Raw genomic sequence first — 115343 nt, 5'->3', positions numbered from 1 at the left:
CCTATTTGCTGAATCAAATGAACAATCACATGGGATCGCTGACTCGAGTCGGTTATGCGCCGTCTACCCAATTCTATTTGGACGATCAACAACGTCCGGCCAGCCGCTGGCAAACCCCGCTGCCGTTTCCCGTGCAAGTGGTTGCCAAAGTCGAAGTAGTCGACCAGATATCGCAAGGCAAACTCAGCACTTCATACACCTATCATCATGGCTATTGGGACGGTGCCGAGCGCGAGTTTCGCGGCTTTGGCCGCGTCGACCAGCGCGATACCGAAACCTTTGCCGACTTTCACGGCAGCGGCCTGCACAACCAGCAGTTGTTCAATGCTGTGACCGACCAACAGTTTTCTCCACCGCTGGAAACCCGCACCTGGTTTCATCAGGGTCCGGTTGGCGATGAATTCGGCGATTGGGAGGAATTGGATTATAGCAAGGAATATTGGCCCGGCGATCCGGCCGTCTTATCCCGTCCGGCAGCGATGGCCGCACAACTGCATGCCCTGCCGCGCCGCCGTAAGCGCGATGCTTTGCGAACTTTGCGCGGCAGCGTGCTGCGTACCGAGTTGTATGCGCTGGACGGTAGCGATCGCCAAAATCGACCTTACACCGTCACCGAGGCGCAGCAAGGCGTCCGTGAAGAACTCGCACCAGCGGCCGACAGCTCACGCCGGGGGATTTTCTTCAGCTTTGGCTTAGCGCAACGCACCACCCAATGGGAACGCGGCGCCGAACCGATGACGCAACTCAGTTTGATGGGCGATTACGATCAATACGGCCGCTTAAAGTCGCAACTCAGTGTGGCGGTGCCGCGCGGCCGCGATTATCGGCTGGCTACAGCCAACGCCGAACCGTATTTGGCCAGTTTTAGCGAAACCAGCTATCTGCAACGTGACGACGCCCAGCGTTATTTGATCGACAAAGTCGCCAAGATCAGCAGCTACGAAATCATCAACGACGGCAAAACCACAGTGTTCGCGCTTTGGGAGGCAGTGAAAGCCGGCAGCACAGCCAAGCAACTGATAGGCCAAACCCTGAATTTTTACGACGGTCCCGGCTTCCAGGGTCTGCCGTTCGGCCAGCTCGGCGACTTCGGCGCGTTAGTGCGTGCGGAACAACTGGTCATGGACGATGCCTTGCTAGCTGAGCTGTATCGCAGCGGCGACAGTGTGCAAAATCCACCGGAATTACCGCTGTACCTAAAACCCGGCGCGCCGGCCTGGACGGATGAATACCCCGCCGAGTTTCGCAAACTGGCCGCGCAAGCCGGATATATCTATCGCAAAAGCGGTGCCGGAGCGATTTCCGCGCCGGGCTTTTTCGTCATTGCCGCCAGACATTTATACGACTTTCAAGTCAGCGGTGCTAATGGCAAGGGCCGTGGCTTGCTGCTGCAACAACACGATCCGCTGGGTCGGCGCACCATCATAGGCTACGATGCTTACGCCCTGCTGCCGCAACAAGTCATCGATCCCTTGGGCTTAAAAACCCAGGCCACTTACGATTACCGGGTGCTGCAACCGGCTGTCGTGATGGATGCCAATCTCAACATCCGCCGTTTCCGCTTCACACCGCTGGGCTTGCTGAGCGCCTCGCTGGTTCAGGGAAAATCCAACATCGTGGAAGGCGACCGCAACCGGCCCGGCATGGAGCTTAGCTACGACCTGCTGGCCTTCAGTCAACGCGGCCAACCGGTGTCGGTACGCAGCAAACAATATCAACATCACGACAGCGATGTAGACATACCGCTGCCGCGGCGAGACGAATATATCGAAACCATCGAATATTCCGACGGCTTCGGCCGCTTGCTGCAAACCCGCGTGCAATCCGAAGAAATCCGCTTCGGCAACGCCACCTTCGGCGGCGGGATTTTACCGGTTGATGTAAATGATGACGCCGGCAGCAAACTGGCCTTTACCGGCATCAGCAACAACGACAACAACAATCCCAATGTCTTGGTCAGCGGCTGGCAGGTTTACGACAACAAAGGCCGGGTGGTCGAAAAATATGAACCGTTTTATAGCCAGGGCTGGCTATACGCCGCACCCGGCGACGCGCAACTCGGGCAAAAAGCCGTGATGCTTCACGATCCGCGCGGCCAGGTGATCCGCACCCTCAATCCGGACGGCTCCGAACAGCGGGTGCTTTACGGGATCCCTGCCGACTTGGCCAATCCCAAACAGTTTGCGCCGACTCCGTGGGAAGCCTACACCTATGACGCCAACGACAACGCCGGCCGCACCCATGCCGGTTCGTCGCAAACCTTCCAAAACCATTGGAACACCCCGGCCAGCATCGTCATCGACGCGCTGGGCCGCACCGTGCAAACCACGGCGCGTAACGGCGCCGATCCGCAAACCGATTGGCATATCACCCGCTCCCGTTATGACATTCGCGGCAACCTGCTCAGCGTCACCGACGCGCTGGGCCGGGTGGCTTTCCGTTACGCTTACGATCTGGCTAACCGGCCCTGGCGTAACGCCAGCATCGACGCCGGTTTGCGGCGCACGGTGCTGGACGCCATCGGTAATCCCCTGGAAAGCCGCGACAGCAAGGGCGCATTAATTTTGAACGGCTACGACGAAGGCAACCGGCCAAATCGGCTGTGGGCGCGCGATGGTGTGAATCAACCCATGACGCTAAGACAGTTGCTGATTTACGGCGACCGGCCCGACTCCGGCTTGAACGTGGATCAGGCGCGGCAGCTTAATCTGCTCGGCAAGCTGTTTCAACATTACGACGAAGCCGGTCTGGTTAGCGTGCCGGGATACGACTTCAAAGGCAATCCGCTTAGCCAAAGCCGGCAAACCCTCAGCGATGCGGTTTTACTGAGTGCCTACCAGAATGGCGCCGAACGCAACTGGGCCATCAACGCCTTTCGTATCGACTGGCAGGCACCGGCCGGCGTGACGCTGGCCGCACATGCGCAAACCCTGCTGGACGCCACCGTCTACGAAACCAGCTCGCGCTTCGATGCCTTGAACCGCATCAAGCGTATGCAGTACCCCAAAGACGTTACCGGCCAGCGCCAAGAATTATTGCCGATCTACAACCGCGCCGGCGGCTTGGCGCAAGTCAAACTCAACGGCCAACTTTTCGTGCAGCAAATTGCTTACAGCGCCAAGGGCCAACGGGTATTGGTGGCCTACGGCAACGGCGTGATGAGCCGTTATGCCTACGACGACAAGACCTTTCGCTTGCTGCGTCTGCGTTCCGAACGCTACAGCCAACCGCAGCCTGACCGCTATCAACCGAATGGCGAGGCCTTGCAGGACTTTGTCTACCGCTACGATCTGGTCGGCAACATCCTGCAAATCGAAGATCGCGCCCAAGGCAGCGGTATCCTCAACAATCCGGCCGCCGCCACGGCCAGCGACACCGCCTTGGCGCAATTGCTGGCGTCTGGCAATGCTTTATTACGCCAGTTTGCCTACGACCCGATCTACCGCCTACTCTCCGCCAGCGGCCGCGAATGCGATCAGGCCCCGGACGCGCCGCCCTGGCTGGATCAACCGCTTAGCACCGACCTGACCCGCACCCGCGCTTACAGCCAACAGTATCGCTACGATGCGCTGGGCAATATGCTTGAGCTGAAGCATCAACTCGCCGATGGCAATCGCAACCGTTTGTTCGCCACGGCCGCCGGCAACAACCGCCTGGACACGGTGACGATCGGCCAAAACATCTACCGCTACGCCCACGACGCCAACGGCAACATACTATCAGAGCATCAAACCCGCCTGTTCGACTGGGACCACAGCGACCGCCTGAAAGCCTTCCGCACCCAGGTTGTCGGCAGCGAACCGTCGGTGCATGCGCAATACCTTTACGACGCTGGCGGCATACGGGTGAAAAAACTAACCCGTAAGCAAGGTGGCCAATACACCGTCACCGTCTACATCGGCGGCCTGTTCGAATACCACCGTTCGGCGCAGGGAGCGGCCGTGCAGGAAAACAACACCCTGCACGTGATGGACGATCAGTCGCGCATCGCGCTGGTCAGAGTCGGCACGCCGTTCCCGGACGACACCACTCCGGCCGTCAAATACCACCTGGGCGACCATCTGGGCAGTAGCCACGTGGTGATAGCTGGCGACGGAAGCTGGCTGAACAGCGAGGAATATACCCCTTATGGGGAAACCAGTTTCGGCAGTTTTGCCAGAAAGCGTTACCGGTTTACCGGCAAGGAGAGGGATGAGGAAAGCGGCTTGAATTACCACGCGGCTAGGTATTACGCGGCGTGGGTAGTCAGGTGGATAAATTCCGATCCGATTGGAATCAATGGCGGAATCAACCTGTATCAATACTGTAAAAGTAATCCAATCAATTTCAGAGACCTTACCGGAACAGATATTTCAGATACAAATAAAAGCTTAGATACCAATTATGACAAACAAATTTCACTCCACGAACTTAGTACAGGGTTGGAGTGCAGCAATATTTCCCTCAGGGATTGGGCCAATACGATGTCGTTTAACACCGGTGGTTACGGTGTTGATAAAAATGTCCAGAAGTTAATCAACGATATTCACAATGACACAGTATCCCAAGCAATCTCTTCGAAGATTAAAGCGGCTGAATCCGATGAAAACCAATTGCGAATGGGTACGGATGGCAGAACGTATACAAAGCGAGAAGACAGAGACGCAGCGAAACGAGAACACGCCGAAAGGTTGGATCCGAAAAAACAACTTACCAAAATGGCGACTATGGGATGCTTGTTAGTGCCTGAATATTGTGGGTTGTCGCTATCCATTTATCATTCGGCAACCGGTCACCCCAAGGATGCAGCAGTCGATTTAGCGGCTGTTTTTTTAGGACGAGCCTTGAACAGAGCCTTTACCCCTCCCAATACCCAGCCGGGTATCTACTACGGAAATAGACTTATCACAACTAAAGACGGGATAGCATCCTATTGGTCCACAGGACAGGCGAATCTTATACCTGGGGCAATACAGAAGGAACCGAATACCTGGTATGTAATTCACGGAATTCAAGAGGTAACGGAAGCAGAAGGTAAATTGGCAAAGGGATGGGTCATTAAGCAGACACCGTACATCGAACAGCCCGTAAAGAGCGTAGGTCTGGATAACGTGAACATCGAAGTTCAACTTATTACAAATGATCCCAAAGCAGTCAATGATTGGATACTAGAACAAGGCGCGAAAGCGGTTAGATCATTTTATGACCTGTTTTGACATGAGCCTCTTCTATTGTTCTCTCGCTCTGCGAGGGAACGCAGGTCGAGCTGCTCAGCGGTTTGGGACGCTCCAGCGTCCTTGTATGGGGTACCACGGGGAACGTGGGAAGCATAAAAAGTTAAACAACATTACGAACGGGAAGAATATACCGGCCAGCAAAAGAGGGTCGAAACAGCTCGCGTGGAACGGAACCATGAAATGGGCCCGCCGAATGATCCGTAGTAAAAACCGGACAAGTATTTCTGTCCACACATAAATTACAAAAACATATCCTTGAAAAGGAAGCAATCATGATCAAAACCAAACAAATCACTAAAGGCGACTGGCGTACCGTCGAGTCATTCTGGAACGCCAACGGCGTAGCGTTTTTCAAAGCCCCAGCCGGCGCGCAAATCAAGGTGCGTTACGGTTACGGCTGGCTCGGTTTCGACCGGCAAAAGCAAACCCTGAACGGCTTCGATTACAAAAAACTCGACGTCGGCCTGGGTTCGCTCGGCTACGCCCGGATGCAGATCAAGGTCTCGCAAAGCACCGATGTGACTTACGACGTTTACGGCGGCGGCGTAGCCCGTCCGTCGCCGGAGATTCCGTTTTAACTTACGCCACAACGGGCTGAGCCGAGTGAAATGGTGTTCTCTTCGCCATGGAGACAAGCTTTGCCGCTAGATAAAAGGGCTGCCTTTTCCCACCTGAAAAGGCGCGTAAAGGCAACACCATCGTTTCGGCCAACCGTTGCTCCAGCCGATTTGACGAATGCCAACGTGATAACGACCGACCACGGAACACATTACCTATAAACCTTTAGCATTGAGGATCGCCCCATGTACAACGCCAATCTAGCCGCCCAAATCGGCAATATCGAAATTATCCGCCGCCTTCGGCTAACCGTGGAAATCCAGTCTCCTGCCATCAATGCCGTAATCGATGGCAGTTTCACTCTCAGCGGAGACGCTAGCTGCACCTACGAGGAATACAACACAGGCTCCGGTGAGACCGCCGAAACGCCGGCTGACGACAATATTACCGGCATCGAAGTCCGTATCGGCGATGCCGGCACTTATCAAGCCGCCACGCCAACCGGGGCCGGAGGTAGCTGGAGCAGCTGGCGTTTCAACGCCAGTACCAGTCTGCGAGGAATCGTCACCGTAACCGCAAAAGTGTCCGCCCACCGTGGGTCGATCAATGCTACCGCTTATTCGACACGTACCTTCATGATCGATGCGACGGCACCAAGTTTGAGCGTCGAAGCAACCGAAGTCACTACGCCGGGTAACGTAGCGGTGATTAAAGGCACGGCGACAGACCAAGAAAGCGGCATTGATTTCGTCGAATGGAAACTGGGCGGCGGCACTTTTAACCGCGCGATTGGCACGACCAGCTGGCAGGCCGAGGTTACGGTTCCCGGCTTGGGCGACCATAGTGTTACCGTCCAAGCCCGCGACAAGGCCGGCAATGTCAGCGTAGCACAAACCGTAGCTGTCAAAGCTATCGATTCGACACCCGTGGCGCTGGACATAGTCAGTCCGTCGGAGGGCGCGGAGTTTACCTTGGCGGACGGATCGGTCAGCGTCGATTTCCTGGGCACCGCAACCGACACCCAAACCGGAGTCGCCTTGGTCGAATGGCGTCTGGAAAATCAAGAAGCTTATCAACCCGCAACACCCAAAGCGGCCAACGACTGGTCGAGCTGGCGGGCGACGGTTCCGTTTACAGCGGCCGGCGAACACAGCATCAGCTTTCGCGCCAAGGACAAATCGACGCCTACCGGTAACCCGATTAGCAAAAGCCGTGCGGTGAATATCTTATTGCCGTTCGTACCCAAAGACCCGCAAGCTATATTCAGTCTGGCGAATTATTTGGACGAAATGCTGCAATTCGCCACCCGGCGTATCGTCACCGGCTCCGCGCCGAATAGCCCTCGCATCACTGTAGCGTTGCTGGCGCAAACCTTTTTACAACCCGTTGACGTGCTGGTTACGCCCAACGCGCGCCAAATCGCCGAGCGCTCGGTTTCTCAGGTGAGAATCTGCGTGGAAGTGCTGCGCCGCTATTTTGCCCGCCATCAGCGCAATATTCCAGCCAGTGCGGAAAGCGATTACCGTCAGACGGCCTACCTAACTTTGCTGAAAAATTTAGGCACCTCTTACGAAGAATTACGCCTGACCCGCATCGCCGACACCGATACTAGACAAGCGCTGGCCAACCGTTTGGGCATCGCCCTGGGCGGCACGCGGCCGGATCGCCTGGATAAGTTATTGTTGCAGCCCGATCAACTGAACGAAGCCGCATTGGAGAACTTGTTCGGCTTGGCGGACACCAGCCGCGATCCTACCACTACATCGGCGCTCCCTTCTCCAGCGCTACAAGTCTGGCAAAAAGAACATTTGCGCGAAGTCTGGCGCCACCAAGACGATAGCGCGCGTTCCGAATTCGGGTTGCCGATGCCTGTCGTCGATCCCGATCTGGTCGGAGAAGCCGATTTGGTCGATGCAGTCCCCGGCAATCCGGCCTACGATCTGCGGCTGGCGAGAGCTCAGCTCGTAAGCGCTAAACAAATGGCGATCAAAACCGCTCGCGAAGCCAAACCTGAACCATTGGCCGGCTTTGATCAAATCGTCGCCGAGCAACTCGCGCCGCTTGCCGATCTATTGGCGTTATTCGCCGCGCATGGCCGTGGCGAAGCAATCGATGCCCAACTCAAAACCAAGCAAATCGCTCTACGCCCGTTTATCCAACTGATGAACATACGCAAACTGGCTGAAACCGGTAGCGTATTGGCGGTGGAATGGAACGATGTCTATGCGATTCTGACCCAAGTCTGGAAGCAACGTCAGGCCGCCGCCTGGCGGCAACTGGAAGGTACCTTGAGCCTGAGCCCCGACTACTTCCGTCTGCCCACGCCAGACGTTCAATACAGCGTACCAACGCCTTGGCGCGCTGATCCGCAAAGCCGGCGCGCATGGCTGGAGACCCTGGCGGCCCGCAGCCAGCAGGACCAAACGGTGGTTGAAGCGCTGCAAACCGCGTTGATCGCTACCGAAACCGCGGTACTACCATCATTACGGGACGCCTTGGTCGCGGATTTGATCCAAACCGGGCAATCCGGCTTGGACTCGCTGGACGAGGTAGCCAACCGCCTCTCGCAAGAATTGGCCATCGATTGTAGAAGCGGTGGCGCTCAACGCATCACCCGCGTCGAACAAGCTTTGGAAACCATCCAGGCCGTCATGTTCTCGGCACGGATGGGACAATTCGCTGCCCCACCGGTGTTGGGTAGTGCCAACCCGGCGGCAACCTGGGTACTGAACCTGACTGGCGGCTACAGCGAGAGTAAATTCGACGAAGAATGGCAATGGCTAGGCGCCTATGCCACTTGGCGCGCATCGATGTTCGTTTTCGGTTATCCGGAAAACTACCTGTCGCCCAATCTGCGTCCGCCGCACTACAACCAATTGGCTTATCAAACTCTGGCACGTACCAAAGAGTTCGACACATTGATCAAGGCGCTGGGCGACAATTTACGCTTGACCGCCAGCCAGGCAAGAACGCTGGCGAAAGACTATCTGAATGGATTACGGGGTAAAAACCAGCAAGGCGCCGATAACTACCCGGATCTACCTGACGCATTGAAACAAACCAGCTTCGAAATTACCGACCAACTGTCGGAAAGCCAATTGCGCGAGCGCGGCAGCTTGATCAGCGGTTTGTTCGGCAGCGTCACCGATCCGTATCTGGCCTCCAAGTATCTGTGGGAAGTGTTTTACTTCGTGCCCCTGGCAATTGGCTTGCAGCTACAAAAATCCGGGCAATACCTGGAAGCGCTGGACTGGTTGCAAACGCTTTATGCCTATAACCTGCCGGCTGCCCAGCGTAAAATTTTTCACGGCCTAACCCTGGAAGCCAATTTGCCAACCGACTTCAGCCGCGCCGACGAATGGCTGATACAAGGCTTGAATCCGCATGATATCGCCACGAAACGTGGCCATGCTCACACCCGCTACCTGTTGACGGCGCTGGTCCGCTGTTTCCTGGACTTCGCCGACTCTGAATTTACCCGTAACACCGCCGAATCGTTGCCACGCGCTCGAGCCTTGTACGTCAACGCGCTGGAATTGCTGGATCAACCGGAAATGCAAACGCCAACCGGAGGTACCGGGGCCGCCGCCAATCCGTTTCCAGCCAATCCCTTGCCGCAAACGTTGAGATTGCATGCGGAACTGAATTTGTTCAAGCTTCGCAACGGCCGCAATATTGCCGGCCTGGAACATCGCAGCGCCGGCTCGGCCGCCGCTTCGGCAAGCAACTTGCCGGTGGTCGCCGGCGACGGCAGATTGGTACTTCCCAGGGCCTCGCTACCCAAGCCGACAGCTTATCGCTATGCGGTATTGGTGGAACGGGCCAAGCAGCTGGTGGGCATCGCTCAGCAAATCGAAGCGGCATTTTTGGCGGCGCTGGAAAAGCTGGATTCGGAATCCTACAATCTGCTGAAGGCCCGCCAGGATATGCAGCTATCGCGAGCACAGGTCAGGCTGCAGGATCTGCGCATGGTTCAAGCCCAGGATGGCGTAACGCTGGCCGATTTGCAGAAACAACGCTCAACAATTCAGGCCGATCATTATGACGGACTATTGGACGAGGGCTTGATAGGCCTGGAACAAGCGTCTTTGGGTTTTATGACAGCCGCTGCAGTGTTACATACTTCGGCTGCGGTAATCTACGGCGGCAATGCAGTATTACAAGGCGTGAAGGCCGCGTTCACCTTTGGGTTGTTTGGCGACCCCGGCTCTAGCGCTGGGGCAATGGCGTCGTCATTCGCTTCAGCGGCTTCCACCACAGCATCGATTTTGGAAACCTACGCCAGTTACGAACGCCGCAAGCAAGAGTGGAGTTTTCAACGTGATCTAGCCAGGCATGACGAATTGATCGGCGACCAGCAAATCACCATCGCTTTCGATCAGGTCAGGCTGGCTCAACAAGAAGGCCTGATCGCCGGCATGCAGGCCGGGTTCACCGAGGACACGCTGAACTTTCTGGCCAACAAATTTACCAATGCCGAGTTGTATGCCTGGATGAGTGGCATACTGGAGCGGATCTACAGTTACTTCCTGCAACAGGCTACGGCGATGGCGCAGCTGGCCGAAAGCCAATTGGCCTTCGAACGCCAGGATACGCCGCAAGCAGTGATTCAGGCCGACTATTGGCAGGCTCCGGCCGATAACACCGCGAGCGGCGGTGACGGCGCGCAACCCGACCGGCGCGGTATGACCGGTTCGGTCCGGTTGTTGCGAGACATCTATCAACTCGATCAATACGCCTTCGACAGTCGACGCCGCAAGCTGCAATTGAGCCAAACCTTTTCGTTGGCGCAACTGAGCCCGATTGAATTCCAACGTTTCCGCGACACTGGCCGTCTGCTGTTCGGTACGCCGATGAGTTTGTTCGACCAGGACTTCCCCGGCCATTATCTACGCCTGATCAAACGGGTGCGAATATCCGTGATCGCCTTGACGCCGCCCACCCGTGGTGTGCGTGCCACCTTGAGCTGTTCCGGACTATCACGGGTAGTGGTCGGCGGCGACTTGTTTCAAACTATCGTCGTTCGACGCGATCCCGAACAGATCGCCTTTACGTCTCCCAGTAACGCCACGGGCCTGTTCGAGCTGGAACGCGAAGACGAGATGTTATTACCATTCGAAAGTATGGGCGTGGACACCAGCTGGGAGTTGCAATTACCCAAGGCTGCCAACCCATTCGATTTCGCGACCTTGGCGGATGTGTTTTTCACCGTCGAATATACCGCTCTGCACAGTGCGGACTACCGGCAACAAGTGATTGCGACCCTGAATCGTCAGATTGGTGCCGACCGGGCCTTTAGCCTGCGCGACAATTTTGCCGACCAATGGTACGATCTGAATCATCCGGAACAAACCGCCAATCCGATGGTGGTGAAGTTCAAAACCGTGCGCGGCGATTTTCCGCCCAATGTATTGGACCTAACGATACGGCAAGTAGTGTTGTATTTTGTGTTGAAGGATGGCGTTACACTGAACTTACCGATAGCCTATTTACGTTTCACTGAACAAGACGGAAATACATTCGCCGGCGGAGCGGCAACGGCTATTGACGGCGTCGCCAGTACCCGGCGCGGTAACGCCTCCGACTGGCTGGCGATGCTTGGACATCCGCCGGTCGGCGAATGGACTCTGGCACTGACCAACGCCCTGTCCGATGGCCGATCAATTAGCACATTGATCGGCGACGAAACCATTCAGGACATATTATTGGTAATCAGCTATGGAGGCCGTTATCCAGACTGGCCGGCTTGATATCCTTGGCGATGTCAATGAAAACTGCCTTCATCCCTATAATTCCAAAGTGCTAAATCGAGGCCCGGTTCATTCGCCGGGCTCTCGGCTTCAATTATAAAAACCAGCGGATTTTCGAAATTACCATGTCGAAAGCTATTGGTTGGCGTCCGGTTATTCCGGCCTAGTCGATAAAATCTTTTTCTACCTTACTCGCCAGGGCTATGCGTCAGCCAAAACGCTAACCCGCTTGCGGCCTTGCCAAAGAAACATCGCGGATTAAGATGCCAACGCCAATAATCTGGGCAAAACTTCATCGCGCTGGTGAATATCCAGTTTGGTGTAGATCTTGCCGACATGGTCTTTCACGGTGGTGGGTTTGATATTCAAACGCTGGCCGATCTGCTCGAAGGACACGCCCTGACTAAGCAACATCGCCACATCTTTTTGGGTAGGTGACAGCGGAATTTGTTGCATGCAGCGCAACACTTTCAATTTTAAAGGTTCACGGTGCTCTATCGTCAAACCGACTAAGCCTTCGGCGTCGCTGTTTTCTTGATCCAGCCAATAGGCGCGAAATAGAAATTGGCCATTTGCCCCCACATGCCGATAGTTGGGCGGGGCCGCATTTTGACCGCGATAAATGACTTTAAGATCTCGACAAAGTTGAGCCAGTCTAGCCATCAGCACGTCTTTCTCACTGTCATGATGCTCGGTCAGCGTAGGGCTATACGCCAAATTTAACAGTTTCTTGGCTTCCGGACTCATAAACAGCAGGCGTCCGTGGGCATTCATGATAATCATCCCCGACGTGGCCTCTTTGTTGTAGCTCGGTCGATCGTCATTTACCGCCCGCAGTGCGTGGGTCAGATAAGGCAGCAACTGCGACACCAATACTTGATCATTGCGATCGAAGGGTTTATGGGTTTTGGGTCTATATAAACGCAAGATTCCGTTGGGCTTGCCAACACAGAGGGTGGGCATCCAAAGCACATGATGCATATCAAAGCGGCTATACACCACGTTATACATATCAGTGCTGTAAAAATGCTCATCTAAAATCAAGGGACTAGTGATCGCCGGATGCGCTTTCAGCCAGCTGACAGCGCGGCTTAACCGTTCCGGGTTATAAAAGCTCGAGACCACCTCGACCATCGTACCGGCCATGTCACTACCGTCAAAATCAGTGATGCAGTAAGTGGGTCGCAAGTGCTCATTCACGCCGGAGAACACATTGCTGACTGAAGGAACCAAGCTCGGCAAGGTACGCAGAAACTCGCCTATCACCAACTCCTTGCCCAGCCCGGAGCAGCATAACTGACGCAGATAACATAGTGCCTGACTTCGTTTCATCGGGATTGCTCCTCTTATAAATTTTTAGCCGCCATCTCCTAAAAAAGGCGAAACGGAATGGTATGTGTGCGTGCTGTGCGGCACATGTCCTATTTATTCACTTGCCGACTCAGTAACCACGGCAATAACTCGTCGCGCTGATGAATGTTTAATTTGCTGTAGATCTTCCCCACATGGTCTTTGACGGTGGTGGGTTTGACGTGCAAACGCTGAGCAATCAGCTCAAACGACACGTCTTGCGCCAACAACAAAGCAACTTCTTTCTGGGATGGCGACAACGGTAGATCGCGAAGCGCACGCAGAATTTTTAAGGTTAAGGGCTGAAAATACTCAATGGTCACACCTATCATCCGACTCTCACCTTGATCGTGGGCGTTCAGCCAATACGCCCGAAACACAAATTGACCATTTGGCCCTGTGTGTGCGAACGACGGTGGCGGCGTATTCTCACCACGGTAAATCCCATGCAAGTTACGACACAACGCGGCCAACTTTTGCATCAGGCGATCGTGCCGGCGCTGATCGTTTAACAACCGCGGGTAGCGCGCTTGTTCCAACAAAGCCTTGGCTTCCGGGCTCTGGAATAAAATGCTGCCCTGGGTATCCATCACCAACATCCCCGAATGACTATCCGCACCGGAATCAAAGTTAACATCGTTGACCGCTGCATAGGCGTGCGCCAGATAAGGCAAGAGGCCTAGCAAACGCGCTTGATCGCGACTATCAAAAGGCTTTTGATGACGTGGCCGATACAAGCCTAACACCCCGGCATTTTTGTCACCCAGCATGAGCGGCGCCCATAGCAAATGGTGCATGTCAAATGGCAGGTAGATCTGCTGATACAAATCGGTTAGATAAAAAGATTCCTCCATAATCTTTGGATTATCGATAATCGGATGCTGACTGAACCAGGTCATAGCGCGCGCTTGGCGCTGCGGGGTGTGATACTCGGCGATGATTTTAGGCGCCACGGCGCTCATCTCGGCCAGATCGAAACCGGCCAAGTGATAATGCGGAATCAAGCCGCCACATACGGAAAAAGTATTGCTATTGGAGGCAATCAAGAGCGGCACCGACTTTAAAAACTCAGTAATCGCCACCTCCCGGCTCAACCCGGAGCAACAGATCTGACGCAGATACGCTAGGGCGTGGCTTTGTTTCATCCGGACAATCTCACTATCAGTCAGAAAATGGCGTAACTTTTTGAAACCGACATTGCGCCACATCCGCGCTATCGAAACATCCTCCCTAAGGAGGGTAGTTTCAAACATTCGATCAGTATTCCGCGCCGCCCTACTCAGCCCAGGTCGAAGGCTAGCCCGAAAACGCTTACATCTTAATATTTATAAGGCCCATGAGCATATCAGTCTAACGCTAAAACTTCATCATACCAATCTAATGCCGGACAGTTTACTGATTAGTCGGCCAGCGCCAATAACTTGGGCAGCAACTCTTCGCGCTGACCAATATCCAGTTTGTCATAGATCTTGCCGACATGATCCTTCACAGTGGTCGGCTTGATATGCAGCCGCCGACCAATATGCTCAAATGACATGCCTTGGGCAACGTATTGAGCAACCTCCTGCTGCATGGGCAATAGGGGCAGATACCGGTCATAACCGGAATGCATCAAAGTTTGAAACCGGGCGGCAGGATGCTTTTACAAATGGGTGCCTACAACGGCATGCCTGAGTTTATGGCCGCTTTGGAACAAGTGCTTGCCTTGCCGCAGTGGCGCGATTATTTCGCTGGCTTTTCATGTCCCTACGGATTCAAAAGCGTTGAAGATTATCAACGTTGGTTGCCGGCAGTGGGTTTTGTAATCAAGCGTTTGGAATTGATCGAAAAACATGCACTTCATGCGGATGCGGAAGCGTTCACCAGCCAAGCCACTACCAGCACCAAAGGCAAAATCGTCTATGTCGCCACGGCCGACGAAACGCCGGTGACTTCATACATCACCCCCGGCGACAACCAGGACATTGCCTTGTCACTCACCCTGATCCCCAAACGCACTCCGGCGCGGGAAATCCACCTCGATCTGGACAAGGACAGCTACCAACTCTTGAGCCAATGGCAACGAACCGACACCGCCAGTCGGACCTCGAGCCAACAGGAGCAAGCCTATATCGGTCAACTAAAAGGGTTGTTTCGGGATTTAGGCTTGCAAAAGACCCCGCCTGCCTATTCGCTACGCGAACCTCAGCCCCATGAACAGATCCACTGCTTGCAAGACCGTTTGCAGATCAAAACCGGCCAAGTCTTGGAAGGCCAGGATCGGCTGATTCTGGTCGGCCTAGGTGAGGTACTACAAGTTCTATTGGCTGTTGCTCGCACGAAAAAATTAGCAATAGAATTTCTGTATGCTGAGCCAAAACAGTACACACAGAGAACTTCCGAGAATATAGCTGACCGCCAAATGAGGCATTTTAGTCTTACCCAGAACTGCCAATTTCGTTCTGTCCAGGGATTCGCTCATGAATACGAGCCAAACATGAAGGCTGCCCATGTTTTCTTGTTAGGTTTTGAATCGGCTAGGTTGCAAAATGCAATTGAACAACGCGGTGACTTCGATCAAAAACGCTACCGCTGTCATGTGGTTGTCGGTGTGCCAGCATTCCAGGCTGGTTGGGAGTCGAATGCTATAAGACCCCATTTATCATTGTTGGAGGATCTGAATATTACCGAGCGTTCTATCGCCTATTGTCAAGCTAATTCAATACGAGAAGCATATCTTACACTTTGGGAGTTGTATAAACAGCTTGGTGATGAACATGGTTGTTTTTTTATTTCTCCTCTTGGAACCAAACCTCATGCAATTGCTACTGCTTTATTCTTATTAGAAACTAAAGGCAATGACATTCCCACATCTCTTTATTACGATCATCCAGAGCGAGTAAAAAATAGATCATCGGAAGTTGCTGTTTGGCACCATGTCCAAGTCACAATGAACAAGTAAATAAATGAAATTATCAAATTCTTCAAAGACCTCGGACCGATTTGGACGATACTATACTAATTCAGAAGTTGCTCGCGTATTAGTTAATTCAATGGGAATGAAAAACCCCAGGATTGCAATTGATCTTGGTACTGGAAATGGATCCCTGGTAGGCGAGGCTAGTCGTCATTGGAATATCACAAAATTTGTCACTGTTGATATAGATGATGAAGTGAGTTCTCTATTCCATCAATTTAAATATTCAAATTTCACTCACTACACGGGCGATGCATTGGAACTTGGTCTATCCGAGAAAATTGGAGTACCTTTGGGTACTGTTGACTCGGGTCTTTGTAATCCTCCGTACATTCGACCGAAATGGCGTCAAACCTTTGGTGAAATTCTCGAAGATGCCGGTTTGAGTGCTGTGATCCCAAAACTTAGTTGTATACATGCCGACGTTCTTTTTCTTGCGCAAAACCTTCGTTTTCTCAGAAAGGGCGGCAAACTTGGTCTTATACTACCGGATGGCCTTATTGCCGGAGATCGTTACGTAAAACTCCGCCAAAACCTGACCCTCGCGCACAGGCTTGAACGTGTTATCGAACTCCCTCGTGGCGTGTTTTCCAAAACAGACGCCAAGGCTCATATTGTAGTTTTGTCTAAGCAAGAAGTCCCATCCACAGTCACACAAATTCAGCGACTGGAAATTAACAGCGACCTAACTGATCCAATATATATCTCACCGGACCAAGCAGGTATTCGGCTAGATTATTCATTTCTGAGAATAAATAACCGAATTAATTATCAATATGACAGAATCGCAATTCGAAATATTACTGAACTTGTTACCCGAGGAATTTACTCGTCTGCAATTCGTAAAGAATTAAATTTCCCTGTTTTTCACAGCACAGATTTCGATCACAACTCATCTGAAGTACCGAAAAAATTTCTATTAAAAGAAGTTCCTATTAATTTATCGAAAGATAAAATGGCTCATCAAGGTGATATATTGATAGCTCGCGTTGGTCGGAATTTAGAAGAAAAGATTTGTCTAGTTTCTAATGGATACGTGGCTGTAACCGATTGTATTTTTGTACTTCGAATTACCCAAAATTGGCGCCAAAAAACTTTTAGATTTCTTACAAGTCCACAGGGAAGTGAGGCTGTTTCGGCAATTTCCCACGGTGTTGGTGCAAAATTTATTACAAAAGATGCTTTACTTGGGTTAGAAATATAGAAACGTACTATTTTCTTAGCTATGCAATTCAACTTAAACAGGCTGTTGAAAATCAATTACATGGACGTTGGCGGGGCAGAAAAATTGACTATATATTGCGATGTTTCGCAAGTATTGCCACTAAATATTGACAAATTAACTAGCCAAATATTGAAAATCAACAATCTGTTAAATACTCTTATTAGATAATTTAACATTCAAACAAACTTTTAAGATTTGGCGGTTATTTTGAAACGGCCGAATCAGTTTTTTTGAGATGAATCAACTTCATCAACAAAAATACCCACTTCGGTAACTGTTTCTGGCTCTACTTGCAGTCCGGAGTCTAACCTAGCCAATCGCACCTCTTCCCCATGCCCTTGCTCATACGCCGCCTGATGCGCATGCCTTTCCATCGTCACAATTTTATTGGCTAGTCGCTGCAAGCGCTGCTGCCACTCTAGGCGCGCGGCAATGCAATGTTTGTTGGAGATGACCTGGCACAGCCACAAGGTATCCATCACGATCATCAACTGATCGAGCAGACGAATCAACTCGACGAATTGCGCAATCTGCGGCGAAGCAATCTTGGCCACAAACTCCCTGGGGTGCGTGTAGGTCGGCGTTTCGCTGATGCCGTTGTCGGCCTTGAGTTTTTCCAGCCGTAGTTTCTCCTGCTGCAGTTGCTCCGCGCATTCAGCAATCATCTGACTGACGAGGCTTTCGATTTCATCGACGGTTTCCTCCCGGCCGATGATGCGCAAGATCACGTCGATCGCATACAAGGACACCATCAGCCGATGATAGCTATTACGAATGACCCGGATGGCTTGTTCGCTGTTGATGCTAAACGTACGTTCAAATATCGGCCGACTGATGGCACGGCGCGGGGCTGATTTGGGCTGTGGAGCTGTTTCGGACATGACCGTTTCCTGATGTGGACGAATGGTTCATGATCGTAAGCCAGATTCTTTTTAGCCTTTCCGCAGCTGATGGCGAATTCGGTGTCAGCTGCAAAAGCTCGCCAAAAATATTCTGCTTCAATACCCGCCAACGGAATCGGTTGGCCATCGGCCTTTCGCTTCTTCCCAGACTTTCTCGGCTGGTCTTTCATGACTGCCTTGATCCGGCTTCGGTCGGCGTTCCGTTTTTAAGCGGCGACGGTGGTTTTCCATCGGCGTGTCAGGTGCGTCAAGCCTGATGTGACTATTGATTGTTTTACCCTGCCGGGCGCATCGATTCCCAGCAGGGGTTCGGCGTGCCGGCATACCCAGCGCCGCGCCGTTGGGTATTGTTATCGTTGAGTCGGGCGCGGCCGACAGGAGGAATGTCATCATGGCCAATCGCGGCGTGAACAAAGTCATCTTGCTGGGCCGGCTTGGCGCCGATCCGGATGTTCGCTATATGCCCAATAACGGCGGCAAAGTTGTCGCCGTTCGCTTGGCAACCAGCGAAGTCTGGAACGATCCCAAAAACGGCAAACAGGAGCGAACTGAATGGCATCGGGTGGTGTTTTTCAAAAAACTCGCCGATACCGCCGAGCAGTATTTACATAAAGGCAGCCAGATCTACATCGAAGGCCGATTGCGTACCCAGCAATGGGGTCAAGCGAATGACAAGCGATACCGTACCGAAATCACCGCCTTTGAATTGCAGATGCTGGATCGCCCTAACGCAGCAGCAACCGCCAACAGTTCGTCATCATCCCCAACAGCGCCCGAGGATGCCGATTGGGATGACGACTACAGCGATATGCCTATGCATTAAGCCGCAGCGCGCCGATTATTGGCGTTCGTGGATTTAACGTTTACACCGCCGATCCTTTTCAGGCTTCAGTATTTCAACCCCAAGGGGAATTCCATTCCCCGGCGGGCAATGGCGTTCCCTTTTTTTTATTGAAGGAGACCCACCATGAGCCAAAACAACCGCAATACCTTACCCAAAACCCGTGACCTGCCAATGCCGGCTGTTGTGCAACAAAGCTACGGCCTGTCAGAACAGTCCTGGAAAGTGCTGACGGAAGTCACTTTTCCAACCGCCAAAACCCCGGAAGCCATTCTGATGGCGCTGGATTATTGCAAAGCCCGCAAACTCGACATCTTCAAAAAGCCGGTGCATATCGTGCCGATGTGGAGTGCCGCTTTAGGCCGCAATGTCGAAACCGTTTGGCCGTCCATCACGGAAATCCAGACGACCGCGTCGCGGACCGGCGTTTGGGCTGGCATGGACAGACCCGTTTGGGGCCCGGACATCACCAAAACCTTTACCGGGCGCTACAAGGACGACAACGAGCAATGGCAGGAATCCAGTGTCACCGTGACTTTTCCCGAATGGGTGGCGGTCACCGTGTACCGGATCGTCGGCGGCAAACGCTGCGCCTTTACCGAGGAAGTCTACTGGCAGGAGGCTTATAGCACGGCCGGCGGTAAAAACTCGCAAGTGCCGACCGCTATGTGGATCAAACGACCGAAAGGTCAGTTGGCCAAATGCGGTAAAGCGGCCTCCTTGCGTGCAGCCTTTCCGGAGGAATGCGGTTACGCGGCCGAGGAAATGGATGGCAAAACGCTCGACGATATTGTCGACGATTCGGTGATCGATGGCGAGGCGACGCCTTGGAAAACCGATGTTGGCCATGATGATGTTCGGTTTACCGGGGCATCCGAGCCTACACCGCACGTGATCGACCTGTCGCAAATCCATCCCAAGGTGCAAAAAGCGGTCGCAGAGTTGGTTAGACGGACTGCGGCGGCAGGCGCCTGGAAAGCGGCCTACGACTATGCCCATCAGAAGTTCAAAGGTATCGATCTGACGTTTGCTTTGGCCGAGCTGGATAAGGTATCGCAAGTCTAACCCAGGGGAACACCAACCTTGAGCCAGACCGATAGTGGCGGCATGCCACCCTTGTCCGCGAAAGACATGGCCATGAATCAGGCCCGTCAAACCTTGGGTAACGCCGCCTAATACGCGGCCACCCAAAATTCCCTAACCACCCACGAGGGCGTCATGTTTCGCCCACGGGGTCGGACATGACGCTCTTCATTTATCAGGAGAGATCATGAACACAAACGATCAATCATTGAACCGCGTGCCCTGTCATACCGACTGGCAACGTTACGATTCACCCACGGTATTACGCCGTCACGGCCGGGGCTTTCTGGAACGCCTGTGGCGACCCCAGCCCAGCGAACCCGATCCGCAGCCCTTGGGCCAACCGGAACTGACGACATTAGCCGAAAGTTTTGGCGGCGTGTGTCTGCCGGCGCAAGACGAACTGCTGTTGCTGTTCGGGGATGGCTATTGGGCCCGGCGCTGCCAGACCCAGTTGCAGAAGCTTGGCATTGAGACGGTGCGATTTGGTTGTCAGGTGCAGTTGATCGGCTTTTCGCAATGAAGGTCATCGACGTTTCGCAACGTTCCGATACCTGGCGGCAGTGGCGCTTACAAGGCGTCAGTGCCAGCGAAGCAGCCATCGTCATGAACCGTTCGCCATACAAAACCCCGTGGCGTCTCTGGGCCGAGAAAATCGGCCTGGTTTTGGAAGCCAGCCTGGACAACAACCCGTTGATCCGAGCTGGCATCCAGCAAGAGCCGGAAGCTTTGCAACGCTTCGAGGATAAACACGATCTGATGTTATTGCCGCTGTGCGGCGAGTCGGAACGCTATCCCTTGATGCGTGCCTCGTTCGACGGCTTGTCCGAAGCGAATAAACCCGTGAAAATCAAGTGTCCGCACGAGACCACGTTTCTGGATGTGCTGTTGAATCGGGAAGTCTCGGCAGCCTATCAGTTGTATTGGTGCCAGGTGCAACAGCAATTGCTGGTCGCTGAAGCTCAACGCGGCTTTTTGTTTTTCTATCACCAAGGCCAGGACGTGGAGTTCGAGATTCAGCGCGATGAGACCTTTCTCACCGAGCTGGTCGATACCGCGATGGATTTTTGGTCGGCGGTCAAATCGAAAAAGGAACCGCCTAAGGATCCCGAACGCGATTTGTACATGCCGCACGGCGAGGTGGAGCTCCAATGGCAACAACTGGCGGCAACCTATCGGCAACGAGCGTTGACCATCCTGGACCTGAAAAGCCAAATCAACCAGTTGGAGGATGAGCAGTCGCGCATTGAAGACACTTTGGTGGCATTAATGGGTGATTACGTGGCGGCGGAGCATTCCGGGTTGCGGATCAGCCGTTTTCAAAGCCAGGGCGCCATCGATTACAAGGCCGCTCTTCAAGCCTTGCAACCGGATGCTCCGGCGTCGGCGCTGGAAGTCTATCGAAAACCGTCGGCTACGCGTGTCCACGTGACCTGCCGGGACGATGACGGTAAACATGCCGAGGTGCCGGTCGATGCCCAAGCCTTGAAAGACCTGGCGGGCGTGGACTTTTGGTTTTGAATTTTGATGGTTCGTTTCACGACATTCTGTAACCCCTTAAAGGTTGCAGGATGTCGCTTGATGAATAGGCGTATGCATTCGGTGCCGACATGTTGGTTTTAGGCTGGGCTTTCAAAAAAGTCCAACCCAAAACCCGCATCGTTCAGGCATTCCCTTCGTGGAATCCCGAATCCGGTTTCGACCGGCGTTCCGTTATCAAGCGGCATGAGTATTTTGCTCATGTGCCAGGTGCGTCAAGCCTGGTGTTTTTTGTTTGTCCCGTTGGGGTTCATCACCTTTGCGGGACTCGGTGACCCCTTTTATTCATTGAAGGAGGTCACTATGAATCACGACTTTTGGAAAACCTTGCACGGTTGGTTAAACATTGCCCATAAATCCGCCATATCCCCTAGCATCGTGTTAAACATCCTTGTAATTTCAGCTGAGCCTTTTGGGGCTCTATGACGGCAAACATGTCCGGCTAAATATTCATCGCACAGCGCGCGTACTGTATAAGCGTTTTCAGAATTTGCCACCTCTTGTTTTAACGTTAAGGCTTTTGCCTCTAATTTCGCTTGCTTGGCTTCTAATACAGGATCCCTGCCAGAATCACGCTGGTTTTTCAAAGCCTCCCAGGCGACAATAGCCGATGGAAATGACATAGACGGCCAATGACCGATCGATACCTGCCGAAGGCGTCCATCAACACTGCTTCTATATCGATAAAACCAGGTTCTCACCTTTGCCATCGCAGACAAACGCAGTCCAGGGTAATCATTAAAAGCCATATGCTGTCCAGGTAGCAAAGCTTTAGCGGTACGGGCGTCAAATTGCATTTTGGTATAGGTTTTTTGAAGCGAATGATGGCGCGAGCATAACCTGAAAAAACCTATACTAAAAGGTAAAGTGCAGGTAAGTTACGATGAGTGTCGATAATGTTATACTCAACATAAAATAAAATAATATTCCTTATTCATCATATACTTACAAATGAATAACCAGAAAATACAAGGCACCAAGCAAGACGAGAAAATGCAACACACCCCGATGATGCAGCAATATTTCCGCATCAAATCCGGCCAACCGGATACGCTGCTTTTTTATCGGATGGGCGATTTTTACGAGTTGTTTTTCGACGATGCCAAGAAGGCCGCACAATTGCTCGACATCACTTTGACCGCGCGCGGCCATTCCGGTGGCCAGCCGATTCCGATGGCCGGCATTCCTTATCACGCCGCCGAAAACTATATCGCCCGTTTATTAAAACAAGGCGAATCGATTGCGATATGCGAGCAGATCGGCGATCCGGCCAAATCCAAGGGACCCGTGGAACGCAAAGTGATGCGTATCGTCACGCCGGGGACGGTCACCGACGAGGCCTTGCTGGAAGATCGTAAGGATAATCTGCTGGTGGCGTTGGCAGTATTCGACAAGTTTTTCGGACTGGCCTGCCTGGATTTGGGGAGTGGTAAATTCACGCTCCAACAATTGGATAACGAAACCCAGCTGCTGAGCGAAATCGAACGATTGAATCCGGCAGAGCTGCTGTATAGCGAGGACATTAAACTACCGTCCGCCATCAAAGAACGCCGCGGCTTATGCAAACGGCCGCCCTGGCATTTTGACTTGGATAGTTGCCGGCTGTTGATTTTAAAGCAGTTCAACAGCCACGACTTAAAAGGCTATGGCTGCGAGCATTTACCCGCAGCAATTTGCGCGGCCGGTTGTTTATTGCAATACCTGCGCGACACTCAACAAAGCGCCCTGCCCCATATTCAAGGCATCCGCGTCGAGCACTGCGACGATAGCATCAGTCTGGACGCTGCTAGCCGCCGCAATCTGGAGCTGGACAGCCACCCCAGCGGCCAGCTGCAATACACCTTGCTGGGTGTGCTGGACAAGACCGCCACGGCGATGGGCAGCCGCTGTCTGCGGCGCTGGATACATCGACCCTTGCGCGATCATGCCGTTGTGAATGGCCGTTATGCCTGCATCGCCAGCCTATCGGCAAATCAGTTATATGCAGATCTACAAGTCAGCCTGCGTCAGGTTGGCGATATAGAGCGGATTAGTTCGCGCATCGCCTTGAAATCCGCGCGGCCGCGCGATCTGCTGGTGCTGCGCCACACCTTGGCGGTGTTGCCGCAACTGCAATGCCAACTCGCGGATAGCGAAAATCCGCATCTGGACAGCCTGCGTACACAATTACGGGAACAGCCGGAATTGCTGGCCCTGCTGCAACGCGCCATCGTCGACAATCCGCCTGTGTTGATTCGCGACGGCGGTGTCATCGCCCCCGGCTATCACCCGGAGCTGGACGAACTACGTAATCTCAGCCAGAACGCCGATCAGTTTTTGATCGACATGGAACAGCGCGAACGAGCCAGCACCGGTATCGCCACACTGAAAGTGAATTACAACCGGGTACACGGTTATTACATCGAGATTTCCAACGCCCAAGCCGACAAGGTGCCGGAGCATTACACCCGCAAACAAACCCTGAAAGGTGCTGAGCGTTACATCACCCCGGAACTTAAATCCTTCGAAGACAAGGTGCTAAGCGCTAGGGAAAAATCTTTAAGTTTCGAGAAAGCCTTATACGACCAATTGCTGGATACACTAGGCGACGCCTTGCTTGACTTGCAACATTGCGCCAACGCCCTGGCTGAACTGGATGTGTTGGTAAATTTCGCCGAACGCGCCGAAACCTTAAACCTGTCTCAGCCGACATTGGATCAACAGCCGGGCATAGCCATCGTCGGCGGCCGGCATCTGGTGGTGGAAGCGCTCTCCAGTATTCCCTTCGTCGCCAATGATCTCAATTTCTCGGCCGAGCGGCGCATGCTGGTCATCACCGGCCCAAACATGGGCGGTAAATCGACCTATATGCGCCAAGCGGCATTGATCGTGCTGATGGCTCACATCGGCTCTTATGTTCCTGCGCAAGCACTGCGTTGCGGGCCGATAGACAAGATATTCACCCGCATCGGCGCCTCCGACGATTTGGCCAGCGGCCGCTCGACTTTTATGGTGGAAATGTCGGAAACCGCCAACATTCTGCATAACGCCACCAGCAACAGCCTGATTTTGATGGACGAAATCGGCCGCGGCACTAGCACCTTCGACGGCTTGTCGCTAGCCTGGGCCTGCGCCGATTATCTGGCCCGCCACACCCAGGCTTTTACGCTATTTGCTACCCATTATTTTGAATTAACCACACTGGCCGAAGAACAGAGCAATATCCACAACATTCATTTGGACGCTATGGAGCACGGCGACAAGATCGTATTTTTACACGCGGTGAAGGATGGCCCGGCTAGTCAAAGCTACGGTTTGCAAGTGGCGGCGCTGGCCGGCGTGCCACAGAGCGTAATTGCCAACGCCAAAAACAAGCTGGCACAACTCGAAAACACCGCCTATATCGAGCTGCAGAATCATAGCGAAATCAACCAATTCGACTTATTCACCAGTCAGGAATGCCATCCGGCTGTGGTGTTACTTGAGGAACTCGATCCCGATCATTTGAGTCCACGGCAAGCATTGGACGCCTTGTATCGTTTGAAAGCGCTATTAAAAGCTAACAAGCGTTGATAGGAATATGATCCCAGCCCGACGCGGAACGCAAACAATTTAGCTTGCCCCAGCAGCCAATTCAGTGCGGAAAACCTTGTTTTATATTAACTAATTGCGATTGCAACTAGTATACTTTCCAAAGCTTCCCTACCTAACACAGTAAATTCCATGGCGACACGCCACTTTGAAAAACCATTGATTGTTATGCTGCTGGTAGTGTTCACGATCAGCTTAAGCAGTACGGACGCGCTATGGCGATTTGATCGCTGGATCTATGATGTCCAACTAAAGCTGCTCGCTACCCCGGCTTCAAAAGAAATTGTCATTATCGAAGTCGATCAAAAAAGCCTACAAAAACTAGGACGCTGGCCCTGGCCTAGAGATATTCACGCCCGTTTGCTGGAGACTCTGGCACCGATGAAACCCAATGCCATTGCCTTGGACTTTGTTTTTTCCGAAGCCGACCGGCAGCATCCGGAGTTGGACGCACGCTTAAGCCATGCGCTAGAAAGCAACAATCAGGTAATACTACCGGTTATTGTGGAACACAATGGCAATAATATAGTCGTAACGCAGCCCTTGCCGGAGTTTGCCAAACACGCGGTATTGGGGCATGCCAACGTTGACTTGGATAAGGACGGAATTAGTAGAAGCGTTTTATTGCAACTTGCTTTGGGTAACTCGCAGTGGCCGGCAATGCCGCTAGCTATATTTGCATTACTCCACCCGGAAATATTAACTGATTTACCCGGCTTACGTACCGAAACGCTGCAAGACGGTATACAAGGCGATTACCGTGTGTGGTTGCCGTTCTTCAACCCCAACACCGATTTCGCTCGGGTGTCTTATTTAGACGTGTTGTCCGGTGCCGTACCTGGACAGTTTTTTAGCCACAAATACGTACTGGTCGGCTTGACCGCCAGCGGGATAGAACGTGAGTTGCCAGGACCGTTAGCCGTCGGTGATAAGCCCATGAACGGCGTGGACTTCGTCGCTGCAGGCTTGGATGGCCTGATAAAGCAAACTCTTTGGCAGCCGTTGCCGGGCCATTGGCAATTTCTATTAAGCCTGGCAATAGCCGGTATCGCTATCAAAATCAGCACTTTTTTTTCACTGCGCTGGCTAGCCTTAGCTGTATCCATACTGTCCATAGCTATTTTACTGTTCAGTTTGGCGTTACTGTACGCCAGCCATTATTGGTTTGCGCCCGCCGCTTCCTTAGCCGTGGTGCTAGTGAGCTACCCGCTACGCAGCTGGCGGCATTTTGAAAAACTGATTCAATCCTTATTCGCGGAGCGAAAGCGCGCTTATATCACCTTAAATGCCATCGTCGATGGCGTAATAGCCACCGACAGCAAGGGCGTCATCGAGTATATGAATGCGGCCGCTCTGGATCTCGTCGGCAGCAAACAGCCGAAGACTGCCAGCCAAAATATCGACGATATTTTTAGCGTGGAAATGGACGGTAAACCCCATAAAATGGGTGAATTGATCAAACAAAGCGTCAACAGTCAGGGACCGTTGAAATTCAACAATAGCCGCCTATCCATTTCCGACCAATATGTCATGAACGCCAACCTGACTATCGCCCCGTTGATCGGCCGCCGTGGCATGCTGATAGGCACAGTATTGACGATCAACGACATTGGCGAGCGAATGATTATGGCGAAAATGCTGCTGCAAAAAGCCGAAGAACAATCTGTGATGCGAGAATTAATTAACCGGACCGAACAAGTTAGCTTGGCCAAAAGCCAGTTTTTATCGCAAATGAGCCACGAATTACGCACACCGTTGAATGCCATCATTGGCTTTGCGCAGTTGATGCAAATGGACGATCCGGAACATCCTCTGGCCGACACTCACCTGGACTCAGTCAATGAAATACTCAAGGCCGGTCTGCACTTACTCGGCCTAATAAACGAGCTATTGGATCTGGCCAAAATCGAATCCGGCAAAATTAGCGTCAATATCGACAGCATTAACTTGGTTGAAATGATAAAGGATTGCCAAACCCTGATTGCACCCATGGTGAACAACAAGGGCCTGGAACTAATCGTCGACAATCCTTTGCCTGAGGACGTCGAGCTAAAAGCAGATCCGAAACGCGCAAAACAAATTTTATTAAATTTTCTTTCCAACGCGGTGAAATATAACCGCCCTAACGGCTCTATCAGCCTCAGCAGCAGGCAGGTAGGCAATAACAGGGTTAGGATTTCCATTACCGATACCGGGAATGGTCTGGCAGAGCAGGAACAACAATTGTTATTCCAATCGTTTCAACGCCTGGGCGCGGACAATACCGATATAGAAGGCACCGGCATCGGACTGGCAATTACCAAACAACTGGCCGAATTGATGCACGGCAATGTAGGCCTAAGCAGTACGCCCGGCATAGGCAGTACGTTTTGGGTGGAATTGCCGATCCATTACCATTAAGCCCCATTAGTATGTGGGATGCAGCCGCGACCCTAACTTATCGTATCCGGCAATCCATGCCGGCGCCGGATACTAACGCAAACTAGGCATTTAGTTTACTATGCTGGTTGCTATCAAATCCTAAACAAACCCAAAATCCAAACAAGTCATAGTTTCAGACAACGCGCAAACTCTATCTATACTTATACGCTACATTTCAATACCGCTTCTGAGTCGCGGCTGTTGATTTCCCTAAACACTGCTTATCGAGGCCATTATGAAACATCTTTTCGCCTGTTGGGGCATGGGACTAGCCCTTTGCATATCGAGTGAAGTATCAGCCGATGAATCAGTTATCGGTTACATCAAAACCATCACCGACCAAACGACTATTGACGAGAGCACCGGCCCGATAAAAGCCAGTCTTGGTTCGCCGATACGCATAGGCAACGTCATCAAAACCGACAAAAACGGCGCTGCCGGGCTAACTCTAAAAGACAATACTATTTTGTCTATCGGCCCAAATACCGAATTAAAGATCGAGGCGTATCAATTCGAACCACAACAGGATAAGTTGCAATTAAATGCCAACTTGTTGACAGGCACGTTGCACTATATTTCCGGCGTCATCGCCAAACTCAAGCCTGAAGCGGTAACGGTAAAAACCCCTACCGGCGTGATTGCGGTGAGAGGCACGCGTTTTTTAGTCAAGATTGAAGAATAAGCCGAGTATTTGCCATGATGACAATATCCCTACCCAAAACCCTAACATTCGCTATTGCGCTGGCATTATCCGGTTGTGCCAAGTCCTATTTAGTATTGCTGGAGGATCACGACGGCTCGACCGGGAAAGTGATTTTCAGCGACGCTGGCAGTGAAACAGTGGTTGAACAGGCCGGCTATGGCGCGGCACTGGACAATTCCAAAACCGTATTCAAAGTCGAACAAGAAAAGATCAATAAAGATTTTGGCAGAGCCTTGGCCTCCGAACCCGTGTCGCCGGAGATATTTTTATTATATTTTGAGACTGGTGGCACCAAGCTAACCGCCGAATCAGCAGCCCTGATCCCTAAAATCATAGAAACCGCTGGCAAACACCCAGCCGCCGATATTTCTGTGATCGGTCACACCGATACCGTGGGCGATGCGGGCAAAAACGAAAAATTGGCTAACGAGCGCGCGGTGCAGGTTAGTCGCTTGTTCGACCCAAGCAAACTGGATGTGAAGGAAATCGCCGTTACATCGCACGGCGAAAAGAATTTATTGATTAAGACCGGCGATGAAACATCCGAGCCGAGAAACCGTCGGGTAGAAGTGACGATTCGATAGTTTTCTAACCAAAACCGCCGGCTCGGACGCTGGCGGTTTTGTTGCGTATTCTTTTATTCGCTGGCGAGAACTTTTGCCAATTGCGCAGCTGGCACATAGCCCGGCAGGATATTACCTTTTTGCGTGACTATCATCGGTGTGCCGTTCATTCCAAATGCTTCGCCTAGGGCCATGTGTTCGTCCACTGGGTTTTCACAGGTTTTTGCATCCAGATTCTCGCCTTTCTTCGCGGCAGTTAAAGCTCTATTTTTGTCAGCGGCACACCAGACGGAAACGGCCTTTTTGTAGGAATCCGAGCCCTTGCCGGCTCTAGGGAAAAACATGTAGCGTATCGTGATGCCCTGCGCCATGTATTGATCGATTTCCGAATGCAGCTTACGGCAATAGCCGCAATCGATGTCGGTAAAGATAGACACCATATATTTGCTGGCTTCAGGTTTGAAGATGATCATCTTTTGTTCGCCGACTTTATCCAACGAGGCTTTACGCACGCTAGCCAGCTTGGTTTCGGTGATATTTTTCTTTGCTTGGGCATCGAATAACTGCCCTTGCAACAAATATTTGCCATCTTCAGATGCATAGAAAATATTGCCACCCATGCTCACTTCATACAAACCTTGAATTTCGGACGGCTTGACAGAATCGACCTGTCCTCCTGGCATAAACTCGCTCAATGCTTTTTTAATGGCGGCTTCGTCGGCAAATAGCGCTGGACTAGTCAAAGCCAATAGCGTCAAAGCCAGAATATGTGTGATTTTTTTCATGCGCTTACCAGGAAAGATTTAGAAAGAATGCGGTTGACCACGACGCCGTTGTTTTGTTCAGCGCTATTGAAATAATCTGCCAATATCAAGAAACATCGCCAAGCCCATCAGCAACATCAATAGCAGCATGCCGGCTTGTTGAAAGTACAGCTGTACTCGCTCTGGAAGCGGACTGCCTTTAATGGCCTCGACCGCAAAAAATAGTAAATGACCACCGTCCAGCACCGGTACCGGCAATAAATTCAATACGCCAAGGCTGACGCTAACCAAGCCCAGAAATTTCAAAAATGCCGTCAAACCCATCTCGGCAGACTGACCGGCATATTGGGCAATGCTGATCGGGCCGCTCAGGTTCTCGACCGAAGCGGAACCTACCACCATTTTTCCCATCATTTTCAACGTAGTCACTGCATAAAACCAGACGCGTTTACCCGCAACCGGCAAAGCATCCAATGGTGATAAGGCGTGGGTGATCATCATGGCGTCCATCAAGTCTTTCGGCGCATCAACGCCAGCACCGATTTTGCCAACTGCCTTGCCTTCACCTTGCATTTCGCTACGCGGCGTAATGCTCAATGGCAATTGCGCACCGCTACGCTCCAGCAATAACTTAATTTCGACATCAGGCCGGGCCTGAACATAATCAACCCATTGTTGCCAATCGGTAATTGCTGTGCCGTCGGCGCTGAGGATTAAATCCCCGCTGTGTAAACCGGCTTGTTTGGCGACACCATCGTCAAGCAGTTTGCCAATAATCGGCTTGATAGTCGGCACCCAGGGCTTCAATCCTAAACGCTTGTGCAGAATTTCCGGGGTTTGCACGTCTTGTTCCGTTAGATGAATCAGGCGTACTTGTTGGCTGTCGTCAATAGCTTTAGTGAGGACACTGATCTCTGTTTTACCGTCAATCGCCAAGGTCAACAAGGTATCCAGGGCTTCTATCCAGGTAGGCGTGACCGTCTCATCGATACTGAGTATTTCGTCGCCACTCACAAAACCAGCTTGCTCAGCCAGAGATCCCGCTTCGACGCCACCGACTACAGGTTTAACCCCCACTTCACCGATTACCAGAACTAGCCAAAACAAAAACACGGCTAGCAATAAGTTAGCAATCGGCCCCGCCGCGACTACTGTGGTTCTGGCTAACAACGGTTGCCTGTTAAAGGCATACGGCAAATCTTCCGTTTTAACCGCTTCTTCGCGCTCGTCGACCATTTTGACATAGCCACCTAACGGAATTGCAGCCAAGACGAATTCGGTATCGTTAGGGCTTTTTTGCCAAGTAATTAAGGGCTTGCCAAAACCGATGGAAAAACGAATTACTTTAACGCCAACCTTGCGTGCCGCCCAAAAATGGCCGTATTCATGAAACGCCACCAGCACTGCGATGGCGACGATGAAATAAAACAAGGTGTGCAAAGTATCCATAAACTAGTGTTTGAGTTCGGCGATCACCGCATTCGCAACATCCCTGGCCTGCTGGTCGGCTGTCAGGACATGTTCGAGCGTATCGGCACAATCGGCTTTAAATTCCGCCATGCTCCGTTCTATGATGCGCGCAATATCGGTAAAACGCACCTGCTCGTTCAAAAAGGCTTCCACGGCAACCTCATTGGCAGCATTTAAAACAGTCGGCATAATGCCGCCGGCTTTTATAGCTTCGTAGGCCAGTCTCAAACACGGAAAACGCTGCAAATCGGGCTGTTCGAAATCCATATGTTTGACTTCGAAAATATTCAGCGGCGCCACGCCGGAATCGAAACGCTCCGGCCAAGCCATAGCGTAAGCGATCGGCGTACGCATGTCAGGGTTGCCCATTTGCGCCAACACGGAGCCATCGACATAATCAACCATGGAATGAATGATGCTTTGCGGATGGATCACTACTTGTATTGCATCCGGATCCATATTGAACAGCAGACAAGCTTCGATCAACTCCAAACCTTTGTTCATCATCGTCGCGGAATCAACCGAAATTTTCCGGCCCATATCCCATTTCGGATGCGCTACTGCTTGTTCGGGAGTTACCGTATCCAAATCGGCTATCGGCGTTTGCCGAAACGGCCCTCCGGATGCGGTCAATAAAATGCGTCGGGCCTGTTTGGCGGTATGTCCGGTGGTATAACCGGCCGGCATGCATTGAAATATCGCGTTATGTTCACTGTCGATCGGTAACAGCGTAGCGCCGTTCTCGGCGACCGCTTGCATAAAAATTTGCCCGGACATGACCAAGGCTTCCTTGTTGGCCAGCAATACCGTTTTACCCGCTTTCGCTGCTGCCAAGGTTGGCAATAAGCCGGCTGCGCCGACGATAGCGGCCATTACCGCATCAACATTGTCCAAGGTGGCGACTTGAGTCAAGGCTTCGGCACCGGCTAATACTGTCATACCGGCAATAGGCGAATCGGCGATTTTATCCTTGAACGCTTGGGCATTATCCGGATTGGCGACCACCGCATATTCCGGACGGTGTGCCAAACATTGTTCGTACAATGTCGCGATATTACCATTGGCGGTTAAAGCTACCACTTTGTATTGATCGGGATGGCGGGCAACTACGTCTAGCGTGCTGACACCAATCGAGCCGGTGGCGCCAAGGATGCAAATACCTTTCATGCAAATACGCTCCGTCCAATTAGAATGATACCGGCGTAAAAAAACGGTGCCGCAGCGATAATGCTATCGACTCGATCCAGAATACCGCCATGTCCTGGCAGCAATGTCCCGCTATCCTTAACGCCTTTTTTGCGTTTGATCAGACTAAAAAACAAATCACCGTATATAGAGATCAGCACGGTTAATATCGACAGGATCGCCAAATCGATAGTCATCAAGACCGCTAACTCGGGTTGCTCGCCTTGAAAAGCATCAAAACCATAATACACCCTTAAACCTATTGAGCAGATTAGCGCGGAAACCAATGCACCGTACATGCCTTGCACGGTTTTACCGGGGCTGATTTCCGGTGCCAACTTGTCTTTGCCCCATTTTTTACCGGCAAAAAATGCCGAAATGTCGGCCGCCCAAATCAATATCAAGAAATACAACACCATCCCCGGGCCGTAGTACGCTCTTAATTTGCTGAGAAACATCCAGGCCGAGAGCAATACCAACCAACCGCTAAAAGTTTTGAGCCGCGATTTAAATTCGATGCTTAACATTTGCGGGCCGGCTTTTCTGAGCAAAACCATTATCAACACCCAGAACAGCACGGGAGCGATCACAAACCATTCCAAAGCATCCGAATAGTCTTTGATTTCCGGCCATTCCATCGCCTCGCTTAGCAGCTCCAGCAATACCGTCCAATAGGTGACACCCAGCATTGGCACGATCAGAAACAGTACGAACAGTATTTTCCGAGTCAGCGTATTTACATCGGTCAAGGCCATCCATTCAAAGGCGGCTATCAAGGTGACGACGGCAATAAATAATGAAAAATAAAGGGTTGGCAGTAGCAAAACTGCTGTGACGACCACGGCAGCCAGCACTAGCGCGGTTAAGATGCGTTTTAATAACATGTGTTTGATTTTTAATTATTATGGTTATAGAAAAATCCCTAGAGAACTCTGTTGTCGATGACTTGTTCGCCAGTATGTCCGAAACGCCTTTGCCGGCCCTTGAAGCTACCGATAGCTTTTTCCAATGCCAGCTGATCAAAATCCGGCCATAGCGCATCGGTAAAATAAAATTCCGTATAAGCCAGTTGCCAAAGTAGAAAATTACTGATGCGTTCCTCGCCGCCCGAACGAATAAACAAATCAGGCTCGGGCAAGTCTGCGGTCACCAGATACTGATTGACGAGTTGTTCTGAAATGGCTTGTTCGTCGATTTCGCCCGACTTTACCCCGGCAACTATCTGCCGCAAGGCTTGGGTAATATCCCAACGGCCGCCGTAATTGGCGGCGATCAGCAAGGTTAATCCAGCGTTTTGTGCGGTTTGCGCTTCGGCGGTAGCGATTTTTTCCCGCAGTTTTTCTGGAAACGCGCTTTTATCGCCGATGATTTTCAGTCTGATGTTGTTTTTGTCGAGCTTATCGACCTCGGATTGCAGCGTGTTCATGAATAGTTCCATCAACAAACTGACTTCGTCCTGCGGCCTTCGCCAGTTTTCGCTGCTAAAAGCGAATAGCGACAACACCTCAATGTTCTGCTTGGCACAATATTCGACGATCTTCCTGACCGCCTTGACGCCGGCATAATGTCCCATCACCCTGGGCATCAAGCGTTTTTGCGCCCAGCGGCCGTTGCCATCCATGATGATGGCAATATGCCGTGGGTTGCCGTTATTTATCGCCGGCTTATCGTTGTCAACAACAGTCATCTCACCTCTCGATTACATGGAAAGTAAATCGGCTTCTTTTTCTTCGAGATGCTTTTCTACTTCCTTGATGTATTGATCGGTGAGCTTTTGGATCTTTTCTTCGGCCTGACGCGCATCGTCCTCCGAAATTAATTTCTCTTTTAAAGCGTCCTTGATAGCGGCATTGGCGTCACGGCGAATATTACGAATCGCCACCCGACCTTGTTCCGCTTCGTTTTTGACGATTTTAACCAAATCACGGCGACGTTCTTCGGTCAATGCCGGTAAAGGCAACCTGATTACGGTGCCTTGCGTAGCGGGATTTAAGCCCAAACCGGAAGACATAATGGCCTTTTCGATGGCCTGGATCATGCTCTTTTCCCAAGGTACGACTTTTAGGGTACGAGCATCCTCGACGGAAACGTTGGCAACTTGCGATAAAGGCGATTCGTTGCCGTAATAAGTCACGCTGATTTGATCCAGCAAACTGGGGTGCGCGCGCCCGGTTCTTATTTTGGTAAATGCTTTTTGCAAGGACTCGATGCTTTTTACCATACGGCTGGCAGCATCTTGTTGAATATCGCTGATCATTCTGTTAATTCCTCTCGATTAGGGAGCCTATATCTTCACCGTGCATCAAGCGCATAATCGCTCCCGCCTCAAATACATTCATTACCCGCATGGGTAGGTTGTTATCCCGGCACAAGACCAAGGCTGTGGTGTCCATTACATTCAAACGCTGATCGATGGCTTCGTCATAGGTCAGGCGCGGATAAAAGACGGCGTCAGCCACTTTATTTGGATCCGCCGAATAAACGCCTTTGACTTTCGTTGCCTTGATCATCAACTCCGCGTCAATCTCGATTGCCCGCAAACTGGCAGCGGTATCGGTAGTAAAAAACGGATTGCCGGTACCGGCCGCGAAAATAGCCACTCTACCTTTTTCAAGATGCCTGACCGCGCGTCTGCGAATATAGTCTTCGCACACCTGATTGATTTTCAGGGCGGTCATGACGCGAACCGGCTGCCCGAGATATTCCAGAGCATCCTGCATAGCCAGCGCATTAATGACAGTTGCCAACATGCCCATTTGATCACCGGTGACCCGATTCAGGCCTTCCGATGCTTTTTCGCCGCCGCGCAAAATATTGCCGCCACCGATTACCAAGCCAACTTGGATACCTGCATCGCACAAGTCTTTCACTTCCTGAGCCAAGCGTTGGACTATATCGGGATCAATACTGCCGCCCCGCTCGCTCGCCAGTGCTTCGCCGCTCAATTTAAGTAAAATTCTCTGACAAATCAATTGACTCATAATCAAATATCCACCGTAAACATAGGTTAAAAGCAAGGAGTTGAGTTAAATAAACCCGGCAAACCGGGTTTATTCCAAGGCGTTTTAGCCTCTGACTTGCGCCATAACTTCCGCAGCAAAATCTTCTTCTTTTTTCTCGATGCCTTCGCCGACTTCGAAACGAGCAAAACGGACTACACCGTTGCCTTTGGATGTCAGCAATTTACCGACAGTAACGCTGTCGTCCTTGATGAAAGGCTGACCCAACAAAGTCACTTCTGCCAGGAATTTATTGATCCGTCCGCCAATCATTTTTTCAACGATCTCGGCAGGTTTACCGCTTTCCAATGCTTGCGCGGCGAAAATCTCTTTTTCCTTGGCAATCACATCGGCCGATACTTGATCATCCGACACATATTCTGGCTTAGAGGCGGCAACATGCATCGCTACATCTTTGCCCAAAACAGGATCGTTTTTAGTCAATTCGACGATAACGCCAATTTTACTGCCATGCAGATAAGCTGCTTGGCCGCCTTCAGCGGTAGTGTATTTAACGAAGCGACGCACAGTAATGTTTTCGCCAATTTTAGCAATCAAAGCACGGCGGGTATCATCAAGGCTGATTCCGGTGCTCAATGACATTGCTTGCAATTCTTCCTCGCTATTGACATCGTGGGTAAGCAAACTGTTGACGACATCATTGGCAAAACCAATAAAATCATCGCCTTTAGCCACAAAATCGGTCTCGCAGTTAACATCAACCATGACGACGGTTTTCGCGTCATCGGAAACTTTTACGCCAATCACGCCTTCCGCAGCAATCCGGCCGGATTTTTTATCTGCCTTTGCCAGGCCTGATTTACGCATATTCTCAATGGCCAGTTCCATGTCGCCATTGGCTTCGACCAGGGCTTTTTTGCACTCCATCATGCCTGAGCTGGTACGCTCACGCAATTCCTTGACCATCGCCGCACTAATACTCATGTTTTTTCCTCAAATTTTATTAACTAAAAAAACGCCTCACAAAGGAGGCGTTTAAAAGACAGTCTGTTCTGAATACCGGATTCAGCGGCGCTCAACCCTATCGGCCGAGCGCGTTTAAAACTTACGCTTCCGCTACGACTTCTTCTACAAAATCGTCGGCTTTGGCTGAAGCATCCATGCGCAATGCTTTCGCTTCCAGCACGGAGGCTGAAGCGCTTTGGCAATACAAAGTCACTGCACGGATAGAATCGTCGTTACCAGGGATTACGTAATCGATTTTTTCAGGTGAATTGTTTGAATCCACAATACCCACCACCGGAATACCCAATTTTTTGGCTTCCATAATGGCATTTTTTTCATAACCTACGTCCAGAACGAAGATTGCGTCGGGTGTGCCGCGCATGTCTTTGATACCGCCCAGACTGCGCTCAAGCTTTTCCAGTTCGCGCTCCATGCCCAAAGCTTCTTTTTTGCTGAAACGTTGATACAAAGTGCCATCGGCTTTCATCGCTTCGAGTTCTTTCAAGCGGTTGATGGATTTTTTAATAGTTTTGAAGTTGGTCAACATGCCGCCCAACCAACGATGGTTGACGTAGGGCATGCCGCAACGTTTTGCTTCTTCAGCTACTACCTTGCGTGCCGCTTTTTTGGTACCGACGAACAGAATCGTACCTTTGTTAGCGGTCATTTGGCCGAGATAGTTCATCGCATCATTGAACAGTGGAAGCGTTTGTTCCAAGTCGATGATATGAATTTTGTTACGAGCTCCAAACAAGTATGAAGCCATTTTTGGGTTCCAGTAACGGGTTTGATGTCCAAAGTGAACACCCGCTTCCAGCATTTGACGCATTGACACTGCTGCCATTTACTTCTCCTAATATTGCCGAATAATTCGGCGTTGGGTTACGCCTCCACCCGCCCCGATCAGTGACCGAAAATCTAAAATAGACTTCCAGCACCCCACCGACCGTGTCGACAAGTGTGAGTATTGGTTACATAGTGAACTTGCCTTTATACCATGATTAGAATTTCACAACAACCTCAAGTCTGATAGACTCCTATTGCAAGCTTGCTTGAGAAGGCCTCTTAATTCCACTGCAAAATCGGGCCAGCGCCCGCCTTGACCCCAATAATTAGCCACCTGCCGATGACTATTACCATTAAAACCTCCGAAGAAATCGACAAGATGCGCGTTGCCGGAAAATTGGCCGCCGAAGTACTTGAAATGATCGCCCCTCACGTTGTTGCCGGCATAGCCACCGAAGAACTTGACCAAATCTGTCACGATTACATCGTCGATGTACAACAAGCCATTCCGGCGCCTTTAAATTATCGCGGCTTTCCTAAATCGATTTGCACATCCATTAACCAGCAGATCTGCCATGGCATTCCCAGCGAGAAAAAGCTTAAAAACGGCGACATCATCAATGTCGACATTACGGTGATCAAAGACGGTTATCACGGCGACACCAGCCAAATGTTCTGTATCGGCGAGGTCAGTCCGCACGCCAAACGCTTGGTCGATATAACCCGCGAATGTCTATTTTTAGGTATAGCTGAAGTCAAACCTGGCGCTCACCTCGGCGATATCGGTTACGCCATTCAGAAACATGCTGAAGCCAATCGCTACTCCATCGTCAGAGAATTCTGCGGCCACGGCATAGGCAAAAAGTTTCATGAAGACCCACACGTCATGCATTTTGGCAAACGCGGTGACGGCGCAACACTCGAACCCGGCATGATTTTTACGATAGAACCCATGCTCAATCAGGGCAAGCGCCACATGAAAATCCTTGCCGACGGCTGGACCGCCGTGACCAAGGACCGCAGCCTGTCAGCGCAGTGGGAACATACTATTTTGGTGACCGACACCGGCTACGAGATTTTGACGCTGAGACAGGAAGAACTGTGAGCCCGGCGCTATTTACCGAAAGCGACTTTCTCGATTGTTTCTCGAACGATAACCCGGTTGCCGCATTCAAAAGTGCAATTAACGAGGAGAACGCGCAGTTAAAAATGCGCTTCAATCCCGACCAGGCGACAGTCGGCCTGCTCACAGAAAAAGCTCGGTTTATCGACAACCTGCTGACCGCCTGTTGGCTACATTTCCTCGGCAACGTCGCCAAGCGTCACAGCCTAATCGCGACCGGCGGCTACGGCAGAGGCGAATTATTCCCGTATTCAGACATCGATATTTTAGTGCTGCTCAACGTCGCCAATCCCGTCGATTATCAACAGCAACTATCCAGTTTTTGCAATTTCCTCTGGGATATAGGCTTAAAGCCGGGACTGAGTACGCGCAGCGTTCCCGACTGCATAATCTCGGCTCAAGATGATCAAACCGTCTTCACCAGTCTGCTGGAAATGCGCCTGATTACCGGCAATTCCGAACTATTTAGTGAGCTAAGACATCAGGTAAACTCTGAAACACTCTGGCCATCGGAGCGATTTTTTCCTGCAAAAATGGCTGAGCAACAAAAGCGCTACAGCAAGTTCCACGACACTGCTTACAATCTGGAACCCAACATCAAGGAAGGCCCGGGCGGGCTTCGCGACCTACAGGTAATCAGCTGGGTATTTAAGCGCCATTACAACGCCTCTTCGCTTAGGGAGCTGATCAAATACGGCTTTTTACCCAAATCGGAATACGACAATCTGATTACCGCTCGCGACATTCTCTGGCGTCTGCGCTTTGCCCTGCATAATCTGACCAGCCGCTGTGAAGACAGATTGGTATTCGACTACCAACGCGAGCTCGCCAGCCAATTCGGGTATGTCGACAAAAACGAACAACCCGATGTAGAGCAATTCATGCAGTTTTACTTTAAAACTGTAGTGGACATAGAACGCCTGAACGAAATGCTATTGCAACTGCTGAACGAGAGACTGATCAGCAACAAAGAAAGCTTGACCCCTATCCCTATCACCGCCAATTTTTCATCCATAGACGGCTACGTTGAAGTCAGCAATAAAGACGTATTCCAGAAAACGCCCCTGGCTTTGCTCGAAATTTTTTTAATCTTGCAACAATCGCCGTCTTTGAAAGGGATTCGCGCAAGCACTATTCGCTTGATTCGCAAGAATCTGCACTTGATCGACGCCGATTTTCGCACCAATAAACAAGCCAATCGCCTGTTTATGGATATTCTGAGACAGCCGCGCGGCATTACCAGCCAACTAAAGCGCATGAATCGCTACGGGGTGCTAGCCGCCTATTTGCCGGACTTCGCCAATATCGTAGCGCGCATGCAGTACGACTTGTTCCACATCTATACCGTGGACGAACATACCTTGTTTGTCATCCGTAACTTGCGGCGCTTCTCGCTAGCCAAGCACAACAAGGAATTGCCTTTTTGCAATAATATTTTTCTGCTGATCTCCAAGCCCGACATTTTGTACATCGCCGCCATGTTTCACGACATAGCCAAGGGCCGAGGCGGCGATCATTCCACGTTGGGCGAAACCATCGCGAACAACTTTTGCCAGCAGCACGACCTGTCCAGCCATGACACCAAGCTCATCACCTGGCTGGTCCGTAACCATTTATTGATGTCGATGACCGCTCAACGCAAGGACATCAGCGACCCTGACGTGATCCATACCTTCGCCCTGCAAGTTGGCAGCATAGAGGGATTAAATTACCTGTATTTGCTAACGGTAGCGGACATACGCGCAACCAACCCCAGCCTATGGAACGCCTGGAAAGACGTGTTACTGAAGGACTTATATATTTCCACCCATCAAGCCTTGCACCGCGGCTTGCAAAATCCGATGGTCCGTTCTGAACGGGTACAGGAAAACAAAAAAGAAGCGCGTGACGAGCTATTAAAATTGGGCATATCCAAAACTAATATCACGCAGTCTTGGCAGCATCTCAGCGACGACTATTTCCTGCGCTATTCAGCGGAAGAAATCGCCTGGCACACTATCGCTATCGCAGCATGCCAGGAAAGCGAACTGCCGCTGGTGTTGCTACGCCCGCAAACCCTGCGTGGCAGTGCGGAGATTTTTGTATACACCCGCAATGAAGCGCAGATTTTTTCGATTTCGACCGCCACCCTGGATCACCTGGGCTTGACGATTCTGGACGCCAGGATTATCACCACTGCCGATCAGTATGTATTGAACAGCTTTCAGGTACTGGAACAATCCGGCGAAGCCATTAATGACCTTTATCGGGAAGTGCATATCTGCACCTCGCTACGCCACAGCTTGATCGCTAAAAAGGTTAAAGCCTCAAAGAATATACACAAACAATCCAGACAGGCCAGACACTTTCCAATCGAAACCAGCATCACTTTTCTGGAAGATCCGTCGCACAAACACACCATCATCGAGTTGGTTACCACCGACCGCGCCGGCCTTCTGTCCACGATAGGCAGAGCTTTTGCCGAACTGGATATCCATCTGCACGACGCCAAAATTACTACGATAGGCAGTCGCGCGGAAGATATGTTCTACATTAGCGACATGCAGTCGCTGCCGATCACCGACGAAGACAAAAAAGCGCAGATACGCACCACCATGTTGAGATATTTGAGTCTGAAAGGTTAAAGACGCTACCTGGCCAACAGACGTTCGCCGCGCGCCAGTTTCGGCAAGCGTCCTTCCAGCCCCATCGCCGCTTTCATCGCTTTGTTACGCGCCGGGGTAATGCGTTGCGCCAAACCCAGACCAAGATTTCTCAATAGTTTTATCGGCAAAATATCGTTACTGAATGACCGGTAAAACACATCCATCAAGGTCATCATTTTCAGATTTTCGTTGCGGCGCATCGCTTCATAATGCTGTAAAACCACCAAGTCGGCGATGTCTTTACCGCGCTTATGGGCTTCCACCAGAGTCTCCGCCAACGCCGCCGCATCCAGCAAGCCGATATTGACGCCCTGCCCGGCCAATGGATTAATCATGTGCGCAGCGTCACCCACCAAAGCCACTCCCTGCTTGACATAGCGCTGCGCATGCTGACGCTTAAGGGGAAAGCTCGCCACGCCCAAAACCTGCGTCACCTCACCCAGGCAATCAGGAAAAGCCGCCACCATTTCGGCCTGCAATTGCTCATAAGGCAAAGCTTGTAAACGCCTGACTTCATCCGGCGATTGATACCAAACGATGGATCCGTAATGACCTGTTAGCGGTAAAAATGCTTGAGGACCGCTGGAAACAAAACGCTGCCAAGTAATGTCCTGCTGCGGATACGCAGTTTCTATGTAAATCACCAAAGCATGCTGATTGTAATCCCAGCTGGTCACACCCAAACCTACCGCCTGCCTTACCCGCGACTGACCGCCGTCTGCCGCAACCAGCAACTTTGCCTGGAGCACGCGACCGTCCGCTAATCCTATTTCCGATTCATGGCCGTCGTAATTAATCTTATTAATCGTTTGTGGCATCAGCAGTTGTATATTGTCGAAACTTGGCAATCTGTCGAGTAAAGCCAGTTGCGTTATGCGGTTTTCGACAATGTAACCCAGCTCGGGATAGCGTATGTCGTCGCTATTAAAGGTAGTATCACCCGCCGTTTCCCAAACCCGCATGCGTTTAAACGGACAGTAGCGCCGCGAAGTCACACCCTCCCAGGCGCCTACGGTTTCCAGAATGTTTTTCGAGGCGATACTTAGCGCTGAAACCCTTAAATCATGTGGCTGTTCAGCGGCAAAAGGCTCCGGCACTTGCGCTTCTATCACGGCTACTTTTAGCTCACTTCCGCCCAAGCAACTAGCCACTGCCGAGCCAACCATCCCCCCGCCGACTATCACCACATCAAATTGTTCTTTCATATTTCTTCACAAAGTTTTAAAACTAAAGGCCAGACGAGAGAACAGCGACGCCATCGGCTTTACGGAATGACAGAGACACCGCCACATGGTATGATTACAAAGTTTCGCCAACTGAAATTCCGAAGTTATTTAGGGTTTCTCGCCGCGTGGGACGACTCTACCACGCAGCAGGCAGAAAAACCATAAACGGCACTATCGGTAAGGAAAATACCGGGTAGCGCATTTAATCAGTAAGAGAGGATCTGGATAGCAATGATTAAAAACGCCCAGAAAATTAACGCATTACACATGCTTTACGACGCCGATTTATCCCAGGACAGCTGCGGTGTTGGCTTTATCACCCGCAAGGACAGCAAACAAACCCACGACCTGTTGGTAAAGTCGCATGAAGCCTTGTGTACAATTCCACATCGCGGCGGCATGAGCGCGGAAGGAATAGGGGACGGTGCCGGCGTTAATATCGATTTATCTCTGAAGTTTTTCCGCAAGGCCACAGGAAACGCCGGCCTGGAATTGGGGCAATTCGGCGTCGCCAATTTCTTCTTCCCGGAAGATCACGCACACTACGATTCGGAAGCGCGAAAACTGGTCGAAGAACAATTTCTGGAATTCGATCTGCCGATTATCAAATGGCGGGAAGTGCCGGTAGACAGCTCCGTATTGAATGCGGCAGCGCTGAGAGCGCAATTACCGATCAAACAGGTAATTTTCGGCCGCCCCAAAGCCCTGAAAGACGCCAGCCATGAGGCTTTTGAAAGACATATTCAATCCGCGCTGTTAACGATAGAAGCCAATGGCTTTACCCGTCCGGAACTGAAAGGCTTTTATCCGTTATCAATGAGTTCCCGCACTCAAGTCTATAAAGGCCGCCTGAACTCATTCGAAGTAATTCCTTACTTTGTAGACTTGTACGACGCTGACCACGACATCAGCACCCTGTTTTTCCATACCCGTTTTTCCACCAATACCGCACCGGCGACCATGATGGCCCAGCCGTTTCGTTATATGGCGCACAACGGCGAATTGAATACCGACAAGAAAAACCGTCTCAGCGAAAACGCTATTGCTCGGCAAAACAATAAACACGTGGTGTTTCCCTGCGGTCAATCGGATTCCGGCCGCCTGGATCAAACCCTAACCCGCCGTATCAACGAAGATCAGCTGGATATCGTTACGGCGATTCTGGCGATGATGCCGCCAGCCTGGGAAAACGATACAACCTTGTCGGAAGACGTACGCGCCATGCTGGAATATTTCAGCTTGTACGAAGAGAAAAACGACGGCCCGGCCGCGTTGATCTTCAATGATGGCATCCGTGTCGGTGCCCGCCTGGACCGACTAGGCTTAAGGCCATTGCGCTCCGTCGAAACCGAAGAATACCTGGCAGTCATGTCCGAAGCCGGCCAAATCGATTTCCCACCCGAAAAAGTGCTGCGACGCGGCCGTATCGAAGCCGGTGGCATGCTGTATTTCGATCATCACACTGGCAAGTCATACAACAGCTATCAAGTGATGGAGCGCTTAGCCAAGGAAAGAGACTATAAAGCGCTGCTGAAACAAAGTTGTATTCATATCAACGAATTGCCCAAAGTAGAGCTTGCGGAACTCAGTAACGAGCATGAACTGAATATCGACCAGCGTCACACAGCTTATTCGCTGAACCAGGAAAGCTTTAAATTTTTGCTGGACCCTATCCTGCAAACCGGCTTAGAAAAAGTCTCCGCGATGGGTTACGGCCTGACACCCAATGCATTGAGTGCTGCCGAAGGTGGTATGTCGCGTTATTTCAGCCAACGCTTCGCTCAGGTCACCAATCCACCGCTGGATTCCCTACGCGAAAGCGACGGCATGACCTTGCGTGTAGCCTTGGGCGCCAAACCGACTTTTGCGCCGCAGAACAGCAAACAGCTGATAATCGAATCGCCGATTCTACAACGCACTCAGCTGGAACAAATTCGCAGACAAAGTCAGGTAAAAACCGCGACCGTAGCGGCGCTATATACCCCGAACTTTGAAAATACCGCACAAAATGAACTGGCACTGGAACAAGCCTTGCAATCGGTCTGCGCACAAGTCGAACAAGCCGCGCGCAGTAATACCGGCATTATCATTTTGAGCGACGCCAATATCAGCAAAGCCCAAGCCGCTATCCCGGCCTTGCTGACCATTGCCGCAGCCAACCAACATCTGGTTAAACATGGTTTGCGTTTTAACAGCTCCTTGATCATGGAGACCGGCCAAGCAGCCAGCCCGCACGATGTTGCCACCATTCTGGGCTTCGGCGCTTCCGCCATCTGCCCACTCAGTGTGCATAACCGGGTGATTACCGAATACGCCGACCCTGCCGCACAGCAAAAAGCCCTGTACAGTTTTCAAAAAGGCGTCGAAAAGTCGCTGATGAAAACCATGGGCAAATTCGGCCTGTGTACTGCAGAAAGCTATATCGGCGGCGAGTTTTTCGAATCCAATTACCTGGATACCGACGAACCGAAACTAAAACCGTATTTCCCCAACATCAATGCTTCGGTGGGCGGGGTACGCTACAGCGACATCGCCGCCAGCGCAACCGAATGGCACCATAAAGCGCTGTCCGTTACCAGCGAAAGCGACATTCCATTCCTAGGATTATTTAAAGAGCGGAATGAAGGTGCCGGCCACACGTTTGGCAACACAGCGGTGCGTGAATACATCAACATGACCGATGAAGCGATCATGTACATAGCGCCACAACAAGCGCCGGAAGCCAGCGATACGGCGTATTTGGATTTTGGCTATGAGAAACGCACACCCGAGCAAATCGACGCTTTCGGCATTACGCCGGCTTATCGCAGCTTTACCCACAATCTGGCTCAGGAGCGCGCCAACCGTCCGGCTGCTTTACGCGATGTGATGGAGTTCCCAGCCGATGCTAGCAACGCTAACAGCAAAGCCGATTTTGATCGCCTGCTGGGCAGCCAAGATTTGCACGGTAACAACAACTACCTGATCCGTGGCCTACAGGTCGAGAAAAGCAGCGATGTGGTGTTCAGCATTCGATTTACTGAGAATTCAAGCAAAGCGCGTCTGGAACAACTTGCCGAACATCTGAAAACTCGTTTTGCTGGCAACGATTTCGGTTTAACTCTGGAAAACGACAGTATCAGTCTGCGGGCGAACGACAGCGAAAGTCTGATTTACCAGTATCTAAGCAACGTGCGTCCTGCCCGCTCGCGGATAGCGCTGGACCACGTGCAACCAGCCCATCAAATCACCCCGACTTTCGCATCTGGCGCGATGAGTCACGGCGCGCTGCTAGCCGAAGCCCACGAAGCCGTGGCGCAAGGCACCAACATTGCCGGTGGCATGAGCAACTCCGGCGAAGGTGGTGAACACTCCAGCCGCTTTGGCACGATTCGTTCCAGCAAAATCAAACAGTTCGCTTCCGGTCGCTTCGGTGTCTGGGCCGGCTATTTGGCTGATCCGAATCTGGAAGAAATCGAAATCAAAATCGGCCAGGGCGCTAAGCCCGGTGAAGGCGGACAATTACCGGCCGCAAAAGTGTCGGTAGAAATTGCTGCGTTGCGCGGTGGTACACCAAAAGTCGAATTGGTCAGCCCACCACCTCATCACGATACTTATTCAATCGAAGACCTGGGCCAATTGATCCACGATGCCAAAGCCGCTCGCGTTCGCGTAGTGGTCAAACTGGTATCTTCGGAAGGTATCGGCACCATCGCAGTCGGTGTCGCCAAAGCCGGCGCGGATGTGATTAACGTCGCAGGCAACACTGGCGGCACCGGGGCGGCGGCAGTCACCAGCTTGAAAAATACCGGCCGCTCACCCGAAATCGGCATCGCCGAAGTGCATCAAGCGCTGGCGGCTAACGGTTTGCGCGATAAAGTGATTATACGTTGCAGCGCCGCCCACCAGAACGGTGCCGACGTTGTCAAATCCGCTATTTTAGGCGGCGATTCCTTCGAATTCGGCACCACGGCCCTGATGATGCTGCGCTGCGTAATGGCGAAAAACTGCAACATCCGCTGCCCAGCCGGCCTGACCACCGCCCACGAAGAATTCAAAGGCGACCCACGCGTGCTGGCGCAGTTCTTCATGAACCTGGCCCACGAAGTGCGGGAAATCCTGGCTGATTTAGGCTACACCAGTTTGCAGGAAATACGCGGCAAAACCGAGTTGCTGCATCTGATTGACCACCCGAGTATGGTCGGCCAAATCCACTTGCATAAACTTTTGGCTGAAGTCCCGGTCATTAAGATCGAGAAACCCATTTATTTGGAAAAGGATTTCGCGATCGACGATTTGATCTTTGCCCGCGTCAAAGCCGCTTTGTTTGAAAAAAGCCAAAAACAGGTGATCGTCGAAGGCGACGAATTCAAGCTAAACAACCGTAACAAAACCGTCGGTGGTCAAACTGCTGTCGATTTGGAACGCTTGTTGGCTTACGAACTCAGTCCAGAGCAAATCTCTGAGTCGAACATCATCTACACCAACCAACATGGCCGCCGTTATCTGGCCGACGATACCATTATCGTCCGCACCCACGGTTCGGCTGGTCAAAGCTATGCGGCGTTCAACAACGACGGCATGCGCATGGAACACACCGGCACCTGCAACGACGGCGTCGGTAAAACCGCTTGCGGCGGCACCATCGTCATCAAATCGCCCGGCGGCGGCTCCAAGTTGCCAGGCGAGAACGTGTTGATCGGTAACTTTGCGCTATTCGGCGCGTCCGGCGGCAAAACCTTTATCAACGGTGAAGCCGGCGACCGGTTTGCCGTACGTAACTCCGGTGCGATGGCCGTGGTGGAAGGCGTCGGAGACTTTGCTTGCGAATACATGATCAATGGCGCGGTATTAAATCTGGGCGGCTTCGGTAAAGGCTTCTGCACCGGCATGTCCGGCGGCAACGCCTACCAATACGATCCGCACAACCGCTTACAGGACTTGTACGACGACACCTCGGTATCGATACACAGCCTAGGTGACGGTAGTGAAATGGCCGCCAGTCATGAGCAATTCATTTTATACATGCTGACCCAACATGTTGAACATACTGATTCGGAAAAAGCCCAGGCCATCCTGGCTAATTGGGCCAACGAACGTCAGCACTTCAAATTTGCCTTGCCGCTTTGGTTGAACCGCACGCAAACTGCGGAATATCTAAGCAAAGCGCTGGACCGCAAGGCGATGATAGAAGAACTGTCTGTAGCATTTGCACAAAAACAAATCGAGCAAATCAAGCAGGCTTACCAAAACAACACACCACTGTTCGACGGCGCCATTCCCGGTTACGGAGAAACCGACACCGATCTGACTTTGAAACTGATCAATAGCTATGCGGTTATCGACAAAGCCCAGCAAATAGCTAGAGATCAACTCAATAAAGCCGGCCAACCGGCTACCGAAGCCTTAGTCGACAAACATGCCTACAAGTTAGTCATGGAACGTCCGCGCAAGCTGCAAGATGCGCTGATTAAAAATATCCGCGAAGCTTACAGCCAATACGATGACGGCCAACTGGCGGCGTTGATGGCGAAAAAACGCCTGAACGATTACAAAACCACGCTAATGCTGCGCGACGTGCAAAGCATCTATTCGATAGGCTCCACGGCCTGGATCATCGAACAGGATAGATTTAACCGCGTGGCCTTGGCCGGACTACCGACTATCGATAAAAACCTGGCGAGCTTGGAAAGCCTGTCTATCGTTAAAGACATGCTGGACAGTGAGTCTGCCTGAGCCAATGGAGGGTGCATGCCACGCACCCTCCTTGCCGATTGGCAAGAACCAAATACAGTGACTGGACAGCCTGACACCTGTCCACAGATGGTAATGAAATGAAAGCACCTTTTATCCCCCAAAACGCCCCTTATAGTGATACCCAACGCGCCTGGTTAGGCGGCTTTTTCGCAGGCATGCACAGCCACATGCTGCATAGCGCCGGCAGCGTCAATCAAGCTGACGCCCGCATTTTGCACATCCTTTACGGCACCCAGACCGGCAACGCCGAATCGCTTGCCAACGACGCAGCCAACGCGGCTAAAAAGCACGGTTTGCAAGCTGTCGTTAAAAGCATGGATGAAGTTGAAATCGGCCAATTGCCGCAAATGCAGTATTTGCTGATCATTACCAGCACATACGGCGAAGGCGCGATGCCGGACAATGCGGAAATGCTCTGGGAAGCAGCCAATAGTGAGGCAGCCCCAAACCTGGATAAGGTGAATTATTCGGTATTGGCCTTGGGCGATACCAGTTACGATTTATTCTGCCAAGCCGGCATCGACTGGGATAACAAATTGGCTGCGTTGGGAGCCAAGCGCCTGTTAGACCGGGTCGATTGTGACGTGGATTTCGAATCACCGGCGGAAAAATGGCTCAGCGAAGTGATTCCGCTTATGGCTGAAGGTGCCAGTACAGTTGCCGTCATCGATACCGAAGCCCAGGGCTCAAAATCCACCTACAACCGCAAAAATCCATTTCCGGCAAAATTACGGGTCAATCGTATTGTCACAGCCTTGGATTCGTCGAAAGAAACTCGGCATTACGAAATTTCGATAACCGGTTCCGGGCTGAGCTACGAAGCCGGCGACGCCTTGTGCGTAATCCCAACTAACTGCCCTGACCTGGTCGCGCAAATCATTACAGCCATCGGTTGCACCGGCGCCGAAGACGAGCCAGTCAATGGCGAATTGATGAAGCTGTCGGATGCTTTACGTACGCATTTTGAGATCAAATTACCCGGTAAAGAACTGGTCGAAGAAATTGCCAGCCGTTCCGGCGATCAAGCGTTGAATGCCTTATTGTTGTCCGGCGACAAGGAAAAACTGTCCGATTATCTTTGGGGCCGCGACATACTCGATCTGCTGTTGCAATTTCCCGGCGTGGAATTTTCCGCAGCCGAATTTTTGCGTTTATTAAAACCGTTGCAACATCGCGCCTACTCCATCTCCTCCAGCGGCAAAAAACACCCGGACAGCGTCCATTTGACCGTCGCCAGCGTGCGTTACGACGCGCACGGCCGCCAACACAAAGGCGTCTGCTCCACCTATCTGGCCGATTTGGTTGATGAAGAAACCGACGTACGGATATTCTTCACCCCCAACAACAACTTCCGCGTGCCAGCTGACGACGAACTGCCAATGATCATGGTCGGTCCCGGCACCGGTATCGCGCCGTTCCGCGCCTTCCTGCAAGAACGCGAGTTTCGCAAAGCCCCCGGCAAAAACTGGCTGTTTTTCGGCGACCGTAATGCGTCCACCGATTTTATCTACCGCGACGAAATCGAAGCCATGCAAGCCAGCGGCCTCCTTACTAAGCTGGATTTAGCGTTCTCGCGCGACCAAGCGGAAAAAATCTATGTGCAGGATCGCATGAAAGAGCATGGTGCCGAACTCTATGCCTGGTTGGAGCAAGGTGGCTACTTCTTCGTATGCGGCGACGCTTACCGGATGGCCAAAGACGTCGATCAAGCCCTGCACGACGTTATCCGCGAACATGGCAAGAAAAGCTTGGTCGAGGCGGTTGAGTACGTTAACCAGTTGAAAAAGGACAAACGTTACGTCAGAGACGTTTACTGATCTAAGATTTAGGTCACGGGCACACGCGGGTGTGCGCCCGTGAAGCTAACTTACCCCAGAAGATAACCAAAGCACGTTTCAGTAGTGCTTAATCGATACTCAGCCGTTGCCCACTTTTTTTCAACTTCTTCGCTAGATTCAGCGTCAGTATGCCGTTCTCGTAACGTGCCTTGCTGGCCTCTTCGTCAATATCAGCCGATAGTTGAAAACTGCGCGACACTTCACCGAAATAGCGCTCGCTGCGTAACAATTTATCGTCTTTGTTTTCCGAATCCAGCTGGCTGATTTGCGCGCGGATACTCACCACATTGCCATCGATATCCACATGGATATTCTCTTTACCAGCGCCCGGAATTTCAGCTTGGACGATAAATTCGCCTGGGTTTTCTTTCACATCAACCCTGATTTGCGCCGGTAAACCGTCACCGTGCAGAGGTTTGATGTAGTAGCCGGGATTGACATCGCGAAACAGTTCGTCAAACAGACCGCGACTAACAAATGGATTTAAGTTACTCATGTCGATTCTCCTCTTTGTTGCATGTAAAAACTGAATGGTTCGCTGCCAATATGGTGCTGGGCCACACGCAATTCAAGAGGAAGATACTGCAAAAAATACGCGACAATTTGGCAAGTAATGACGCAAACGCCTTTAGGCGCGGCAGCTGTTTCGTTGGAATTATCATAAATCCCACTCATGCATTTTGCCATTAACCCAAGGTAGCCCCGCCGTCGACCACTAAATCCTGCAAGGTAATATGTCCAGCCCAATCCGACAATAGAAAGGCTACTGCTTGGGCTATATCGTTCGGTTGCGCTAACTTGCCCAACGGTATGCCCAGCCGGTGCTGAGCCAAAGAACCAGCGATGATTTGCGCGGGGCCGCCGCCACCGGCTCGCCAAAAGCGACGCTGCATTTCCGTTTCGGTTGATCCTGGCGAAACCAGGTTGCAGCGAATCCCATATTCCGCCAGTTCCAGACCCAAACAACGCGTGAATTGTGCAGCGGCGGCTTTCGAAGCGGCATAAGCCGCCATACCAGTGCGCGGCGTCGATGCCGCGTTGGAACCGACCGTCACGATAGCCCCGCGCCGCCGCTCACACATGTACCGAGCGACAGCTCGGCTTAATGCAAAAACCCCATGGCAATTTACCGCAAAGCTTTCCAACCAGTCTTCGTCGCTGGCATCCACTACATGACCAGGACGCAGCACACCTGCAACATTGACCAGATAGTCGATCGCACCGATAGTGGTTTCTACATGAGCAACCGCGCAATCGATGCTAACACGGTCACGCAGGTCCAGCGTCAGCGGCTGCAGTCCTGGTGTCGCGAGACAAGCATTGTGCAACGCATCGCGGTCGTTGTCGGCAGCGACCACTGTTAAGCCCTCAGCAGACAACAAAGCCGCAACCGCCAGACCGATGCCTTGTGCCGCTCCGCTTACCAATACGACGCCGGGACGCATAGCGAAGCCGGAGCTGTGGCGCATTTGCGTTGACTGTTTCATGATTCAGCGTTGCAAACCTTAGGATGAGAACCGCTAGTCTTGCCAGTTGGCACCCGAGTTTTTGCCACTAAGCCAGCCAGTAAGCCCAGGCTCAGGCATGAGACCCCAGCCGCCAGCCAACCGACGCGTTCGAAATGCTGCACCGCACCACCTTGGCCGCTGCCAATCATCAACCCGGCGCACCAGGCGGCCAAACCGGATGCTGCCTCGGTACTTGCGGTATTGACCGCCATATAACGGCCGCGCAAAGGCGGCGGCACCCGTCCTATCAACCATACCGAGGCAGGAATAGCGCGGGTTGAGGTCAAGACCATGAAAAGTACAAACACCAAGCTGATCAGCCACAAAGGTTCCGTTTGCAACTGTGTGAACCACAAATGTGGCACGGTGCTGGCCGCAAGCAATACTGCCAAAACCCCAGCGGCGCCGAACCTATCCACCGCGCGGCCGACAAATTGAGCGGCCACCCACGTCGTTAAGCCGGCACCCAGATAAATCCAAGACAATTGGCTCATACTGACGCCCAAGGTGCCGTTCAAATGCGTGCCCAGATAAGGCACAATCAGAAATCCGGCAAACACAATGCAAAAGCTCAGTAACCACCCCAATGCCAGCGCCGGCGAGCGCAAACTTCCCTGCCCTTCCGTCATCACGGCAGGCGACTTGGGCAAGAACCGTAGCAACCATAACCACCACAACCCGGCCAGCGCCGCCACCACGAAAAATGGTATTCGCCAACCACCCACTGCCGCCAAGCTTAGCCCCACAGGCACTCCGATGACAGCGCATGCGCCAAAGGCGGACGCTATCGTGCCCATGGCTTGGCCGCGGCGTTCCGGTGCCACCCGGTCAGCGATCATTGCCATCATGGTGGCGTTGCTCAGCCCGGCGCAAGCGCCCGCTAAGGCACGTGCCGCAAGCAAGGCATCGAAGTGTGCCGCAAAGCCGCAACTGAAGGTGGCCATGATAAAACCCGCATATAACACTAATAAGCTGCGCTTGCGGTCGCCATGATCGATCCAGCGACTACCGACCAGGCTGGTCAGCGCCGAAGCCAGCGTGTAGACGCCGACTAGCGAACCGAAGCGCGCGGGACCGATGGCAAAATCACGCATCAGTTCCGCGCCCAGCGGCATCAGCACCATATAATCCAGTAGAAGCGTGAATTGAAGTACCGCAAATGTCAGCACCAAGCGCCGCTCGTTAGGACTGTCCGACGCTTTAGTACGGCTAACAACCGAGCCTTTAACTGGCGCCAAAGGCAGCGCCCGCGGCAGCGGCCAGTCTGCCGGCCGCACCGGAACAGCGACCGGTGTGCCGTCGGGAGCGCTGAGAATATGGCTATCAATGCCATAAAGCCGCCGCAATAGCGCCGGAGTCAACACGTCTGACGGAGATCCGCAGGCCGCTAGCTGGCCACCATCCAATGCCACCAACCAATCGGCATGACGCGCGGCGACTAAATCGTGCATAACCACCACGACGGTGCGGCCGGCATCCGCCAATGCGCGCAATAGCGCGATCAACTCCAGTTGGTGACCGGGATCGAGCATACTGCCGGGTTCGTCCAGCAACAAAATCGGTGTGGACTGCGTTAACAGCATGGCCATCCACGCCCGTTGGCGCTGCCCTCCGGACAGCTTGTCCAGCATCTGCCCAGCCATCGCGCTCAGCTCAGTCAGCCGCAGTGCTTCGCTGCGCGCGGCTTCGTCTTCCGCCGACCAGCGCGCCATCCAATTTCGATGCGGATGGCGTGCCAAAGCCAATAAGTCGTTTACCTTTAGTCCTACTGGCGCCAGGGGAAACTGCGGCAAATATCCCACGTTGCGGGCAAAATCGGCGGTGGAGATGTTTGTCAAATCCTCCTCGCCAAGCCGAACAGACCCAGAATCAGCGGGATGCAGTCGGGCCAGACAGCGCAGCAAGGTACTTTTTCCGCAGCCGTTGGCGCCAATAATGGCGGTTACCCGTCCCGCCGGAATTTCCAAACTGACATCACGCAATACCGGCTTTGCAGCATAACCGGCCATTAGGTGGTCGACGTAAAATGCCGACATTATGAGACTCCGTATGAATTCGACCGCATCAGCAGCCACAGTAAAAAAGGGCCGCCCAGCAGACCGGTGACCACACCGGCCGGGAGTTCGGCGGGCGCGGCAGCTATCCGGCCAAACAAATCGGCCGCCGCGACCAAAATGGCACCCAGTAACGCAGACGCCCATAACGGGGTACCGCCGTTTGCCGATAAATGCCGTGCCAGCATCGGCGCAGCCAGGGCCACAAAACCGATCGGGCCACCAATCGCCGCTGCGACCCCGGCTAGCGCGGCAGCCAGCGACATCACGATTAAGCGCAGTCGGCGTAAATCAACCCCCAACCCGCGAATACTGTCATCGTGCAGACATAACAAAGCGAGGCTCCGGGAAACAGTGGTACAGGCTAACAGCAAGATAGCGAGCAGCCCACCAGCCACCCCCACCACCGGCCAACCACGGCCGGCCAGACTACCGACGCTAAATGCGTACAGCCCGGCAGCGTGAAACATGGGCAAAGTGGTCAAAGCCATATCGAAACCGGCACGTAGCAAACTGGCCATGCCCACGCCAACCACCAGGACCCGATAACCTCGAGTGCCGACACCTCCGGCAGCCAACAAAGTCACTAAGGCCGTGAGCAATGCGCCGACCACCGCTCCCCACCAGGGTCCCAATACCCCGGCCGGATTCAAGATTAAACTCAACGCCAAGGCCAAAAGCGCGCCGTCGCTAATGCCCAACACATCCGGACTGACTAAGTGATTACGGGTCACACTCTGCAACAAAGCTCCGGCGGCACCTAGTCCAATACCAACCAGCAACGCCGCGCACAAGCGCGGTAAACGAAATTCCGTAACCAGGGTAAATAGCCAACCAGGCCCCTGACCGGATAAGCCTGCCCACAGTTGCGATGCCGATAAACTTGGCGTGCCGACCGCCAGCGCGAGATAAACAAGCGCCAGCAGTAGCAAAATCGGCGCGAACCGACATACTGAGCCAATCATGCTTCAGTACCGGCCGGCATCAAGGCTAGTGCGGCATTGCGGTGGACGATCCAGATCAATAACGGGGCACCGATAGCCGCCAGCACAGCACTCACCGGCATCTCGAAAGGCGCGAGCAACAAACGGGCGGATATATCGGCCAACAGCATCAGCACTGCTCCTAGCCATATTGAATAAGCGCATTGTTTGGCTAACACCGCGCCGGCCAATGCTCTGGCGGAATAGGTGGCGATTAGTCCTAAAAACGGCATCGGCCCAGCTAAGGCGACACAGGTGCCGCTTAACAGCGCAACCACCAACACCGCCGCGGTCCGAACCGGCGCTGGACCTTGACCCAACGCCCGAGCCAAATCATCGCCCAGCGCCAATGCCGATAACGGCCGCACCAATACGACAGCCGCCAACAAGCCACCCACTATGATTATCAGGCCCGGCCAAAGCAAGCCAGCATGCGGATGGCTTAAGGAACCCAGCATCCAGAAGCGAAACTGATCAAGATTGGCTGTGCTGACCAAGGCCAGCCACGCTGTCAGACTATGACAGGTGGCAGTCAAGGCTAATCCGGCCAACACCAGTCGCAACGGCGATGTCTGAGCGTTGCCGGCACGCGCCAATAGCAACACCAGCAGGCTGCCCAACAGGGCGCCGCTCAAGGCCCAGCCGATTTGCGCCGCAGGAGATTGTCCGCCAAATAGCGCAATACCAAGCGCTACGCCCAGCGCTGCGCCGCTGTTAACCCCCATCAACCCGGGTTCGGCGAGCGGATTGTGGGTTACCGCTTGCAATAACACCCCGGAAGCAGCCAATGCTGCGCCCAACGCCAAGGCCTTCAGCAACCGGGGTAGCCGCAACTCACTCAGCACCAAATTGGTATGGGTATCAGTCGATGTGTTCAACATCCAATCCACACTATCCGACCAACCGACAGCGCCGGCCCCCAGGCTTAACGAGGCCAAAGCCAGTAGCGGTAAGCTCAGCCACAGCAAAGCATGCCAGGCGCTGGACTTAAACTTAGCCATACTCACGATCCCGGTTCCGCTGTCGCAAACGCTGCCACCACGTCGAGCACAATTGCGCGCGCCGCGATGGGGCCGCCAATGACCGTCCACACCGCCGCATCGACCTCGCGCACCCGATGCCGACGCGCAGCCAGCAATTCGGCAAAAGCCGGTTCATTTTGCAAGGCTGCCACGCCCTGCGGATCCGGCGCGAAGTTACCGATAAACAGCCAATCGCCGTCGATGTCGGTTAATAGTTCCCGGCTTAAAGCTTGTCCATGGCCGGCGCCGGAGGCGCGTTGCGCCGGCGGTCTGGTTAAACCCAAATCGGCTAGCACCTGACCGGCAAAGGCGTCGCCCAACATGTACATCGGCCCATTGGGGGTGAGGCGAACAATACTTACCGATTCGCCTCGGTGCGCTTTAAGCTCTTCGCTTATTCGCACAACTAGCGCCCGGTAATCGGCAAGCACATCCACGCCGGCTTGCGGGCGGTCAACAGCTGCTGCGATGCGCTTAAGACTATCTTGCCAATGCTCGCCCGGATAAAAGCTGATGACGGTCGGCGCGATGGCGCGTAACTGATCCAAAAATTCAGGATCGCTCTGACCGCCGGCCAGAATTAAATCCGGCTGCAAAGCCACGATGCGGTCCAGGGACGGTAGCGCAAATGAACCGACACTTTCGACATACTGCACGGCCTCGCCTAAATAGGGTGGCGGTTGGTTACTGCCCCGCCCATTAGTCGCGCCAACAGGTTGCAAGCCAAGGGCCAGTAAGGTATCCAAGTCCAGCTCGCTTAACGCCACCACCCGTTCCGCCCTCTGTGGCACGCTGACCGAACGGCCGCTAGCGTCGATTATTTCGCGCCCCCTCTCCGCCGGCGTAGCGGACGGCGGACTTTCGCAGGCCGCTAACAGCCAGACAATTAAGATCATGATTTGCAGCAGCGGATTGCTCATGGCTGTGCATCCACCGCGCGATGCCGTTCGGCATGGTAATCCTCTTCACGCCAACCTTGTCGCCAATATGGCACAGCGTACATAGATGACGGTGCTAAGCCCCGCTCCTGCAATAAATTCTGGCGAATAGCGAGCACCGCGGTACTCTCACCGGCTATCGTGGCAAACACCTGCCCCTCAGTCGGCCATGTCAGATTAAAAAACACGCCAGGCAAATGCTTAGGTGCGGCTGCCGTTAACCACTGAATTTCGACACCCGCTGGATGCTGTAATGCGAGTTGATCGGCCGTCTCCTCGATTTGAATTAATGCCAAACCTTTGGATTGGCTCGGTAGCGCTTCCAACACGGCAGCAATAGCCGGCAGCGCGGATAAATCGCCGACCAATATATGGAAATCGGCAGCCATGTTCGCCAACGCCGGACCGCCAACCCCTGCCAGAGCGATACTGTCCCCAATTTTTGCGTTGACGGCCCAACGTGTGCCTGGGCCATGTGCGCCGTGCAATACAAAGTCCACATCAAGCAAATTCAGATTGCTATCGAAGCGGCGCAGGCTATAAATCCGGGCTGCATAATGCGGCATCCCGAACGCATTTGACATGTGGGTCGCACCTGCTTCGAGATCAGGCACTAATAGCTTGAGATGGGCGCCCGGTCCGGCGTTGCCAAGCCCTTGCAGGTCCGCCCCGTGAAAACGGATACGTCGCAAATGCGGTCCTAAGCGCAACGTGTCGCAAACAGTAAGCCATTGCGGGGAATTGAAGGATCTGTTGGGCGCAGGGTGAAGAGTTGGCATGGAAAAATTCAAATGGTTACGCTGGCACCGGATTATACGGTTGCCTAAGACGTACCGTTGGAAGCGCGCTGCTGATTGACCGACTAACAAAGCTGTATGCGTTTTTCGCAAAGACGCATCAACGGTGTAGGCGCAAAATGCCCGGCTGCATCCCGAACTGCCGCCGAAAAGCTGTCGCGAAGTTGGCGGCGCTGGTATAACCGGCCAGTTGCGCCGCATCGCTTACACTGATGCCTTCCTGCTCCAAGGCGATACGCGCTTGCTCCAAAAGACGGCGGCGTTGGTAGGCGAACACGCTATTACCGGTATACAGCCGAAAGTAGCGTTGCAGAGTACTAGGACTCATGCCTATCCTCTCGGCTAGCGCTTGCATCGACCAGTCGTCCCCTGCACCGCTGTCTAGAAAAGCGCGAAACTCTGCCAATCGGCGACGTTCGCGCGGCCTAAGTGTGCGCTCGGACGCCGGGTTTACGTCTGTCAGCCCGGCCAGCACTTCGGCGACTATGTCCAAGCAGCGGCTTTCCAAACGCAAACCCATCAAAGGTGTGTTGACAGCACACAACTCAAATACACTGCCCGCCAGTAACCGCAGATGGGCAGACAACCGCCAGTGCTGTACCGCCAGATGATTGCCGCGCAAGCTCTCTAATACCGGATAGGCCGCTAGCAGATCTTCGTGCTTGCTCAGCCAGCGACTACCAAAAGCCAGACTAACCACCCTGCGCCGCGTACCTCGTATTAAGCGCCGACTAAAGCGATCACGCTGGGTTAGGCTAAGCACCAGACCGTTGCCTTCATTATCCCTGTTGCCCAACAGAAAACGCTGATCGCCATATGTGACATCCGCTTCTCCGGCCAGCGGCAACACAACCAATAGCCCAGGCTGCAATATTCCACTGACTTCCACGTCTTGTTCGTCGCATACATCGGATGCATAAAGCGACAAGTCCGGCTGTAACTGCAGCTCCTGCGAGCGCCCGCTGACAAATGGAATGCCGTTACTGGGTGGCGTCGCAGACACGTCGCCAGCGTAATCCTGATCGAATCCGGATCGATCAGAACAGTCGATTTTATAAGACCTAATAGTCGTTAGCCTATTCATAGAGTTGATACCAATGATTCCTGACTGAAGATCCGTGCGTGCCGTCTGCGCGTGCCGCAAATGAATCTGATTCCATCGCAAACGCAGTGGTTTACGTTGCGTCGGATAATAGCAGCCACTAATCTTAATGTAAATCATTCTTATTTGAAGGCAGACCATGCACATACTCCGTTCTGTACGATCCAAGCGTACGCTTTATATGACTGTATTTTTGTTTGCTACCACCGATCAATTGCTTGCTGAACCTAGCGATACCGATACCGACAACACCGTGCTTATGGATGAGGTCAATGTGAAGGGTAAAGCAATCAAATCCGCCGCCAGGCAAACGGTGGAAGACACCCCCTCCACCTCAATCAAGGACGTATTCGAGAAAAACATCTCGGTAGGCGTTGGCGGCCCCACCGCAAGTGCGCAAAAAGTGTTTGTCAATGGTATTGAAGAAACCAATCTCAATGTGCAAATAGATGGCGCCCGGCAGGTGAATAATCTTTGGCACCACAACGCCAATTTGTTACTCGACCCCGGTGTGCTAAAAGCGGTCAGTGTGGACGCCGGGGTAGCGGCGGCTGACGCCGGACCAGGCGCACTGGGCGGTTCATTGCGCTACGAAACCAAGGATGTCGACGACTTTTTACAGCCCGGCCGGGACTACGGCGCTTTCTTAAGCGGCGGTTTTGCCAGCAATCTGGACACATTTACTAAGTCCGGTGCCGCCTACGGGCGTTATCGGGATGTAGAAGCCATGGGCTACGCCTCCCATGCCGAAGGCGCCAATTACACCGCTGGAAATAGTGACACGGTGCAAGGCACCGGCGCCAATCTGCTCAGCGCCTTAGGCAAACTCGCGTATACCGCAGAGGGTGGGCACCGCTTCGAAGCGTCGGCTCAGCATTTGTCAGACGACGACATCCGCCCCTTCCGCGCCAATTTTGCGGCTGTGCGCGGCCTCACCTTATTGTCGGAAAATGCTTTTAAACGCGATACCGCCAATTTTAAGTACAGCACTCGGCAACCCAGCGACTTCTACGATCCCGAGCTCCGGTTTTACTACAACGCGACATCGCTGTCCCGGCCAAACCCGAACGGCGGCTTTCGTCCCGGTTATTTCGAATCCAACATCCAGAGCTTGGGCGCGACGGCCTTAAATCGCTTCAAAACGCCGTTAGGCGAGCTCAGCACCGGTATGGATTTTTATCAGGATCAGGCGACGACCGATAATTTTCGCGATGCGGCTATGGTGGAAACTGCCCGTAATTTAGGCGGATTTGCCCAATTGCGCAGCGCACCCAGTGAGTGGTTAAACCTGTCAAGCGGTGTCCGCCTTGATTCCCAAACCTTCGAAGCGGTAGACCGCCAGCAATTCGACAACATAGCCGCCAGTCCCAACGTATCGATCGGTATCACGCCATTGCAGGATCTATCCATAAACGGCAGTTATTCCTATGTGTTCGGCGGTATACAGTTGGCAGAGGCCGCGGTATTTCACACCATGCCGTTTGCCAGCTATGCCAACGATCTGGCCGCCCAGCGTGCCACCAATGCCAAAGTCGGACTCAGTTACAGCTTGGCAAATGTCAAACTGGAGGGTGAAGTATTCTCGACACGCATCCAAAACACGCAGGCCTACCAAGAAGGCGACGATAGTTTTATTCGCGTTAACGGCCCGGCGGTCAAGACTGAAGGCTTCAATCTGGGCATGGCTTATCAACAGAATAATGCCGATTTCGGCGCGCATTATACGAACACTGAGGTTAGCTACGACCACGCACAAATCGGCACCCTGGCTTTTTATTTGGGCTCGCCGGTTGGCGAAATCATCAAATTGCACGCCGCCTACGCTTGGCCTACCTTGGGTATTAAAACCGGCGTCAGCTCGGAGATTGCATTGCGGTACCGCTTCGCAGCGGATTCCGGGAATCGAGACCTGGACGGTTATCACACCTACAACCTGTTTGCGCAATGGCAACCGCATTTCTATCGCGGCATTAGCTTGCGCGCGGAGCTCAACAATCTCACCAACGAAGACTATACCGATCGCTACAGCGCCGGCACGGCAGTCGGTTTCATTACGCCGCTGCAAAATCCCGGCCGCAGCGTGTTGATTTCAACGAAACTGGAGTTTTAATACTTATGTTCACAGATGCCAACACCTGTTCTACCGTAAGCGGCGATTCCGGCAATGGCTCCGCTTACCAACGGCCCAGCGCTATCGACCTACTTTATCGCTATGGCGTCGATTCAAGTATATTTCTGGGGACGCCGGAACGCACCCTGCTGGGCCGCGGCGTCCGCTTACGCTTGAAGCGTGGTCCCGGCGAATCAACCGCAACTGCGCTGCAACAGCTGTTCACCGATCTCCAGCGCAACGGTGATAGCGAAGCTATATTGGTCGGCGCAATCCCCTTTGCGCCGGACGCCCAACCGGTGTTATTTATTCCCGACCAGTTGGATGTAGCGGGTCCGCTCGGACGCCACACAGCACTCAAGCCAAACCAGGCAAGGCGCGGCACAGCCACCGAAGAACAACCCGCGCAAGCTGTTTATGCGCAAAGGGTCCAACAAGCGTTGGATTTGATACGGCACACAGCATTAAAAAAAGTGGTGCTGTCCCGCATGCTGGAAATCCGTAGCGAGCGTGACATCGATCAGTCCATGGTGCTGCGTAATCTAGCCGCCCGTAATATAGGGGGTTACACCTTCGCCGTCGATTTGCCGACGCCATCCGCTGGCGTACGTCGGTTAGTCGGCGCTAGCCCGGAATTATTGCTACAGCGCATGGGTGGACAGTTGCTGGCCAATCCTATCGCCGGCACCGCACCGCGCAGTAGCGACCCGGGTGAAGATCTGGCGCGTTCCCGCAAGCTGTTGCACTCGGCCAAAGACCGGCAAGAGCACGCATTAGTGGTGGAAGCGGTGGCGGAAACCTTGCGCCCCTATTGCCGCAACCTGCACGTTCCGCCAGTTCCTGAGCTGCTGGCTACCAATCGGGTTTGGCATCTGTCCACCCGTATCCGTGCAGAGTTAACCAAGCATGCGCCGGCTTCGTATGCGCTGGCGCTGGCCTTGCACCCAACACCGGCGGTATGCGGCGAACCGCGGGATCTGGCGGCGAGAGCCATCCATACATTAGAAGACTTCGATCGCGGACTGTTCACCGGTCTGGTAGGTTGGTGCGACGCCAAGGGTGACGGTGCCTGGGCGGTAACGATACGTTGTGCGGAAATCGAAGCCAACCGTGCAACCTTATATGCCGGCGCCGGCATCGTTGCAGACTCTGACCCATGGCAGGAAGTGGCGGAAACATCGGCTAAATTTCAGACCTTGCTGGATGCCATACAAGGGGGTGTCGCGTGACCGACGCCGATTTCACCCCTTGGCCGGATAATTTGGTCAAAGAATATCGCGAGCGCGGCTGGTGGCAACGTCAAACCTTGGGCGCTTTTCTACGCGCGTCGGCGCTTCGCTACGCAACACGTATTGCGGTGGTTTGCGGCGAGCGGCGTTGGGCTTATCAAGAACTCGACGAACACGCCGATCGCTTGGCGGCCGGATTTGCCGCATTGGATTTGCAGGCCGGCGCGCGCATTGTGGTGCAATTGCCAAATATCGCCGAATTTTTTGCGGTGTGTTTTGCTTGTTTTCGCCTCGGGCTGGTGCCGGTGCTCGCGTTGCCGGGACACCGCCGTGCCGAAATAGCCGCATTTTGCCAAATTGCGGAGGCTAGTGCCTATATCATACCCGATTGTCACGATGGCTACGACTACCGCACTCTGGCACGGGAAGCCATGGCACTGGTGCCGGGCTTACGCCACGTCATAGTGGTGGGCTCTGCCGAAGAATTTATAGCGTTACAGGCGCTCTATCTAACGCCGCAAGCTCTCCCGGAACCGGATCCTGGTGCCATAGCGCTGTTACAGCTGTCGGGCGGCAGCACCGGCACCCCAAAACTGATTCCACGCACCCACGACGATTATCTTTATAGCGTCAGAGCCAGCGTTGAGGTTTGCCAATTCGACACCGCCACCACTTATCTGGCGGCCTTGCCGGTAGCCCACAATTTTCCGTTGAGCTCCCCTGGCACGCTGGGCACCTTGTATGCCGGCGGCCGTATCGTTTTGTTGACCCGACCAGAGCCGGATGCCGCTTTTAGCTTAATCGCTAATGAACGTGTTAGCCATATAGCCTTAGTGCCGTCGCTGCTGCTGGCCTGGTTGGAGCGTGCCACCAGCCTGCGTCCGGCGCTTGACAGCCTGCGCCTGGTCCAGATCGGTGGCGCCAGTCTGGCAGCGGACGTTGCCGCCCGCGTTCGCCCACTGCTGGGCTGCCCATTGCAACAAGTCTTCGGCATGGCCGAGGGTCTGATCAACTACACGCGGCTGGACGACCATCCGGATGTCATCCTGGAAACCCAGGGCCGGCCCATGTCGGTCGGCGACGAGATTCGCATTGTCGATCACGACGAGCAAGACGTGACGGACGGCCAGACCGGCCATCTCCTGACCCGTGGCCCTTACACCATTCGCGGTTATTGGCGTGCCGATGCGCATAACCACCAGGTTTTTAGCGCAGACGGCTTTTACCGTACCGGGGATTTAGTCAGGCGCCGCAGCGACGGCAACTTGCAAGTGATGGGACGAGCCAAGGATCAAATCAACCGCGCCGGCGAAAAGATAGCTGCCGCGGAAGTGGAGCGACATTTGTTGAGCCATCCGCGCGTGCGCAATGCCGCACTCGTGGCTATCCCGGACGAACGTTTAGGCGAGCGCAGCTGCGCCTTCGTGGAACTGAACGCCGCGGCCGCAAACGAGGCTTCGGCGCCCATCGTTTTATCGTTGAAATTGCACCTCCGCGATCATTGCGGGTTGGCCGCACACAAAATTCCAGACCGTATCGAATTCATCGACCATCTACCACTCACCGCGCCCGGCAAAATTGCCAAGCCGCAACTGCGTAAGCTGGCGCTTACCTTAACCCGGAACCCCACATGAGCATACCCCGCATCGCCAGTTACCAACTTCCCGATCAGCTACCAGCCGGCAAAGTGAGCTGGCGCTTAGAGCCACAGCGTGCGGTGTTACTAGTACACGACATGCAGCAGTATTTTCTGGATTTTTACGATCAATCCCAGCCGCCTATCCCCGCGCTGTTGCGCAACTGCGCGGCGCTGATCACCGCCTGCCGTGCCGCCGGCGTACCGGTGGTCTTTACGGCCCAGCAAGGTGGCCAAAGGCCGGCCGAGCGCGCACTGCTCAACGATTTTTGGGGGCCAGGCCTACCGCCGGATCCGCTGCTGGAACGTATTGTTGATGCCGTGGCCCCAACTCCAAATGACTTGATCTTGCCGAAATGGCGCTACAGCGCCTTCAAACGTAGCGAGCTGGAGGCAAACCTAAAGGCGATGGGCCGCGATCAGTTGGTGATTTGCGGCGTCTATGCGCACATTGGCTGTTTAATGACAGCAGCCGAAGCGTTTATGTTGGATATCCAGCCGTTTTTAGTCGGCGATGCGCTGGCCGACTTTTCCCGCGACGAGCACGAATACGCGTTGCGTTACGCTGCCGGGCGCTGCGCCTGTGTCCGCAGCAGCCAAGAACTAATACAGGCCTTGCAGTTCGAACATCCTCAGCTGGAGACCTTGCGCCGCGAAATAGCGGCAGTAATGGCTATCGACGCGGTTTTACTCGGCGATGACGACGACTTATTATTGATGGGGCTGGACTCACTGGCACTAATGCGCTTGATGCAAGACTGGCGCCGGCGCGGATTCAACCCCGAGTTTGCTGAATTGATGCCGATGCCGACGCTAAGCGCTTGGTACGCTTTGTGGAAAAACGCGGTGCAGGTAGGCAATGCATGATGCACGATCAAAGCAGTCTCGCGCTCACGCAAGCGCAAATCGGCGTACTGCTCGGCCAACAATTGGCCCAAGATAGCAGCGTGTTCTATGCGGCCGAGTACACCGAAATCCAAGGTCCACTGGATTGCGAGCTGTTTGCCCTAGCATTGCACAGCACATTACAAGAGGCCGACACATTGCAGGTGCGGCTGGTCGGCAAAGAAAGCGAATATCGGCAGCAACCCTGCAGCCATCCCCTGCCCCGCTTGCTGGTGACGCCCGCCGAAGGGTTGACTGATGCGGCGTTCATGGCCGTACTTTCCGCGCAGATACGCCAGGGCTTCGATACCGTCAGCGGCCGCCTTTACGCGCACACGCTCTATCGGCGCGCGGCCAATCGGCATGTCTGGCTACACCGCGCGCATCACCTAGTGTTGGACGGCTACGGCTTCCAATTGATAGCTCGGCGAGTCGCCAGCCACTACCAAGCCTTACTCGCCGGCGTTCCAGCGGCACCGGCAGGATTCGGAAGCTTGGCCGCCCTGGTAGAGGCTGATCAGGCCTACCAGGATTCGCCCGAGCGCGACACGGACCGCCGCTATTGGCTCGCAGCGCTTGCCGGATTGCAACCCAAGTCTTTGTGCCCGTGTCCTGCAGTCGGAATCGGCCGCGGCCAGCGCATCGGTGGAGCGTTACCGGACACGCTCAGCGCACGGCTCAAAATCCGGGCGCAGGAATGGGACTTGAGTTGGCCGGAGCTGGTTATTGCCGGTTTCGCAGGCTATTTAGGCCGGCACGGATGCGGCCGCGATGTGGTGCTGGGCCTGACTACCATGTTGCGCTCGTCCGGCATGGTCGCACGGACCCCCTGCAGTGCAATGAATGTCATGCCCTTGCCATTCCAACAGGCCGAGGATATAAACCTGGCCGCGGCCGCACGCAGTTTGCGCCAGGATTTTAGCCAACACCGTCCACATCAGCGCTACCGCTTCGAACATTTGGAGTTCGATCTGGAAGACGCCGGTTACCCCCGCGGTTTACTCGGCACCGAGATCAATGTGATGCCCTTCGAACCACCGTCCCGTTTCGGACCCTGCACGGCCAAAACCTACACTTTGGCAGCGGGACCGGTAGAAGATCTTGCCGCCATCTTTATGGCCAGGGGCGATAGTATCGTCCTGGATTTGGATGGCCGCGCGGAAAATTACGACGCACCCACACTACGCGCCCACTGGAATGGGATTAGCGATTTTCTGGCGCAAGCCTTGGATTCCTGTTAGCTACCAGCGCAGATCTGTTCGATGATCTGATGCTCGAGTGTTCGACGCTGAGCCTATGCCTGGATACTCAGACTTAAGCCCATTTACGCAAACCGGTATCATTTCGCGACGTTTCGTTTATACTCTTTACCACGATTAGGTGTCTTGGTATGCGTTCTGCGTATCAAGGTGAAACGGGAAGTCCGGTGCGATATGAGATTAATCTCAGTCAAATCCGGCGCAGCCCCCGCTGCTGTATGCCTGATGAATCTCCTTTTTGCCACTGCACGGTTAGTGTGGGAAGGCGGTAGATTCAGATGACGGCAAGCCAGAAGACCGGCCTGATCGAATGTAGGATGCCGACTCCGGAGGGGAGCCGTATGCCAGCGATGCAGCGTGAGCTGTATTTGTGCGTGCGTGTTTTTCTTGCTCGGTCGGCTCCAATTATCCCTGATATTTTAGGAGACTCGACATGTTCGTTCTAAGCCCATCCCAACCAGTAACCCTGGCAACTCCTCGGCCTGTTGCCGCCTTGTCCGCTATTTTATTGGGTTTTACCCTGCTGTTAGTCGTCGGCTTCGCACCGCTCGCCGAAATACACAACGCCACTCACGACACTCGTCACGCCACCGGCTTTCCTTGCCATTAACGCCCGATATGTTCAAACACATGGTGTTTTCATCGGCGTTGTCAGGTATCGCCGCCGCCCTGCTGTTATCGGTGTTACAGATGTTTTGGGTCACGCCGCTGATTTTGCAGGCAGAAAGATATGAAGTTGCCGCCGAAGCGTTTGCCCACGAACATACTGCCGACGCCCATACCCACGATGCAGCCCCATGGCAGCCGGAGGACGGCTGGCAGAGAACAGTATCTACGATCAGCAGTAACGCCCTGATGGCAATAGCTTTTGCCTTGATGTTGACCGGCGCCTACGCTCTGCGCAAGCCGTCCGGCATCCTGCACGGCTTGGCTTGGGGCTTGGCAGGTTACACCGTCATTTTCGCCGCGCCGTCTTTAGGCTTGCCGCCGGACTTACCCGGCACCAGCACTGCAGCAGTGTTGAGTCGACAAGGCTGGTGGCTGGCTACCGCATTGGCAACAGCGTTCGGTCTGGGCTTGCTACTTCTGCAAACCCGCTGGTCATTACGACTGCTTGGCGCATTGGCCATAATTACGCCACATTTACTGGGCGCGCCGCAGCCTGAAATCGTTACAAGTCTGGCACCTGAGGCCTTGCAAACACAATTTCGCTGGGCCAGTACGCTGACTAACGGCGCGTTCTGGACAGTGTTAGGCATGTTATCGGCCATAACGTTTAATCGGACACCAAACCAGCCATGACCGCTAGCGATAAAACCGATCACATTCCCGGCAAGGTCTGGTTCGTCGGCGCAGGGCCAGGCGATCCTGAACTGATTACCGTCAAGGGCCAGCGCCTGCTGCAACAAGCCGGTGCCGTCCTTTATGCCGGCTCGCTGGTCAATCAGGCAGCGACGATGTACACGCCGGACACTTGCAAAATTCGAGACTCCAAAGACATGACGCTGGCGGAAATAACCGACTGGCTGATCGCCCAAGCGCAGCGGCATCAAACCGTGGTGCGCTTGCAAACCGGGGATCCCGGCCTGTATGGCGCACTGGTGGAAATGGTGCAAGCGTTGGATGCCGCAGGTATTCACTGGGCCGTGGTACCGGGTGTATCGTCTGCGATGGCAGCTGCTGCGACTGCCGGTGAAACACTGACCTTGCCGGAAGTCACTCAAACCGTGATTCTCACCCGCGTCGCCGGTCGCACACCAATGCCGGCGGGCGAAGAGCTGGAAGCGCTGGCCGCGCATCACACCACCTTGTGCATTTTTCTTTCGATCACCTTGCTCCCGGATGTCCAACGCGCCTTGCTCGCCGCCGGCTGGGCGGACGATGCACCGATACTGGTGGTACAAAAAGCCAGCTGGCCGGACCAGGAAAAAATCGTTCGCGGCACCCTTAGCGACATTCGCGCTAAGTGCCGGGCGGAAAAAATCAATAGTCAGGCGATGATAATCGCCAGTCCGGCGCTGGGTGCGCGTTACTGGCCGGAGATTCAGCATTCCAAACTTTACGATGCCGAGTTCTCGCATCGATTCCGTCAAGCCGTCAAACCCTAAAACAACCTATGCAAAATCAAACCATCTTATTGATCGGCCACGGCTCGCGCGAACCATCCGGCAACCAGGAAATTGTAGCCTTTGCCGAGCAATGGCGCGCCCGCCAGCCGCAATGGCGTATCGAAGTGTGCTTTATCGAGTTCGCCGAGATTCTGATTGAAGAAGGGCTGGATCGGGCGGCGGCGCATGGCGGCCAGGTGGTCGTGGTGCCGTTGATTCTAAATGCCGCTGGCCACGTCAAAATGGAAATCCCCGAGCATATCGAACATGCCCGCTTGCGGCATCCGCAAGTCGCGTTTGTCTATTGCCGCCACCTGGGAGCCAGCCAAGACATACTCGCCATTCTAAAACGCAATTTGCGTAAGGCCTTGCATACGCTGGACATGCCGGACCCGCGCAACACCGGCGTGATACTGCTGGGCCGTGGCGCATCGGACCGGGTCGCCAACGGCGAAGTCGCCAAAATGGCGCGCTGGCTGTATGAAGAAGGCGAGCATCCTATGGTCGACATCGCCTTTACCGGCATCACCCATCCCCGCTTGGAAGCCATCGTGCAGCGTCAACACACGCTGGATATGCGACAGATTGTCGTGTTGCCATACTATCTGTTTACCGGCACCTTGATTGAACGCATCCACCGGCAGGTCGCGCGCTTACAACGCCAATACCCGCAGATTTATTTCGGACTCGCCGATTATCTAGGGTTTGAAGCGGAAATTTTCGCCATGCTGGAAAGCCGCATCACCGAAGCCACTGACAGGCTAGCCCCGGCCATGATGGAATGCGACGGCTGCAAGTACCGAGAATTTGCCGCCGACCATGGCGATGGCCACCACCATCACGCGCACGCACCCCAGGCCAGCGCATGAACAGCAACATCGTCACCGAACAACTTACCGATGCCGGCCGCCGGATAGAGCACGACTCGTTCGCCATTGTCGACCGCGAAGCCGGGCTGCATCACTACGACGACCAGCAATGGCAAGTGGTCAGACGCATCATTCACGCCTCGGCCGATTTTGAATTCAACGGCCTGGTACGTTTTCATCCCGAAGCGGTCGCCGCCGGTTTGCTGGCGATTCGGCGTGGCGCGCCGATAGTCGCCGATGTGGAAATGATCTGCGTGGGTTTGTCCACACCACGGCTGGATTACTTCGGCGTCGCTACGCATCATTTCATCGCCGATACGGATGTGATTGCCCAGGCCAAAGCCGAGAACAGCACTCGTGCGGTGCAAGCCATGCGCAAAGCCCAGCAACTCAATTTGCTGGACGGCGGCATCATCGCAATCGGCAATGCGCCAACAGCCCTACTGGAAGTAGTGCGGATGACTAACGACGGCTTAATCAAACCCGCTCTGGTGATCGGCATGCCGGTGGGCTTTGTGTCGGCGGCGGAATCCAAAGCGCTCGCCAGTGAACTCAGGGATATTCCCTGGATGGTCATTGACGGTCGCAAAGGCGGCTCGACACTGGTAGTCGCCGCCATTCATGCTTTGTTGGCACTGGCCGAAGCGGAACAAACCCAGCTTGGTTAATTTGAGTTGATGGAAAAAAAGCCGAAAGGCACCCGCAAAGGTTACACCACCGGCGCTTGTTCCGCTGCGGCGGCACGGGCGGCGGCGCTCGGCTTGCTGCAAGGCGCGGTACCTGACAGCGTGGAATGCGAGTTGCCCAACGGTCAACGGATAACATTCGCAGTCAGCAACGGACATTGCGCTAACGATTTCGCGCAGGCAGTGGTTATCAAAGATGCCGGCGACGATCCCGATGTGACCGACAAAGCCGCGCTGACCGCGCACGTCCGGCTGCTGCCTGATGCGCCGGGTGAAGTGCTGCTGAAAGGCGGCACCGGCGTCGGCACCATTACCATGCAAGGTTTGGGTTTGGAAGTGGGCGGGCCGGCCATCAATCCGGTACCTAGGCGCAATATAGCCGCCAATGTGCGTCAGGTTGCCGCCAGCTTGCTCGAACAGGCTGGGCTGGAAGTGACTATTTCCGTACCCGGCGGTGAAGAGTTGGCGAAAAAAACCCTAAATTACCGGCTCGGCATCGTCGGTGGCATTTCCATCCTGGGCACCACCGGCATAGTCCATCCTTATTCCACGACAGCATTTCGCGCTAGCGTGATTCAGGGTATCGAAGTCGCGGCCAATCAGGGCCAGCACTGTGTGGTGCTGACCACCGGCGGTCGCACGGAAAAATTCACCATGCGCGAATTACCTGAACTGGCCCCGGCCTGCTTCGTGCAGATGGGGGATTTTCTCAAGTACGCCTTGGACACCGTCGTGCGCTGCGGCTTGCCACAAGTGGTAATTGGCGGCATGGTCGGCAAACTGACCAAAATTGCCCAGGGCGAGACCATCACCCATGCTAATCGTAGCGCGGTGGATACCGACTTGCTGGCGGAAATTGCCGCCGAAATCGGCGCGTCCGCCGACGTCTGCACCGAGATCAGCCAATCGGAAATGGCTCGCTATGCCAGCGAACGCATGGAAGAACTGGGCTTGATCAGCGAATTTTATGAGGCTTTAGGCCGGCGAGTCATAGCCACCTTGAGCCAGCGCTACACCGGCAAATTCCGCTTGCGGGTGCTGATGTGCGATTTTGACGGTAACAAACTGGCGGAAGTGGCAGGCGATGTCTGAGATGAACAACCATTGCCGAATTATCGGCGTACTGGACAATGGCGCAGCGGGTTTAACGCCCAGCGCATTGACACTGATACAAACTGCCAATATCGTCATTGGCGCAAGCCGCACCTTGGCACTATTCGCCGCAGACATTAGTGCAGATGCCGAACGACACTATTTAACCGGCAAGCTGTCGCAACTCCCCGCCTGGATCACTGAAGCCCGCGAAACCGGTAAACAGGTGGTGGTGCTGGCCACCGGCGACCCACTATGTCACGGCATCGCCAGTTTTTTGCTCAACAAACTTGGCCGTGACAGTATCGAAATCCTGCCCAATCTAAGCATGCTGCAATTGGCCTGTGCCAGACTGGGTGTGGCCTGGCAGGATGCACGCATCGGCTCGGTGCACAGCTGTGATGCCGGCGAATGGCAGATTGGCGCTACACCCAATCATGGATTATATGCCTTGCTGAATTTGCTGCGGCAATCCGGTTTAACCGTCGTCTTCACCAGCCCCGAAAACGATCCTGCCCGCATTGCCCGCATGTTGCAGATCGAGTCTTTAGCCGATGACTATGAAATGGCAGTGGCGGAATGCCTGTTGCAGCCGCAGGAACAGATTTCCGATTGGTTGAGGGTCGATGCCGCCGCGGCCGGCAGATTTGCCGATCCCAATATCGTCTTGGTACGCCGCCGGCAACCAGTGGTAAGGGAAGCGCTATTCGGTTTGCCCGATGAGCGCTTTAAGCAACGCAAACCCGACAAAGGCCTGATCACCAAACGCGAAGTGCGTGCGGTGTCGTTGGCACGGATGGCCTTGCTGCCGGACAGCATCGTGTGGGACATCGGCGCCGGTTCCGGTGCGGTTGGGCTGGAAGCGGCACGGCTGTGCCCGCACGGCCATGTCTACGCTATGGAAAAAAATGCGGATGACGCGGCGATTGCGCTGAGCAATCGCACGAGCTTGCGCGTGAACAACTACACCCTGCTGCATGGCCGCGCACCGGCCGGGCTGGAAAACTGGCCCGACCCGGATGCGGTATTCATCGGCGGTTCCGGTGGCGAATTACGCGCACTAATCACCCTTTGTTTGCAACGTCTGCGACCCGACGGTCATCTGGTGATGAACTTCGCCACTCTCGAAAATCTGAGCACGGCCGTCGAAGCCTTGAAAACAACAGGCGCGCAATGGGATGTGCTGCAACTGCAAGCCGCGCGCAGCAAGCCGATTCTGGATATGCACCGCATGCAGGCGGAAAACCCAATTTGGGTGGTGTGCGCTCAAACCTCCGCCCGTATCCTCAACGACCATGATGACTAACGTATCCCCAGGCCGCTTATACGGTGCCTCGCTCGGCCCCGGTGATCCGGGGCTAATTACCCGCCGCAGTTGGGCTTTATTGCAACGCCCGGATGTTTACTGGACTTACCCCATCCGCCGTAAAGGCGCCAACAGCTACGCCTTACAAATTGCCCTGAATGCCGGTTTGACCTTGCCAGCCGACCACAGCCCACTGATTTTTCCGATGACCCATGACACGGAAATCCTCGCCGCTTACTGGCTGCGCGCCGCCGAGACCGTGTTGATCCGTTTGCGCGCCGGTCAGGATGTGCTGTTTCTAGTGGAAGGCGACGCTTCGACTTATTCTACTTTCGGCCATCTGGCTCGCACCGTGCGCGCGCTGGATGCCGGTATCGCCATCGAAACCATTCCGGGCGTACCGTCGTTTACCGCCGCCGCAGCGCGGTTAGCGATGCCGCTGGCCGATACCGATGAAACCGTGGCCATCATCCCGGCCAGTTACGGCATCGCCATGATAGAACGCTTGCTCAACGATTTTGACACGCTGGTACTGCTGAAGGTTAAACCCTTGCTGGACGATATTTTGGACTTGCTGGAACGGCGCGGCTTGCTGACTCATGCCGCGTTTATCGAAAAAGCCGGTAGTCCGGAAGAGCGCATCGAACGCGATCTGCTAAAACTGCGCGGCCAGAAAGTCAATTATCTATCCTTACTGCTGGTTCGCAACCCGAATCGCCAGCGCGGCGAAATGCTGCGTGGATGCCGGAAAAAATCCTCCCTCTCCACAACTGAGACGCCATGACCATACTCATCCAACCCCGTATCGCCCTGGTGGCGATCACCAAACACGGCGTCGCGCAAGCCTTGCGCTTGGCCGAACAGCTGCCAGATGCCCAACTGGCGGTCTCGGAGAAATTCGCTGCCGGCTTACCTACTATCGGAAACACTGTCGAAATCCTGCCCGGAGCATTAAGCGCAAATATGGGCGGTTTGTTTGCCCGTTACGATCAATTGGTGTTGTTTATTTCGTTGGGCGCGGTAGTGCGCTTGATTGCGCCGCATCTTAAATCCAAAGACGAAGATCCCGGCGTGTTGGTGGTTGACGATGCCGCGCGCTATGTAATTCCGGTGTTGTCCGGCCACGTCGGCGGCGCCAACGCCTATGCCGAACAACTGGCGGCGTTGCTGGGTGCGGAGGCGGTGCTGACCACGGCGTCGGATGTCGGCAAGACCATCCCGGTGGATATACTCGGCCGCGAGCTGAGCTGGCAGGTGGAAGCGCCGAAAATCAATATTACCCGGGTTTCTGCGCATGTCGTCAACGAAGAACCGATTGCTTTCGTCCAGGAAGCAGGGTCAAAACACTGGTGGACACGGCCCACACCATTGCCGGCCACTATTCGTTTTTTTGAGCGTTTCGAAGACGTGGATTTGACGCACTACAAAGCGGTGTTGTGGGTGACCCGGCGGGAGATTACCCCGGCACAATGGGAACAACTCGCCGAGCGTCTGGTGGTGTACCGACCGCCACTAGGGCAGGAATAATGAAAGTCATCCTGGGCTTGGGTTGTGATCGGAATGCCTCGTTAATGACTTTGAACACCGCAGTCGAGCAAGCGCTGGCACTGGCGGGTTTGGACAAATCCGCCGTCACAGGTGCCGCCAGCATCGACAAAAAAAACGACGAAGCGGCCATATTGCAACTGACTGCAGATAACGCTTGGCCGCTGTCGTTTTACCCAGCCGAGCAACTGGCGCAGGTGCCGGTACCCAATCCCTCTGAAGTGGTGCGCCAATACATGGGTACACCGGCGGTGGCCGAGGCGGCGGCCCTACTGGCCGCCGGCCCTACGGCGGAATTATTAGTAGAAAAACACAAATACCGGGGCGAGGACGGCAAGAACGCCACGGTTTCAATCGCAAGTATCAACGAAAACAACATATGAAGGCAGGCAAAATTTTATTGGTCGGCTTCGGCCCCGGTGCGCAAGCACATATGACCTACCGGGCGCGCGAGGCTATCGCCGAGGCGGAAGTGGTGATTGGCTATTCCACTTACATCAAGCTGGTACAGGAGCTGTTGGCAGGCAAGGAGATCATTCGTAAGGGTATGACCGAAGAAATCGATCGCTGCGTCGAGGCTTATGAGCAAGCCTTGCTGGGCAAAACCGTGGCGCTGATTTCATCCGGCGACATCGGCGTTTACGGCATGGCCGGACCGACTTACGAAGTGCTGCTGCAAGCCGGTTGGACGCCGGACAGCGACATCACCGTGGAAGTCATCCCCGGCGCGACCGCGTTGAATGCTTGCGCCGCGCTGGTCGGGGCACCGTTAACGCATGATTTTTGTTCGATTTCGCTGTCGGATTTGCTTACGCCCTGGCCGACCATCGCCAAGCGCTTGCAAGCAGCGGCGCGCGGGGATTTCGTGGTGGCCTTGTACAATCCGAAAAGCGGGCGCCGTACCGGCCAAATCATCGAGGCGCAGCGGATACTGTTGTTACACCGCAGCCCGGGAACGCCGGTCGCGATTGTCAAATCGGGCTATCGCCGCCGGCAGGACATCCAAATGACGAGCTTGGCGCAGATGGCCGATTGCGACATCGGCATGTTGTGCACAGTGTTGATCGGCAACAGCAGTACTTTCGTGCGTGAAGGTTTAATGATCACCCCGCGCGGTTACGCCAACAAATACGACAGCCTGACCGGCGAGACCAAACACGGCGAACAAGCCGGGCGTTCTTTGAGCATGGGCTTGACCGGCTGGCATGCTTGCGTGCGCCAATATGTGCGCGAAACGCCCGCGTCCTCGGCGCGCGCAGCGGCAGCTTATTTCGATGCGCCGCTGGCTGAAATTCTGGCGGCTATCGCTACCGCGTCGCCCGCTGACGAAGCGGGTGATCTGGCCGCACGCTGGTTAGCCGTTGATCAAGTCGATGCCGTATTAAATGCCGCCAGGGACTGGGGCCGATTGCGGGCCGTGGTGCGCAGCGAGACCGGTGCGGTGGCGGAATTATTGTTGGAGGCCCAGGATTTTAGCCAACGCGGCGATTGGTTGAATCTGACCAACGAGCATTGCCATTTGCATGTCGATAAAAACAAAATCGCCAGCGGCTGGTTTTTAAGCCAGGGCGACAGACAGCATGGGGTTTATTTTGTCGATGGTCATGGCGCGCTAGTGTTTTCACTGTTGCTGGTGAAATCGGCAGAGAAATTTGACGACGCGGCGTTGCATGCTTTCCACATAGCGTGCGACCAATTAGGCCAAGTCATGACAGCTATCGAAACCGTTGAAACTGAAGAGGCGACTAGCGATGAGTGATATTACCCTGCCGGAAAAACCCAAAATGGGCGACTACAAACGCCATTTGCTGGTCTGCACCGGTCCGCGCTGCACGCAAGATGGCCTGTCGCAAGCCGTGTTTGATAGCCTTGGCGCAAAATTCAAGGCCGTGGGCCTGGATCAGGGCGCGTTACGCGTCAAACGCAGCCGGGTATCTTGCTTTGCCACTTGTAAATCAGGCCCGATTCTTTGTGTACAACCGGATGGCGTTTGGTATTACAACGTCACCGATGCCAATCTTGATCGCATAATTGCGCAACATCTGCTGGGCGGTGAACCGGTCAGCGATCTAATATTTCATCAGGGGCCGGTGTGTATTAATGACGCATGAAGCCAGATAAACACACTTTTGTCGCCAGGCCAGCGCTGCGCCTATTTTGAATTCGTTTGCAGCTGCTAGCTACGCAGATCATGGGTTGTGTGGGAGCGCCTGAGCAAGGCGTTTTTCTGCGCAGCCGCTCAGATTTTTGTTTGTAACACCAGCAGTCGATTATTGGCAGGCATGGCGTGGTCGGCTTGTAAGGTCAAACCGATGGCTGCGGCCAAGCCCATAATCGTCTCAAAATCTTTGATACCGCTGCGTTCATCCCGTTCTTTCAACCACAAGTCGAAACGGGCGTTGCTTTCGCTGGTGTATGCGCCGGCGTAATTGAACGGGCCGTAGATACACAGCGTCGCCTCGGCACTCAAATAGTTCGCTAGCCGCTTGAATAACAGCCCTACTTCGGCGCTGCTCATAATGTGCAAGGTGTTTGCAGTAAACAGTGCGTCGATTCGTGCGCACGGCCATTGCAAATCCGCCACGTCCAAGCTGAGCGGCGGCAGTAGATTGGCCAGTTGCACCGCGTCCCGCCATAAATGGATCCCCGGCAAATTTTCCGGCCTATCGGTAGGCTGCCATGTCAGATGCGGCAGATTCCCGGCAAAATGACAGGCATGCTGGCCGGTGCCGCTGCCGATTTCCCACACTGTCATGGGTTGGTCAAAAACCGTTTTAAGAATCTGTAAAATCGGTTCCTTGTTGTTCTCGCAAGCCTGGGAAAATGGTTTCTGTATCGTCATGAGCAATGTTTTGATGGTATTTTGATGCTTTAACTCTACTGTGATTAAAAATGGAAGTAAAACAAATCGACAGCATGGCGCAAATCGACGCTGCGGATTGGAATCGGCTGTGCAGCGCTGATTACCCATTTACTCGTCACGACTTTTTATCCGCCTTAGAACAAAGCGCGGCGGTTTGCCCGCAAACCGGCTGGGAGGCCGCGCATTTACTTGTGATGGACAATCAGAAATTGCTGGCTGCCTTACCGCTGTATCTGAAAACCCATTCCTGGGGCGAGTATGTCTTCGATCAGCAATGGGCCCAGGCTTACCAGCAGCATGGCATTGCCTATTACCCGAAATTAGTCAGCGCAATTCCGTTTACCCCCTGCCGAGGCCAGAGGCTGATATTTTCGCAGGACGCGGATCAAACCGCAGTCTGCGCGTTATTGTTCGGTTTTATCCAACAGCTTGCCGAGCGGCGCGGCATTTCCTCCTGGCATTGTTTATTTCCCGAACATGCGCAGCTTGAGCTGCTTAAATCGTTGGGAATAAGCGTCCGCGAGGGTGTGCAGTTTCAATGGTTTAATCGCAACTACGCTACGTTTGCGGACTTTTTACAGACCTTGAGCGCTGATAAACGCAAGATGATCAAGCGCGAACGGCGGCGGGTGGCGGAACAAGGTATTCAAATGCAACGCATCGCCGGGCCCGATGTTTCCGACGCCCAATGGCAAGTGTTTTTCCGCTTTTACGCGCTGACTTATTTAAAACGCAGCTCCGAACCTTACTTGAATCTGGCGTTTTTTAAGCAAATCGCGCGAACCATGCCCGAGCAATTATTGCTGGTTCTAGCAGTTAAAGACGATACCTATGTCGGCGCAGCCTTGAGTTTTGTCGGTGCGGATACACTGTATGGCCGGTATTGGGGCTGCCAAGCGGAATACAACGCCCTACATTTCGAGGCCTGCTACTACCAGGGCTTGGACTACTGTATAGAACACGGCTTGGCGCGTTTTGATTCCGGCGCGCAAGGCGAGCATAAAATCTCCCGCGGCTTCGAGCCGGTCACCACCTACTCCGCGCATTGGTTAAAGGATGCCGGTTTTGCCAAGGCCGTGGCGCAATTTGTAGCCCGTGAAAAACAGGCGATTGCGCATTACAAACAAGACGCGGCGAATTACCTGCCGTTTAAACGCACTTAGTAGAATAGCGCTACGTCAGCCTTTTTCCAGCTCGGTTTGACAAGCCAAACAATACTGGCATGCAATCGCATGACGCCGCGCTTACGGTATCGGTTCGCCGCATTCCTCGCAATGCGTGGCGGATTCGCCGGTATAGATTGCTTTACGCGTCTCGGCAACGAAAAGCTCGGTCATCTTGTCAATTCTTTCTAAAATGGCGTCGGTACCACCCGCCCAGGCCGTGGACATTATTGCGACTCCTGACTATGCATAGCTTTGTATCTAACGACGGGCTTCCAGCCACACACCAAAATCCTCGAACGGCATCGGCTTGCTAAACAAGTAACCCTGCGCCAAATCGCACTGATAACTACTGAGTTTGTCCATGACTTCCTGAGTTTCCACACCTTCCGCGGTGACCTGCAAACCCAGATTGTGCGCCAGATTGATGGTGGCTTTGACGATCACCGCATCGTTTTCGCTATGCAACAAATCGACGACAAACGATTTATCGATTTTTAATTCCGTCAACGGCATGCGTTTTAAATAGGCCAAAGACGAATAGCCGGTGCCAAAGTCGTCAATAGACAATTTATAACCCATTTCATTTAGACGCTGAATCACTTCCATCGCCCGCTCCGGATCGGTCATGATGGAACTCTCGGTAATTTCCAACATCATCCATCCGGGCTTGATATTCGCCGCAGCGGCAACGCCGGCCATCACATCCGGGAGTTCCGGATCGTGCAAATCCTTGGCGGATAGATTAACTGAAATAATCAATTCCCAGCCGCGTTTACGCCATTCGGCGCAATGCTTAAACGATTGTTTCAACACCCAGGAAGTCAGATGTTTGATCACTCGGGTTCTCTCCGCCATCGGAATAAATTCATCCGGCGAAATAAAGCCGTGCTTGGGATGCTGCCAACGCACCAACGCTTCCGCACCGTAGACTTGTCCAGTTAACACCGACACTTTGGGCTGGTAGTAAATATGTAATTGCTCTTTTTCGATGGCCTGGCGCAGTTCACTCATTAAGGTCAGGCGGCGCGGACTGTGATCGTCGTACGACGGCGCGTAAGTGGTATAACCTTCGTGCGACTGAGCGGCAACGAACAATGCCACACCGGCTTTTTGCACCAGCGTATCCACATCGTCGCCATGTTCGGGAAAATTGACGATACCGATGTTGATGTGAATTACCAGACTCAGACGCTCGACTTTAAACGCCGGATCCAGAGCTGCCTGGATATTTTTCGCCAAGGTGAGGCCGGCCGTTTCGTTGTCGACCGCCGAGAGTAATACACTGAAAATATTGCCGTCGATGCGGGCGACACTATCGGTACCCAACACCACGCTCTGTAGGCGCGTGGCGATCTGTTTCAAAATCAAATCGCTGCTATTGCGACCCAACGTGTCATAGACCTCCTTAAAGTTGGCGACTTCCACCAACAGGATAGACAACATTTTATTTTGATTGCCGGCGGCTAAAATCGCTTGTTCCACCCGGTCGTAGAACAATACCCGGTTCGGCAAGTCTGTTACCGAATCGTGGGTGGTGGAATAACTGACTTGTTTTTCTAATGATTCGGCGCGGGAACGCAGTTCCTGGGTCTGATCCAAAATCATCGCTCCAGCTTGATAAGCGATGACCGAGCTGGAATATTGGCCCCAAAATCCGAAAATGAACGGTAGCACTTCAAGCATCCACAGACCGTAGTTTTCGGTTTGGGCTTTGATGATGCCGTTTAAGGAGATTTCGCCGACATAGTAATAACTCAAGGCCATCAGCGCACTGAGAATACTGGCAATCGCGATAGCCACACCTTGATATGTGGTCTTAGATACCTCGCTTTTCAGCACGCGAACATTTTCGTTCAGTATGTTTTTGGCGGGTATCATCTTTTTCCCAGCGTCTGTTTCATGAATTCGCTATCGTCTTTTAGCTGCTGCCGACCAAGCTTGCAAGCGATGGGCGTCGAAAAAATTCACTAAATATAGTTAGCCAAAGCGTTAATTACAAACTCAAGCCCGTCAAATAACCATCTCCGCCTGCAGCAATTTGATCTGATCCCTGACGCGGGCGGCATCTTCAAATTCCAGGTTTTTGGCATGCTGATACATTTTTTCTTCCAGTTGTTTCAAGGCTTTGGCGGCCTGTTTCGGTGTCATCGCCTTGTAATTGCCGGCCGGTTCGGCGACTTTAGCTCTAGCGTTAGAAATGGAGCCACCGGAACCGGGAATCGAGAGTTCCAGTATATCGGTCACCGATTTAAAAATGGTTTTCGGCTGAATGTTGTGCTCTTTGTTAAAGACGATCTGCTTATTGCGGCGGCGTTCGGTTTCGTCGATGGCCAGTTGCATCGAGCGGGTGATTTTATCGCCGTACAGTATCGCCTTGCCGTTGGCATTGCGCGCCGCCCGGCCTATGGTTTGCACCAAAGACACCAACGAGCGCAGGAAACCTTCCTTATCGGCATCCAGAATCGCTACCAGCGACACTTCCGGTATATCCAGGCCCTCCCGCAGCAAGTTGATGCCGACCAGCACGTCGAACACGCCTAAGCGCAAGTCGCGGATAATTTCCACCCGCTCCACCGTTTCGATATCCGAATGCAGATAACGCACCTTGACGCCATGCTCCATCAGATAATCGGTCAAATCCTCCGACATGCGCTTGGTCAAAGTGGTGACCAACACCCGTTCCTGCACGGCGGTGCGTTTGGTGATTTCCGATAACAGATCATCGACCTGGCTGGTCGCCGGGCGCACTTCGACAAGGGGATCGACCAGACCGGTCGGGCGCACTACCTGCTCCACCACCGCGCCGGAATGTTCTTTCTCGTAAGTGCTGGGCGTGGCGGAAACATAGATGCGCTGGCCGCAGATTTGTTCGAATTCTTCGAAGCGCAAAGGCCGGTTATCCAGGGCTGAAGGCAATCTAAAGCCGTATTCCACCAAGGTTTCCTTACGCGAGCGGTCGCCCTTATACATCGCCCCAATCTGCGGCACCGTGACATGGCTTTCGTCGATGATCACCAGCGCATCATTGGGCAAATAATCAAACATGGTCGGCGGTGACTCACCGTCTGCGCGATTGGACAGATGCCGGGAATAGTTCTCGATGCCGGAGCAGTAGCCCACTTCCATGATCATTTCGATATCGAACAGCGTGCGCTGTTCCAAACGTTGCGCTTCCACCAATTTATGATTGTCGCGCAATTGCTCCAGACGCTCGGCCAGTTCGATTTTGATTTTCTCCACCGCACTGAGTAATTGGTCGCGCGGCGTGACGTAATGGCTTTTTGGATAGAGCGTAAAGCGCGCCAGACGTTGGGTGACTTCGCCAGTCAGCGGGTCGAACATCGACAATCTTTCGATCTCGTCGTCGAACAACTCAATTCGCAAAGCTTGCTCTTCAGATTCGGCTGGAAACACATCGATCACCTCACCGCGCACCCGATAAGTGGCGCGGCGCAGTTCGGTGTCGTTGCGGGTGTATTGCATTTCCGCCAAGCGCCGCAGTATGTCGCGCTGCTTGATCATATCGCCGCGCACCAGATGCAAGACCATCTGGAAATAGGATTCCGGCTCGCCCAAACCGTAAATCGCCGAGACCGTGGCTACCACGATGGTATCGCGCCGCTCCAGCAAGGCCTTGGTGGCTGACAGCCGCATTTGCTCGATGTGTTCGTTTAGAGAAGCATCCTTATCGATGAAGGTATCGGAGGCAGGAATATAGGCCTCGGGCTGGTAGTAGTCGTAATAAGAGACGAAATACTCGACGCTGTTATCCGGAAAAAACTCCTTCATTTCGCCGTACAGCTGGGCCGCCAAGGTTTTGTTGGGGGCCATGATCATCGCCGGCCGCTGGGTTTGCTGGATCACATTGGCAACGGTAAAGGTCTTGCCGGAGCCGGTCACGCCCAGCAAGGTTTGATGCAGTTCGCCGTGGTTGATGCCGTCCACCAGTTCCGCAATGGCGGTGGGCTGGTCCCCGGCAGGTTGATAACGGCTTTGAATCCTGAACGGTTTATGCGCCGGGCCTTTCTTTTGCGGCGAAGCTTCTTCCACACCCAGAATGCCGCTGATCGCTGACTGACTGATCTCCATGCGCCGTTTATCGCTCATGCTAATACCCTTCTGAGGTTTGTCTGCACACTGGCTTATTTACACGCCGATTCCGGCTGGTCGTATCCCAAGGTATCCAACTCGGTCTTGGGGTGTAAAAAGCCTTCGATCGGCGCCACGCTGACTAAGGAGCGCGGTGCGGCAATCAACACCGGTTGCCGCAATTGACCATCCCAGGGGCGGAACGATAATGGCATACCTTTATAACCCTGTAAGGCAAACGCCGGGGAAAATATATAATCCTTGATGGCTTGGGTTTGGTTGGATTTACTGCGAACGCTGGCCTCACCAATCGCTCGCACCGCCAAATAGGCCGCATAATCCTCCTCTTCCATCCAGCGGCCGGCTGTATCCTTGAAGCGATTCTGCAATTGCACCGCACCCCATTGTTCATGGGTTCTATGCCAAGCGGTGGCGATCAACCCCTGGGTACCAATCACCGGCCGCGGTTTCCAGGTCCGATAATCCAAGTATTCGCCAAACAGGCCTTGTTCGTCGGCTACGACCAATACATCGTAATCGTCCACTTGGGTGAAAACCGGCACATCGGATTGCGCAGTACGGCGGGCATCGTAAGCGTTGGTCCAGGCTTTTTCCGCGACCAGTTTGATACCAAACTTCTTGGCCGCGCGTTTAATGGCCGCTGCGTATAACTTGTCTTCCGGCGTGGGGCCTATCACTAAAAACCAGTTTTGCCAACGCTTCTTTAACATGTATTGCGCCAGCGCATCGGCGCGCATGGCTCGACTGGGTAACAGGTGCAAAACGTGATGCCGACAGTCGCCATTGCGCAATTCGTCGTCGCTGCTGGCCGCATCGAATAATAATTTATGTTCTGCGCCAGGCAAATCGGCAAGCTTGTTCAACTGCTCAGGCGGCACGTTCAACACTACCAAACCAACATCCTCGCCTAATTGTGTGAAGGCTTGCTGCAAGTCGCCGCCCACCGGCACCACAATCTTCTTTAACTCGTAGTGCTGGCCGGTAAATTGGCCGGTGGTATTGTTATCGGCAATCGCCAATTCGGCACCGGTTTGGCCCTTATTTTGAATAAATGCATCCAGGTTAGACAACGCCGCAGGCACCGCGCGCTCCTGACTGAAATAGCCGATTTTGACCAACTGCTTTGCCAGTTCCGCAGGTTTAGTTGCCTGCGATTTTAACGGTGGCGCTTTCTTGGCTGGCACTGCGCTGACCTCGCCCATCAGCAGCGCGGTAATCCAACATAAACAAACTGAAATCGACACACTTTTTTTCATGAATTGCCGCAACCCGAAACAAAAGAACCATTTTAACGGATTCGGTTCAAGCAAGTTGAGCCAATAATCGTACTGCCTCTATTGAATTTTAGTGGTTTAACATCAATACTTAGCCACCTTTACACATACTGCGTTTGCCATGTCAGAGCCCGATTTCTCTTTAGATTTTCTTGATCAAGAGGTTACGATTGATAGCTCATGGTCTAATAAGCGCAGTGCGGTCCGCTATTTACGTAACGATATCCGTGCCGCAATCAAAATTCATAGCTTATGGTTTCCGCGTTTATTTCCGGTAGCCTTGCGGGACATCAGCAGTCGCGGCGCTGCAATATTCAGCGAAAAAAAGCTGGGGAAAAATAAACACATTTGCCTGTACCTGCTGTTCAACGACGGTGCACGGTTTGATGTTCAGGCCGTCGTGGTGCATTGCGACAAAGAGAACGGCCGTTACGGTATTAAATTCGATAACGTTGAAAAACCTCTAGCAGAGCATTTACTGCACACCCAAACCGATCTGCTATTCAGCTAACCGCAAATCAACATGCCAGTACTCACTCAAATTTATATATACCCGGTCAAATCGCTGGCCGGAATTCGCGTGGACCAGTGGCCGGTGGATGACAAAGGCTTGTTGTACGATAGAAAATGGATGTTGATAGACAATCATAGACAATTCCTCAGCCAACGCCGTTTACCAAAAATGGCGCTGATCAAAACCCGCATCGAAAACGAACAACTGATTTTGTCGGCACCGCACCAAGCGGATTTAGCTCTGCCTTTAAGAGCGAACGATGGCGACGATATTGAAGTGGTGGTCTGGCACGACCGTTGCGTTGCCAAAACTTGCGGCGATGCTGCCGATGCTTGGTTAAGCGATTTTTTAAAAGCCGATTGCCGACTGGTTTACCAAACCGATCAAGATATTCGCAAAGTCGATCCTAACTATGCGCTGGATAGCGATCAAACCTCCTTTTCCGACGGCTTTCCGTTTTTGATCGTGTCGGAGAATTCCCTGAATGCCCTCAATCAAGCCATGCAGCTCGAATTTGACATGGTTCGCTTCCGGCCAAATTTAGTAGTCGCCGATTGCGATAGCTATGCCGAGGATGCTTGGCGACGCATTACCATCAACGATATTGGCTTTAGATTGCCCAAGCCCTGCTCGCGCTGCTCGGTACCCACCATAGATCCATTAACAGCGGAAACCGGCAAGGAACCACTGATAACTCTGAATCGTCTGCGTAAATGGCAAAATAAAGTCTATTTCGGCCAAAACGCCTTACATGACAAAATCGGTAATTTGGCGGTAGGGCAAATAGTTTTAATTGAAGAGACAGGCGAACCACAACCGCCGTTATCGTCAACGCCCATTTAAACTACTCGCCATCCATGGCGCCTGAGCCCCGCAGTCGCAAGCTCTCAGTGTCGTAAGATCATTCTGTGGCTTCTAGCAAATTGGTGGCGACAACGCGGCAAGGGATGAAGAATATTAGCCGTGTTTACGTTTCAAACCCAGCAAACCCAGCAAGGCAGATCCCATTAGCCACACCGCACCCGGCACAGGAACGGCAGCAGGCGTGATGGAAGTTACCAAATAGACGGTACTGTGATCGTCTCCCCAGGCCCCTGCTCCATTGGTATTGATACTGTTATAGTACCAAACCCATTGCGCACTGGAATCGATACCCGCATGGCTACCCCAGGGAGATATTCCGTTAGCGCCCTCTGAGACAATAGATGACGCTGCGTTGGACAGGGAATCTACGTACATAGTCCAACCAGTATCGCCAGTTGAAATAGTGTTTGTACCGTTACCGAAAGAATAGTTGCTATCCGACAAGGTAAAGGTTCCCAATGCAGCACCAGGACCGCCTTGATTTGTAACTTTTAAAATCAGATATGAAACGGAGGTAGAAACTAGGTTGTCCACCGACGAATAGGTGCTGCCCCAATAGTTGCCGGTTAGGATAGCAGCGCCACTGATAGAAGTTGTGCTGGAGCTGATGTACTCTTCAAACGCATTGTCAGCGGTAAAAGTGCTGGTCAGCACAGTCGACGCTTGAGCGCATGGAATTGAGCTTGCCAGAAAGAAAGCCAAAGCTAGTTTTTTCATATTTCATATCCTGTATTTATGTGAGTGGTGGTAAGGTTATCACTCGGTCCATATCGTTCATATTGCCCAAAAGCATTACAGCCAAAATTTTTGGCATACTTTGAGTTACACACGCCACAACTGAGACAGCTACATCGGTTACCTATTATCCGCTTCGGGTTGATTGGCGGAGGGAGCAAATTGCAGATGCGCGTCCGGGCATATTGGTAAGATACTGCAAACATCAAAGCGTTTTACAAAATCGGAGTAAATTTGTTCACGTTACCATCCATATGGAACCTGCTTATTAGCACCATCGTATTCATCTGGGTAGCCAAACGCGCCCGAAGTATCCTGGATAATCAAGGTTTGTCCAACGGCGCAACACGGACTCTACTGGTGTTTACCTTAGCCTCGCTGTTATCCTGGGGATCAGGCCAAGTAGTCGACTGGACTGAAGCAAAAATTCAAGGCAAGCCCGATACGACTTCGCGGTCAACTTAAGAAAACATTGCGCAGCTGTTAGAGGTTTTAAACCAAGTTCAGTCCGCTACCCAAACACAACCTTCAACCTATTAACGAGACATCATGAAAAGACTTCTGTTAGGGACCACGCTGGCCGTTTGTTCCGCCGCCCATGCCGACGATTATTTATCGTTTAAAGCACCGAGCAAAGCCGACGCGGGAACGTGGCTGAATGCATTTACCGATGCCCAAGACATGACCCGCGACGGGATCGTGTTAAAAAGCAATTTGAAGCGCGAAGAACTATCCGAATTGCTGAAATCCCTGCGCGTAAAAGCTGAAACGTTGTTTGGCGATGTCGTGTCTCCTTTGGGAGATTGCACTAAATCGGTGGAGTCGGTTAATTGGTACTGGCAAACCCAAATATCGCTAATTACCGATCCAACGACTGATACCGATAGGAAGGCGCTTAGCTTGGTTACCTTAGCCTGGGAAGGCGGCGAATATTATGCTACATGCTCTCGAATGATTAGCGCTTTGCCATAACTACCAATACGCATCGTCCTTGTAACTTTAGTTACAACTGATCGAGACGAATGCCGATAGTGCGATACATCTTCACAACAAAGCCTGAACGTAGCCGCGCCGAAATGATTCAGCTTGGAAATTAGCGGACAGGCATCATCAACCGACAAATGGCAGTCACTCTAGTTTTGCAAGCGTCTGCAAATTGAGAATTAGCCGATGTTGTACAGATAAATCAATATATACGGTGTGAACAAGCTATAAGGAAACTTCATTAATGGCCGAAACTTCACATTCCACAATACCAACAAACTAATACAGTGCCTACGCAATGTATTCCAGCAACGCCTTGCGCGCTTCGGTAATCCGAATGAACTGTTCATGGCTGCCCCCGACATCGGGATGCGCCTTTTGGGCGAGCCGTCGAAAAGCAGCCTTGATCTGTGATGACTCAAGCACCCCGTCGATGGGCAGATTGAGCGTCTCACGATGTTGCCGCTCGTCGAACGGATTGCGATTGCCTTGGCGCCGAGCACGGTTGCCATAGAGGCGTTCAAACTGCTCGTTTATACGCTCTTCTTCTGCGCGACGAATTTTCAGGGACTCCCGCCGCAGTTCCACTTGGTCGTCTTGCCATCTCTGGCGCGACATAACGATACAGGCGGCGAAAGCGATTCGACCCTGCGTCTTTAGCTCGTCGAAGCTGAAGGGACCCACCATCTCGAAGGGTTCCTCCAGCCATGCGTAACTACCGCCGGTACCGACTTCGATCCGCTCAATCGCCACCGTAGTGACGAGGCCGAGAGCGCCATTCCAGATGACCCAATCTTCCTGATCCGTATACCTGTTATACATGAACTGTCCCTCCGGCTTCGCCGCTGCAATGCCTATTGGACCTGGCGCTGACACAGCGACTCTGCCGGTTATGTTTGGCCCAGGAGGTTACAACAATTGTGAGATGGATTGAGGTAAACACGACAAAAATAGCCCGTTCGAATGGATTATTTAATGAGCAAGCAAATTGCACACCAACAAAACAATACCCGAGATCGGGCGAGATCGCACCCAAAGGCCAGCGCGTTAAGGTTAGAGATACCCTTTTTGAAAGCCTGGCGTCGGTAACGAAGAAATTAAACTATCTACCAAGTTGTGAAACCAAAACTGGCGTGAAAATTGTTAAGGCAAAGATTCCCGATAAACAACGGCAGAGCTATTCGCTGTTTTCAAATCAACTATTTCATTTATCGTATGACCAGCTTTTCCTTACCAAGAACGAATAGTTTCCAGTAGACGACAATTGCTCCAGCCTTTATTTCAGAATCATGATGACCCAAAACAACGTATTAAACCCCGCACAAATCGAGCATTTATCGGCGTTGCGATACATCAATAACATTGATGAACATATGAAAATCGTCTCCAGCGTTAAGGTGCTTGATGACGCAGATCAATACGACAACGCTGTGCTATTGGTACTCGATATATTTATCGACGACAAACAAATCGACAAGATGAGTTTCAGTTTGCGCAATTATGCCTACGAAGAGATCGTAGAACTCGCCCAGCATATTCGCGACAATGACTATATTTTGCGCGCTGTGGACACGGCACTATCAGGCGATATTGAGTAAACAAACTTAGCACGCGTTTGATGTACTCAAAAGCGTGGCATAGATGCTTAGCTTGGATTCAGGCAAAAGCCGACACCCTTATTCATCCCAACCTTCGTCGGCCATCTCTTCAAAACGGCTGCTATCTTTGGCCGTTTTATGTTTAAAAATGCGTTCCAGCAACGGCGACATGGCCCCGGTCATTTCTTGTTGTAACTCGGTAATAATTTCTTCAATGTCAGGGCCGCCTTTAACGATGACCGGATGAGCGCCCAATTTGATCAACTCATTGGTGGCAGTGCCACCCACGGAACCGCAATAAACCATATCGCACCCCGCTAACCAGGCAAGCTTAGGCTTTAACTTGTCGTCATTGCCGTCACGTTGTTCTTTAGCAAACGACTTAACCGCCAGCGGCGTAGCAGTACTGCCATCGATACCATAGACATGAAATCCCGACGACGAACCGAAATGCTGATTGACAATTTCACCATCCGAGCTGGCAAAAGCAACTAACAGCTTATTCACATCGGCTTCAAGCTCCGCAACACAATTTACATCAGCAAGTTGACTCATATAACACTCCTCAATAGATATTTGGGCCAAACAACTACCCAGGTAAGATCTTACAATCGCTTGTCTTTACGCCCTGCCCAATCCACGGGATACGCAGCCGGATCAACAAGTACAAACCGAATTACTTTCGTTGCTGGTATTCCGCAACCAGCACTTTAATCTTTAATCTCATAATGTCTTTCAGCATACGCAGTTTTCTATCATGTTCCTGATGGGCAATATCGTATATTTGTTTTCTGAATGTTTCGTGACTATCCTCGGGTAGATTCAAGGACCATTCAGTAAAAAAGGCATCATAGCTGTCTATCGTTTTGATCAACTCAAACCTGAGTTTTTCTCGGTCTTGCCGCGGAATAACCTTCAATGCTTCATCGATAACCAAGTCAAGATCGGATTTTTGTTGTCTATTGGAAACGGGAAACGGGATGATTTCGGACATAAGCACCGTAAAATGATAAGCAAGCGAACGTAGCAATAACGTTTGTATAGCTCGCTTAATTCACATTCTGCACCAATTTTTAAGTGCTTGATTAATGGACAAAAAAGGCTCAGCTTCCATGTTGCGTTTGTAACAACTAAGCACCTGTTGGAATGTCGATGTTTGAATGGTAACAGTTGCGCTTAGTCATCTGCCGGAAACTTAAACCAGTAGTCATGTTTTCAAGTCCTGCGCGGCTTGGGCCTACATAAAATTGCGCCGCCTATCTGAATCGAAGCATCGCAACGGGGTGTGTTGTGCTTTGCTATGGCACCGATACGCATCCTTATGACTTTAGTAAACCTGATTAAGACGAAATGACGGCCGGTTGATCTATATTGGCCAACTGGCCTAGCCTGGATGCAGCGCTACGCAATCCGGGATTTGCTAACCCATTCCCCGGATTCCATTTGATTCCATCCAGGCTACGCGGGCTTATGAGTTTCGCGAATTGGCATTATCGACACGTTGCAGTCTGCCGTACGAAATGATTCAATGGCTGCACTCTAGACGTTAGCGGCCATCATTTCTGATATACAGAACGGAAAAATATATGTTAACCAATCAGTTAGCACACTGTGGAATCTTGGTTTGATGATATACGGAAGCTATTTAATTACTAGTTATGTCATTCACCAGGAGTAGGCGCAATGAGTAGCACAAAGGAATGGTGGTTTGGCCAAATCGAAGCCAAGAGGAACAAGCGGTTGGCTGATCTACTCGGCATCACCGATGACGAGCTTGAACAGATCAGCTACGAAATCGATGTCGATCACAGCAATGATGGGTTGATGTATGGTCACATTGTGCGGTTCGATGGCGACAACGACCCAGCAATAATGTCAAAGATTGTTGATCTTAATTCTGGCTCGTATGTGAGCTTGTCGCCATGGGATCTAGATGACCCTGAAGAGGATGAGCTTGAGTGGGAGGTTGAAAACTCCGAACAGCTTAAAACGCTCAACAAGCATTTATCCAAAGTACCGCAACTCCTCCAAGTCGACGTAGATGAGAATATTCAATTCAGTCTTCTTGTCATGATGCACGTCCATATTGTTTCCGCTCTTGAACAATTCCTGTCTGCAACATTCATACACAACGTAACTAACTCGGATGTCCTGACGAGAAAGCTAATAGAAACAGACCCTGAGTTTGGATGTCGCAAATTCACTATCAACGAGATCTACTCTCAATATAGCAATATCAAGTCGACAGTAGCCGCGTATCTGAAGGATATAATTTTTCACGACATGCGTAAGGTAAAGCCAATGTATGCAGATGTACTCGGTTATGATTTTGGAGACATTGCATGGCTATTCAAGGCCGTACGTCTAAGGCATGATTGTGCTCACAGGGCAGGGTATGATAAGGATGGCAAGCAAGTTTCAGTGTCGGTGGCGAGCGTCAATGAGCTGGTTGCACAATGTCGAGATTTGTCTGAGAGCATAGATGCGCATGTTCAGAAAATTAACAACCAATGACATAACCTTTCGCTCAACACGGACGCGCGCAAAAATCTGGTAGATACTCTGTTCAAAAGCAACAAATTTCATCATCTTTTACTCAGCGATGATCGATTCAGGGATGGCATAAAACCGTGTGTTATCGAACGGCTGGTCGTGCTTCAACATGCCATGGATCGCATGCAACAATTTACGCATGACAGCGCAGACAGCTTGTAACGGTTTCTTGCCGTTGTCGATCAGATGCTGGAAATAAGCTCGCACATGTGGATCATGCTGTTTAGCACTCAAGGCCGGCATATACAACGCGGAGCGAATATGCCGGTTACCGGCTTTGGACAGCCGCATTTTCTTGTGTATGCTTTTGCCGGATTCAAAGGCCTTGGGATCGAGTCCGGCAAACTTGCCCCATTCACGGTGCGACAGATTGGGCGGCAATAACAGCAGTTCGCCCATCAAGGCAATGGCGCTGGTTTGGGCAATGCCTTTGATGCCGGTCAACAGTTCGAATATGCGCTGAAGTTCCGGATGCTTGTCGATCAACGCTAGCGCCTCGCTAGCCAGGGTATTGATGCGCTTTTCCAGTTGACTAATCGCCAGCTTGGCATCGCGCAGCAAGGCCTTCGGAGTTTCCTCTGTCGCACTCAGCGCATGCAGATGATTTTTCGCGGCGGCCTTTTGACCGGTCAACGCATCGATGCGACGAGCATAATAGCGCAAGGCTAGGCTTTGATTTGACGGACGAGTCCAGGCGACGAAATTCATGCGCTCGACATATTCAGCCAGGGTATTGGCATCGACAGCATCGGTTTTACTGTTTTTCATCAATACCTTGGCGAAGTTATGCGAGGCCTTGGGATTGACCACCATCACAGGAATACCGGTGTCATGCAGCGCAATCGCCAGATCGAAATGGTAAATGCCGGTGGCTTCCAGGCACACCTTGATGCCGGGTAATTTGATCAGCTTATTGACCAACCGGGTACGGTCGCTACGGGTATTGGCATATTTTTGCGGATCGAACGGCTTGCCGTTCTTGCGGATCACCAACACCAATTCATCGGCTCCCACATCCACGCCGGCAAACAGGCGATGGACAGATTCAGCGGTAGTGTTGAGCGGGCGGTTCGTCATAATCGTTTTTGAATACAGTTAAAGGGAAGTACACTATTCATCGGTTCCCGACCCTGCACATGCACCTACCTTCCTTGTGTATGCAGGCTCTTAGCCTCGGATACTCCACGGTATGGGTGAATAGGGCGGGGGCCAATCTACACGGACAGGCTCTGGTAAACTACCAGTCCTCAGGGTGGGACGGCCTCCCAATGAACGATGACAGCTTAATCGGTTTTTCTGCGCTATCGGTTGTTAAAATTCATCATACAAGGGTGGGCACCGCTGTTTGTGCCCACGCTGATTGAAATGGTGGGCAAATTGCCCACCCTACGTTTGCATGTCAGAAACTCCGAGCAAACCAGCCCTTCATTGGCTTGGTATACGACTGTCCAATGGGCTGCTCATAGCCGAACCCGCGCACTCCGACCAGCCAGTAACCCATGTAATCCGCTCTATTGCCGGTATGCGGAAATACAGCAATCACGTACTTCTTTTGATATTGTCCATTGAATTAGCAATCCGCCAGTAAGCGATAATTCTACATTGAATCCATGAGAGTTTTGATCTAGACTCAAGCAGAAACCCAAAGGCGAATAACTCTAGGCGTTTACTTATAAGCCACCGCCTGCCGGTTGTTGAAATGGGCAGTTCAGCTCTGTAGAACGGCCACCGCCATTCCCCTTCCCTTATTTTACTGGCTTGCAATCGGTGCAATCACAGCATCGATATGAAACCAGGTATTAATTTTTTTGACCAGGAGCGATTATGAACAACGACTTAGTCAAGGGCGAATTGTCCGCCGACCAGCAAAATGCCGTGTTGGGTTTGATTGGGCAAATTCAAAGCCTATTACCGTTTTTGATCGATTTAAACGCCGAAGAGCGCCGGGCGTTGCCCAAGCTGGGCGACAAGAGCCGGGCGTTTGTGGACCAAGGTTTGGTGTTGGCCGTGCAAAATCCCGGTATCTTGCCGCGCAATTTCGATCTGGACGAATATCAGCGCGACGTGACTTTGGTCCGGCAGTTAGAGCCGCTGGTTTTGGCCTTGGCCCAACTGCAAGGCCGGTTGGAAGATACCTTTTTAGCGGCGGGCAGCGATGCTTATAGCCAGACCTTACTGGTTTATCAAGCGGCGAAACTGGCCGGCAAAAACGGCGCTTTAGAACAACACCTGGACGGCTTGAGTCGGCGCTTCGCCAGAAAATCAACCAGCACAACCGGCCAAGCCACATCCACAACCGCTCACTAAGCCATTTCCGTTAATTGACTTATTTTCTTGGCCGTTGGACAAATTTTCTCCGCCGGCCAAGCTATTTTCTCCGTCAATGGACAAAATAACACCAACGTTTTAGCTAAGAGCTTGATTGATGCAGTTCTAAGGGAGAATGATCGAGAAAATAGCTCGGACGTTCTGGTTCAGAACCTGATCAATTGAGAAAATTTCTCGGCCAATTGAGTTCTGAGCTCGGTCGTTCAAGAAACTTTCTCGAGCGTTGCAGTTCCAACCCTGACTGATGGGGGGTATCCCGAATTTTGTGTAAACGGGTTTAAGTTATCGGTTAGGGATTCGGTCTTCGAACTGAATACTAAACCGGTTTAATGCGGCTTTCCAGTCATAGACGGGCATGGTCCACTTTTGGCTGATATTCTTCAATGCCAGATAGAGCAACTTGGATAATGCGTCATCGCTGGGGAAGATCGCGCGATTTTTTATGATTTTTCTCAGGCTTCGGTTCACCGATTCGATGGTATTAGTGGTGTAGATCACCTTGCGAATCTCGGGCGGATAGTCGAAAAACGGGATGATACGGTCCCAGTTTCGTCGCCAGATCGGGGCAATGGTGGGATAGGCTTCGTGCCAGTTGGCCTCGAATTCGGCCAGTTTTTGTTCGGCTTCCCTGACGGTAGCGGCTTGATAGATACGCTTGAGGTCGTCGGCGACCGACTGGCGCCTTTTGTAGCTGACGTAGTTAAGGCTGTTACGGACCAAGTGCACGATGCACAACTGCACAGTGGCTTTGGGAAACACGGTTTCGATCGCTTCCGGAAACCCCTTTAGACCGTCGACACAGGCGATAAAAACGTCGTTGACGCCACGGTTCTTGAGCTCGGTGACCACTTGCAGCCAAAATTTGGCGCCTTCGCTTTGGGCAATCCACAGCCCCAGCACCTCTTTGTGGCCGTCCAGATTGACACCAATAGCCAGATAGACCGCCTTGATCCGCACACTGCCACTGTCCCGCACTTTGGTGTGTAGGCAGTCGAGGTAGACGATGGGGTAAATCGGATCCAGCGGACGGGTTTGCCAGGCGCTCACCTCCTCAAGGACCGCGTCGGTCACCGAGGAAATCAAGGTGGGCGACACCTCCGTGTGATAGATCTCCAATAGATGGGCCTGGATTTCCCGTACCGTCAGGCCGCGGGCGTACAACGAGATGATCTTGTCGTCGAAGCCCGTCCAGCGCCGTTGATGCTTGGCGATAATCTGGGGTTCGAATTCGCCATGACGGTCACGGGGAATCTCGATGGGTAAGTCGCCGAAGTCGCCTTTGAGCGTTTTCCGGCTCTTGCCGTTACGGGCATTGCTATTGGCGTTGGTCACCGCCTCATGCTTGCCGTGGCCCAAATGCGCGGTCATTTCCGCTTCCAGGGCGCGTTCGACAATGGCTTTGGTCAACTGCTTTAACAGTCCATTGGCACCGATCAGGTCTTCGGGTGTTTGATAGTTCGACATTAAGGCATCGAGTAATTCATCAGGAATGGCTTTGGGTGATACGGTCATTTTTTCATCCTCATCAGGATCGGTAGTTTCCTACCTCATGGCCGTTTACACAAAAATTCTTACACCCTCGACTGATGGAGAAAATAACTCGAACACTGCTGATTTGATCCGCCATTAAGTGGGTTTTTACTTGCACCGTCCCAATGCGCTCAGCATTCCTGGCATACTCGGGTACTAAGGAGGAAGGCGTTTTAAGCTGGCACACTATCCACTCCGCTTTAAGCCACGATTAAGCGAACTTGGTTTTAATTCACCCGCACTTTTGGGGTTTGCTAACTCAGCGGACAATTTAAGGGTTTTTAAGCAATTACGTTGGAAAAGACTATGACAAAAAAAATACTTATAACAACCATCATCGCTGCATTAAGCACGGCTTGCACGACCAATCCATATACCGGCCAGTCAGGCATGAGTAACCTGGGCAAGGGTGCCGGTGTCGGCGCGGCGGTCGGCGCGGGTGCCGGCACCTTATTCGGCGGCAACGACTGGAAAAACGCCGGACTGGGGGCATTGGCGGGCGCCGCGGTGGGCGCGGGTGTCGGTTATTACATGGATAAACAGCAAGAAGAGATGCAGCAATCGCTGCAAGGCACCGGCATTGAAGTACAGCGTACCGCCCAAAACCAATTGACGCTCAACATGCCCAGCACCAGCAACGTCACGTTCGCCTTTGGCAAAGCCGATTTAACCCCCGAAGCGCAAAACGCTCTGGATCCGGTGGCTAGAGTGTTGAGCAGTTATCCCGAGTCAACTATTTCCGTCACCGGCCACACTGACGATGTGGGTTCGGATGCGGACAATCAACGTTTATCCGAAGCACGGGCCACCAGCGTTGCTAACTTTTTGGGACAACGCGGCGTGAACCGTATGCGAATTTCGCAGCAAGGCATGGGTGAAAGCTCACCTAAAGTACCTAACACCAGCGACGCCAACCGCGCGCTCAACCGCCGGGTAGAACTGGCGATTAACGCCAATCAAAATGCCGGGGCCGCGCAACCACCCCAGCAAGGATACCCGCAACAACAAACCCAACCGTATCAACAACAAGGCGGCTATCCACAACAAACTTATCCGCAGCAAAACCAACCGTATCAGCAGGGCTACCCGCAACAGCAAAGCTACCCTCAGCAGAATCAGCAATACCAGGGGAATCCGCAGCAAGGCTATCCGCAGCAGAACCCACAATATCAGCAGTACCCACAGCAGGGGTATCCGCAACAGAACCAACAATATCAGCAGCAGTACCAACAGCAGCCTTACTATCAACAGCAATAAGGTTTCAGATTGAGCTGATCATAAAAAACCCGCTGCTTTCCTGGAAAGAAGCGGGTTTTATTTTAGAGACACGCTCAGCCCAAACGGAGTATCGCGGGAAATAGGCCGGTTTACTTAAATCAAGCTTCGCCAGCCCTGACATCAAACTCGATTTTCCAGCGCTGTTGGTCGCGTTTGGAAATGGCTTTTAATTCCAAGGTCCCTACTTCGGTCACCGCCGCCGACAAATGTACCGGCACGATGTCGCCGGCATGGCGGCCTTCTTCCGGCAGGGTAATCTCAATCTCGTCCAGTTCTTCCAGTTCGTCGTCTTGCCAATATTCCAAACGTACTCCCACGGCATCGTCGCGGCGGGTTTTCGAACCGAAAAAGCGGAAGCGTACCGGCTCGCCGATGATCAAACCGAATTCGTCGTTGGGCAACTCTTGTTCGCTACCCTCTTCCATGCCAAACGGCGCGATGCATAGTGCTTCGATTTCAGCAGGTAAGCCGGGAACGGCCGGCATGGAGCTCTCGATACCGACATAATAGGCCGCCGCCGTGCCGCCTTTGATCCGTACGCCCTTGCCTTGTCGCACAAAGCCATAGTAGGCAGCTCCGCGAGCCACCGCCAAATCCAGATCGGCGCCTTGCAATAGTCTGGCCGGCGCGGCCTGTTCGGCTTCTAACCAATTATTCAATATCTGCAGCAAACGCTCGGCCATTAAACCGGCTTTTAACACCCCGCCATTGAACAACACCGCAGTCGGGTGCAAGAAACTGGCGTGTTCAGGTAAGACATGATCCGGCAATTCACCGGTCGCTTCTTTCTGCCGTGCCAAAAAGGCCGCCAAATGACGGGTGATGCCGGCGTCCTGGGCGTAAGGCAAACCGGCGGTACGCAAACCGCTACGCGGCCGCACCACGGGTCTTTCGCTGACCGGTATCCACGGCAAAAAGCCTTCCACCAAGATGCGGTTCAACTCGTCGCGGGTCAGTTCGGTGCGCAAAGTGCCACCGATCAAGGACGATCCTCGGCTGGCTACCACCAAGGGCATGCTAGCCAGCTCGGGTTGATTGAACAGTTTCTCTTTGGCTTCCCGGCAGGCATGGGTTAAAGCCTGCAATTGCCAGGACTCCAAGCGCTTACCGGTTTCTTGTTCTAGTTTAGCTTTGACGGTATAGGCCAAGGCCAAGTCCATATTGTCGCCACCTAACAGAATATGATCACCAACCGCGACTCGCGTCAGCTGCAGATTGCCGTCCAGCTCGGTCACCGCAATCAACGACAAGTCGGTAGTACCGCCGCCAATGTCAGCCACCAAAATTACATCGCCGATTTGCACATGATTGCGCCAGTCGCCTTCGCTGTTTTCGATCCAGCTGTATAAAGCCGCTTGGGGCTCTTCCAGTAATACCGCCTGGCCCAAGCCCACCGAGCGCGCGGCTTCCACCGTCAATTCCCGAGCCGCAGGGTCGAACGAAGCCGGCACCGTGATGGTGACGTCTTGATCTTGTAAATGGTGTTCCGGGAAATGATGATTCCAGGCGTCGCGCAAATGTTGCAGATAGGCTTTAGTGGCCGCAAACGGCGAAATCCGCGCCACATCTTCCGGCGCCTCGGCCGGTAAAATCGCCTGTTTGCAATCGACGCCGGCATGGCACAACCAGCTTTTGGCGCTGGATACCAAGCGAATAGGGGTTTTGCTGCCCAGATTGCGGGCGATTTCGCCAACCAGATACTCAGGATGCGCTGTCCACGGCAAGGCGGTGGCGCCTTCGGCAATCTCGGCCGGATGCGCCAAATAGGTAAAAGACGGCAGTTGCGCCTTATCCTCTATGGTGCCCGGCCCGGTTAGTTGTGGAATGGCCAATACCTCCAGCAGCACGTTATCGTCGCCGGCTTCCAGATCGACATAAGACAATACACAATGTGTAGTCCCCAAATCGATACCGACCGAATAACGCGCCGTCATAATTCCACCTCGGCCGGCGCGACGATTTTGGCATTATGGCCTTGGGTTAATTTCGGCAAACGCAGATCGGTGACTTGCCAGCCTTTATGCACCAAGGTGCCGGTGAACGGCGCTTCGCCGACGATATTGCCGGTCAAACGAAATGACGCGGCATCGAAGCCTTTGTTGAGCGTGACACGGTTGCCTTCCGGATCGTTACTAACGGCGGCCAAGGTGAAATGTTCGCTGACCGCCTTGCTGCAGCCTTGATGCACCACCCGCGCCGCCGCACCGATCTCGGCATCGGAAAAAGCGCTAACATCTTCTTTGATAAAGTCGATAAAACGGGCTTCTTTTTGCAGCAAACTCAATAATTGCAAGGCCGCGTCAGGCGTCGCTTCTTTCAAAACCACCGGTTCCGGCGCCGGGGCTTGGACAATTTTTTCCACTTCGACGATCTTCTCGACGATTTTGATTTCAGGTGGCGGCGCGACAGGGGCGACAGCCGGCACGGCGGATTTGCAACGGCGCATGCCCAGCAGGACCGAGACTAAGACCATAATTAAGATCAAAGCCAACAGCGCGGCGGTGCCGGCCAAACACACATGCCATAAATCGAAGGTAGTTGGACGCAAGGATAAATCAATGGTGTAGGTATTCATGAAAAACGAGTGATGATTAGTAATTGAAACAATGGCTTTATCGTCTGCTGTTCAAGCTTGTCAAAGGGTAAACCCTGCCGGCATTAAACTGGTATGACAATTCCATTGGAGACAGTATTAAGGCGATTTTTGAGAACGTTTGTACCCATTCAATATGTCGTCCGCTGAGCGGAGCCGAAGCGAACGGCAAATTGCTTGGTTTGAGTACATGTATTGCCATAAATCGCCTAAGACGATCAGTTGCCAGGCATACCGGACTTCTTGGCGGCTTCCGCATACATCAATTCTTGCAGCAAATTACGTGTCACCTGTATCCGCATTTTCTTTAAATGCCGATCCGCTACGACGGCCGGCACTTCGGCATCGGTATACACTTTGCGTATTTCGGCGAGCGTCGGCTCGCACAATCTAATGATCGCATCGGTAGCATTACGGCTTTCCAGCTTGGCAAACTCCGGTTTTTGCATGGTATCCACCACGCATTTCTTATAAGTGTACTGGGCTTGCTGAATTTTCTGAATGGTCTCGTCTTTTAAGGTAGTTGCATTCCACTCTTCCTTGGCCTCTTCCGCCCAGGCGAAACCTGCGACCATCATCAGCGCGACAATTAAACGGTATTTCATGATTTGCTCTCCAAAGGGGGCCTAATATTGGCTGGCGATTTTACGCGATGCGGGATCAAATGGGAAAGGTCGGCTGTTTAATGCCTAAGGCAAATTAAAGCTGTACTGAGCTTAATCGAAAAGCGTCTCGACTTGTCGTCATCGCATTTCAGCGCGATATTGATCGAGTCGGCCTTTGAGAGTCTTAGGTTTCAGCCCAGACCCAGTAAGATACCAGGCAACAAGTGAAAAGCGGCGACAAAGTAGAATAATCCCTTATCCTGTTTGGATTTGAGGCACTGCAGCGCCGGCAAAACCGGAATGATGAACGGGATGGGTGAGCGGGAGGGAAATAGCTAAGAACATAAGGGGGAAGCAACGCGATTATGCAGATAGAGCCAGCAAAATCGCGTTGCTTCCCGCTGTTTACTTCAAACAATGATTGGCGATTGAAACCAGCTTAAGCCGCTACGTCGCACACTTCTTTAAACTCCGGGATACCGGCAGTCAAGCGGACACGCAAGAAGTTCAACTGCCTTTGCAGTTCATCCTCGGCATCGCCGACATTTTTGAACACCTGCACCATTTTTTGATCGTTCAATAAATCCGTATAATTTGCATCGATAAATTCAAGTACTTCAGAATCCATTTCAGTGATGCTATTCAAAGCAGCTTCCATCCGAGCCAATACTGCTTTTAACTCTACCAGATCAACAGCCATACAAACCCCCAGGTCAAAAATTCGATTATATCAGGGCTGGTGCGGGTTTGAAGCATATAACCGTAAAATTTTACTGAGAAAAAACTAACCAAAATGGTGCGCTAAAATTTAGTGATCGCAAACATGCCGCGGCGAACCTTGTTGGCTTTGGTCCTTAGCAACGTCGGGCAGCAAGGGCATGACTTCAGTGATGCCTTCCCCGCATTGCTTCATTTGCTGCATGGCTTTATTGGCCGATACGTCTTTACCAAAGTCCATCGCTCTGGCCATCGCCGCATCGCGTTTTCCCGCCGCGCATAAACTCTTAACTTCGGCGCTCATCTGTTTGGCTTGCGCTTGAAAGGCCTGCATATCCGCTTTATCGATGTTCTTTACGCAGTTTTGCATGGTTTGCATTTGCTGCATCACCTGCTCCATTTGCGCTTTGTCCATATTTTTAAATGCCTCGTTTTCAGCGGCAGCGGCCATTGGCACTAGCAATAGCGTCGTTATGAGTAAATTTCGCATGATTTTCCCCAAAAAATATGAAAGTGCTAGCACTGTAAAACCCTTCTCCTCGTATGGCAAGCCAATACGATTAAGGTAGGCAAAGCGGCGGAGGTTAGCGCTAATTGTGACAAGCGCGCTGATTTTGTCGCATCCACGACATCGTTTGGCAATTTGAATTAGCGCAACCCTCCCTATCTATCAATGACTTTCACACACATTAGCTGTGAATGCGGCTATTTAGGGACTTGGCCTCATTCTTGAATGCCTGATGGCATTCAAAGTAACAGCCAAACCATGGAATACATTTTCCCACTGCCCCGAGCGACCCCGGCGCCGCCTAAACTGAGCAAACCCGTCATACAAGCCGGCCATCGTTACCACATAGACACAGAAAAATTGGCTGATAACTCACTCGGTGATTTGGAGCATGATCTACAAAACGGTCTGCTTGGCCATTACCGGCTCAGCGTCGAACAGGCCGAGACGACCGCAGTGAATATCCAAGAATCGCCGGTTCAGGCATTTGTTTGGAACAGCGACTTGCTGAGCAACAAGTTGAAAAATTGCTTCCACAATACCTCCGCAAACCCGCAGCTAGCCGGTCACAACCATTTGACCTTGCTTGACACCAGCACGGCCGCACCGGAAGTAAGCGTGGTGGACAATACACCAACGCTAAGGATGACGCCTTGTTTCGAACTGGAATGGATGACTGCCGCATATGCCAGTCAACTGGGCGTAGTGCAGCTGGTGGAGTCAACCCGGACAGTACACTTTACCGACGGCGAAACAATGACATTAATTGATACCGAGACGGTGGGCAACGACCCGGTTTTGTATCTATCCGACACTGCAAACAATCTGCCGGTCACACCGCTTGGCGCGTTTCAACAGCAAAGCCAGCAGCAAAGATTGGTATTCAGTCAAGCCGTGACGCAAGCCATTCCATCCGAAATTGCCGGCAATTCGGTTGCTTCGGTTAGTGTTTTGGAAAAATACACGGTGTATTTCATGCAAAACGCCGGACCGGACCGGCCGGATCACTATATTTGGGTACCGGTGCATTTACCTATCGTCTGGGGTTGGAGTATCCGGGTACAACAACGCTATGACGGCGTTTGGGATATTTTCCGCAAGAAGCTGATCATGCCGAGCGTGTCGACCGAAGCACCGGCGTTGCCCTTATGGCATAGCAATTCACTGCTGTGCCAACCGACGCTGACCGTATGACGCAAATGTTGGACGTGGCGATTATTGGCGCCGGCCTATCCGGCTTGTCCTTGGCGGAGAAGCTGCTTCCACACCAATCCAATATCGGCGTATTTGAAGGGCGAGAGCGCTGCGGCGGCAGGATTCTTGCCGCGTCCATACCGGCCCAAGTTTTTGCCGCAGACCTGGGCCCCACATGGCTGTGGCCCGCTGATCAACCGCGCATTACGACATTAGCACAACGCTTGGGATTGACGCTATTGCCACAGTGGGACCGCGGCCATAGCCTCTACCAAGTGCAAGCGGACGCCGCGCCTGCAAGCTATATCGATACCCAAACTCACGCGGAGGCCAGACGCATTGCCGGCGGCTGTCAACAATTGATCAACGGCCTCTTGCAACAGATACCGGAGCGCGCTTTACACCTGGGGCACCGTTTGCTGGCGCTCAGCGATCAAGGCAGTCACATCGACTTAACATTTGCCACCGATAACGCCGTTATTACTCACCAAGCCCGTCAAGTCGTGCTGGCCGCCCCACCGCGCTTGCTGGCCCAAAGCATTAGCTTCGAACCGGCGCTAGCGCCTGGCTTGCTGTCATTGATGCAAGAGACCGCCACCTGGATGGCTGGGCATGCCAAGGCGGTGTTGGTTTATGAGGAGGCATTCTGGCGTCAACAAGGCTATTCCGGCAACGTCCGTTCGCCCTATCCGAGCGCAGTATTGGCCGAAGTCTACGACGCCTGCACCGAGGACGTAGCGGCCCTATTCGGCTTTTTTGGTTTGCCCGCCGAAATCCGCGAACAGTATAGCGACAGCTTGCCGGCGCTGATCATTCGCCAAATGGCCGGCTTATTCGGTCCTGCTGCCGCAAATCCGCTCAGTGTGGTGATTCAGGATTGGAGCCAGGAACCTTTTACTGCGACTGCAGAAGATCGTTTGCCACTATTCGAGCATCCCGTTTACGGTCACCGTGCGCTGCAATTGGACCATTGGCAAGACAAATTGTATTTCTCCGGCACCGAAACAGCGAGCAGAGCCGGCGGCTATTTAGAAGGCGCTTTGGAAGCTGCTGATCGGGTTTTCAGGGCATTGACACTTTAACTTTAGGATTTTAGATATGAACAACCCAGCGCTTAACGCGACCAGCATCGGTGAATTTAACCGATTTATAACCGAGCAGAAAACCCGTATGAAGCAGCAGTATGATCAATTATTAGCCCATGATCTATCACAGCAACTCTGGGACGGTTGTTTTCAACGCAATGTATTGATCGTTTTGGAAACTACCTATGAACAAGCCCTAAACCAGTTAAATACCCTGCCCTTTGATCATGCCGCCGGCACAATCAATCAGGGCTTGGCCGACTTAACCAAATCGGTATTGGCAGTATTCGATGGCTTCATCGACGAATTTTTGTTGATAGTGGTCGATAAACATCGCACATCCTGCGCTTTATCCAATTTCCCGGACGAACATAAACCCGACCAGGTCTACCTCAGCGCAGTGCGCAGCGATATCGCCTTACTTTGGCGGAACTTTGCGCTGGATATTAATGCTTACTTTCTGGAACGCCGTTAAGGCTAATGTTTTTCCGACAGGATAATTTATGAAACTTTACATGACACCCGGCTCCTGCACCACCGGCATCCATATTTTGCTGGAAGAACTGGATCTGATTTTCGAAGCTCATCTGATCAATTTAATGGCCGGCGATCAACACCAGCCTGACTATTTGGCGTTGAACCCCAAAGCCAGCATTCCAACCCTGGTCCGCAATGACGGTACTGCCTTGACCGAGTTCCAAGCCATAGCCTATTGGCTGGCCCGCACTTACCCCAAAGCCAAGCTATTACCCGGCGATGCGGATGGCGATGCGAAAGTAATGGAACTCATGGACTACGCGGTCGGCACACTTCACGGCCAAGGTTTTGCCAGAATTTTTACCACCGAGAAATTCACCCCAAGCCCAGCCGATCACGACGCAGTAAAAGCCCAAGGACTGGACATTGTCACTAAAGCATTTGCGATCTTAAACGCGCAATTGCCCACCGAAGGTTATGCACTGGGGAATTTCAGCATCGCCGATGCCGCTTTGTTTTACGTGGAGTTTTGGGCGGATAAAACCGGCGTTACCTTGCCGGAAAACTGCTTGAAACACTATCGTTTGATGCTGTCTCGTCCGGTTGTTAAACGGGTGTTGATGGAGGAAGGTTATCGAGTAGAGTAATTTTTAGCGTCCCACTCTTCGAAATTTCGCGGCTTTGCTAGGGCTGCTGAATTTTCTTGTTTTGTCAGGCCTTCTATTTACGGTGCAAAAAAATTCGCACCTACCCACCTAAAATCAACGGCATCACCGCAATATCCCCTCATATTTACGGGGTGACTAAAAAATCGCCAACGCACTATTAACAAGACAAGCGCCGGATTTTCAAGGAAAATAGCCGTCTCTTTTCCGTTCGCTACACCGCATGTACAAATATGAAGGCCTGGTGATACACCAAAGCCACGACGACGAAGGCATCATAGAAATCGTTGATAAAGAAGGCGTCAGAGCCTTGCATTTTGGTTCGCACGCCAGGCAAAGCAGTATGCTGTTGGCTGAACCGGACCGCCTGCACTCCCTGTATGCGCGGGCCATGATGGCCGGCCTGATGTTTAATGACACGCCTCGCGAAGTGCTGATGATAGGCCTGGGTGGCGGTACCATCGCCAAATTCATGCTGCATCAATTTGCCGATTGCCGGCTAAAGGTGGTGGAATTTCGCGGTAGCGTGTTAAAAGTCGCGCGCAGCCATTTTGGTTTACCTTTCGATCCACGCCTGAAAATCAAAATCGGCTGCGGCGCGCAGCATGTGCGTCAAGCCAGCCAAGTGCAAAGCGAACAACACGACTTGATCGTCATCGACGCTTACGACCATGACGGCATGGCACCGGAAGTCAGTAGCGAAACTTTTTTCGACGATTGCCGAACCATGCTGACCAAAAACGGTCTGCTGGTGATCAATTTATGGGGTACCGACAAGGATATGTTCCAGCAAGTGGCCTGGAACCTGGGGCGCGTATTCGAAAGACGCATGTTGTTTTTGCCGGTACGCAACCGAGGTAATGTTATAGGTCTTGCTTTTGGCGAAGCCATGCCAAAGCCCGGCATCAAACAACTGATCGACAAAGCCAAACATCTGGAACAGATGTATCAGCTGGAATTTCCCACCTATCTGCTGGATTTAAAACGCCACAACCCCAACGCTTTCAACCGGATTATAAAATCGTGATACACAACGCTCCCTACATCTTCGGCTACAAAAAATACTGGGCGCACCGCTTCGGGCCGGCACCGGAATTGCCGATGAGCCGCGCGGAAATGGAAGCTCTGGGTTGGGACGCTTGCGACGTGATCTTAGTAACCGGCGATGCGTACGTCGATCATCCCAGTTTTGGCATGGCGGTGATCGGTCGGGTGTTGGAAGCGCAAGGTTTCCGGGTTGGCATCATCTCCCAGCCCGACTGGCAGAGCGCCGAGGACTTTAGACGACTGGGCCAACCCAAGCTGTTTTTTGGGGTGACCGGCGGCAATATGGACTCTATGGTCAACCGTTATACCTCGGACAAGAAGATCCGCTCCAACGATGCCTATACGGCCGACGGCGCTGCCGGCAAACGTCCGGACCGGGCGGTGAATGTTTATGCTCACCGCTGTCGGGAAGCCTACAAGAACGTGCCTATCGTCATCGGCGGCATTGAAGCCAGCTTACGCCGTATCGCGCATTACGACTATTGGTCGGACAAAGTGCGAAAATCCATTTTGCTGGATTCGAAAGCTGATTTGCTGGTGTATGGCAACGCCGAACGGCAAGTGGTGGAAATCGCTCAGCGCTTGGCGAAAGGCGAAACCATTGCGGATTTGAAGGGCATTCGCGGCACGGTACATTTTGTCAAACAAATCCCGCAAGGTTGGATGGAGAAAGACTCCACCGACATCGACAAGCCGGGTGCGGTGATTTCGCATGTAAATCCATATCAAGAACAACCGGCATGTGAAGACAAACCTTCGCTAGCTGAAAACGAACAGGTCATTCAATTCAAACCCATCGCCAACAAGCAGCGCACGCAAACCGTGATCCGCTTGCCGGATTACGAAGCAGTAAAGGACGATCCGATTTTATACGCGCACGCTTCACGAGTGATGCACGGCGAAACCAACCCCGGCAATGCCCGAGCCTTGATTCAACGCCACGGCAATCGCGAAGTGTGGATTAATCCGCCGCCGCTACCGTTGACCACGCCGGAAATGGACGGCGTCTTCGACCTGCCCTACTCGCGCTTGCCGCATACCGTTTATGGCAAAGCCAACATACCGGCATTTGAAATGATTCAGCATTCGGTGTTGATCATGCGCGGTTGTTTCGGCGGTTGCAGCTTTTGTTCGATCACCGAACACGAAGGCCGCATCATCCAAAACCGCTCGGAGGATTCCATCATTCGCGAGATTGAAGCCATCCGCGATACTTCGCCGAATTTTACCGGCCATATCTCCGATCTGGGCGGCCCGACTGCCAACATGTGGCGCCTGGCTTGCAAAGACTCGAAAATCGAAGAGTCCTGCCGCAAGCCATCCTGCGTTTATCCCGGCATTTGCCACAACCTGGATACCGACCAAACTCCGCTGGTCAAACTGTATCGGCGCGCCCGCAAGCTACCGGGCATCAAAAAAATCTTCATCGCCTCCGGCCTGCGCTACGACATCGCCGTGGAGACGCCGGAATATGTGAAGGAGCTGGTCATGCACCATGTTGGCGGTTACCTAAAAATCGCCCCGGAACACACCGAGCAAGGCCCACTGTCAAAAATGATGAAACCCGGCATGGGCACTTACGACCGCTTCAAGGCGATGTTTGATAAGTATTCGAAAGAAGCCGGTAAAGAACAATATCTGATCCCCTATTTCATCGCCGCCCATCCGGGTACCGAAGATAAGGACATGCTGAGTCTGGCTTTATGGCTGAAGCGCAATGGCTTCCGCGCAGACCAGGTCCAAGCGTTTTTGCCTTCGCCTATGTCGATCGCCACGGCAATGTACCATTCCGGCAAAGACACTTTGCACAAAGTCGCGCGGAACAGTCCCGACATCTCCATCCCCAAAAGCATCAAACAACGGCGCTTGCACAAGGCATTTTTGCGCTATCACGACCCGAAAAACTGGCCTTTGCTACGCGACGCGTTGAAAGATATGGGCCGGGCGGATTTGATTGGGAATGGTAAACAACATTTGGTGCCGAGTTTTCAGCCGAAAAGCGATGGCAACTCTATTCCAAACAAGTCGAAAACTAGACAATTCAAAACCAAGCGTTAATTGTATTTCTCCGACATACGACTATGCTAAACGACTTACGAAATCGGCCCAGCAATGAACCCGCCGGCTGTTTTGCAATCGTAAAAATTCCGGAAAACGATTTCTCCCATTAAAATCAAACGCTTTACTATCAATTCAGATGCAACAAACCATCATTACCCCGGAAAAGACTATGCTCCATCTATCTAAGGAGCTTTGGGAGTATAGGGATTTGTTTTTCATCCTCGCCTGGCGCGATTTTAAAGTCAGGTATAAACAAACAGTCATCGGTGCCGCCTGGGCAGTATTGAGGCCACTATTGACCATGCTTATCTTCACGGTGGTTTTTGGAAAGATTGCACACCTGCCTAGCGATGCGAATACGCCATACCCGATATTGGTATTTACCGCTATGCTGCCTTGGTATTTTTTCGCCAACTCTCTCAGCGAAAGCGCTAATGCAGTCGTCGATAACTCGGCGATGATCAGTAAAGTTTATTTTCCCAGAATCATTATTCCTACTACGCCATTGTTTGTTAATTTAATAGACTTCCTTATTTCATTTGTATTATTGATGGGAATGATGATTTGGTATCGGTTTATACCCTCAATCAATATTCTGTTTCTGCCATTATTCTTATTACAGGCGGCGATTACAGCAATGGGCTTAGGCTATCTAATATCGGCACTCAATGTTAAGTACCGAGATTTCCGTTATGTTGTGCCCTTTATTGTACAAATGGGGCTGTATATTTCACCAGTCGGATTCAGCAGCCAGATCATTCCTGAACAATGGCGACTGATTTACTATCTTAACCCCATGGTGGGCGTCATTGATGGATTTCGTTGGAGCATAATAGGCGATGAAACCATTTTTCTTTTCCAGGGATTTAATATATCTGTCGGAGTGTCATTCTTGTTATTGGGTATTGGTATTCGTTATTTTTTAAAGACTGAAAGACAGTTTGCCGATAAATTATAATTACCTATCCGCACTAGACATCAAATGACGCCTGCGATAAAAATTGAAAATCTCGGTAAAAAATACACCATTAAGCATGAAAATCAAACGCGTTACAGCACGCTACGCGACCAACTGAGTCAAGCTGTCCGCTCAATAGGCCATCATTTACGCCATCCTTTACAGCCAGTTCAACATAGCGGTGGAACCGAGCAATTCTGGGCACTAAAAGACATTAATTTCGAAATTCAGCCAGGCGATCGGGTAGGCATTATCGGCCGTAATGGCGCGGGCAAATCAACCTTACTCAAAATCATGAGCAGGATTACCGCACCGACAACCGGCAAAGTAACCATCAATGGTCGAGTAGCCAGTTTATTGGAAGTGGGTACAGGCTTTCATCCTGAACTGAACGGAAGAGAGAATATATTTCTTAATGGCGCGGTATTAGGTATGCGAAAACATGAAATCCAAAAGAAATTCGATGAAATCGTCGATTTTGCCGAAGTTGAAAAGTTTCTTGATACACCGGTTAAGCATTATTCCAGTGGTATGTATGTGCGATTGGCATTTGCAGTGGCGGCGCATTTAGAACCGGAATTATTGATTGTGGATGAAGTATTGGCGGTAGGGGATTCGCAGTTTCAAAAGAAATGTTTAGGAAAAATGGGAGAGGTTGCCAAAGATGGCAAAACAATAATTTTTGTTAGCCATAGCATGGGGATGATTTCCGAATTATGTAGTCGTACAATTTTGTTAGGGAAAGGGAGTATTTTGAGTTCAGGTACTACTCAAGATGTGGTTAAGTATTATTTAGAGAAGGCCACTTTGGAAAGTAACAAAGGATATATTGCAACGAATAAATATAGTAACGATATGTTTTTTGAAACAATTCAGGCGATAAATGCGCAGGGGATGCCGACAGCAACTTTTCTTCATAATGAATCGATCACAATAGCACTCCGCTGCGTAGTTAATCGCTGGGTGACTGAAAGCGTAATTGGCTTTTATCTAATAGATCAAAGAGGCAGAAAAGTTTTTACTAATAATAATAATAAATGGCCTGCGACGGGTAATGATGGAGATGTGGTAAACATGACGATAACCATACCCAAGAATTTTCTAGTGCCCGGACAGTACTATTGTACGTTCGCTATTAGCGTACATCATGTTAGAGCGATTGATACCGCCCAAGATGTTATATTGATTAACGTGCTTGATGCAGGGACAGTCTTTGCTTCTTATGAGGGTTTTGATTATGGATGTGTTTTTGCGGATTGCCAATGGGAATTAGATTAAGCACAAAGCGGATCACATTGTGACAGAAACACTCGGAACACTTTGCGACAAACTACAATTCCGGCTTTGCTAGACTTGTAAGTCTAGCAAAGCATGAGAACCAACTTCAAAATGAGATTAACGTATTTGCGGTAGCCGCGATCAACGGAAAAATCTCCACAGATAAGCTCACGTTTACTGCCAACAAGTTTACAAGAAAGACGGAAATGATATCAGGGCAATTGATTGAAGTATTAGCGATGTATTTTCTAGACTGGATGATGTCAATATTGAGTTATGGCAGGAACAGGTCTACGAGTTTGACAAAGTACCCATTGAACAAAAAGATTCTGTCTTAAAGCAGTTGGATTTGCTCAATCTGGAGCGAAATCAGTGTATAGATAAAATCAACAAAAATTGCATGCTTTTGCAAAAAGTTTACATGGAAAAAATCATAACTAAATGGTAGGATTTATATGCACTTAATACACCGTACAACATGTCGCGTATGCGGTTCATCGGCTTTAACACCAGTAATCAATTTAGGCGAACAATTCCTTCAAGGGTCTTTTGTAAAACCGGGTAAAGAGATTCCCCCGATGCGCAAGATACCAATGACGTTAATCCGATGTGATCCAACACGCGATGAACAAGCTTGCGGGTTATTGCAAATGGAGCACACAGTTCCGCCAGACATCCTATATTCCGCCTATTGGTATCGTTCTGGAACCAACAATACTATGCGCGAACATCTGAAAGGCATTGTAGGTGATGCTATGCAGATTATTAACATGACATCTGGTAGGACACTAGATATAGGTTGCAACGATGGAACTCTGCTAGGATTTTATCCTACAACATTCGAAAAATATGGCGTTGATCCTTCCGATATAGCTCAGGAAATTAGAGGTGAAATTAAGGTTATACAAGATATTTTTCCATCGGAAGAACTGCTAGCACGCCTAAATGGTAATAAGTTCGATATCATTACCTCGATCGCGATGTTTTATGACTTGGAGAATCCAATCACTTTTACCAACGGAATCAAGAATATTCTATCTTCCAACGGCATATGGATATTTGAAATGTCTTATATGCCAACCATGCTCAAAATGACGTCGTACGACACTATATGCCATGAACATTTGGAATATTACAGCCTGGCTGTGATTGAGTATATTCTCAAATGCGCGGGAATGAAGGTATTCAATGTTATTCATAACTCTATCAATGGTGGAAGTCTTCGCTGTTACGCTACTCATGCTAATAATTTTAACTACAAGAATGAACAATATCTTGAGAATATAAAGGAAATACGCCAGCAAGAATTCGACCTTGAATTGGATACCGATAAACCGTACAAGCATTTTCAAGATCGGATCAACGTACACAAGGAAGAATTGATTTCGCTATTAAAGAAGTTGAAGAAAGAAGGCAAGAAAATTCATATCTACGGCGCCTCAACAAAGGGAAATACCATTTTGCAGTGGTGCGGAATTGATAACAGACTGATAGATGTGGCGGCGGAGCGCAATCCCGACAAATATGGGGCGCACACCCTTGGCACGGACATCCCGATTGTAAGCGAAGCAGAGTCAAGATTGATGAGTCCGGATTACTACCTGGTTCTTCCTTGGCATTTCAAAGAAGAATTTATCGACCGTGAAAAAGACATGTTGGAATGTGGGGTTGGGTATATATTTCCTTTACCTACAATTGAGATCATAAAAAAATAGAGCATCAATTTATGACCTTTATGTCCTATTCACAAAATTTTGAAGATGTAATGCTTTGGCGAGTGTTAAATCATGTTGAGAATGGTATCTACATTGATGTTGGTGCTGCACATCCAATTACTGACTCGGTTACTAAAGCATTTTATGAAAAGGGCTGGCGAGGTATCAATATTGAGCCGATTGAATATTTGTTTGAACAAATTGTTTCTGATAGACCTCTAGATATTAATCTGAATATAGCTTGTGCGGCAGAGGACGGTGAACTGACTTTATACGAAGTTACTAATACAGGAATGTCAACCATTAATCAAGAATATGCTTATCGCCATGAAGCCAATTCACATAAAGTTATAAAAATAACTGTTCCTGCGCGCCGCTTAGATAATGTGATTGACGAATTTGGATTTAAGGAAATCAGCTTTCTTAAAATCGATGTGGAAGGAGCTGAAGCCTTAGTTTTACAAGGGATTGACTTAAATCGTATTCGACCATGGGTAATATTAGTTGAGGCAACAGAGCCCAATTCAGTTATTACAACTCACGAGAAGTGGGAGTCACTTATAGTTAACAGAGGCTATGAATTTGTTTATTTCGATGGATTAAACCGTTTTTATCTTGCTAAAGAGCAATATGCCCTTCAAAAAGGCTTTCATGCCCCTCCAAATTGTTTTGATAATTTTACACGATATGCTGAATTGAAAAGAATTCAGCAATTGGAAAGTGATATCCATGCGATACATACAAGTATAGTTTGGCAAATATTGAGACCATTTCTATTTATTAAGAAAAAACTAAAGAAATTTAATTCATAATGTCCAAAATAAAATTACAGCACCAGAAAAGAATATTTTGGCTTGGAATGCATAAGGTGCTAGTTGAAACCGAATTCCCTATGTTAAAAAAAATGGGATACGAGGTTTTTCGCCCGCCTTATCTTAGCAACATCCAAGACCAATCTGTTTCTGATAAATGGGAAGTTGGCGATACAACACTTCCAAGAAATGTGCTTAATAAGCTATGTCGATATAATTTTTTTTATAATTCTATCTCTCACGAAATAGGGGAAATATTAAATACATACTTTGATGTTGTTATCGTAACAATTCATCCTGATTGGTTACTTAGCGTACTGAAGGTTTTTAGTGGGACAGTATTATATCGTTGCTACGGTCAAATTGGGATTGTGAGTAAAAAGCTGTACGAAAATGGCGCTTTCGATTTAATCCAAGGACGAGAGAACTTCTGGTTCTTGCCACACGCAAATGAATGTTTATCTGACGAGCAGATATGGCTTCAAAATGTGGGGCATGTTGTGCCTTACTGGTTAACTGATGATGTACTTGATCTTAAAGACACTTGGGCAACTACAGAAATTCGCAGGCAAACAATCGCCCTCTCATGCCCAAATATTACGAACGCTTATTATCAAACTCACTTTCGTTATCTAAAGGAATTTTTTGAGCAAAGGAAATTTCGGTATTACGGTGTTCAGTTAGAACCCAATGCCGATCCGAATGTTGTTGGTACGCTTTCACGTGCAGCATTTTTGTCAGAATTCTCAAAAGAGTCTGGTTATATCTATACCTATCGAGAGAGAAATGTTTGCTATCTTCCCCCCATCGAAATGATGATGTTAGGAGGTCCTGTTCTGTATTTCCCAAATTCGTTATTGCATCGATATTTCGGATTTAACTCCCCTGGATTGGTAAAGAATGAAGAAGATGCACTGCGGGTTGCCCAACTTATTATAAATGGCGATAAAGCTCTCATATCTGAGATAATTGATAGCCAAGAGTCAATTAGACGACGTTATTTAAAAGAATATGGCCAACCTATATTTGAAAACACCATAAAGGCCTTATTGGAGAGCTCTAGCTCTTCTGTTACTCCCAAGATTATTTACGATTTAAATCAGCAAGAAATTTTTGATTATGATCCAGTATTAATACTCAGTCATTTTAAAAATACTTATGTGCATTGTAATGGGCTGTATTCCTCTATTGAGGAAACTCCAAGAGTAATGCAGCAGTTTGTTAAGGCCTTAAACTTAAAAGACATTCCTGTTATGGTCACGGCACTAGAAAATGAGGCTACTGTTGTACATGGATTTTACGCAGCTGAATGCGCTAGCCCAGATTTAGTTAAGGTAATCCCATTATCAGAGCTAGGCATATACTACTTAGAAAATGCGAGCAATAGATTTATAAAAAGTCTGATCAATGGATGCGGAAATAGGTCAAATGAGCATTTTCTGAGGATATTGGATACAATAAAAGGAAAGCGTAAAATCCGCAACATAAAATCGTTTTATAGACTAATAAAATCCATTTTAACGTATTTATTTCTTTTATTTCAGAACATTATTATAGCTTATGTAGCTTCAAAAAAAATAAGTAAACTATTTTCATCTATTTCCCCAAAGTTAAGGTATGCTGTCGTCCCCCATTATTATAATTTTCCTGAGGCAATTAGCCTAAATGCTCCTTTGTTAGCCTATATTCCAGATTATATACCACACTTCTTTACTGGCAGAGAATGCTTTCCTAAAAGTAACAAAAACGTTGCAATAGGGGTGAAATTGGCTAAAAAGGCTAAAAAAGTTCTAACAGACTCTGCTTTTTCTAAAGAATACTTACCTAACTCTGCATTGAAAGTACCTGCAGATAAGATCGTATCGTTTCTTACGCCTTATTTTGGTGCATCGAATAAGCAAAATGACCTTATGGCTATTCCAATTAATTTGATTCAAAAGCTTGATGGACGTAAATTTGTGTTTTATCCAGCGCAATACCATCCTAACAAACGTTTGGATTTACTGGTTCGAAGTTGGTGTCTGGCCGTAAAAAGTTTACCAGAACTTTTTTTGGTTTTGACGGCTAGCTTTATTCCTGAGGTCTCGCAGAATGAAATTAGGAGTAATGGCTTACTTGACAAACTATTTATTTTCAATAAAGTCAATGATACAACTTTGGCTTGGCTTTATAAAAATGCATCCTGTTTGGGATATTCATCCGAAATGGAAGGCAATTTCCCTACACAGCTATTAGACGCACTAATTAATGATTGCCCCATAGTTTGCATGGATAATCCTCTGATTCGTTTTGAATTATGTAGTTACATGGAGCTACTATTGCATGCTCCATTTGCTGATGTAGGTAAATTTGCTGAATTGATTTTACACGCCATAGAGTATCGAAATGAGGTGCTTGACAATCAGAATTTGTTAAAGAATGAGATAATTGAGCATTTTAGCTTTCAGAAATTTGCTGCAAACGTATATGCATTAGATACTGAAATGGCAAATTATGAATTTTGAAAATAGCTAGCATGTATTATAAACTAACTTAGCCATCACGCCTCCATTTTCATTAAAGATATTAATGACGAAAAAAAGTATCCATTATATATTTTAACTTTAACCTTTCGTTGTTTCCATGAAAATCGCCACTACAATTAAATAAAGCCAAGGTGTTATCTAAGAAATAATTTGCCGAAATCTATACACCAATGTAGTAACTTTAAAAAATTAGGTACTGGGCTAACTATCTACAAATCGATTTAAATATCGCGTGAAGGAATTAAAAATGAAAACAATTGTTTTCGGCATAAACAGCCAAGACGGCCATTATCTAAGTGAGCTTTGCAAAGCAAAATATATGTCGGTAATTGGGGTTTCCAGGTCAGAGGGAAGCTGGATAAAAGGAGATATCTCTATTCGTGAACAAACCGAATCTTTAATAAAAACTCACAAACCCCAATACCTTTTTCATCTTGCAGCCAATTCAACCACGCGGCACGATGCCCTGTTTGAAAATCACGAGACCATTTCTACAGGTACATTGATTATTCTTGAGGCTGTTAAAAGGCATAGCCCAGATACCAAGGTATTCATTACGGGCAGCGGTTTACAATTCGTCAATACCGGAACCCCCATTTCAGAACACGATGAATTTGAAGCAGGCTGCGCTTATTCTGTGGCGCGAATTCAATCCGTGTATGCGGCTAGGTATTACCGGTCGCTGGGGATTCGCGCTTATGTTGGATATTTGTTCCATCACGAAAGTCCGTTTCGAAAACCGAATCACGTCAGCAAGATGATTGCACTAGCAGCACAACGTATCGCAGGAGGAAGTAACGAACTCATTGAGCTAGGAGATATTTCTGTGAAAAAGGAATGGACCTTTGCTGGCGATGTCGCACAAGGAATTTTTACTTTGGTTGAACAGGACGAGATATTCGAAGCCGTCATTGGTTCCGGTATTACCTATTCGATTCAGGATTGGCTTGAAGCATGTTTCGAAATCATCGGAAAAAACTGGCGCGAACACGTGCGTATTCGAGAAGGCTTTATTCCGGAATATAAACAACTGGTGTCAAATTCTGAAACGATAAATGCACTAGGTTGGCGTCCAAATGTGACTTTTCCAGATTTGGCGAAAATAATGATGTCATCGACCTAGATTCGTGCCACGACGATCTATCGAGCATTAAATACCGAGCTTCGTGCTGAATTATTTTTAAGCAATATATCGGGCTATTAGATTAAATTCTGCTATTAATTCCCTCCATAAGGAAGTGAAAAAATTTTATTCATCTATCCATAGCCCATCCTTATCATAAATTGAAAACATATCTAATACTCCATGTATTTCGTGAAACACTCAACATTATAAAACCAGAAAGGATAACTAATGACTATTTATATTGATTGTACAGATTTTTTTCGCGGAGATGGCAACACAGGCATTCGTAGAACTGAGCGAAATGTAATTATAAATATGCTTTCAATTTGCACGGATAGGGCGATTCCATGTCAAATGGCCTATTACGATCCGTTTTATGGTTTCATTATTGCAGCTGACTCCAGCAAAGGAATCAGCTACTTCACTTCCATTAGCCTCGCCACGCGGCAGTTTTTACGACTAAAGAATTTATTTAAAAAAGTATTTTTATTTTTGTCACCAACCTTCATAGATAGAGTATGGGGGGAATACACTCGCCTCCTCATTTTACCGATATTTTTACCAGCATCCATACCAATAATTTTAATAGCCAATCTAGTTACTCATTTATCGCCAAAAAACATATGGAAGCCATCAAGTAAAGACATACTATTCATTCCCGGCTCATCTTGGTGGTCAGCGTTCTACAGCAATGCTGTTGCAGAGACAAAAAATAACAACGCCAAGATAGTTACTATCATATACGATCTTATTCCAATTACTCATCGTAATTTTGTAACAAAAGTACACGAAAAAAACTTTTCCTCAAAAATAGACTTTGCACTAGCGTCATCTGATTTGATATTGAGCATATCTCACGATACGGCAAAAGTTATTGAACAATACATATCAGACCACCCCGATATCCATAAAAAAGACATTGTGGCCTTCAAATTGGGAGCCGATCTTGATTTAATCAGTGATTCTTTAAAAACAAGGGAATATCTTCATAAATTATTTGAAAAAAACACTGTATACATATCTGTCGGCACCATTGAACCACGAAAAAACTATAATTTTTTGTTAGATGCTTTTGAATGCATTTGGCAAACACATCCTGACCTTAAGCTATGTATCATTGGAAAATACGGGTGGGAATCAGACGCTACTATTGCAAGAATAAAATCGCATCCAATGTTTGGATCGTCTTTGATATGGTTTCAAGACCTTTCGGATAATGAACTATCATTTTGCTATAAAAATGCAAAAGCATTAATCTTCCCATCCATGACTGAAGGTTTTGGCTTGCCACTGGTTGAAGCGCTATCATTTAAGTGCCCGGTTCTCGCAAGCGATATACCGGTGTTTCATGAAATTGGCGGCAATTATTGTTCTTATTTTTCCCTCACAAATAAGGATGAACTCGTATCATTAATCCATAAGTCTAGTCAAGTCGTTAGCTGTGAGAATACCGAAAACTTTTCATGGCCCACGTGGAAGGAATGCACTGCCGAAATACTGAATATTATAGAAACAAATGTCATTAACTCAAACTTGGTTAAATAGGGAAATAGATGGATTGACCCACGATATAAACGAAATATTTAATGTTAAAATTTATTTTTTTAGAACAAAAAAATTATCCATATCGCCAAAA

General features: G+C 51.5%; 97 protein-coding genes and 1 riboswitch (1 of these 98 only partly in view). Of the genes, 57 read left to right on the top strand and 40 right to left on the bottom strand.

Translation table 11 applies throughout. The annotated features are described in order from the left end of the window. The 3 genes from EBA_RS09705 to EBA_RS09695 form a co-directional block, all read left to right on the top strand. Window positions 1-5195, top strand: the 3' portion of a protein-coding gene (locus tag EBA_RS09705; RefSeq protein WP_192374538.1) for a SpvB/TcaC N-terminal domain-containing protein. Its footprint begins 1939 nt before the window's first position; 5195 of the gene's 7134 nt are visible here — the last part of the coding sequence; the start codon falls outside the window, past its left edge; it ends in the stop codon at window positions 5193-5195. A gap of 293 nt (window positions 5196-5488) precedes the next feature. Then, window positions 5489-5794, top strand: coding sequence for a hypothetical protein (locus tag EBA_RS09700; RefSeq protein ID WP_192374537.1), 306 nt, complete (start codon window positions 5489-5491; stop codon window positions 5792-5794). A gap of 225 nt (window positions 5795-6019) precedes the next feature. Beyond that, complete coding sequence (locus EBA_RS09695; protein ID WP_192374536.1) at window positions 6020-11524, top strand: Tc toxin subunit A-related protein; 5505 nt, start codon at window positions 6020-6022, stop codon at window positions 11522-11524. A 258-nt stretch (window positions 11525-11782) separates the two neighbouring features. On the opposite strand, the gene EBA_RS09690 is transcribed toward EBA_RS09695, so the two are convergent. The 3 genes from EBA_RS09690 to EBA_RS09680 all read right to left on the bottom strand — a co-directional run bounded on the left by EBA_RS09690 (window position 11783) and on the right by EBA_RS09680 (window position 14486). Next, the gene (locus EBA_RS09690) at window positions 11783-12856 is read right to left on the bottom strand and encodes a helix-turn-helix transcriptional regulator (protein ID WP_192374535.1); all 1074 of its coding nucleotides are present in this window, start codon (window positions 12854-12856) and stop codon (window positions 11783-11785) included. An 89-nt stretch (window positions 12857-12945) separates the two neighbouring features. Then, window positions 12946-14127 carry a helix-turn-helix transcriptional regulator gene (locus EBA_RS09685; protein ID WP_192374534.1) on the bottom strand — a complete coding sequence of 394 codons (1182 nt, stop codon included), beginning with the start codon at window positions 14125-14127 and terminating at the stop codon, window positions 12946-12948. Window positions 14128-14273: 146 nt separating this feature from the next. After that, window positions 14274-14486: a helix-turn-helix domain-containing protein gene (locus EBA_RS09680; protein WP_192374533.1), complete on the bottom strand. Its 213-nt coding sequence runs from the start codon at window positions 14484-14486 to the stop codon at window positions 14274-14276. Between EBA_RS09680 and EBA_RS09675 the strand changes: the two genes are divergently transcribed. Together EBA_RS09675 and EBA_RS09670 are read left to right on the top strand one after the other, a co-directional pair. Beyond that, window positions 14481-15815: a hypothetical protein gene (locus EBA_RS09675; RefSeq protein ID WP_225616075.1), complete on the top strand. Its 1335-nt coding sequence runs from the start codon at window positions 14481-14483 to the stop codon at window positions 15813-15815. The two genes, EBA_RS09680 and EBA_RS09675, sit on opposite strands and share 6 nt — an antisense overlap. Window positions 15816-15819: 4 nt before the next feature. Beyond that, window positions 15820-17034, top strand: coding sequence for an N-6 DNA methylase (locus EBA_RS09670; RefSeq protein WP_192374532.1), 1215 nt, complete (start codon window positions 15820-15822; stop codon window positions 17032-17034). 242 nt (window positions 17035-17276) lie between these two features. On the opposite strand, the gene EBA_RS09665 is transcribed toward EBA_RS09670, so the two are convergent. Beyond that, on the bottom strand, window positions 17277-17936 hold the full coding sequence (locus EBA_RS09665; protein ID WP_192374531.1) for a hypothetical protein: 660 nt from the start codon (window positions 17934-17936) through the stop codon (window positions 17277-17279). A gap of 29 nt (window positions 17937-17965) precedes the next feature. Between EBA_RS09665 and EBA_RS09660 the strand changes: the two genes are divergently transcribed. The 5 genes from EBA_RS09660 (at window position 17966) to EBA_RS09640 (ending at window position 21402) form a co-directional block, all read left to right on the top strand. Then, on the top strand, window positions 17966-18214 hold the full coding sequence (locus EBA_RS09660) for a hypothetical protein (RefSeq protein WP_192374530.1): 249 nt from the start codon (window positions 17966-17968) through the stop codon (window positions 18212-18214). An 8-nt stretch (window positions 18215-18222) separates the two neighbouring features. Then, complete coding sequence (gene ssb / locus EBA_RS09655; RefSeq protein WP_407663542.1) at window positions 18223-18780, top strand: single-stranded DNA-binding protein; 558 nt, start codon at window positions 18223-18225, stop codon at window positions 18778-18780. Between the two features lie 144 nt (window positions 18781-18924). Next, window positions 18925-19863: a phage recombination protein Bet gene (bet, locus tag EBA_RS09650; protein ID WP_225616073.1), complete on the top strand. Its 939-nt coding sequence runs from the start codon at window positions 18925-18927 to the stop codon at window positions 19861-19863. A gap of 205 nt (window positions 19864-20068) precedes the next feature. After that, window positions 20069-20404, top strand: coding sequence for a hypothetical protein (locus EBA_RS09645; RefSeq protein WP_192374529.1), 336 nt, complete (start codon window positions 20069-20071; stop codon window positions 20402-20404). Then, entirely contained in the window at window positions 20401-21402 is a 1002-nt protein-coding gene (locus EBA_RS09640; protein WP_192374528.1) for a YqaJ viral recombinase family nuclease, read from the top strand. Before EBA_RS09645 ends, EBA_RS09640 begins: the two co-directional genes overlap by 4 nt. A 326-nt stretch (window positions 21403-21728) precedes the next feature. Here the strand turns inward: EBA_RS09640 and EBA_RS09635 are convergent, their stop codons facing one another. Further along, window positions 21729-22217, bottom strand: a complete 489-nt coding sequence (locus EBA_RS09635; RefSeq protein WP_324615347.1) for an Arm DNA-binding domain-containing protein — start codon at window positions 22215-22217, stop codon at window positions 21729-21731. A gap of 154 nt (window positions 22218-22371) precedes the next feature. On the opposite strand from EBA_RS09635, the gene mutS reads away from it, so the two are divergent. From mutS to EBA_RS09615, 4 genes are all read left to right on the top strand, one after another. Continuing rightward, on the top strand, window positions 22372-24972 hold the full coding sequence (mutS, locus tag EBA_RS09630; RefSeq protein ID WP_225616069.1) for a DNA mismatch repair protein MutS: 2601 nt from the start codon (window positions 22372-22374) through the stop codon (window positions 24970-24972). A gap of 150 nt (window positions 24973-25122) precedes the next feature. Beyond that, a complete protein-coding gene (locus tag EBA_RS09625; protein ID WP_192374527.1) occupies window positions 25123-27390 on the top strand; it encodes a CHASE2 domain-containing protein in 2268 nt (755 codons plus the stop codon). Between the two features lie 256 nt (window positions 27391-27646). Next, the gene (locus EBA_RS09620; RefSeq protein ID WP_225616067.1) at window positions 27647-28093 is read left to right on the top strand and encodes a FecR family protein; all 447 of its coding nucleotides are present in this window, start codon (window positions 27647-27649) and stop codon (window positions 28091-28093) included. Window positions 28094-28107: 14 nt separating this feature from the next. Then, window positions 28108-28698: an OmpA family protein gene (locus tag EBA_RS09615; RefSeq protein WP_192374526.1), complete on the top strand. Its 591-nt coding sequence runs from the start codon at window positions 28108-28110 to the stop codon at window positions 28696-28698. Between the two features lie 53 nt (window positions 28699-28751). Here EBA_RS09615 and EBA_RS09610 read toward each other — a convergent pair whose 3' ends face one another. The 9 genes from EBA_RS09610 to rpsB all read right to left on the bottom strand — a co-directional run bounded on the left by EBA_RS09610 (window position 28752) and on the right by rpsB (window position 36905). Next, window positions 28752-29462: a DsbC family protein gene (locus EBA_RS09610; RefSeq protein WP_192374525.1), complete on the bottom strand. Its 711-nt coding sequence runs from the start codon at window positions 29460-29462 to the stop codon at window positions 28752-28754. Between the two features lie 63 nt (window positions 29463-29525). Then, entirely contained in the window at window positions 29526-30890 is a 1365-nt protein-coding gene (rseP, locus tag EBA_RS09605; protein ID WP_192374524.1) for an RIP metalloprotease RseP, read from the bottom strand. Window positions 30891-30893: 3 nt separating this feature from the next. Further along, window positions 30894-32078: a 1-deoxy-D-xylulose-5-phosphate reductoisomerase gene (gene ispC, locus EBA_RS09600; RefSeq protein WP_192374523.1), complete on the bottom strand. Its 1185-nt coding sequence runs from the start codon at window positions 32076-32078 to the stop codon at window positions 30894-30896. Next, on the bottom strand, window positions 32075-32980 hold the full coding sequence (locus EBA_RS09595) for a phosphatidate cytidylyltransferase (protein ID WP_192374522.1): 906 nt from the start codon (window positions 32978-32980) through the stop codon (window positions 32075-32077). The genes ispC and EBA_RS09595 overlap by 4 nt, the downstream gene beginning before the upstream one ends. Before the next feature lie 38 nt (window positions 32981-33018). After that, on the bottom strand, window positions 33019-33783 hold the full coding sequence (locus EBA_RS09590) for an isoprenyl transferase (protein WP_192374521.1): 765 nt from the start codon (window positions 33781-33783) through the stop codon (window positions 33019-33021). A 12-nt stretch (window positions 33784-33795) separates the two neighbouring features. Further along, on the bottom strand, window positions 33796-34353 hold the full coding sequence (gene frr / locus EBA_RS09585) for a ribosome recycling factor (protein ID WP_020481855.1): 558 nt from the start codon (window positions 34351-34353) through the stop codon (window positions 33796-33798). A gap of 4 nt (window positions 34354-34357) precedes the next feature. Then, window positions 34358-35077 carry a UMP kinase gene (gene pyrH / locus EBA_RS09580; protein ID WP_192374520.1) on the bottom strand — a complete coding sequence of 240 codons (720 nt, stop codon included), beginning with the start codon at window positions 35075-35077 and terminating at the stop codon, window positions 34358-34360. Window positions 35078-35161: 84 nt separating this feature from the next. Beyond that, window positions 35162-36040: a translation elongation factor Ts gene (gene tsf, locus EBA_RS09575; RefSeq protein WP_192374519.1), complete on the bottom strand. Its 879-nt coding sequence runs from the start codon at window positions 36038-36040 to the stop codon at window positions 35162-35164. Window positions 36041-36161: 121 nt separating this feature from the next. Beyond that, complete coding sequence (gene rpsB / locus EBA_RS09570; protein ID WP_192374518.1) at window positions 36162-36905, bottom strand: 30S ribosomal protein S2; 744 nt, start codon at window positions 36903-36905, stop codon at window positions 36162-36164. 282 nt (window positions 36906-37187) lie between these two features. Here rpsB and map point away from each other — a divergent pair, with 282 nt between their 5' ends. Together map and glnD are read left to right on the top strand one after the other, a co-directional pair. Further along, the gene (gene map, locus EBA_RS09565; protein ID WP_192374517.1) at window positions 37188-37952 is read left to right on the top strand and encodes a type I methionyl aminopeptidase; all 765 of its coding nucleotides are present in this window, start codon (window positions 37188-37190) and stop codon (window positions 37950-37952) included. Then, window positions 37949-40594 (top strand): [protein-PII] uridylyltransferase, encoded by a 2646-nt coding sequence (glnD, locus tag EBA_RS09560; RefSeq protein WP_192374516.1) that lies wholly within the window; start codon window positions 37949-37951, stop codon window positions 40592-40594. The genes map and glnD overlap by 4 nt, the downstream gene beginning before the upstream one ends. Before the next feature lie 5 nt (window positions 40595-40599). Here the strand turns inward: glnD and EBA_RS09555 are convergent, their stop codons facing one another. Continuing rightward, window positions 40600-41820: an FAD-dependent monooxygenase gene (locus EBA_RS09555; protein ID WP_192374515.1), complete on the bottom strand. Its 1221-nt coding sequence runs from the start codon at window positions 41818-41820 to the stop codon at window positions 40600-40602. A 252-nt stretch (window positions 41821-42072) separates the two neighbouring features. Here EBA_RS09555 and EBA_RS09550 point away from each other — a divergent pair, with 252 nt between their 5' ends. Next, window positions 42073-47556, top strand: a complete 5484-nt coding sequence (locus EBA_RS09550) for a glutamate synthase-related protein (protein ID WP_192374514.1) — start codon at window positions 42073-42075, stop codon at window positions 47554-47556. A gap of 98 nt (window positions 47557-47654) precedes the next feature. Further along, window positions 47655-49394, top strand: coding sequence for a sulfite reductase subunit alpha (locus EBA_RS09545; protein WP_192374513.1), 1740 nt, complete (start codon window positions 47655-47657; stop codon window positions 49392-49394). A gap of 88 nt (window positions 49395-49482) precedes the next feature. Here the strand turns inward: EBA_RS09545 and EBA_RS09540 are convergent, their stop codons facing one another. The 9 genes from EBA_RS09540 to EBA_RS09500 all read right to left on the bottom strand — a co-directional run bounded on the left by EBA_RS09540 (window position 49483) and on the right by EBA_RS09500 (window position 57801). Further along, window positions 49483-49911 carry an Hsp20/alpha crystallin family protein gene (locus EBA_RS09540; RefSeq protein WP_192374512.1) on the bottom strand — a complete coding sequence of 143 codons (429 nt, stop codon included), beginning with the start codon at window positions 49909-49911 and terminating at the stop codon, window positions 49483-49485. Next, the gene (locus EBA_RS09535; protein WP_192374511.1) at window positions 49908-50090 is read right to left on the bottom strand and encodes a hypothetical protein; all 183 of its coding nucleotides are present in this window, start codon (window positions 50088-50090) and stop codon (window positions 49908-49910) included. Before EBA_RS09535 ends, EBA_RS09540 begins: the two co-directional genes overlap by 4 nt. 11 nt (window positions 50091-50101) lie before the next feature. Further along, window positions 50102-50902: a 2,3-dihydro-2,3-dihydroxybenzoate dehydrogenase gene (locus EBA_RS09530; RefSeq protein WP_192374510.1), complete on the bottom strand. Its 801-nt coding sequence runs from the start codon at window positions 50900-50902 to the stop codon at window positions 50102-50104. Then, window positions 50899-52959 carry an MFS transporter gene (locus tag EBA_RS09525; protein WP_223146661.1) on the bottom strand — a complete coding sequence of 687 codons (2061 nt, stop codon included), beginning with the start codon at window positions 52957-52959 and terminating at the stop codon, window positions 50899-50901. The genes EBA_RS09530 and EBA_RS09525 overlap by 4 nt, the downstream gene beginning before the upstream one ends. Then, on the bottom strand, window positions 52959-53942 hold the full coding sequence (locus tag EBA_RS09520; protein WP_192374509.1) for a FecCD family ABC transporter permease: 984 nt from the start codon (window positions 53940-53942) through the stop codon (window positions 52959-52961). Before EBA_RS09520 ends, EBA_RS09525 begins: the two co-directional genes overlap by 1 nt. Further along, a complete protein-coding gene (locus EBA_RS09515) occupies window positions 53939-54961 on the bottom strand; it encodes a FecCD family ABC transporter permease (RefSeq protein ID WP_192374508.1) in 1023 nt (340 codons plus the stop codon). The genes EBA_RS09520 and EBA_RS09515 overlap by 4 nt, the downstream gene beginning before the upstream one ends. Window positions 54962-54963: 2 nt before the next feature. Next, window positions 54964-55902: an ABC transporter substrate-binding protein gene (locus EBA_RS09510; RefSeq protein WP_192374507.1), complete on the bottom strand. Its 939-nt coding sequence runs from the start codon at window positions 55900-55902 to the stop codon at window positions 54964-54966. After that, a complete protein-coding gene (locus EBA_RS09505) occupies window positions 55899-56699 on the bottom strand; it encodes a siderophore-interacting protein (RefSeq protein WP_225616065.1) in 801 nt (266 codons plus the stop codon). The genes EBA_RS09510 and EBA_RS09505 overlap by 4 nt, the downstream gene beginning before the upstream one ends. Window positions 56700-56817: 118 nt before the next feature. After that, a complete protein-coding gene (locus tag EBA_RS09500) occupies window positions 56818-57801 on the bottom strand; it encodes a helix-turn-helix transcriptional regulator (RefSeq protein WP_192374505.1) in 984 nt (327 codons plus the stop codon). 199 nt (window positions 57802-58000) lie between these two features. Between EBA_RS09500 and EBA_RS09495 the strand changes: the two genes are divergently transcribed. The 17 genes from EBA_RS09495 to EBA_RS09415 all read left to right on the top strand — a co-directional run bounded on the left by EBA_RS09495 (window position 58001) and on the right by EBA_RS09415 (window position 74655). After that, window positions 58001-59929 carry a TonB-dependent receptor plug domain-containing protein gene (locus EBA_RS09495; protein WP_192374504.1) on the top strand — a complete coding sequence of 643 codons (1929 nt, stop codon included), beginning with the start codon at window positions 58001-58003 and terminating at the stop codon, window positions 59927-59929. 5 nt (window positions 59930-59934) lie between these two features. Continuing rightward, window positions 59935-61158 (top strand): isochorismate synthase, encoded by a 1224-nt coding sequence (locus tag EBA_RS09490; RefSeq protein WP_192374503.1) that lies wholly within the window; start codon window positions 59935-59937, stop codon window positions 61156-61158. Continuing rightward, window positions 61155-62792, top strand: a complete 1638-nt coding sequence (locus tag EBA_RS09485) for a (2,3-dihydroxybenzoyl)adenylate synthase (protein ID WP_192374502.1) — start codon at window positions 61155-61157, stop codon at window positions 62790-62792. Before EBA_RS09490 ends, EBA_RS09485 begins: the two co-directional genes overlap by 4 nt. Continuing rightward, window positions 62789-63661: an isochorismatase family protein gene (locus EBA_RS09480; RefSeq protein WP_192374501.1), complete on the top strand. Its 873-nt coding sequence runs from the start codon at window positions 62789-62791 to the stop codon at window positions 63659-63661. The genes EBA_RS09485 and EBA_RS09480 overlap by 4 nt, the downstream gene beginning before the upstream one ends. Then, window positions 63658-64920, top strand: coding sequence for a condensation domain-containing protein (locus EBA_RS09475; RefSeq protein ID WP_192374500.1), 1263 nt, complete (start codon window positions 63658-63660; stop codon window positions 64918-64920). Before EBA_RS09480 ends, EBA_RS09475 begins: the two co-directional genes overlap by 4 nt. Window positions 64921-65040: 120 nt before the next feature. Further along, window positions 65041-65258, top strand: a riboswitch (cobalamin riboswitch). A 113-nt stretch (window positions 65259-65371) separates the two neighbouring features. Then, window positions 65372-65548, top strand: coding sequence for a CbtB domain-containing protein (locus EBA_RS09470; protein WP_192374499.1), 177 nt, complete (start codon window positions 65372-65374; stop codon window positions 65546-65548). A gap of 8 nt (window positions 65549-65556) precedes the next feature. Next, window positions 65557-66240, top strand: a complete 684-nt coding sequence (locus tag EBA_RS09465) for a CbtA family protein (RefSeq protein ID WP_192374498.1) — start codon at window positions 65557-65559, stop codon at window positions 66238-66240. Then, entirely contained in the window at window positions 66237-67046 is an 810-nt protein-coding gene (gene cobM, locus EBA_RS09460; RefSeq protein WP_192374497.1) for a precorrin-4 C(11)-methyltransferase, read from the top strand. The genes EBA_RS09465 and cobM overlap by 4 nt, the downstream gene beginning before the upstream one ends. A gap of 8 nt (window positions 67047-67054) precedes the next feature. Further along, entirely contained in the window at window positions 67055-67915 is an 861-nt protein-coding gene (locus tag EBA_RS09455) for a sirohydrochlorin chelatase (RefSeq protein ID WP_192374496.1), read from the top strand. Then, window positions 67912-68583, top strand: a complete 672-nt coding sequence (locus EBA_RS09450; protein ID WP_192374495.1) for a precorrin-8X methylmutase — start codon at window positions 67912-67914, stop codon at window positions 68581-68583. The genes EBA_RS09455 and EBA_RS09450 overlap by 4 nt, the downstream gene beginning before the upstream one ends. Window positions 68584-68592: 9 nt before the next feature. Further along, window positions 68593-69693: a cobalt-precorrin-5B (C(1))-methyltransferase gene (locus tag EBA_RS09445; RefSeq protein WP_223146660.1), complete on the top strand. Its 1101-nt coding sequence runs from the start codon at window positions 68593-68595 to the stop codon at window positions 69691-69693. 1 nt (window position 69694) lies between these two features. Further along, entirely contained in the window at window positions 69695-70999 is a 1305-nt protein-coding gene (gene cbiE, locus EBA_RS09440; protein ID WP_192374493.1) for a precorrin-6y C5,15-methyltransferase (decarboxylating) subunit CbiE, read from the top strand. Then, complete coding sequence (cobI, locus tag EBA_RS09435) at window positions 70989-71783, top strand: precorrin-2 C(20)-methyltransferase (protein WP_192374492.1); 795 nt, start codon at window positions 70989-70991, stop codon at window positions 71781-71783. Before cbiE ends, cobI begins: the two co-directional genes overlap by 11 nt. Further along, a complete protein-coding gene (locus tag EBA_RS09430; protein ID WP_192374491.1) occupies window positions 71780-72526 on the top strand; it encodes a cobalamin biosynthesis central domain-containing protein in 747 nt (248 codons plus the stop codon). The genes cobI and EBA_RS09430 overlap by 4 nt, the downstream gene beginning before the upstream one ends. Further along, window positions 72526-72927, top strand: a complete 402-nt coding sequence (locus EBA_RS09425) for a cobalamin biosynthesis protein (RefSeq protein WP_192374490.1) — start codon at window positions 72526-72528, stop codon at window positions 72925-72927. Before EBA_RS09430 ends, EBA_RS09425 begins: the two co-directional genes overlap by 1 nt. Continuing rightward, on the top strand, window positions 72924-74303 hold the full coding sequence (cobJ, locus tag EBA_RS09420) for a precorrin-3B C(17)-methyltransferase (protein WP_192374489.1): 1380 nt from the start codon (window positions 72924-72926) through the stop codon (window positions 74301-74303). Before EBA_RS09425 ends, cobJ begins: the two co-directional genes overlap by 4 nt. After that, entirely contained in the window at window positions 74296-74655 is a 360-nt protein-coding gene (locus tag EBA_RS09415) for a (2Fe-2S) ferredoxin domain-containing protein (protein ID WP_192374488.1), read from the top strand. Before cobJ ends, EBA_RS09415 begins: the two co-directional genes overlap by 8 nt. Before the next feature lie 128 nt (window positions 74656-74783). Here EBA_RS09415 and EBA_RS09410 read toward each other — a convergent pair whose 3' ends face one another. Beyond that, complete coding sequence (locus EBA_RS09410) at window positions 74784-75386, bottom strand: DUF938 domain-containing protein (RefSeq protein ID WP_192374487.1); 603 nt, start codon at window positions 75384-75386, stop codon at window positions 74784-74786. Window positions 75387-75436: 50 nt separating this feature from the next. Between EBA_RS09410 and EBA_RS09405 the strand changes: the two genes are divergently transcribed. Continuing rightward, window positions 75437-76570 carry a GNAT family N-acetyltransferase gene (locus tag EBA_RS09405; RefSeq protein WP_192374486.1) on the top strand — a complete coding sequence of 378 codons (1134 nt, stop codon included), beginning with the start codon at window positions 75437-75439 and terminating at the stop codon, window positions 76568-76570. Window positions 76571-76651: 81 nt separating this feature from the next. Here EBA_RS09405 and EBA_RS09400 read toward each other — a convergent pair whose 3' ends face one another. The 4 genes from EBA_RS09400 to EBA_RS09385 all read right to left on the bottom strand — a co-directional run bounded on the left by EBA_RS09400 (window position 76652) and on the right by EBA_RS09385 (window position 81939). Further along, complete coding sequence (locus EBA_RS09400) at window positions 76652-76798, bottom strand: TraR/DksA C4-type zinc finger protein (protein WP_225616062.1); 147 nt, start codon at window positions 76796-76798, stop codon at window positions 76652-76654. 33 nt (window positions 76799-76831) lie between these two features. Beyond that, the gene (locus EBA_RS09395; protein ID WP_192374485.1) at window positions 76832-78451 is read right to left on the bottom strand and encodes a putative bifunctional diguanylate cyclase/phosphodiesterase; all 1620 of its coding nucleotides are present in this window, start codon (window positions 78449-78451) and stop codon (window positions 76832-76834) included. 132 nt (window positions 78452-78583) lie between these two features. Beyond that, window positions 78584-80680: an excinuclease ABC subunit UvrB gene (uvrB, locus tag EBA_RS09390; RefSeq protein ID WP_225616060.1), complete on the bottom strand. Its 2097-nt coding sequence runs from the start codon at window positions 80678-80680 to the stop codon at window positions 78584-78586. Between the two features lie 35 nt (window positions 80681-80715). Further along, window positions 80716-81939 (bottom strand): ABC transporter substrate-binding protein, encoded by a 1224-nt coding sequence (locus tag EBA_RS09385; RefSeq protein WP_192374484.1) that lies wholly within the window; start codon window positions 81937-81939, stop codon window positions 80716-80718. Window positions 81940-82078: 139 nt separating this feature from the next. Between EBA_RS09385 and EBA_RS09380 the strand changes: the two genes are divergently transcribed. Together EBA_RS09380 and EBA_RS09375 are read left to right on the top strand one after the other, a co-directional pair. Next, the gene (locus tag EBA_RS09380; RefSeq protein ID WP_192374483.1) at window positions 82079-82468 is read left to right on the top strand and encodes a PilZ domain-containing protein; all 390 of its coding nucleotides are present in this window, start codon (window positions 82079-82081) and stop codon (window positions 82466-82468) included. Window positions 82469-82480: 12 nt separating this feature from the next. Further along, on the top strand, window positions 82481-83314 hold the full coding sequence (locus EBA_RS09375; protein ID WP_192374482.1) for an MOSC domain-containing protein: 834 nt from the start codon (window positions 82481-82483) through the stop codon (window positions 83312-83314). Window positions 83315-83428: 114 nt separating this feature from the next. On the opposite strand, the gene EBA_RS09370 is transcribed toward EBA_RS09375, so the two are convergent. Continuing rightward, window positions 83429-84052, bottom strand: coding sequence for a hypothetical protein (locus tag EBA_RS09370; RefSeq protein ID WP_192374481.1), 624 nt, complete (start codon window positions 84050-84052; stop codon window positions 83429-83431). Between the two features lie 567 nt (window positions 84053-84619). Here EBA_RS09370 and EBA_RS09365 point away from each other — a divergent pair. Continuing rightward, a complete protein-coding gene (locus EBA_RS09365; RefSeq protein ID WP_192374480.1) occupies window positions 84620-85042 on the top strand; it encodes a hypothetical protein in 423 nt (140 codons plus the stop codon). 303 nt (window positions 85043-85345) lie between these two features. On the opposite strand, the gene EBA_RS09360 is transcribed toward EBA_RS09365, so the two are convergent. After that, a complete protein-coding gene (locus tag EBA_RS09360) occupies window positions 85346-85876 on the bottom strand; it encodes a J domain-containing protein (RefSeq protein ID WP_192374479.1) in 531 nt (176 codons plus the stop codon). A 35-nt stretch (window positions 85877-85911) separates the two neighbouring features. Between EBA_RS09360 and EBA_RS09355 the strand changes: the two genes are divergently transcribed. After that, on the top strand, window positions 85912-86301 hold the full coding sequence (locus EBA_RS09355) for a hypothetical protein (protein ID WP_192374478.1): 390 nt from the start codon (window positions 85912-85914) through the stop codon (window positions 86299-86301). 42 nt (window positions 86302-86343) lie between these two features. Beyond that, window positions 86344-86652 carry a hypothetical protein gene (locus EBA_RS09350; RefSeq protein WP_192374477.1) on the top strand — a complete coding sequence of 103 codons (309 nt, stop codon included), beginning with the start codon at window positions 86344-86346 and terminating at the stop codon, window positions 86650-86652. 78 nt (window positions 86653-86730) lie between these two features. Here EBA_RS09350 and EBA_RS09345 read toward each other — a convergent pair whose 3' ends face one another. Together EBA_RS09345 and EBA_RS09340 are read right to left on the bottom strand one after the other, a co-directional pair. Continuing rightward, the gene (locus tag EBA_RS09345) at window positions 86731-87207 is read right to left on the bottom strand and encodes a NifB/NifX family molybdenum-iron cluster-binding protein (protein WP_192374476.1); all 477 of its coding nucleotides are present in this window, start codon (window positions 87205-87207) and stop codon (window positions 86731-86733) included. 121 nt (window positions 87208-87328) lie between these two features. Further along, window positions 87329-87646, bottom strand: coding sequence for a hypothetical protein (locus EBA_RS09340; RefSeq protein WP_192374475.1), 318 nt, complete (start codon window positions 87644-87646; stop codon window positions 87329-87331). Window positions 87647-88335: 689 nt separating this feature from the next. Between EBA_RS09340 and EBA_RS09335 the strand changes: the two genes are divergently transcribed. Further along, a complete protein-coding gene (locus EBA_RS09335; RefSeq protein WP_192374474.1) occupies window positions 88336-89166 on the top strand; it encodes a hypothetical protein in 831 nt (276 codons plus the stop codon). A gap of 78 nt (window positions 89167-89244) precedes the next feature. On the opposite strand, the gene EBA_RS09330 is transcribed toward EBA_RS09335, so the two are convergent. After that, the gene (locus tag EBA_RS09330; protein ID WP_192374473.1) at window positions 89245-90282 is read right to left on the bottom strand and encodes an IS110 family RNA-guided transposase; all 1038 of its coding nucleotides are present in this window, start codon (window positions 90280-90282) and stop codon (window positions 89245-89247) included. A 747-nt stretch (window positions 90283-91029) separates the two neighbouring features. On the opposite strand from EBA_RS09330, the gene EBA_RS09325 reads away from it, so the two are divergent. After that, complete coding sequence (locus EBA_RS09325) at window positions 91030-91512, top strand: hypothetical protein (RefSeq protein ID WP_192374472.1); 483 nt, start codon at window positions 91030-91032, stop codon at window positions 91510-91512. A 303-nt stretch (window positions 91513-91815) separates the two neighbouring features. Here the strand turns inward: EBA_RS09325 and EBA_RS09320 are convergent, their stop codons facing one another. Further along, window positions 91816-93045 (bottom strand): IS256 family transposase, encoded by a 1230-nt coding sequence (locus EBA_RS09320; RefSeq protein ID WP_192374356.1) that lies wholly within the window; start codon window positions 93043-93045, stop codon window positions 91816-91818. Window positions 93046-93369: 324 nt separating this feature from the next. Here EBA_RS09320 and EBA_RS09315 point away from each other — a divergent pair, with 324 nt between their 5' ends. Continuing rightward, window positions 93370-94320 (top strand): OmpA family protein, encoded by a 951-nt coding sequence (locus tag EBA_RS09315; RefSeq protein ID WP_192374471.1) that lies wholly within the window; start codon window positions 93370-93372, stop codon window positions 94318-94320. 119 nt (window positions 94321-94439) lie between these two features. Here EBA_RS09315 and EBA_RS09310 read toward each other — a convergent pair whose 3' ends face one another. From EBA_RS09310 to EBA_RS09290, 5 genes are all read right to left on the bottom strand, one after another. Then, entirely contained in the window at window positions 94440-96275 is a 1836-nt protein-coding gene (locus EBA_RS09310; protein ID WP_192374470.1) for an Hsp70 family protein, read from the bottom strand. Then, on the bottom strand, window positions 96272-96916 hold the full coding sequence (locus tag EBA_RS09305; protein WP_192374469.1) for a DUF2760 domain-containing protein: 645 nt from the start codon (window positions 96914-96916) through the stop codon (window positions 96272-96274). The genes EBA_RS09310 and EBA_RS09305 overlap by 4 nt, the downstream gene beginning before the upstream one ends. A 236-nt stretch (window positions 96917-97152) precedes the next feature. Next, complete coding sequence (locus tag EBA_RS09300; protein ID WP_225616057.1) at window positions 97153-97539, bottom strand: hypothetical protein; 387 nt, start codon at window positions 97537-97539, stop codon at window positions 97153-97155. A gap of 439 nt (window positions 97540-97978) precedes the next feature. After that, window positions 97979-98239 (bottom strand): hypothetical protein, encoded by a 261-nt coding sequence (locus tag EBA_RS09295; protein WP_192374468.1) that lies wholly within the window; start codon window positions 98237-98239, stop codon window positions 97979-97981. 108 nt (window positions 98240-98347) lie between these two features. Further along, complete coding sequence (locus tag EBA_RS09290; protein WP_192374467.1) at window positions 98348-98746, bottom strand: hypothetical protein; 399 nt, start codon at window positions 98744-98746, stop codon at window positions 98348-98350. A gap of 276 nt (window positions 98747-99022) precedes the next feature. Between EBA_RS09290 and EBA_RS09285 the strand changes: the two genes are divergently transcribed. From EBA_RS09285 to EBA_RS09225, 13 genes are all read left to right on the top strand, one after another. Beyond that, the gene (locus tag EBA_RS09285) at window positions 99023-99958 is read left to right on the top strand and encodes a hypothetical protein (RefSeq protein ID WP_192374466.1); all 936 of its coding nucleotides are present in this window, start codon (window positions 99023-99025) and stop codon (window positions 99956-99958) included. Then, window positions 99955-101040, top strand: coding sequence for a flavin monoamine oxidase family protein (locus EBA_RS09280; protein ID WP_192374465.1), 1086 nt, complete (start codon window positions 99955-99957; stop codon window positions 101038-101040). Before EBA_RS09285 ends, EBA_RS09280 begins: the two co-directional genes overlap by 4 nt. Window positions 101041-101056: 16 nt before the next feature. Then, entirely contained in the window at window positions 101057-101518 is a 462-nt protein-coding gene (locus EBA_RS09275) for an amine oxidase (protein WP_192374464.1), read from the top strand. Between the two features lie 28 nt (window positions 101519-101546). Next, on the top strand, window positions 101547-102167 hold the full coding sequence (locus tag EBA_RS09270; protein ID WP_192374463.1) for a glutathione S-transferase family protein: 621 nt from the start codon (window positions 101547-101549) through the stop codon (window positions 102165-102167). Between the two features lie 241 nt (window positions 102168-102408). Beyond that, entirely contained in the window at window positions 102409-103212 is an 804-nt protein-coding gene (locus tag EBA_RS09265) for a spermine/spermidine synthase domain-containing protein (RefSeq protein ID WP_192374462.1), read from the top strand. After that, complete coding sequence (locus EBA_RS09260; RefSeq protein WP_192374461.1) at window positions 103209-105290, top strand: YgiQ family radical SAM protein; 2082 nt, start codon at window positions 103209-103211, stop codon at window positions 105288-105290. The genes EBA_RS09265 and EBA_RS09260 overlap by 4 nt, the downstream gene beginning before the upstream one ends. Before the next feature lie 139 nt (window positions 105291-105429). Continuing rightward, on the top strand, window positions 105430-106251 hold the full coding sequence (locus tag EBA_RS09255) for an ABC transporter permease (protein ID WP_225616054.1): 822 nt from the start codon (window positions 105430-105432) through the stop codon (window positions 106249-106251). A gap of 24 nt (window positions 106252-106275) precedes the next feature. After that, complete coding sequence (locus EBA_RS09250; protein WP_192374460.1) at window positions 106276-107529, top strand: ABC transporter ATP-binding protein; 1254 nt, start codon at window positions 106276-106278, stop codon at window positions 107527-107529. Window positions 107530-107984: 455 nt separating this feature from the next. Next, window positions 107985-109244, top strand: coding sequence for a class I SAM-dependent methyltransferase (locus EBA_RS09245; protein ID WP_192374459.1), 1260 nt, complete (start codon window positions 107985-107987; stop codon window positions 109242-109244). An 11-nt stretch (window positions 109245-109255) separates the two neighbouring features. Next, complete coding sequence (locus EBA_RS09240) at window positions 109256-110056, top strand: FkbM family methyltransferase (RefSeq protein ID WP_192374458.1); 801 nt, start codon at window positions 109256-109258, stop codon at window positions 110054-110056. Next, window positions 110056-112560, top strand: coding sequence for a glycosyltransferase (locus EBA_RS09235; RefSeq protein ID WP_192374457.1), 2505 nt, complete (start codon window positions 110056-110058; stop codon window positions 112558-112560). Before EBA_RS09240 ends, EBA_RS09235 begins: the two co-directional genes overlap by 1 nt. 268 nt (window positions 112561-112828) lie before the next feature. Beyond that, the gene (locus tag EBA_RS09230) at window positions 112829-113704 is read left to right on the top strand and encodes a GDP-mannose 4,6-dehydratase (protein WP_192374456.1); all 876 of its coding nucleotides are present in this window, start codon (window positions 112829-112831) and stop codon (window positions 113702-113704) included. A 231-nt stretch (window positions 113705-113935) separates the two neighbouring features. After that, window positions 113936-115252: a glycosyltransferase family 4 protein gene (locus tag EBA_RS09225; RefSeq protein ID WP_192374455.1), complete on the top strand. Its 1317-nt coding sequence runs from the start codon at window positions 113936-113938 to the stop codon at window positions 115250-115252. The last annotated feature ends 91 nt before the right edge of the window (window positions 115253-115343 follow it).

It is taken from the genome of Methylomonas albis (genome assembly GCF_014850955.1).
Lineage (GTDB): Bacteria > Pseudomonadota > Gammaproteobacteria > Methylococcales > Methylomonadaceae > Methylomonas > Methylomonas albis.
The sequence above is the reverse complement of the archived record's forward strand: the minus strand, read 5'-3'. Positions and strand labels throughout refer to the sequence as shown.

What these genes read in the sequence shown, in the direction of transcription:
- EBA_RS09700 (WP_192374537.1), top strand. Translation starts at nt 5,489, where the DNA reads ATGATCAAAACCAAACAAATCACTAAAGGCGACTGGCGTACCGTCGAG.
- EBA_RS09695 (WP_192374536.1), top strand. Translation starts at nt 6,020, where the DNA reads ATGTACAACGCCAATCTAGCCGCCCAAATCGGCAATATCGAAATTATC.
- EBA_RS09690 (WP_192374535.1), bottom strand. Translation starts at nt 12,856, where the DNA reads ATGAAACGAAGTCAGGCACTATGTTATCTGCGTCAGTTATGCTGCTCC.
- EBA_RS09685 (WP_192374534.1), bottom strand. Translation starts at nt 14,127, where the DNA reads ATGTTTGAAACTACCCTCCTTAGGGAGGATGTTTCGATAGCGCGGATG.
- EBA_RS09675 (WP_225616075.1), top strand. Translation starts at nt 14,481, where the DNA reads ATGCATCAAAGTTTGAAACCGGGCGGCAGGATGCTTTTACAAATGGGT.
- EBA_RS09680 (WP_192374533.1), bottom strand. Translation starts at nt 14,486, where the DNA reads ATGCATTCCGGTTATGACCGGTATCTGCCCCTATTGCCCATGCAGCAG.
- EBA_RS09670 (WP_192374532.1), top strand. Translation starts at nt 15,820, where the DNA reads ATGAAATTATCAAATTCTTCAAAGACCTCGGACCGATTTGGACGATAC.
- EBA_RS09665 (WP_192374531.1), bottom strand. Translation starts at nt 17,936, where the DNA reads ATGTCCGAAACAGCTCCACAGCCCAAATCAGCCCCGCGCCGTGCCATC.
- EBA_RS09660 (WP_192374530.1), top strand. Translation starts at nt 17,966, where the DNA reads ATGATCGTAAGCCAGATTCTTTTTAGCCTTTCCGCAGCTGATGGCGAA.
- bet (WP_225616073.1), top strand. Translation starts at nt 18,925, where the DNA reads ATGAGCCAAAACAACCGCAATACCTTACCCAAAACCCGTGACCTGCCA.
- EBA_RS09645 (WP_192374529.1), top strand. Translation starts at nt 20,069, where the DNA reads ATGAACACAAACGATCAATCATTGAACCGCGTGCCCTGTCATACCGAC.
- EBA_RS09640 (WP_192374528.1), top strand. Translation starts at nt 20,401, where the DNA reads ATGAAGGTCATCGACGTTTCGCAACGTTCCGATACCTGGCGGCAGTGG.
- EBA_RS09635 (WP_324615347.1), bottom strand. Translation starts at nt 22,217, where the DNA reads ATGCAATTTGACGCCCGTACCGCTAAAGCTTTGCTACCTGGACAGCAT.
- mutS (WP_225616069.1), top strand. Translation starts at nt 22,372, where the DNA reads ATGAATAACCAGAAAATACAAGGCACCAAGCAAGACGAGAAAATGCAA.
- EBA_RS09625 (WP_192374527.1), top strand. Translation starts at nt 25,123, where the DNA reads ATGGCGACACGCCACTTTGAAAAACCATTGATTGTTATGCTGCTGGTA.
- EBA_RS09620 (WP_225616067.1), top strand. Translation starts at nt 27,647, where the DNA reads ATGAAACATCTTTTCGCCTGTTGGGGCATGGGACTAGCCCTTTGCATA.
- EBA_RS09615 (WP_192374526.1), top strand. Translation starts at nt 28,108, where the DNA reads ATGATGACAATATCCCTACCCAAAACCCTAACATTCGCTATTGCGCTG.
- EBA_RS09610 (WP_192374525.1), bottom strand. Translation starts at nt 29,462, where the DNA reads ATGAAAAAAATCACACATATTCTGGCTTTGACGCTATTGGCTTTGACT.
- rseP (WP_192374524.1), bottom strand. Translation starts at nt 30,890, where the DNA reads ATGGATACTTTGCACACCTTGTTTTATTTCATCGTCGCCATCGCAGTG.
- ispC (WP_192374523.1), bottom strand. Translation starts at nt 32,078, where the DNA reads ATGAAAGGTATTTGCATCCTTGGCGCCACCGGCTCGATTGGTGTCAGC.
- EBA_RS09595 (WP_192374522.1), bottom strand. Translation starts at nt 32,980, where the DNA reads ATGTTATTAAAACGCATCTTAACCGCGCTAGTGCTGGCTGCCGTGGTC.
- EBA_RS09590 (WP_192374521.1), bottom strand. Translation starts at nt 33,783, where the DNA reads ATGACTGTTGTTGACAACGATAAGCCGGCGATAAATAACGGCAACCCA.
- frr (WP_020481855.1), bottom strand. Translation starts at nt 34,353, where the DNA reads ATGATCAGCGATATTCAACAAGATGCTGCCAGCCGTATGGTAAAAAGC.
- pyrH (WP_192374520.1), bottom strand. Translation starts at nt 35,077, where the DNA reads ATGAGTCAATTGATTTGTCAGAGAATTTTACTTAAATTGAGCGGCGAA.
- tsf (WP_192374519.1), bottom strand. Translation starts at nt 36,040, where the DNA reads ATGAGTATTAGTGCGGCGATGGTCAAGGAATTGCGTGAGCGTACCAGC.
- rpsB (WP_192374518.1), bottom strand. Translation starts at nt 36,905, where the DNA reads ATGGCAGCAGTGTCAATGCGTCAAATGCTGGAAGCGGGTGTTCACTTT.
- map (WP_192374517.1), top strand. Translation starts at nt 37,188, where the DNA reads ATGACTATTACCATTAAAACCTCCGAAGAAATCGACAAGATGCGCGTT.
- EBA_RS09555 (WP_192374515.1), bottom strand. Translation starts at nt 41,820, where the DNA reads ATGAAAGAACAATTTGATGTGGTGATAGTCGGCGGGGGGATGGTTGGC.
- EBA_RS09550 (WP_192374514.1), top strand. Translation starts at nt 42,073, where the DNA reads ATGATTAAAAACGCCCAGAAAATTAACGCATTACACATGCTTTACGAC.
- EBA_RS09545 (WP_192374513.1), top strand. Translation starts at nt 47,655, where the DNA reads ATGAAAGCACCTTTTATCCCCCAAAACGCCCCTTATAGTGATACCCAA.
- EBA_RS09540 (WP_192374512.1), bottom strand. Translation starts at nt 49,911, where the DNA reads ATGAGTAACTTAAATCCATTTGTTAGTCGCGGTCTGTTTGACGAACTG.
- EBA_RS09535 (WP_192374511.1), bottom strand. Translation starts at nt 50,090, where the DNA reads ATGAGTGGGATTTATGATAATTCCAACGAAACAGCTGCCGCGCCTAAA.
- EBA_RS09530 (WP_192374510.1), bottom strand. Translation starts at nt 50,902, where the DNA reads ATGAAACAGTCAACGCAAATGCGCCACAGCTCCGGCTTCGCTATGCGT.
- EBA_RS09525 (WP_223146661.1), bottom strand. Translation starts at nt 52,959, where the DNA reads ATGTCGGCATTTTACGTCGACCACCTAATGGCCGGTTATGCTGCAAAG.
- EBA_RS09520 (WP_192374509.1), bottom strand. Translation starts at nt 53,942, where the DNA reads ATGATTGGCTCAGTATGTCGGTTCGCGCCGATTTTGCTACTGCTGGCG.
- EBA_RS09515 (WP_192374508.1), bottom strand. Translation starts at nt 54,961, where the DNA reads ATGGCTAAGTTTAAGTCCAGCGCCTGGCATGCTTTGCTGTGGCTGAGC.
- EBA_RS09510 (WP_192374507.1), bottom strand. Translation starts at nt 55,902, where the DNA reads ATGAGCAATCCGCTGCTGCAAATCATGATCTTAATTGTCTGGCTGTTA.
- EBA_RS09505 (WP_225616065.1), bottom strand. Translation starts at nt 56,699, where the DNA reads ATGCCAACTCTTCACCCTGCGCCCAACAGATCCTTCAATTCCCCGCAA.
- EBA_RS09500 (WP_192374505.1), bottom strand. Translation starts at nt 57,801, where the DNA reads ATGAATAGGCTAACGACTATTAGGTCTTATAAAATCGACTGTTCTGAT.
- EBA_RS09495 (WP_192374504.1), top strand. Translation starts at nt 58,001, where the DNA reads ATGACTGTATTTTTGTTTGCTACCACCGATCAATTGCTTGCTGAACCT.
- EBA_RS09490 (WP_192374503.1), top strand. Translation starts at nt 59,935, where the DNA reads ATGTTCACAGATGCCAACACCTGTTCTACCGTAAGCGGCGATTCCGGC.
- EBA_RS09480 (WP_192374501.1), top strand. Translation starts at nt 62,789, where the DNA reads ATGAGCATACCCCGCATCGCCAGTTACCAACTTCCCGATCAGCTACCA.
- EBA_RS09475 (WP_192374500.1), top strand. Translation starts at nt 63,658, where the DNA reads ATGATGCACGATCAAAGCAGTCTCGCGCTCACGCAAGCGCAAATCGGC.
- EBA_RS09470 (WP_192374499.1), top strand. Translation starts at nt 65,372, where the DNA reads ATGTTCGTTCTAAGCCCATCCCAACCAGTAACCCTGGCAACTCCTCGG.
- EBA_RS09465 (WP_192374498.1), top strand. Translation starts at nt 65,557, where the DNA reads ATGTTCAAACACATGGTGTTTTCATCGGCGTTGTCAGGTATCGCCGCC.
- cobM (WP_192374497.1), top strand. Translation starts at nt 66,237, where the DNA reads ATGACCGCTAGCGATAAAACCGATCACATTCCCGGCAAGGTCTGGTTC.
- EBA_RS09455 (WP_192374496.1), top strand. Translation starts at nt 67,055, where the DNA reads ATGCAAAATCAAACCATCTTATTGATCGGCCACGGCTCGCGCGAACCA.
- EBA_RS09450 (WP_192374495.1), top strand. Translation starts at nt 67,912, where the DNA reads ATGAACAGCAACATCGTCACCGAACAACTTACCGATGCCGGCCGCCGG.
- EBA_RS09445 (WP_223146660.1), top strand. Translation starts at nt 68,593, where the DNA reads ATGGAAAAAAAGCCGAAAGGCACCCGCAAAGGTTACACCACCGGCGCT.
- cbiE (WP_192374493.1), top strand. Translation starts at nt 69,695, where the DNA reads ATGAACAACCATTGCCGAATTATCGGCGTACTGGACAATGGCGCAGCG.
- cobI (WP_192374492.1), top strand. Translation starts at nt 70,989, where the DNA reads ATGATGACTAACGTATCCCCAGGCCGCTTATACGGTGCCTCGCTCGGC.
- EBA_RS09430 (WP_192374491.1), top strand. Translation starts at nt 71,780, where the DNA reads ATGACCATACTCATCCAACCCCGTATCGCCCTGGTGGCGATCACCAAA.
- EBA_RS09425 (WP_192374490.1), top strand. Translation starts at nt 72,526, where the DNA reads ATGAAAGTCATCCTGGGCTTGGGTTGTGATCGGAATGCCTCGTTAATG.
- cobJ (WP_192374489.1), top strand. Translation starts at nt 72,924, where the DNA reads ATGAAGGCAGGCAAAATTTTATTGGTCGGCTTCGGCCCCGGTGCGCAA.
- EBA_RS09415 (WP_192374488.1), top strand. Translation starts at nt 74,296, where the DNA reads ATGAGTGATATTACCCTGCCGGAAAAACCCAAAATGGGCGACTACAAA.
- EBA_RS09410 (WP_192374487.1), bottom strand. Translation starts at nt 75,386, where the DNA reads ATGACGATACAGAAACCATTTTCCCAGGCTTGCGAGAACAACAAGGAA.
- EBA_RS09405 (WP_192374486.1), top strand. Translation starts at nt 75,437, where the DNA reads ATGGAAGTAAAACAAATCGACAGCATGGCGCAAATCGACGCTGCGGAT.
- EBA_RS09400 (WP_225616062.1), bottom strand. Translation starts at nt 76,798, where the DNA reads ATGTCCACGGCCTGGGCGGGTGGTACCGACGCCATTTTAGAAAGAATT.
- EBA_RS09395 (WP_192374485.1), bottom strand. Translation starts at nt 78,451, where the DNA reads ATGATACCCGCCAAAAACATACTGAACGAAAATGTTCGCGTGCTGAAA.
- uvrB (WP_225616060.1), bottom strand. Translation starts at nt 80,680, where the DNA reads ATGAGCGATAAACGGCGCATGGAGATCAGTCAGTCAGCGATCAGCGGC.
- EBA_RS09385 (WP_192374484.1), bottom strand. Translation starts at nt 81,939, where the DNA reads ATGAAAAAAAGTGTGTCGATTTCAGTTTGTTTATGTTGGATTACCGCG.
- EBA_RS09380 (WP_192374483.1), top strand. Translation starts at nt 82,079, where the DNA reads ATGTCAGAGCCCGATTTCTCTTTAGATTTTCTTGATCAAGAGGTTACG.
- EBA_RS09375 (WP_192374482.1), top strand. Translation starts at nt 82,481, where the DNA reads ATGCCAGTACTCACTCAAATTTATATATACCCGGTCAAATCGCTGGCC.
- EBA_RS09370 (WP_192374481.1), bottom strand. Translation starts at nt 84,052, where the DNA reads ATGAAAAAACTAGCTTTGGCTTTCTTTCTGGCAAGCTCAATTCCATGC.
- EBA_RS09365 (WP_192374480.1), top strand. Translation starts at nt 84,620, where the DNA reads ATGAAAAGACTTCTGTTAGGGACCACGCTGGCCGTTTGTTCCGCCGCC.
- EBA_RS09360 (WP_192374479.1), bottom strand. Translation starts at nt 85,876, where the DNA reads ATGTATAACAGGTATACGGATCAGGAAGATTGGGTCATCTGGAATGGC.
- EBA_RS09350 (WP_192374477.1), top strand. Translation starts at nt 86,344, where the DNA reads ATGATGACCCAAAACAACGTATTAAACCCCGCACAAATCGAGCATTTA.
- EBA_RS09345 (WP_192374476.1), bottom strand. Translation starts at nt 87,207, where the DNA reads ATGAGTCAACTTGCTGATGTAAATTGTGTTGCGGAGCTTGAAGCCGAT.
- EBA_RS09340 (WP_192374475.1), bottom strand. Translation starts at nt 87,646, where the DNA reads ATGTCCGAAATCATCCCGTTTCCCGTTTCCAATAGACAACAAAAATCC.
- EBA_RS09335 (WP_192374474.1), top strand. Translation starts at nt 88,336, where the DNA reads ATGAGTAGCACAAAGGAATGGTGGTTTGGCCAAATCGAAGCCAAGAGG.
- EBA_RS09330 (WP_192374473.1), bottom strand. Translation starts at nt 90,282, where the DNA reads ATGACGAACCGCCCGCTCAACACTACCGCTGAATCTGTCCATCGCCTG.
- EBA_RS09325 (WP_192374472.1), top strand. Translation starts at nt 91,030, where the DNA reads ATGAACAACGACTTAGTCAAGGGCGAATTGTCCGCCGACCAGCAAAAT.
- EBA_RS09320 (WP_192374356.1), bottom strand. Translation starts at nt 93,045, where the DNA reads ATGACCGTATCACCCAAAGCCATTCCTGATGAATTACTCGATGCCTTA.
- EBA_RS09315 (WP_192374471.1), top strand. Translation starts at nt 93,370, where the DNA reads ATGACAAAAAAAATACTTATAACAACCATCATCGCTGCATTAAGCACG.
- EBA_RS09310 (WP_192374470.1), bottom strand. Translation starts at nt 96,275, where the DNA reads ATGACGGCGCGTTATTCGGTCGGTATCGATTTGGGGACTACACATTGT.
- EBA_RS09305 (WP_192374469.1), bottom strand. Translation starts at nt 96,916, where the DNA reads ATGAATACCTACACCATTGATTTATCCTTGCGTCCAACTACCTTCGAT.
- EBA_RS09300 (WP_225616057.1), bottom strand. Translation starts at nt 97,539, where the DNA reads ATGAAATACCGTTTAATTGTCGCGCTGATGATGGTCGCAGGTTTCGCC.
- EBA_RS09295 (WP_192374468.1), bottom strand. Translation starts at nt 98,239, where the DNA reads ATGGCTGTTGATCTGGTAGAGTTAAAAGCAGTATTGGCTCGGATGGAA.
- EBA_RS09290 (WP_192374467.1), bottom strand. Translation starts at nt 98,746, where the DNA reads ATGCGAAATTTACTCATAACGACGCTATTGCTAGTGCCAATGGCCGCT.
- EBA_RS09285 (WP_192374466.1), top strand. Translation starts at nt 99,023, where the DNA reads ATGGAATACATTTTCCCACTGCCCCGAGCGACCCCGGCGCCGCCTAAA.
- EBA_RS09280 (WP_192374465.1), top strand. Translation starts at nt 99,955, where the DNA reads ATGACGCAAATGTTGGACGTGGCGATTATTGGCGCCGGCCTATCCGGC.
- EBA_RS09275 (WP_192374464.1), top strand. Translation starts at nt 101,057, where the DNA reads ATGAACAACCCAGCGCTTAACGCGACCAGCATCGGTGAATTTAACCGA.
- EBA_RS09270 (WP_192374463.1), top strand. Translation starts at nt 101,547, where the DNA reads ATGAAACTTTACATGACACCCGGCTCCTGCACCACCGGCATCCATATT.
- EBA_RS09265 (WP_192374462.1), top strand. Translation starts at nt 102,409, where the DNA reads ATGTACAAATATGAAGGCCTGGTGATACACCAAAGCCACGACGACGAA.
- EBA_RS09255 (WP_225616054.1), top strand. Translation starts at nt 105,430, where the DNA reads ATGCAACAAACCATCATTACCCCGGAAAAGACTATGCTCCATCTATCT.
- EBA_RS09250 (WP_192374460.1), top strand. Translation starts at nt 106,276, where the DNA reads ATGACGCCTGCGATAAAAATTGAAAATCTCGGTAAAAAATACACCATT.
- EBA_RS09245 (WP_192374459.1), top strand. Translation starts at nt 107,985, where the DNA reads ATGCACTTAATACACCGTACAACATGTCGCGTATGCGGTTCATCGGCT.
- EBA_RS09240 (WP_192374458.1), top strand. Translation starts at nt 109,256, where the DNA reads ATGACCTTTATGTCCTATTCACAAAATTTTGAAGATGTAATGCTTTGG.
- EBA_RS09235 (WP_192374457.1), top strand. Translation starts at nt 110,056, where the DNA reads ATGTCCAAAATAAAATTACAGCACCAGAAAAGAATATTTTGGCTTGGA.
- EBA_RS09230 (WP_192374456.1), top strand. Translation starts at nt 112,829, where the DNA reads ATGAAAACAATTGTTTTCGGCATAAACAGCCAAGACGGCCATTATCTA.
- EBA_RS09225 (WP_192374455.1), top strand. Translation starts at nt 113,936, where the DNA reads ATGACTATTTATATTGATTGTACAGATTTTTTTCGCGGAGATGGCAAC.